Genomic DNA, 115,343 nt, shown 5'->3' with positions numbered 1-115,343 from the left:
CTTTTAAATCGCCTATAGAATGCTTGTTCAGGGGCAAAATGTAAGACATGTAAAGGAGTGGAGAAAAAGTCTGTATCGTTTTTTAAAAATAACCAAAGTAACCTATGACGTTCCAAGGATAGGGTAGAAGGTGATAAAACATTTTCGCGGGGATGTTCATAACCATAAGGTAAAAAGCTACGAAATTTCTTTCCGTCTATAGGGTCTTCATAGGAATTACCACGGTAATAAATTTGAAAGAAAGGTTTTACCAAATAGCTTAATGATATCAGTACAGGTCTGGGAACAAGGTTTAGAAAAAATTTAAAAATTTTCTTCATCTACCTTGTTTAGTTTGCTATTGGAGAAGCCCTAAATTCATCTTCTTCATTGCTTTCAATACCTAATTCGTCGTAAATATATTTAAATGTGGAAAGTAGCTCTGGCTTACCGTTTACGATGGCAACATTATGTTCAAAGTGAGCACTGGGCTTACCGTCAGCTGTTAAAATTGTCCAGCCATCCTTTAATTGTTTAATATGTTTGGTGCCCATATTGGTCATAGGTTCAATTGCGACCGTCATTCCTTCCACAAATTTTTTGCCCCTTCCGCGCCTACCATAATTCGGCATTTCTGGATCTTCGTGCATTTTTCTGCCCAATCCGTGACCAACAAGTTCGCGTACCACACCATAGCCATGTTCTTCCGTGAATTTTTGTATGGCATAACCTACGTCCCCAACTCTATTGCCAACTTTAAATTCACGAATACCTACATACAGGGATTGTTTGGTAACCTCTAATAATCTTTTAATTTCAGGAGAAACCTCACCAACTTCAAAAGTGTAGGCGTGGTCGCCATAAAAATCATTTTTAAGCGCCCCACAGTCAATAGAAATAATATCCCCCTCTACCAATGGTTTGTCATTAGGAATTCCGTGTACCACCTGTGCATTGGGGCTCATGCATAGCGAATTGGGAAAATCATACAAGCCTAGAAAACCGGGTACCGCGCCGTGGTCACGGATAAAGGCTTCCGCTAATGTGTCTAATTGCAAGGTAGTAACGCCAGGTTTAACTTCTGCTGCGAGCATACCCAATGTTTTGGAGACGATCAATGCACTCTCTCGCATCAATTCAATTTCTTCGGCTGTTTTTATTTTAATCATACGTTCTATAAAATGGGAAAACCTAAAATACTAAACCAATGAATGTTGGGTCATATATTTAGATTTTTCTACACCCATTAGTTTTAAAATGGTAGGAGCAATATCCCCCAATACGCCATCATTTATTTTTTTAATATCCTTATCCACCAAAATAAGAGGAACCGGGTTTGTGGTGTGGGCCGTATTTGGACTTCCGTCCGCATTAATCATGGTTTCACAGTTTCCATGATCTGCAATGACCAATACGGTATAGTCGTTTGCCAATGCCGTAGTAATTACATCTTTGGCACATTCATCTACGGTTTCACAAGCTTTTATGGCTGCTTCCATTACACCTGTATGTCCAACCATATCTGGATTGGCAAAGTTTAAGCAGACAAAGTCTACTTCACCTTCCTGTAGCTCAGGAATGATTTTGTCCCTAATTTCATAAGCGCTCATTTCTGGCTTTAAATCATAGGTAGCAACTTTTGGGGAAGGGCATAATATGCGAGATTCTCCATCAAAGGGCACTTCCCTGCCGCCATTAAAGAAAAAGGTAACATGTGGATATTTCTCCGTCTCCGCTATGCGTATTTGTTTTTTACCAGCTTTGGATAAAACTTCTCCAAGGGTTTCAACAATATTATCTTTGTTGTAGACCACTTTTACCCCAATGAACGATTCATCATAATTGGTCAAGGTTACATAATAAAGTTTTAATTTATGCATGTTCAGTTCATGCATATCTTCTTGGCTTAGTACTTGGGTAAGTTCTCTTCCCCTATCTGTTCTGAAATTAAAAAATATGACCACATCGTCTTCCATTACACTTGCTATGGGTGTACCATCTGTAGTGGTCATCACGATTGGTTTTATAAACTCGTCCGTTATTTCATTATCGTAACTGTGTTGAATACTTGCGCCTATATCCGTAGATTTTTCACCTACCGCATTTACTATGACATCATATGCTTCTTTTACACGTTCCCAACGTTTGTCACGATCCATTGCATAATATCTTCCAACGACGGTTGCCAATTGGGTATTTTTATCAGCGGAAAATTGTACCAAATCCTCTAAAAAACCTTTGCCACTTTTTGGATCTACATCCCTACCATCGGTAAATGCATGTATATACATGTTTTTTACCCCGGAAGCGTACCCTGCATTAATAAGGCCTTTAATATGGTTGGTATGACTGTGTACGCCACCATCACTTACCAAACCTAAGAAATGTACATTTTTATTGTTCGTCTTTGCATATTCAAAAGCATCTTTTAAAACTTGCTCGTCCTTAAGGGTATTTTCTTTGACAGCTTTGTTTATTTTGGCCAAATCCTGATAGACAATTCTACCTGCACCCAAGTTCATATGGCCAACCTCGCTATTGCCCATTTGTCCTTCCGGTAAGCCAACGTTCATACCGTCGGTCAACAAATTGGAGTTAGGATAATTGGTATATAGACTATCAATAAATGGAGTGTTTGCTTTATCTACTGCAGATACTGCAGGGTCTGGAGATTTTCCCCAACCGTCCAATATCATTAAGATTACTTTCTTGTTCATCTTTACTTAGGTTTAGATGGCAAAAATACTATGTTCTACTTAGTTAAGCTACTAGAAAACCCGCCTTTTTTAGATCTGGCGCTATTTTCAAACAGGCAAGTTATAATTTTGGTCTTTTGTGATATTTACAGATTTTTAAGGGGGGTTCAATAAATTTGTTATAACCTAATCAATATATGTGGTCATTAAAGGTCAAATGCCCCGTCTTTGTTAAAGTTTAGTTATAAGTCTGTTAAAGCGTGAAACATTTTTTCATTGTAGGCGTCTTTTCTATAGAATCAATTCATCAATTAAAATCAATCATCATGAAAAAATCAATGTTAACTATCGCTATGGTAATTTTTGCCATGGGGGCCAATGCTATGGCCAAAGAATCCAACAGATTAACAACTTCTGAAACAACACATCTAACAAGAGTTGTTGAAGTAAATACCTTTTGCAAAGCCGTTATACAGGGCGATATTGCAATGGTGAAAAAAATGATTGCCATGGGCGAGGATGTAAATCAAAAATCTTTGGGGATGACTCCGCTTATGTTCGCTGCAAGGTATAATAAAGTAGAAGTGTTATCACTCCTAATTCAAAATGGTGCGGATATCAAGGCTGTCAGCAACCAAGGGTTTACTGCCAAAAGGTATGCGGAGCTTTCAAATGCTAAGGAAGCCTTACAAATTATTGAAGTGGCACTAGGGAATTAAAGCTAATAGCTGTATCAATTAACTTGATAAAAAAGCCATTGCATATATTGTAATGGCTTTTTTATAGGCTGTGCTCAATGGTAGGCTTAACATAAATTAGGTAACATTAAAATTAACGTATCACCATATACATTTCAGGAATGTTAAATATTTATTATTTCTTTCTTAAATTAAATTATTGTCATTTAATATAGTGTAATTTTATTTTATCAATAATTTAAATCAATTTAAAAGGAAATAATTATGAAAAAATCAATTTCAATTTTGATGCTGGCGGGACTACTATCGTTCTCAGTATCATACGCAAATACGGTCAAGGAATTTTCTGCAAATAACGAGTTTAGTGCAGTAAACGATGACATAAGTCCGTTATGTAAAGCAGCAATGAAAGGAGATGTGGAGCAGGTACGTAGTCTCATTGCCATAGGTAATGGACCAAATGAAAAATCTTTGGGAATGACACCGGCCATGTTCGCCGCTAGATACAATAGGGCAGAAGTCTTAAAGGTATTATTGTTGAACGGGGCAAATTTAAATATGAAGAGTGAAAAGGGCTATACTGCCAAAGAGTATGCAGAAATGTCCAATGCTAAGGAAGTTTTGTCAATTATTGAGGAAAATTCATAAAGTTATAGCATAGGAATATAAAAGGCTCGTTGAATTTCAACGAGCCTTTATTGTATAATGAATTTCTACTCCAAATAGTGTTCAAGTAAAAGAGTAAAAGCGTTAAAATTCAAAACCGTTTGCGGCTCTATATACAAAGGCATATAATGCCATAAATAACATTAAGGCACAAAATACCGAATAGACTTTTAAAATAGAAACCAAAATACCAGGTTTGCAATTTTCAAACGCCTGAACGTATATATTTTTAAAATGTGTAATTGTTCCCATTATAGTGTTCTTCTATGATTACATCATAGCTATAAAGGCAATTCAATATGGTAAAATAAGCTTGGGACTTACTCAAAGTTACAAAATATTCTCATTGGGAATATATGTAGCACGTTAAAAGACCAATATAATCGATTAACCTTGGTTTTTGTACTTTGCTATGGCCTCTTTGATTTTTTCAATACGATTTTCGGGATCTGGGTGTGTACTTTGGAATTCAGGTACACGATTAGGACCGCCGGCAGCTTTTAAAATCTCCATGACCCTGATCATTTCGTAGGGATCATATCCGGACTGTATCATGAAAAGAACACCTAGTTCATCACTTTCCAATTCGTCCCCACGGCCATTTTTCAATAATGTATTCTGGCCAATGCTACCCACAATACCTCCAATATCCCCGGCACCTACCGTAGCGCCCATTGTGGCTGTCTGCCATGTTTGGCTATCTGCGATACGCTCTGCGGAATGTCTGCCAATAACATGACCTATCTCATGACCCAGAACTCCCGCAAGTTGCGCTTCGTTCAACTGGGAAAAAAGGGCATAGGTAATAAAACACTGTCCCCCGGGCAATGCAAAGGCATTAATAGTTTGGTCATCTGCAAGTAAATGAAAATCATAACGATAGGGAGTTTCCCTTGCAATACTGTTCTGTACTAATTTGTTGCCTACCGAGGCTACGAATGACTGTAATCGCTGATCTGGATATAGGCCCCCATGTTGTTGCGCCATCTCCGGAGCACTTTGTAGGCCAATGGCAATTTCTTGCTCGGAAGTCATGGTAATATGTTGTGAACGTCCTGTATAAGGGTTTTCCTCCGTATTGCTACATTTTTGTATAAAGGCAAAGGCTACAATGGCCAACCCTATGAATATTCTAATTTTCCAACTTCCTCTGTTCATGGTAATGTGTTCTAATACAGGGCCTAAAATACAAAATGCCTACAAAAGGTCTTCATTAATATCCAAAATATTGTTTTGGATATAGGATCGTAAGAAGCCTTTGGTAAAATGTTCGGCGCCGTAAAAATTTTCCTTGGTCAATAGGGCGGCAATATTTTTGCCTCTAAATTGTTCAAGCATAGGTATGGATAGGGGAGCATAACTATAATGCCAAGGCTCATATTTAAAACCCCTTCTTTTTGGGTCATTGGTATAAACCAAATAAAAACCATAGGTTTCAGAATGTTCGTCCATCCATAATTTAAAGTCCTCATAAGGACCTCCGGCTTCAAATTTACTTGGGACAAGAACATCGCCTTCTACTTTACGATAACCATCTACAATATCAATATCTGTGCCCCAGTGGTGTCTGCTTGTACCGGGTATCGTTGAGTATTCAATTATTTTGTCAATAGCGTCCAGAGGTGCCATTCCTTGATCGGTATAGGTAATATATTTGCGTTCAAAAATGGCTTCTTGACGGGAAAAATCACGATAACTTGAGACAACCTTTAAATCAATACCAGCATTATAGGCTGCCATTTTCATTTCTAAAAATGCGTCATGGGCTTCCTTTCTAAGATTTATTCCTTTGCCGAACAATTCAATATCAGCCTTGCCCATAAGTTCCAATATGGAATATTCATAATCATCCTGTTTTATAAATACAGTGGGCAATAATGAAATTGCCAGTGCTGCAGAGCTGCTTTTTTGAATAAAATTTCTTCGCTTCATAAGTTAAAAATAAGATTTTAAGATGTGTCCTAGCCAATTTTAACGCAAAAATGGTCATAGAAAATACCATGAGTATTTTATTTCAACTATCGGGCCAAATACAAAAAGCCTTGGTAGTTCAATTTTTCGTCGATGAGGGCAATGGTATAAAAATAAACACCCGCAGGTAATCCTTTCTCGGCGTTTAGGGGAATGTTGTTCAAATTAGAAAATCCAATAAATTCATTGGTATAGTTCTCGAATTCAAAAACCTTGAGCCCGTAACGGTCATAGATTTGAACTAAATTATTTCCTTTATCCATTATTTCCGGGATAAAAAAAGTGTCGTTTATACCGTCTCCATTAGCGGAAACAATATAGTTATCTAATGTCAAGACCTCTTTTGACAAGGGTTCATACGGAATTTTGGATACCCCAAGGGTTAAAATTTCATAATCATCAGGAACAAATTCCTCTGTACTTACAATACCTTCGTTTACGGTACCGGTGGCGGCACTGCCTGCTAAATTGACCCACCTTCCTGAAAGCTTACTGTAGCCTACAGGGATGATTTTAGTGACATCGTCCGTAAGGTCTTGCAAGCCACTGCGGGCATTGTACGTGAGGGAAACAGTACTGGGTACGTTACCTTCCAAACGCCAAAACTCCTGATCGCTGACCAATTCGATATCCAATGCCGTATTTAGCGTATTATATGTGCCGGGGAATGAGTTTGGATTGTTGGCATCCTCATAAAAATATGCGCATTTTACAAAAAGATTTATACTGGTTGATCTTATGATTAACGGACGTAGAAAAGTCCTGTCACCTATAGGAAAAATAAATTCCTGTTTGTTGGTAATGGCTGCATACCCTTCAACTTTAGATAGGTCGTTTTCTCCCGTATAGAAGGAATCATCCAAAAAGGTATAAAAAATCTCAGGTTGGGTCAACGGTGTACGGACATTGCCTAGAATAAAATTGGTATTATTGCTATTATTGACCCCTAGGGCCAGCAATAGGTCGTTCTCCACTGCAATTTCCACATCATGGAATTGCGGCGTAAATTCACCGGAAACCATTAAAGGTGCTGTGCCGTAAAAACCGGTCAATCCCAAGTTGCCGTCCATAGGTGCGGCATTGATAAGGTTGGTGTGAAAACCCAATGAACCCCCTTCATGAATACGTAAATTGCCATTATTATACAGGGCAGTTTGGGCAGATGCGGTTGAGCCGATCAGGAAAAAAATAAGTAGATGTAGCTTATTCATTATTCCTTTGTTTTTACTAACATCAAATGTTTAATTTCCTCCATTTGCGCTTTAAGGAGTTCTATTTCGTTGGCCATATCCTTATTGGTCGTTTCCAAGGCCTTAATTTTCTTTTCCTGCTCAATGGTATGTAAAAATAACTCTTCTATTTTTTCAAGGTTGGTTAAGGTAGTTTTATTGATGATAATTCCCCCTTGTTTTTCAATATCATGATAAGAGGGTACGTTGGGTAAATGGTGATTTGCCTTTATGAAATTCTCCACTTCTAACAAGCTTGGCATATCATAATCTGGTTTTAAATTGCTGTCACCTAAGAAATATTTTTGGAAAACGTAATCTGGTACTTGTGTGCCGTTCACAAAAACATCTCCATCAAATCTTGAAGTGCCTACGACATGTAACTTGCCATTTGGAGTTGCAGTGCCTATGCCGACATTTTGATCCGTATCAATTCTTATAGCTTCAGTTCCTCCTGTTACTAAACCTAATTGATCGGCGGCAGCTCTATACATACCAGTATTAGAGTCATCATTAAAACTATAGGCAACACTACTGGGAAGTGTGCCAAAAGTATTCCTAATTCCTTCCGCTCTTATAGTTCCTTCTACATGGAGTTTATTTGCATTTACAGTTGTACTATTTCCAATTCTTATATTTCCAGTTCCGCTAAAACTTAGATTGTTTCCCGCCAGTCCCAATGTTCTATCTGCATTTAGGTTTAGGTTTGCATTCGCTATATTTTGACCGCTAGTTACTGAGAGGTCGAAATCGTTATTGGTTCTTGCAATGGTTACCGTGCCGTTGGTAGATGTGATGTTCTGTATTTCGTTAGTGGCACTTCTATCACCGTCCGCTGTTTCAGAAGCTGTTATGGCAGTGGCAACTTCAGAATCAAGTGCGAAAGCGGCAAGCGAAACATCTTGGTTGTTGCCACCTTCGATACCAATAGTGAGGACTTCACCTGTGAGAACGGAACCCACAATGTTCTGGTCATCGGTGCCACCTGTGACGGCAAGGTCAAAATCGTTATTGGTTCTTGCAACGGTTACCGTGCCGTTGGTAGATGTGATGTTCTGTATTTCGTTGGTGGCACTCCTGTCACCGTCCGCTGTTTCAGAAGCTGTTATGGCAGTGGCCACTTCAGAATCAAGTGCGAAAGTGGCAAGGGACACATCTTGGTTGTTGCCACCTTCGATACCTATAGTGAGGACTTCTCCTGTTAGAACTGAACCCTCAATGTTCTGGTCGTCGGTACCACCTGTAACCGAAAGGTCAAAATCGTTATTGGTTCTTGCAACGGTTACCGTGCCGTTGGTAGATGTGATGTTCTGTATTTCGTTGGTGGCACTTCTGTCACCGTCCGCTGTTTCAGAGGCTGTTATGGCAGTGGCCACTTCAGAATCAAGTGCGAAAGTGGCAAGTGAAACATCTTGGTTGTTACCGCCTTCGATACCTATAGTGAGGACTTCTCCTGTTAGAACTGAACCCTCAATGTTCTGGTCGTCGGTACCACCTGTAACCGAAAGGTCAAAATCGTTATTGGTTCTTGCAACGGTTACCGTGCCGTTGGTAGATGTGATGTTCTGTATTTCGTTGGTGGCACTCCTGTCACCGTCCGCTGTTTCAGAGGCTGTTATGGCAGTGGCCACTTCAGAATCAAGAGCGAAAGTGGCAAGCGACACATCTTGGTTGTTGCCACCTTCGATACCTATTGTGAGTACTTCTCCTGTGAGAACTGAACCCTCAATGTTCTGATCATCGGTACCACCTGTAACCGAAAGGTCAAAATCGTTATTGGTTCTTGCAACGGTTACCGTGCCGTTGGTAGATGTGATGTTCTGTATTTCGTTGGTGGCACTTCTGTCACCGTCCGCTGTTTCAGAGGCTGTTATGGCAGTGGCCACTTCAGAATCAAGTGCGAAAGTGGCAAGCGACACATCTTGGTTGTTGCCACCTTCGATACCTATAGTGAGTACTTCTCCTGTTAGAACTGAACCCTCAATGTTTTGGTTATCATCACCGGCAGTTCCTGTATTATCCGCCGCAGGCTCCCATGCTAAAGTTGTTTCATTCCATTTTAACACTTCCCCATCTTCAGCGCCCATATCACTTAAATTATTAAGGCTAATGGCATCATCGGCAATAGTTAATATACCAGAATTGGCAATGGTTGCATCTCCACTTATAGTTACTTCTGTGGGTAGGTTTGTGTTACTACCTATTAACATGGTACCACTCGCCAAGGTGGGTATACCCGTACCATCTGTTAGATCATTGGTCACGGTCCAAGCACCCGCACCTGCATTTAAGGATTGGTCCCATTTAATAATTTGTCCGTTCGTTGCGCCATTTTGATTTAAATTTTCCAAAACAATGGTTTCATCCGCAATATTTGCACCTTCCACTACCTTGTTCAATAGGGTCAACGTTCCATTATTGCTTAAACTGGCATCTCCTTGTACTACAGTCGGTGTTGCTGTATTTAAATCGTTACCTATAAAAATATGACCATTGTCCAATGCGCTGGTTCCGGATCCGGCGGGAACCCAAGTAACCACACCTGCCGTATTGGTAATCAACATTTGGTTTACCGTGGGAGTAGGTGTTAGGGGCTCTATGTTAGCCGGGGTAATTACCCCGTCCTTAATGGTCAATTCCCCAATATTGTTCATAGTGGCATCTCCATCTATGGAAACCTCCGTAGGTTCATTGGTAGCATTGCCCACCAAGATAAATCCGTTGTTCAAGGAAGTAATGCCACCTCCTGCCAAACCACTAAGGTTCACCTGATTGCCCGGTGTGCCTGGCGTGGTCAACGTTAGGATATTGGTAGCGTTGTCAAAGGCCAGGTCCTGTAATTCGTTCCTGACGTCCCCATCTACTTCTGCTGCACCGGCGGGTAAGGTAATGTCATTGCCCCCGGTTATGGAAAGTACATTGCCGTTAATGCTCAAGGTCTGTTCGTCCGTATTGTCCAAATAGGTGGTGAGGTCTATTGGAGCGCCACCAGCTTCAAGGGTTAAAATATTGTTGTTTAATGTCAATTCTTGATCATCTGAACCTATAACTGCCTCTAGATTTACCGATCCCCCGTTGGGCGTAGCAGATTTGCTAATGCTTAGGGTATTGGTCAGTTTATCAAAGGACAGGTCTACAAGTTCATTGGTGTCATCCGTATCTTCATCCGCTACGATATGGTCCGCGATCAAGGTGGTGTTGTTGGAGATATTAAGCTGTATACCTTCCGATAATTCCAGCCTATTTTCCAATGTACCGTCACCGGTAATGGTAAATTCGTCCGCAATGGCACCTTTTAGGGCATCTGCCTCTTGCCAAACCACGATTCCGTTTTCATCGGTAATCAAAATATGTCCCGGAGTATGTTCCGCTATGTTCACCGCTTGTATACTACGTTCCTTTAGCTCTACGGAACCCACGGCATTTTCCCTAATTTCACTTGAGCCTACGGAATTTTCGGCCAATTTATCTTGTGTAATGGAGTTATCGGCAATATCTACGGCCCCAATACCCCCATCTACGATATTGTTTCCTAAAATACTGTTCTTGGCCACTTCCAAGTTATAGCCCGCATTACTTTGGGTAATGGCAATAGTGCTTCTATTATTTATTATGGGGTCGTTTGTGATATTGAAATCGACCGCATCACATAGATTGATCCAAGCAACACCGTCATAATAGTAAATACATTCGGCATCCGTATTGTACACGATTCCACCCCGCTGTGGTAAAATGGCATCCATCTCTGCGGTGGTAACACGTGTAATGACCAATACTTTAGAGGAACTTTCAAGTTCCAGTATAGAGGCAGGGTCAATATTTTGTGGGTTGTCTCCAATTTTTATTTGTCCTGTAACCGTTGGTACGGTGAACAATGCGATCAGGAAAAAGAATATTATGGCTTTCATACTAAGCGTTTTAGGGCAAAAAATAGTGGGTAACAAAAATAGAATTATCTATTAATTATGCTTTATTTATAGGTTGAAATATTATACATATAGGTTCAATTACATGGAAGTTCGGCAAAAGGTATTGTTATTGCCTTGATATCATGAAAAATAGGCGGTTTAGAAGCTCCATAGGTCCAAGAAATTAACAAAAGTTTATTGGCGGCTTTTTTTTTATGATGCTTACATATCTTTTCTTTATATTTTAAATGCCTTAGAAACAGGTGTCAGATTTTTTAAACACAAATAAATGACCAAAAAACTACTTTTTATATTCGCAATTTTCACTGTGGCAACGGTATGTGCACAAGATATGGACAGGCGACCATTGCTAGGGTCCGTTATTTACATGAGCCAAGGCGTACCCAATGAAAATGTAATAAACACTACCTCGGAAAGAGCAACAATTACCAATGATCAAGGACAATTTAAAATTGATGTTAAGGTAGGGGATGAACTGGTATTTACGGCCATTAACTACAATATAAAAGTAGTAACCATTACCGAAGATATATTGGAGAACAATAGGTTGGTCGTAGAGGTAAATGAAAAAGTGACCGAATTGGATGAAGTGGTCATTACGCCAGAACAGCAAGAGCGTTTTTTAAAGCTAAAGAATGAAGAATTCAAGGAATATGAATATGAAATAGATCGTAGTACGGAGGTTGAGAACATTGCCCTTTCCCAATCTGAAAGGGGCCTACAGAACGGATTGAACTTTGTCAATATTTTCCGGGCTATTTTCAAATCACAAAGCGAGAAGGAGGAGACAGGTCCTAAGCTAAAGGTCAGTGAGGTATTACGCCAGGTGTATGATGATACGTTCTTTGTGGTAGACCTGCAGATACCACAAGATAGAATCAATGAATTTTTAATCTACTGTGATACCAGAATGCCAGCGCAATCGCTCTTAAAGAAAGAGAATGAATTTCAGTTGATAGATGCCCTGGTAACGAACAGTAAAACATTTCTCAAGGAAATAGATGAGGAGTAATCTCCTAATTTTTTTATTTTTTTTTACGCTAACGGCCGTCGCCCAAACGGACGGCTCCAAACAGTTGGAAGGTAGGGTGTACAGTGATGATGGCGATGTTGCAGCTACACATGTTTTGAACTTGACCACCCAGCGTGCAACCATAACGGATAACAATGGTTTTTTTTCCATTCCCGTACATATCATGGATACGTTAGAATTTTCGGCCATACAGTATAAAAAGAAAATTGTAGTGGTTACGCCATCGATCATGGCAAGTAAAATGATTACCATAGGACTGGAAGATGCGTTGACAGAATTGGACGAAGTTACCGTAACCCCTTACAACCTTAGTGGTGATTTAAGTAAGGATATAATGACCCTTACCATTGATCCGGTAGTTACCGCCTCTACTTTAGGCCTGCCCAATGCATATGTACGTATTCCTACCAAAGCGGAGCGTGAACTACAAGCTGCTACCGCAAACCCTATAATGAGCTTTGATCCGCTTATCAATGCCATTACCGGTCGAACCAAAATGCTTAAACAACGGGTTGCAAGAAACAAACTATATGAAAGAACCCAAAGGGTCCGTGATTTTTTTACGGATGAGGAATATGTGGAAATCTTACGTATACCTTTGGAAAAAATAGATGATTTTCTCTATTATTGCGAAGTGGATTACCGTTTTCAAGAGGTGGTAGACGCACATGACCGTATTGCGCTTTGGGAGTACTTAAGACAAAAAAGTATCCTTTATAGAAAGAACAATGCATTAGATTAGCATTTTGCAATTTGGCATATACTTTGCAAAGGGTCACATAAATAATTGAACATGAAATTTCTTAAAATTGGTTTGCTCACCCTGTTGTTGCCTTTTTTTGCCTTTACAGGTGTGCATAAATTTTATATCAGTGTTACTAATGTAGATTATTCAGAAAAGGACCGGTCCGTACAGATCATTACGCGCATATTTATAGATGACATGAATAATGTCATCAATGAACGGTACGGCATACCTGCAAAATTGGGTACCGATCGTGAGTCTTCCATGGATCGTGAATATCTTGAAAAATATTTGCGCACCAAATTTGTGGTCGAAATAAATGGGGAAACGGTTACCTATGATTTTATTGGTAAAAAGTACGATACGGATATGGTAATCTGTTACTTGGAAGTACCCAATATACAACGCGATGAATTAAAACAGATCGGAATAACGAACGAGGTACTTACGGACCTCTTTGATGACCAGCAAAATGTTGTTCATATTAAGGTGGATAATAAAAAAAAGAGCCACGTACTCATTAAATCGCATACTAAAGGAATGTTAAACTTGTAACATAATATTAAGAAATCCTTTTAAAAACTTTATTTTTCGAACACTAAAAACAAACTCAAAATGATAAGAATAAAGTACGCATTTGCCTCTATTTTATTCCTTTTTACAGCGGTATCCTTTGCACAGGAACCGGCAAGCAATGAAAAGGAACCTGGACATTACAACCAAAGTAAGTTCAAACAACTTTATGAAGAATTTGCAACCCCAAACACGTATAGGTCCGCATCTGGGGCGCCTGGGCCTGATTATTATCAGCAACAGGCAGATTATAAAATGGATATTAGGTTAGATGACAAGAACGCCAAGATTTATGGAGAGGAAACCATAACCTATACCAACAATTCCCCAGATCAACTTGAATACTTATGGGTGCAATTAGACCAGAACATAAGGACCAAGGACTCCAAGGCTTTATTGAAAAATGGTAGTGGAGTGCCTATTGCAGATGAGGCAAAAACATTTGTAGGTAAATATATGACCGAGCCTTTTGATGGAGGTTTTGTCATTGAACATGTTAAGGACGATTCTGGTAAGGCATTGCCTTATACCATTAATTTTACCATGATGAGGGTTGATTTGCCCACTCCGTTAAAAAGTGGGGAAAAGTTCTCCTTTAATGTTAAATGGAATTATAATATTCCAGATCATACCGTAAATAGGGCAAGGTCTGGTTATGAATATTTTGCCGAAGATGGTAACAGGGCCTATGTCATAGCACAGTTTTTTCCTAGAATGGCGGTTTACAATGATGTAGAAGGATGGCAAAACCATCAATTTTGGGGCAATGGAGAATTTGCATTGCCATTTGGGGATTATGAAGTAAACATTACCGTACCGGCAGACCATATATTGGACGGCACTGGAGTTCTTCAGAATAGAAAGGAAGTATACTCCAAGGAAATGATGAAACGGTATGAGCAGGCCAAGAAATCTTATGATAAACCTGTATTGATCGTTACCCAAGCAGAAGCGGAAGCAGCGGAAAAAGGTTTTTCCGACAAAACAAAGACCTGGAAGCTAAAGGCTGAAAATGTACGTGATTTTGGCTTCGCTACTTCCAGAAAATTCATTTGGGACATGCAGGCCGTTAAAATGGGCGATAGGGATGTAATGGCCGTTTCCATGTATCCAAAGGAAGGCAACCCGTTATGGGAAGAATATTCCACAAAGGCGGTGGCACATACCTTAAGGTCGTATTCATCACATACGTTTGAATATCCTTATCCAAAAGCAATATCCGTTCATGCTAAGAATCAGGGAATGGAATATCCTATGATTTGCTGGAACTATGGTAGACCTAATGCGGACGGTAGTTATTCCGATAGGACAAAATATGGTATGATCAGTGTAATCATCCATGAAGTAGGCCATAATTTCTTCCCTATGATCGTAAATTCAGATGAACGTCAGTGGGGCTGGATGGATGAAGGTCTGGATACCTTTATGCAATATATGGCAGAACAGGAATTTGGAGAATTGTACCCGGAAGCTATTGCGCCAAATGAGAAATACCCATCAAGAAGAGGTGATCCGGCCAAGATCGTTCCATATATGAGCGGCGATCAGAGTACAATTTCCCCGATTATGTCAAATCCTGAAAATGTATTTCAATTAGGCCCAAATGCTTATGGTAAACCGGCTACTGCGTTGAATATCTTAAGAGAGACCGTTATGGGTCGTGAGCTTTTTGACCATGCGTTCAAGACCTATGCGCAGCGATGGAAATTTAAACATCCTACTCCAGAAGATTTCTTCAGGACAATGGAAGATGCCTCTGCGGTAGACTTGGATTGGTATTGGAGAGGTTGGTTCTATACTACGGATTATGTGGATATGGGCGTTAAGAACATCAAAAAATATTATGTGAGCGATAAGCCAAACAAGAAAATGCAGGCTTATTTGTCTGAACGTGGTATGACAGAGGCCGATCTTAGACCACTTGTGTATTTGGAAGAGTTTGACGATGCAAGTATCGTTGCACCGGAATTGAAGAACAACTTGCCTTCAGAGACTTCCCAGACCCTTAAGGAATATATGATGGACAACATGACCGCTGCGGAAAGGGCGGCCGTTAAAGAGCCAAAATATTTTTATGAGATTACCTATAATAGTCCCGGTGGTTTGCCTATGCCGTTGATCGTTGAATATACCTACGCGGATGGTACTACTAAAAATGTCACCTATCCTCCGGAAATTTGGAGAAAGAACTCCAGTGAGGTAATGATCGTTGTTTCATCTACCTCAGAATTGACCGGCGTGGAAATTGATCCTAAAATGGAAACTGCGGATATTGATACGACCAACAATAGTTGGCCAAGGAAAGAGCAGGAGAGCGATTTTGATCAAATGAAAGAAGGTATCAAAGGAGATTAAGACGAAAATATATTTTATAAAAGCCTCGTATAACTACGGGGCTTTTTTAATTTGGATACTAAACTTGTTTATATTTGTAGCATGATTATGATGTACTCATTATTTATTAGCGGCGCGGAAATTTTCTTCATTATGTTCATAGTGGTGATGGTTTTTGGGGCGGACAAAATTCCGGGCATTGCCAAGGGATTGGGGAAAGGTATGCGTCAATTAAAGGATGCCACCGAGGATATTAAGCAAGAGATACAAAAAAGTGCGGATAAACAGGGGATAGATACCAGTTTCGTTAAGGATATTAAAAAAGATATCGATGATATGAAGAAGGATATAGACTCTGGTTTGGCCAAGGACGTTAAAAAACAAATAAGCGACGTAGGCAAGAATATAAGTGATGTTACAGGTAGTATAAAGAGAAAGTAAACCCATATGTTAGATAGCATTCTACAATGGGATCGTGATGCTTTTATCTATCTAAACAACCTTGGTGAGCAACCCTATGATTTTTTCTGGTCTACCGTTACTAAATACCCTCCATGGATTCCCTTGTTTTTAGGGATTTTGATTTTATTTTTTATTAAATATCCCAAAAGGGAAGCCCTTACCTTGATCGTTACCTTATTGGTCATGGTTTTTTTTGTTGAAACACTTACCAATTTGGTTAAGCAGATTGTAGCTAGGCCTAGACCCAATAATGATGAGGATTTAAAAATGATGATCAGGATTGTAAAAAATCCGTCCAGTTATAGTTTTTTTTCAGCCCATGCCGCTATTTCTTTTTCCATCATGACCTTTGTGACTTTTTGTCTACGAAAATATGTGTCATGGGTGGTACTAGGTTTTATTTGGCCAGTATTGTTCATAATGAGTAGAATTTATCTAGGGGTACATTACCCATTAGATCTCTTGGCCGGAGCACTGTTTGGAGCACTATCCGCTTATTTCTTTTTTAGGATATACCACAAGCTTATTTCACCCTACTTAAAGTAAGTCCGTCCCTAATGGGTAATAGTACGGTGTCCAATAAAGGATGCTCGCTCAACTTTTTATTATAGTTTAATAAAACCTTGGTCGCCTTATCCTTTGGGTCCAACGGTTCCACTACTTTACCGGACCAAAGGACATTATCCGAAAGAATGACGGAACCAGATGTTGTTTTTGGTAATACCGCTTCTAGATAATGATCGTATTGTTTTTTTTCCGCATCAATGAAGACGAGGTCAAAGATTTGATCCATTTGTGGAATAATATCCAAGGCATTGCCTATATGCTGTACAATTTGGGGACCATAACCACTTAGGTCAAAATACTTACGCTGAATGCGTTCCAATTCTGCATTGACATCTATGGTATGCAAAATGCCGTCATTGGGTAGACCTTCTGCTAGACAAAGGGCGGAATATCCGGTATAGGTACCTATTTCAAGAATAGTTCGTGGTCTAATTATCTTGGAGAGCAAACTTAATACACGGCCTTGAAAATGACCCGTTAGCATTCTGGGCTGTATGACTTTTAAATGGGTTTCACGCGTGAGCTCCTGTAGTAACTTAGGCTCCTCTTGGGAATTATCCGCTAAGTATGATTCTAAAAGTGGCGACAGAAAATGCATATGTTTCTTTTTGCAAAAATAGCGTATTAAGCCTTAATTTAATGGTTTGGAATATTTGTTGAAATAGCTATGATATTAAAAATTAGAGAAGCTAACCTAGATGATCTGGTAGTTTTAAGGGAATATGAGCAGGAAGTCATTAAGGCAGAACGGCCAATGGACCCCACAATTAAAAATGAAAAGGTTACCTATTATGATTTGGAGGCACTTATGTCCAATCCACGTGCTATTATAATAGTAGCTTGTGACCAAGAGAAAATAGTGGGTACTGGTTATGCACTGGAAAAACCTGCCAGACCCTATTTGGACCATACACATTATGCCTATTTGGGTTTTATGTATACGCATCCATCCTATAGGGGAAAAGGGGTAAACGGTAAGATTATGAACCGTTTAAGTCAGTGGGCTAGTACAAATGGCTTATCTGAATTAAGGTTGACGGTTTATAGTGATAACCAACCTGCATTACGTGCATATGAAAAAGTTGGCTTCAATAATCACATGATAGAAATGAGATTGCGAACCAAAGAATAATGATAGGTTTTGGTCATGTTAAATTTGTTTATGGGCTTATCTTTACTTTTTTATAAAAATTGATATGGAGTTTAAGAATACATTGGAATTTGCAAAATCATTGGATGCCATTGACCAACTTGGGGTTTACCGGGATGAGTTTATCTTCCCTAAGGTAAATGGTAAGGAGGTCATATATTTTACGGGCAATTCATTGGGTCTGCAGCCAAAACGTACACAGGGTTTTATAGATGAGGTCATGAAAGATTGGGCAGAATTGGCCGTAGAAGGTCATTTTTATGCTAAAAAACCATGGTGGGACTATCACGAGCAACTTGCCGAACCTTTAGCTAAAGTGGTAGGTGCGTTGCCAGAGGAAGTTTCCGTTATGAATACCCTTACGGTAAATCTACACTTGTTAATGGTTTCCTTTTATAGGCCAACTACAAAGCGTTTTAAAATTATCTGTGAGGAAAAAGCATTTCCCAGCGATCAATACATGTTTCAAAGTCAAGTGCGTTTTCATGGCTTAGACCCAAAGGAGACCATTATAGAAGTTAAAAAAAGGGAAGGAGAGCATTATTGGCGTACGGAAGATGTTATTCAAAAAATTAATGAGGTGGGCGATGAGCTTGCTTTAGTATTGATTGGCGGAGTAAATTATTATAATGGGCAAGTAATGGATATGAAGGCCATCACCAAAGCTGGAAAAGCAGTAGGCGCTATGGTTGGTTGGGATTTGGCCCATGCAGTAGGAAATGTTAAGCTAAACTTACATGATTGGGAAGTGGATTTTGCCTCTTGGTGCAGTTATAAATATATGAACAGTGGACCGGGCAATGCATCGGGTATATTTGTAAACCGAAAATATTTAGGTAAAACTGATATACCTAGATTTGAGGGTTGGTGGGGAACGAAAAAAGAGACCCGGTTTTTAATGAAACCTGAGTTTGAACCAATGGAAAATGCAGATGCTTGGCAAATAAGTAATGCTCCGGTATTGTCCATTGCACCATATTTGGCTTCTTTAACTTTATTTGAGGAAGTGGGTATGGATGCTTTGATAGAAAAAAGAAACAAGATCGTTTCTTATCTTGAGTTTATATTGCATGAAATAGATAAGGAAGTTGATAGTTCTTTTGAAATAATTACACCAAAAGATCGCGGTTGTCAACTATCGGTATTTTTACATGGTCACGGTAAGTCATTATTTAATTATTTAATGGAGAACGGTGTAATTACAGATTGGCGAGAACCTAATGTAATACGATTGGCACCTGCTCCTTTTTATTGTTCTTATGAAGATATGTATCGTTTTGGTCAAATTTTAAAAGCAGGAGTTCTTGCCAATTAGAAGGTAGAAATAGAACCGGAGTATTTCATTTTACTTAACCAACATCCAATTCTAAATGAAATCATTGAGCTTAATATTACGAAATGCACGCTACTTTGGTCCGTCATGGGTATTTGCAAGTATCAATATTTTATTTGGTACGTGGGCAATATATATTCCTACGGTAAAGGAGAATTTGGGCATTGATAAATCTCAATTGGGCATTGCTATTTTTTTTCTGGCATTGGGTGTATTTTCAATTTTTCCTTTTGCATCTTCAATCATTAATAGGGTAGGTGTTGGTAAAACTACCTTTTATGGAGTGCTGTTTAGCTGTGCGGCAGCTATGTTGCCCTTAATGGCTGCTAATTATTATGTATTAATGGCGGCCCTTTTTCTATTTGGAGCCTCTAATGGTCTTACGGATATATCCATGAACACCTTGGTCACTGAAATAGAGAAAAAGGACAAGGTAAAATTTATGTCAGCTTCTCACGGTTTTTTTAGCTTGGGTGGCGTTTTGGCCGGTATGGGCAGTTTTTTAATAGGTCCGCTATCAAATCCGGTCTTACACATGTTCTTGGCCGTGGGGTTGGTATTGATCATCAATTTTAGATTTAAAAATCAATTTATTCATGAAACTGCTGAGGAGCTTGTACAGGAACCTTTTAAGTTAGGGCTTCTAAAACCCTTACTTCTGTTGGGTTTTATATCATTTGTGGCCATGGGTAGTGAAGGTGCCATTGTAGATTGGAGCGGACTGTATTTAAAAGAAATAACCCTGGCGCCGGAAACTTTTTGGGGATTAGGCTTTTTAGGTTTTCAAATAACTATGACCCTGGGCAGGTTTTTAGGCGATGGTATAAATGAATCCATTGGTTCAAATAAATTGGTGGCTTTAGGTGCACTCTTAGCTATTTTAGGATATCTTTTGGTCTTAAGTACGGACACGATACTTACTATAATTGGGTTTGCCTTGAACGGTTTAGGATTTTCGGTCATTGTGCCTGAAGTTTTCAGAATAGGAGGTAATGTAAAGGGTGTAGATTCTTCCAAGGGTATTGCATTTATAGCCGGTTCCGGTTATGCCGGATTTTTGTGTGCACCACCAATTTTAGGATTTTTGGCAGAAAATTATAGTCTTACCAGAAGCTTTGTAGTATTGTTGGCCTGTGGATTTTTAATATTACTTTTTACCTTTTTATTAAAGAAAAAGAACGTTTAGATCAATTCTTGATATTGCTTTTTACTTTAAATTCATTATTGGGGTCCTGTGCATTTTCAATGAAGTTGGCCATTTCTTCTGTCAATAATAATTGGTTTTGCCCTTTCCAAAAATTTTGGTCATACGAATAATTAATTTTAAACAAATCTTTGGTAGCACTTACATTTTTTTTGACCTCAAAGGACCCTTCATTGTCCGTTGTGGTGAGAATAAATGATACATCATATAACGATGTATATGAATTCTGGTCATCCGTTATCTCTACCTTTACCTCATATTTTGCATTTGCTAAATAATATTTGTTCGTGTTTGATGATTTGGAAAGTGCCATCTCTTTTTTTATGGTAACCGTTCTAAATCTAGTATCACCATCCTTATTATAAGGATTGTTTTTATAGCGTACGGTCATGTAAATTCTTTCAATGGCGTTGTTGGTATTGTTTATAATATAATGGCCTTTTACTTCTTCATTGATAAACTCAGGTTTGGTATGAAAACCAAGCTTGGTCTTACGTTCATTCTCAAAGGTAGATTCGGTTAAATTAAAAGCATCTCCCGTGGCATTAATGGGGGTAAAATTCATGAAAAGCTCATAAAAAGTTTCAAAAATAAAGTATACTTGGTTCTCATCCTTTGCCAAGCCTACTTTACGCATATTGGTCAATTCAACCTTAAAATCTTTAGTGCTGGGCACTATATCTTTGGTATATAAAAGTGTTCTCCTTTCTAGTTTTCCCTGTATATCTTGGATTCTGGTAATTTCTCCATTATATCTTAAGACCCCTCTAAGAAAAAACCGCTCCTTGTAAGGGTAAATAGGATAGTTTGATCGTATGGAATCACCAATTTTTTGCCATAATGTTTTATGGTTGGTTACGGTAACCTCATTTAATTTTAAAACACTTTTGTTGAGGTATACGGTATCACTAACTTTTTGAAAGGTGGTGCGTATTTTATCATAACCTACCAGATAGATGGTAATGGTGTCTAAAGATGAGGAAAATTGAAAACGCCCGTCTTCATTGGTAACGGTATGGTTTTCAGTATTGAAAATACCAACAAATTCTAACGGCGAATTATCAACATTATCAACTACTATGGCCTTTAAGGTATTTTGGGAATAACCAAAAATTGAAAATAGGATGAATGTAAAAAATGATACTTTCATGAATTATTGATTTTCGATGAAAATACATCAAACTTTAATCCCTATGGTTTAACCTCAACCCCTGTAAAGTATAGTGAAAAATCTGTATCCGGTCTTTTGTGCATTGTACTTATGCTCAGGCCGCTTAATTTCTTATACTCCTCCCAAGTGGTCACCATATTGGGTTCTTTTTGGTTTGTTTTTCTAAATGCCCATTCCTTAATGATATAATCATCGCCAAAATAATAATCATAGGCATCTCCAGGGGTATATCCACCTTCATTTGCATAGACCGTGGTAAGTTTATGCATTTTTTGCTTGCTTATAGGTGCCTCTATTTGCTCTGTATGTTCGTATGAAAAATTATTTTGGTCCCATACCAGTTGAAAAGGGGCTAAAAGCCAGAATTTATCGTTTACAAAACCACCATCTGTACTAGCCATAGTGCTATCAACCGCTTTTCTATTATAGGATATGGTGTCCTGGCGGGTGGTCATTATGACCGTATGGGTTTTGGTGTTCCATGACCATGTGCGCTCAAAGTGAGAGGAATCCCTATCCACGTTAAATGTAAATTTTATATTGGCTATATCTTTCCAGTCCTCAAAACCATGCGCATTTGCAACTTTTTCCAAGATCGTTATTTCTTTTGGGGAAGATGCTTCTTTCTCCTGTTTACTACGGTCGGTTTTACAACTAATGGAAAGGACTAGGGAGCAAACGGCAAGGATGAGTATTTTTTTCATTTTTAATACATTTTGTATCAAATATATCAATTACCAAATCTTTAACCTACTTTTATTTTTTGTAAACCTATAGTACCAGTGACGTTTCTTAAAAGACTTTGTTTTATAATTATTGGAAATCAGTTTGGAGACAAATCAACTTCCAATACGGCTTATAGCGATTATTCCGATATTGATTTGGTACGTGAAATTGTTATAAGAAAGGATGCACTTTTGTTTGGGGAACTATATGATCGGTATTCTAAATTAGTATATAATAAATGTCTAGGATTTGCAAGGTCTGATAAAGAGGCGGAGGACCTTACCCAAGATATCTTTCTAATGTTATTTGTTAAATTGGGTTCCTTTAAGGGAACTTCAAAGTTTTCTACCTGGTTGTATTCCTTTACCTATAATTTCTGTGTAAATTATGTCAATAGAAATAAGGAAAGACGTATAAAGGACAACTCGGTCAAATTTGAGACCACACCCGAAGTCCCCATTGAGGTAACCGATGATTTGTTGCTGCAGATGCAGGTAGATAAGCTAAAGAAAGCTTTGGAGAAAATTGCACCCGAAGACAAATCATTGTTACTTTTAAAATACCAGGACGGGGCTTCTATTAAAGAATTGGAAGATGTTTTGGGATTAAAACCAAGTGCTATAAAAATGAGGCTAAAAAGGGCCAAGGCCAAAGTAGTAGAAATGTATAAAACCCTACCTTAATGTTAGAACAAGACAAGAATCCGTTTAAGATTTTAGAGGAGGATATGAAAAATGTCCCCCCAGAATTGCGTAAAAAGGTAATGGACGACATTGCCGCGGCTAAGCTTGTCATGGAGCTTACCAACCTGTTTACAGGTAATTTTGCATCGATTATAGAAGGTATGCTCAAAACAAATAAATAATTATATACACTAGCAGTAAACACATAAAGAATGGATACAGTTGATAAATGGAAAGACCTCACTTTTGAATCGTTAAGCAATATTTTCAGGGATATTGCGGCCGCTTTACCAGGGATATTTGGTGCTTTTATCGTAATGATTTTTGGTTGGTTGATCATTAAGGTCACCACCTTTGTACTAAAACGTATATTCAAGGCAATTAAATTGGACCGGTTTAGTCAAAAAATCAATGATGCCAAATTATTTGGTGATGCAGATTTAAAAGTAGATATCGCTAAACTGCTGGTCACATTTATAAAAGTGCTTTTGTGGTTAGTGTTCATCATTGTGGCATCAGATATTATGGGGCTAACCATCATATCTTCTGAGATAGCCAATTTATTGAGATATCTGCCTATATTATTATCTGCATTGGTCATCTTTATGATTGGGTTATACCTGGCCAAGATTATCAAGGAAACAATTATAAAAGTCTTTGATTCTATTGGAATGGGAGGGGGCAAAATATTGGGCAATGTGCTATTTTATCTCATAATTGTATTTGTTAGTATTACCGCCTTGAACCAGGCCGGGGTAGATACTGAAATCGTTACAAACAACTTTACGATTATCTTGGGTGCTTTCCTCTTGGCAATAGCCCTTGCATTAGGTTTGGGGTCGCGGGAAGTAGTTGGAGACTTGCTCAGGACATTTTATACCCGAAAAATTTATGAAGTAGGGGACAAGGTAAAAATTGGTAAACTACAAGGGACCGTTATAGGCATAGATAACATATCCATGATTATAAAGACCAAGACCGGCAAGGTTGTCATCCCTATTAAAAAAGTAGTGGAAAAAACGGTTACGGTAGATGAAACCAAAATTGAATAGACCATAAACAAATTTTAAGGGTTTTATGGTAAGAATTGAGTTGGTCTTTGGCGTATTTGTTTACCAATTAATTCCTTAATTTTGTTATTGATAAATAAACTTAAAATATGAGTGCTAAAAAAGGAAAAATTCAGGAAGCCATAGATGAGAAATTGTTGGAAGAAAGAAAGGTGTTCCTATGGGGTATGGTTGATGACGATTCTGCAAAACATGTAATTGATCGGTTGTTATATCTAGATATGCAGAATGATAAGGAAATACAGCTTTATATCAATAGCCCTGGAGGATATGTTACTTCTGGTTTTGCCATGTACGATACTATAAAGTCCCTTAAAAGTCCGGTGTCTACCATCTGTACTGGATTGGCGGCATCAATGGGCTCAATATTACTATCCGTAGGTAAAAAGGGGAGAAGGTTTATACAGCCCCATGCACAAGTAATGATCCATCAACCAAGTGGTGGAGCAAGAGGACAGGCTTCCAATATTGAAATCCAAGCTAGGGAAATAATAAAGACAAAAGAACTTAGTGCCCGTATATTGGCAGATAATTGTGGTCAGGACTATGAAAAGGTACTAAAGGATTTTGACAGGGATTACTGGATGAATGCCGAAGAATCTATTGAATACGGAATAGTGGACGGTATTATGAAATAAGTGAATTATTTTTTGAAAAATTAAAAAGTCCTTTACCATTACGGTAAAGGACTTTTTTATGGTTGATCAGTTGTTTGGTTTATTTTGATACGCTTCTACCTTTTTTAATTTGTAGAATAGGGAATTCGGTTCGTCTGTTCAGTTCAAGTTCCTCTGGCGTGCAATCTTGTTTACTGGTACACTTGTTAATTGGCATACGTTTGCCAAAACCTTTATAAGAGACGATTCTATCCTTTGAGACGCCGTTTTCTATAAGATATTCATAAGTAGATTTTGCCCTACTTTCCGATAAGTTGTCGTTATAGGTATGACTACCAACCGGATCTGTATGAGATTCCAGTTTAATAATCATATCCGGATATGTTTGGTTCATTACCTTAATTACCTTATCCAATTCTTTGGCGGCATCTGGGCGTATATCACTTTTGTTGAAATCAAAATATATCTTGTTAAGTCCCGCCAATAATTTTAGGTCAAGAACAGGTTCCAGAACAATGTCTTGCCTTAGTATTTTCTGGGCCTTTGGAGTTTCTGCTGTATTGAAATACACATTTTTATGAGGGTGTGTTTTTCTAACCGCCTCTATCATATATGTAGTTTTTCTATTAACCGGAAATCTGTAATACCCGTTCTCATCTGTCATGGTCTGTGCAACCATGGTATTGGTAATTTGATCATACAGTTTTATCTGCACACTATCCAACATTTGTTCGTTTACACCATCCACAACATAACCTTCTACGTCCAATGAAGGCGTAAACTTAAATTTATAGATGTCATCACTACCCATACCACCCTCTCGGTTAGAGCTGATATAACCTTCAAGTCCATTAGGAAGTCCATAATAGGCAAAATCATCACTGGAACTATTGATAGGGGTACCTAGGTTAATAATATCGATAACCTTACCATCCTCATCGGAAATTGTAGAAAATACATCCAATTGACCGAAACCAACATGGCCATCTGAACTAAAGAACAATTTTCCTTCCTCATTTATGAACGGAAACATTTCATTTCCTTCGGTATTCACGATCGGTCCTGCGTTCACCGGTGTCTGTATACCACCGCGTTCATGAATTTCAGCATAATAAATATCTGTGCCTCCATAACCGCCCGGACGGTCACTGGTAAAATAAATTCGGGTTCTGGCCTTGTTTACGGAAGGGTGTCCTGTAGAGTAATAATCACTGTTAATTCTCAGGTTACTGTTTTCTACCCATTCTCCATCAATAAATTTGGCGGTATATATTTTTAGATTGATTTCGTTAGATGCTCCGTAACCTTCCTTTTTATCATAGAAATTGTTACGGGTAAAATACATAATCGTATCATTTTTGTAATCCGTAGAAAACGCTACGCTACTTTCATGAAATTTGGTATTTACATTACCTTTTAACCTTTTTGGCATGGACATATCATTATCTTCCTGAACTACAAAAAGATCTAACCAAGGTTCATCGTTCCAACCATAGGTATCTCCGGTAACTTCATCTCGTCTAGATGAACCAAAATATAGATTGCCCTTAAATCTAGAGATTCCAAAATCGCTATCTGTAGAATTAAATGAAACGGGCTCTACTTCATAACGTTGTCTACTGTTAAATACTACAGATGCCAAGTTGCCATCCTTTAAAAAGCGTTTTACCCTAGAATCGTTTTTATTGTATTTTTTATATTTTTTAATCCACTTTTCAGACTCATCCAAATCACCATTTGCATAAAGTGCCATGGCATATTTAAAATAATAATCCGTAGGCAAAGTTGCATTATTGATTACCGCCTTAAAATGGGGTATGGATTTTTTATAGTCTCTAATAAGCAAATAACATTCTGCCAATTGTTGGTGTGCATACTCAGAATTTAAATCTGAATCTATCATTCTCTCATATTCCGGTATTGCCTTGGCATAAGAGAATTTACTAAAGTAATAATCCGCTTTTTTTTGGGAGGCAAATTGTGCAAAGGCAAATTGGCCTACTAAGAAAAGTAACGTTAATATGGAGTAGGTTTTATACGTTTTCATTGCGTTTGATTTAGGATTCTAGAAATATCTTGGGGATTTTACAGGACCTAATACTTTCTTTCTGATTTCATAGATTAAAATAATTTCATGGGTTCCTCCGGTGTACGGTCTTACCGCAGAAGTCGGTAGGTCATAGGCGTAACCGATCCTAAAATCCTTTGATACTTGGTAATCCATCATGGCACCAAAATTTGAAGCATCGTTTACACGATAGGAAGTACCAATCCAAAACTTTTCGTTGAACAAAAAGTTGATGGTAAAATCATAAGTGGCCGGAGCACCATTGGTAAATTTGGTAATTATGGTAGGCTTGAATATTGTGGTAGCCGACAAGTCGAACACAAGTCCACCAATGGCGTAATAACTATTTCGTTCCAATGCCTGAAATTCACCCTCGTTCAAATCGGTATTAAGGATTCTTGGGGAAGAAATACCCGCATACCATCTGTTAGAGCCAATATATACACCGGCACCAAAATTAGGGTTAATACTGTTAAAGTTAGAATTGAAAAATTGATCATTGGGGTCTGGGTTAACCAGGTTATAACTAGTTGCGCCGCCCTTTAAACCAAAGCGTAGGTTTATTTCCTCGCTAACGGGTACGGTATATGAAAAATCGGCATAAAAGTAATTGGTACTTTCAAAACCCAAACGGTCATTGATGTATGACACCCCTAAACCTATTCGTTCATTTTTTAATGGGGTATGAACCGAAAAGGTACTCGTTCTTGGATTTCCCTCTAGACCTGCCCATTGGTTTCTGTGCAGTACTGTAGCATTTAATGTTTCCCGGCTACCTGCATAGGCGGGGTTAACTGAAATGGTGTTGTACATGTATTGCGTAAACTGGGGTAGCTGCTGCGCTTTGGCAAAGGCACCCATAAAAAGTAGTACAGCTAAAAGAATATGAGCTTTTCTCATGGTATAGTTCAGGGTTTAGCGATTACCGCTATGTATTTTTTATAAGTAGGTTAATCTTATTGTTATCAAAATTAGGTTGATGCGTCATACTTTTAAAAATTAGACGGTCATTGCCTTGTAATATTCGTTCTTATACCTTTTACTCGATGAACTGATGCTATTATCAGATATAATCATTGCTTGATAAATTTTATGTACAATGCTTAAAATGAATGTTTTAACAAGTATGTTGTTAAGATTTAAATAGTGTAATGTTGACCCGAACATAAAGGGGCAACATTACACTTTACATTATTCTTATTCGGTTCCCAGATATATATATCCGTTAAAAGGTTCAAGTATTTTACCGGTTTCCCTATCGGTTGCCGTAATGATATAGTAGTAAGTACCGGTTGGTAACATACCAGATTGACCAAATGATCCGCTAGGAGCAACACCGCCCCAATCATTTTGGTAGTCCTGAATTTCCGCCACCTTGGTTCCCCATCTATTGAAGATCATAATGTCAAAACTAAACGTACAGTATTCAACACCTTTTATCTCAAAGTAATCATTGACACCATCTCCGTTTGCGGTTACCGCTTTGGACAATACAATTTCCCCTCTACCACATGGTACACATTCCGTATCTATCAAGACCGTAAAATCTACATAGTATTTACATGTTCCTTCTGTAGAACTGTAAGCTATTTTATATTCTCCAGGCTCATGGTTCATTGGGTCAAAGAAACTTTGTTCAAGGACCACATCCCCTTCAAGAATCATGAATGTGCCGTTTTGGTCAAAATCCTGTGGTAAATAATTTAGTAAATCAATTGGCTGGTCTTCAATACAGATATTGATCGTTATCTCTTCTAGCTGAGGTTGAAGAACAAAGATGATTTGTTCAAACGATGCCGTATTGCCGCAAGAATCTGTTAACTCCCAATTTCTGATGATCATGAAGTCATCACTATCAGTGGCATATTGGGTTTCTTCATTGAATACCACTTCATAATTATCACAACCACCGGTATATATCAATTCAGGTACAGCCGGTATTTCATCCCCACATATGATGGAGATTTCCTCTTCATAGGCCTCTGTCATAATTGGTCCCGTGGGCTCAACTGTTATTACCTGTGTATGCTCAACATTATTACCTGCGCAATCTGTTGCGTTCCAAGTTCTTGTAACAGTGTAACCAAGGGCACAGTTGGCATCATTGGTAATGGTTTCTTCAAAAACCACATCAATATTAGGGTCGCAGGTATCTGTAGCCGTAAGTGTTACCGCATCTGGAACCATGTTGCATTCCACAGTCATATTTTGTGGCAATTCTTCGTTGAACGTAGGTGCAACGGTATCTTCAATTGTAATTACCTGAGTGTGGGTGCGCACATTGCCTACACAATCTGTAACCGTCCAAGTTCTCGTAATTGTGTATTCCGTAGCACATTCATCATCCTGTCCTTCAATTAATTCATCATACGCTACAGATATGGCACATGTACTATCCGAGGTGATTTCGTAAACCTCAGGTATGCTATCACAAGCCTCAATAGTAACATCGGTAGGCCAACCTTCATCACCATCATTGTCTACAATGGTCACCGTTGTAATATCATTGGAAAGTATACCTACCAATGGTGATGAAATATTCTCTAGGATAACCCTGAAATTTTCAGGATCTTCAATGATAATATCATCTATAATATTTATGACAATGGTCTGTGTGTTCGCATGAATACCGCCAAATGTCAAGGTTTGTGAATTTCTTGGAACGCCAATATAATCGTCACCTTCAATTGTGGTGGCATCAACGGTATAGTATTCAACAGTGAACTCTTCTTGAACCTGTGCGTTAAGTACAACATCTATATTTACCGTACCGGCATCCTCATTTACGATTATGGATGTAAGATCAAATTCTACACCTTTAGTAGATGGATCGCTGTCATCATCGTTAATGATACCTGTATCCGTATTGGTAGGTTGAAGATCTAGGAACTCTATCCCCATATTAGACTGTATATTTGATAATACCGTGGTAAACTCCTCTATTGGTTCAATGATTTCATCATTTAATATCGGTATGGCAAAAGTTACGCTATAATTATTATCGTTAAAGGTTAACGTTCCAGTTTGTGCGGTTATATCGGAACCGTCAATAGCAGTACCATCATAGGTAGCAAAATCCACGGTAACATCTTCTCCAGGGGTAATCAATCCTGTAAAGTTGACCGTAAATATTGCTTCTGGATCAACACCTTCGGTTACAATGACATCGGCAGGATCAAAAGAGATACCTGTTGTACCCAAAATATTGTCATCATCGTTAATGATACCTGTATCCGTATTGGTAGGTTGAAGATCAAGGAACTCTATCCCCATATTGGACTGAATGTTTGATAGCTCTACCGTAAATGCCTCTTGCGGCTCTATATAACTATCATCAAGAATAGGTATATTAATTGTTGCGGTATAGTTTCCATTGTTGAATGTCAACGACCCAATTTGTGCCGTCATATCAAAACCATCCATTGCAGTACCGTCATAGGTAACATATTCTACGGTCACGTCTTCTCCGGGTGTAATTTCTCCGGTGAAGTTAACTGTAAAGATAGCCTCTGGATCTACACCTTCTGTTACAATAACATCGGTAGGGTCGAACGAGATGCCGGTCGTACCCGGGATGTTGTCGTCGTCCAGTATGGTCGCGGTCTTGGTGTTGGTGGGCTGTTGGTCCACGAACTCGATGCCCATGTCGGACTGTATGTTGGACAGCACCATGGAGAACTGCTCCTGCGGCTCTATGAAATTGTCGTTTACGATATCGATGGCCACCGTCCTTGTGTACTCGTCGTTCCTGAATGTCAGCGTACCGATGTCGGCGATGTAGTCCGTTCCGTCCAGGGCTGTCCCGTCGTTGGTGGCGAAGTCCACGCTCACTTCCTCTCCCGGGGCGATCTCGCCCGTAAAGTTCACGGTGAACACGGCCTGTACGCCCACGCCCTCTGTCACGATGATGTCCGCTGCGTCAAAGGATATACCTGTAGTACCGGGAATGTTGTCGTCGTCCAGTATGGTCGCGGTCTTGGTATTCGTGGGCTGTTGGTCCACGAACTCGATGCCCATGTCGGACTGTATGTTGGACAGCACCATGGAGAACTGCTCCTGCGGCTCTATGAAATTGTCGTTTACGATATCGATGGCCACCGTCCTTGTGTACTCGTCGTTCCTGAATGTCAGCGTACCGATGTCGGCGATGTAGTCCGTTCCGTCCAGGGCTGTCCCGTCGTTGGTGGCGAAGTCCACGCTCACTTCCTCTCCCGGGGCGATCTCGCCCGTAAAGTTCACGGTGAACACGGCCTGTACGCCCACGCCCTCGGTGACGATGATGTCCGCTGCGTCGAACGAGATACCGGTGGTGCCCGGAATGTTGTCGTCGTCCAGTATGGTCGCGGTCTTGGTATTCGTGGGCTGTTGGTCCACGAACTCGATGCCCATGTTGGACTGTATGTTGGACAGTACCATGGAGAACTGCTCCTGCGGCTCTATGAAATTGTCGTTTACGATATCGATGGCCACCGTCCTTGTGTACTCGTCGTTCCTGAAGGTCAGCGTACCGATGTCGGCGATGTAGTCCGTTCCGTCCAGGGCTGTCCCGTCGTTGGTGGCGAAGTCCACGCTCACTTCCTCTCCCGGGGCGATCTCGCCCGTAAAGTTCACGGTGAACACGGCCTGTACGCCCACGCCCTCTGTCACGATAATGTCCGCTGCGTCAAAGGATATACCTGTAGTACCGGGAATGTTGTCGTCGTCCAGTATGGTAGCTGTCTTGGTATTCGTGGGCTGTTGGTCCACGAACTCGATGCCCATGTTGGACTGTATGTTGGACAGCACCATGGAGAACTGCTCCTGCGGCTCTATGAAATTATCGTTTACGATATCGATGGCCACCGTCCTTGTGTACTCGTCGTTCCTGAATGTCAGCGTACCGATGTCGGCGATGTAGTCCGTTCCGTCCAGGGCTGTCCCGTCGTTGGTGGCGAAGTCCACGCTCACTTCCTCTCCCGGGGCGATCTCGCCCGTAAAGTTCACGGTGAACACGGCCTGTACGCCCACGCCCTCTGTCACGATGATGTCCGCTGCGTCAAAGGATATACCTGTAGTACCGGGAATGTTGTCGTCGTCCAGTATGGTCGCGGTCTTGGTATTCGTGGGCTGTTGGTCCACGAACTCGATGCCCATGTCGGACTGTATGTTGGACAGCACCATGGAGAACTGCTCCTGCGGCTCTATGAAATTATCGTTTACGATATCGATGGCCACCGTCCTTGTGTACTCGTCGTTCCTGAATGTCAGCGTACCGATGTCGGCGATGTAGTCCGTTCCGTCCAGGGCTGTCCCGTCGTTGGTGGCGAAGTCCACGCTCACTTCCTCTCCCGGGGCGATCTCGCCCGTAAAGTTCACGGTGAACACGGCCTGTACGCCCACGCCCTCGGTGACGATGATGTCCGCTGCGTCGAACGAGATACCGGTGGTGCCCGGAATGTTGTCGTCGTCCAGTATGGTCGCGGTCTTGGTATTCGTGGGCTGTTGGTCCACGAACTCGATGCCCATGTCGGACTGTATGTTGGACAGTACCATGGAGAACTGCTCCTGCGGCTCTATGAAATTGTCGTTTACGATATCGATGGCCACCGTCCTTGTGTACTCGTCGTTCCTGAATGTCAGCGTACCGATGTCGGCGATGTAGTCCGTTCCGTCCAGGGCTGTCCCGTCGTTGATGGCGAAGTCCACGCTCACTTCCTCTCCCGGGGCGATCTCGCCCGTAAAGTTCACGGTGAACACGGCCTGTACGCCCACGCCCTCTGTCACGATGATGTCCGCTGCGTCAAAGGATATACCTGTAGTACCGGGAATGTTGTCGTCGTCCAGTATGGTCGCGGTCTTGGTATTCGTGGGCTGTTGGTCCACGAACTCGATGCCCATGTCGGACTGTATGTTGGACAGCACCATGGAGAACTGCTCCTGCGGCTCTATGAAATTATCGTTTACGATATCGATGGCCACCGTCCTTGTGTACTCGTCGTTCCTGAATGTCAGCGTACCGATGTCGGCGATGTAGTCCGTTCCGTCCAGGGCTGTCCCGTCGTTGGTGGCGAAGTCCACGCTCACTTCCTCTCCCGGGGCGATCTCGCCCGTAAAGTTCACGGTGAACACGGCCTGTACGCCCACGCCCTCGGTGACGATGATGTCCGCTGCGTCGAACGAGATACCGGTGGTGCCCGGAATGTTGTCGTCGTCCAGTATGGTCGCGGTCTTGGTATTCGTGGGCTGTTGGTCCACGAACTCGATGCCCATGTTGGACTGTATGTTGGACAGTACCATGGAGAACTGCTCCTGCGGCTCTATGAAATTGTCGTTTACGATATCGATGGCCACCGTCCTTGTGTACTCGTCGTTCCTGAATGTCAGCGTACCGATGTCGGCGATGTAGTCCGTTCCGTCCAGGGCTGTCCCGTCGTTGGTGGTGAAGTCCACGCTCACTTCCTCTCCCGGGGCGATCTCGCCCGTAAAGTTCACGGTGAACACGGCCTGTACGCCCACGCCCTCTGTCACGATAATGTCCGCTGCGTCAAAGGATATTCCTGTGGTACCCGGAGTATTATCATCATCAAGGATAGTACCTGTAGCTTGTGGTGTATTTATTGGCACTAAAGGATTTGTAGTACTTAATAGGTTAACAAAGTATCCTTCGGTAGGTTCTATAAAATTATCATTAAGTATGTTTACTGTGATTTGATGAACTTCATTATTGTTACCTGCGAACGATAAAATATCCGATTGAGCAATGAAATCTGTTGCTGTAGCAGTGCCAAAAGCTGTTTCAAAGGCTACATCGAACGGCTCTTGGAAAGTACCTGAAAGAATAACATCGAAAACGGCCGTAACACCAACACCTTCGGTTACCTCAACATTTGTTGCGACAAAGTCAATACCGTTACCTGGCGCTAGATCGTCATCCTCAATGGTGATCGTACCTTGATTGTCGTTTATGGCAATCAACGAAGTGGAAATATTGGATAAGTCGATGAAAAATTGCTCCGTAGGTTCAATGAAACTATCATTGGTAATAGGAACGGTAATCGTAATCCTTTCTCCATCAGTACCGTTAAAGTTTAATGTACCGGACACAGCAGTATAGTCATCTACTGGTAGTGCAGAGTCTTGAGTAGTGGTATAGTCTATGCTAAAGCCCCCTTGTACATTGCCCGTAAGAAGAACGGTGATCGTAGCGGAGATATCCGCTTCGTTCACAGTAATGTTATCGTTTTCAAACGATATTCCTGTTACACCAGGATCATTATCGTTATCGTTGATGATTCCTATAGCCGTATTTGTAGGTTGTTGATCAACAAAGCCAACTCCTATATTAGATTGCACATTGGACAAGGTCAAGATAAAATCTTCAGTAGGTTCAATGATATTATCGTCATTGAACGGCACGTCTATATTGAACGTGGTCGTTGTACTATTGAAGGTTATCGTACCATTGGTATATGTGTAATCGTCAGGTTGTTCAGCTGGTTGGGCAGAAATACCATCAGATGTTTCAAAATCCACAGTTACATTCTCGCCTGGTGCAATGGCCCCGGTAAAGGTTACTACAAACCTTGCAAACGTTTCTGAACCTTCGGTTACAATGACCGTATCATCGGTAAAGGAAATACCTGTTGTTCCCAGAATATTATCATTATCGTTTATGGTTCCGTTTGCGGTATTGGTAGGTTGTTGATCCACAAAGCCAACACCTAGGTTAGATTGTATATTGGATAAGGTCAATACAAAATCCTCTGTTTGTTCAATGATGGAGTCATCAATGATCGGAACATCTATATCAACGGAATTCGTAGTACTATTAAAAGTAATGGTACCCTGCGTCAGCGTATAATCATCAGGTTCGCCTGCGGTGCCATTAGATGTAATGTAGTCTACCAAAACATCTTGACCAGGAGCAATATTTCCTGTAAACGTAGCGGTAAATCTCGCATAGGTATTTGTGCCTTCGGTAACGACTACATTGTTATTGGCAAAAGATACCCCTGTTGTACCTGGAATATTATCATTGTCCGTAATGGTGATAATACCCTCATTATCGTTTATTGGTGGTGTATTGGTACCATTGCTAATCTGTACGAAGAACTGCTCGGTTACCTCAATAAGGTCATCGTTATTGATAGTAATGGTAATGGACCTTTTTTCATTATTGGTACCGGAGAAAGAAATTAAATTAGACTGTGCAATATAATCATTGGATTGTAACGCAGTATCATCAGCAGTAGTGTAGTTTAGTGTAAAACCACCGGATACCGATCCTGTATGCGTAACCACAACCGTTGCCGTGCCTGCATCTTCATTTACCGTTATATCCGAAATACTTAGACCAATAGGGTCTCCATTTTCACTAACATAAATATATTGGGTATGGCTGGTATTATTACCTGCACAATCGTTTACGGACCAATTTCTAATGATGGTATATGATGTACTTGTATTGTCACCGTCATAAGTTTCCGTAAAGACTACCGTAGAATTTGCATCACAATTATCATTGGCGGATAGTATCGGAGCTACCGGAATATTATCATGTGCCGCATACGTATCCCCAGGTAGGGATTCGTTGAAGGTTGGAGCGTCATTATCCTCAATGGTTATGATTTGAGTATATGTTTCGCTTACTCTACCACACGCATCTGTAAATGTCCACGTATTGGTATATGTACCTTCAGTAGGGCAAGAGCCAGATGGTACAAATGCACCTGCAGTCTTGTTCAAGGTGAAATCACAGATTGCCGTTGCAGGTTCCAGAGAGTTTGCATTGTTCAAAGCTGAAATATTGTCACATGAAACGGTTCTGTTCAATGCATTTGGAGCCGTTGCCCATGCAACTTGATCAGGTTGTTGTACATCTATGACCGTTGGGTCATGTGTTCCAATTCCACAAGAATCCGTAGAAGAGGAACTATTTGTGGTATACGTATTACCGTTCGTTGCCCCGGTAAAGGTGGCTGTAGATTGAATTTCAAAACTTGCCGTACAAGCATCTTCCAAGAAATAACATTGTTCCCTAAGTACAATATCAAAATCTATCTCAAAATCTGCTCCCATGTTGGTATTACCGTTAGCAACGGTAAAGGTCAAGGTTCTTGATAATGTGTCATAAGAATGTGAAACGCCGGCAGGCAATGTACCTACTCCGGAGAAGTCAGCTTCTACTGGCAGTACGGTTGTAATTTCTAAATCCTCTATATCATCATTTCCAGTGTTAGTAATATTCAACGTTAACGGAACCACTTCGCCTGCATCAAAAGGACCGGTAGCATTAACATCTAGGCTTAGGGCACCCAAACTTGGTTGGTATACATCAACACTAAGTCCCATGAGGTATAGTCCATAAGATTCCTGATCTGTTGTGATTTTAAATCGGGCAAATGTTTGATTGTTTTGAATATATTGATTACCTCCATTTGTTAACGGAAAAAGGGCAGCATCAAAACCTAACGTATTTGTACTCGCAGGACTACGGTTTACATAGTTTAATCCATCGATAGTAATTCTACTATTAAAGAAATTATTATCAGGTCTCAAAGCTGTGCTGATATTGGACCAGTTGTTTGTAGCATCATAAATCAATAGTTGATCTCCGGAAAGATCTCTATCTCCCTCCAATGCGCCAATCATTACATCACCATTTACGACACCATTTGGAATAGTTTCAAAACCACTAAACGTAAATTCCGTTTCACCTGCACCATTAGAGGCAAACGTATGAACATACCCATCATATAACGTAATATTTTTTGGGTCCAATGATACGTTTTCATAGACAAATACAATTTGCCAACCACCAGATGTACCGGTATTACTATTGATACCATGCGATAATAACCTTCTTTCCGTAGCTTTTACGTTACCTACTTGATAGGTGCCAAAAGGAGAAGCAAGCAAGTTTATGTCATCCGTAATATCCTTTATACACACATAGGGGTCATTTTGAAAATGGTCATTACGACCCCTATAGATTACTTCATCCGCAGATACGGTCGTATAGGTCGTTTGACCTGGAAGCATTAATTTCACCTGGTTATAGTTCCAAGTGGGTTCCGTGGCACCACCACCGGTAGTACCATCATATTCTTTATCTGCCGCTGCCCAGTATAAATATGCTTTCTTGATATTAAGACAGCTTAAACTTGGTTCTGGATTTGCCAAATTGGCATTGGTAGAGTTAAAGGTCGTTGGGTCAGAATCAATATCAACAAAGACATTGTCAGTGAAGTCATGGTTGCCATCTTCCCCATTATAGTTCCCTGTTCTAGTACGGGAAAGTACATTGTTGGCGATCATTGTAAAATCTCCGTTGATACTTCCTTGATATCTAATTTCAAAATCTTTCTTAAGATTGGTATCGTTTACATAAATATTTACGGTGGCCGTATCCGTTGAGCCGTTAGAATCCGTAATTATATATGTAAATGAGTCGTTACCATTAAATGACGGACTTGGTAGGTACTCAAAATAATCGTCCGTTGAATCTCCTGGGGTGCCATTGTCCATAATCGTTACCGTACCATTTATTGGAGCGGCACCAACTTGAAGTGAATTAACGGCCGCAGGACCGTCGAAACCAAAATCATCATTGGCCAAAATGGTTAAATCCGTTGTACCGAAAACCACAAAGGAATCATCAACAGCAGTTGGTTGATGGTTGATATCTACAATGGTACCCGTGGCGGTGACATTGGTAGAAGTAACTAAATTGGGCGAAATTGAAGTGATGGTGATATTCAATGTCTCATTTCCTTCTATAATAGCATCCTGAATAATGTTGACAGGTACCTGTAACACCTGATTATTGGCGCCCGTAAAGTTTAGGGTACCAGTTTGTGATGCTACTGTATAATCCGTTCCGGAAGTCGTAGTTACATCGTTGATTACGTAAGAAGCCGTAAATCCGCCATCTATGGGCTGACCGGTATAGGTGACATTAAAATTAGCGGTGGTATTGTACTCATCCACAGAAAAACCGGTTACGGAAATACTACCTGAGTCATCATTGACAATGGTACCCGTAGCTTGGTTGTTCGCAATGGTAATCTGTGGTATTGATGGACTTGAAATCGTTATCTGTAAGTCCTCATTAGGTTCTATAAAGGAATCACCTATTATATTGATCTGTACGGACCTCACCTCATTATCCACCCCGGTAAACGTTAAAGTACCTGTTGAAGAAGTCTCTACCGTATAATCTACCCCAGAAGTAGTGGAAATGTCCGTAATTTGATAAGCTACCGTAAATCCGCCAACAACCCTGTCGCCACTATAGGACACATCAAAATTAATGGAATTGGTCTGCTCAACAATGCTAAAACCGGCTACGGATAAACTACCCCCATCATCATCGTTAATAATACCTGTTGCACGGTTGTTCAATAATCTGATACCTACATTAGACCGTATAGCTACAAGGTCCACGTAATAATCTTCTACAGCCTCTACCGTATTATCGTTAAGGATAGGAACCGTAATGGTATTTGTTTTGGTCAAGTTGGTAAAGGTCAATGTCTGAACGGTAGCAGGAGGGGAGAAATCGGTAGCATTGGCGGCAGTACCGTTGTTGATCAAATAATCTACCTCAATGGTTTCCCCTGTATCTATATCACCAATAAATTCAACGATAAAATTGGCTTCCACGGTATCGCCTGGGTCGCCTTCGGTAACGGTTACCGTTAGGTTTTGAAAATCAATTCCTTTATCCGACGTATTATCGTTGTCTGTGATAGTACCGTTTGCATTTGCATCAACAATATTGATCAGGTTGGTTGAAAGATTGGATAATTGCAGGCTTAATTGCTCATTGGCCTCTATAAGATTATCATTGATAACGTTAACAGCTATAAATACTTGGTCCCCATTGGAAGTTCCTGCGGGGAAGGAAATTTGATCCGTAAGTGTAGCCGTATAGTCAGCGTTGACCGTTGTGGAAATGTCGGCAATGTTATAATCTACCGTAAAGGCTTCCTGTACTTCCAATCCGTTATAGGTAATGACGAAATTAGCGGTACCACTATCTTCAGCAATGGTAAAGTCTGCAACACTTAAGCCCGTTGTAGCGGTTTTTATATCATTGTCCACAATTGTTCCTAGGGCAGTGCCATCAACAATATTGATCAGTGTCGTAGAAAGATTGCTAAGCGCAAAATTTAAGGTTTCGTTCCCTTCTATGATTACATCCTCTAAGATATCTATGGCAACGGTCAATTGGTCACCATCTTGAGTACCTGCAGGAAATATCAAGGTGTCTGTAAGCGGACTAACATTATAATCCGTAGTTACGGTTGCTGTACCATCTGTAATGGCATAATCCACCGTAAAACTGTTTTGAACTTCCTTACCGTTATAAGTAATGACAAAGTTAGCGGTATTGCCAGCTTCGTTAACGGTGAAATCAGCAACGGTAAGACCGGTCGTGGCCGTTTTGGTATCATTGTCGGTTATTGTACCTAAAGCATCTGGATCTACTAGATTAAGCAAGGATGTAGATAGATTGGACAATTGTATACTTAAATTTTCAGGTCCCTCAATAATCAAGTCATCATTAATGGTAACGGCTACCGACCTTGTGGTTCCGTTGGTGGTACCAGCGGGAAATGAAAGTTGATTGGCAAGGTCTGCCGTAAAGTCCTGACCGGATAAAGCGGTGCCATTATTGATAGCGTAATCTACTGTGAATCCGTCCTTAACGTTTTTCCCTGTATAGGTAACTACGAAATTGACGGTACCTATTGCTTCGTTAACGGTAAAATCTGCAACGGATAATCCTGTGGATGGTGTGGTGTCGTTATCTTCTATGATACCGGTGGCATTTCCATCTACTATAGTCAAAAAGGGATTGGATACATTGGATAATGTAGCCGTTAAACTTTCATCACCTTCAATTATGTTGTCATTTGTTATTGACAACGTAATGACTTGTGTATCTCCATCTGCGGTATCTGCAGGAAAAGTGATTGTTCCAGTAGCACTGGCACTATAATCCGATCCTGCGGTAGTGGTTACATCTGCAAGGGCATAATCTACAGTAAATGCATTTTCAACGGAAGGTCCTGTATATGTAACGACGAAGTCAACAGTATTTGGGCCGGTAATTCCTTCATTAACCGTAAAATCTGCGATTGAAATTCCTTCTCCTGCGGCAGGAGTCTCATCGTTGGTAATGGTTCCAATAGCTGTATTGTCTACGATAATAAGATTAGAAAAGGACTTGTTCGTAATGTCCAAGGTCAAATCTTCCGTAGGTTCAATATAATTGTCATTTATGATATTAATGTTTAAGCTCTGCGTATCTCCATTACTTGTATTGGCCGGGAATGTGATGATTCCTGTAATGGTAGTTCCACCATTGATCAAATAATCTGAAGATAATTGTGCGCTACCGTCATTTATAAGATATTCCAAGGTAAATGATCTTTCTACTTCAGGACCTGTATAGGTAAAAACGAAATTTGCGATTCCTCCGGCAACATCTTCGCTAACGGAAAAATCTGCTACGGAAATACCTTCTCCTGCAGCGGGGTTGTCATTATCATAAATTAAGCCTTGCCCTTCATTATCAATAATAGTGACCGTACCGCCAGAACCGTAAGCTATTTGGGTTTCAAATTCTTCTGTTCCTTCAAAAAGAAGGTCGTCTACCGTAGCAACATTGTAAGTTACCGATGTTGAATTTGCCAAAAGTGTAACCGAATTTGGTCCATTATAATCAACACCATTAGTGGCAATATCACTATTGGTTGTTATATCAGTGTACGCGATATTGAACGTAATATCCTGACTAATACTATGAGATGCGGTTATCGTGAAAACGTTATCGGAACCTTCCGTTGTTGCAGAATCCGATATGCTGATTTCTGGAGTTATATAAAGATTAACTTCATTGGTAATTACTTCTGGGGTACAAGCATTATTAATATCAGAGGCAATAAGCCTAAATACATTAGCGTGATCAGATGTGGAAACCCCGGTTAAGGTCAATTGATCGGTATCTGCCCCAGTATAAATTCCCGAATTGGTAATTGGATTCCAATTGGTGCCCTCGTCCGTACTTATTTCCCATTGGTAGGTAAGGCCAGTTCCGGAAATTACTGCCGTAAATGTGGCATTACCGCCTAAATTTGTTATTTGGTTGGTAGGTTGTGTGGTAATAACCGCAGGAGTGTTGGCGGTTGTTACATTTGCATTTGTACCGGTATAACCACCTTGTCCAGTTACCAGTCCGTTAGCATCAACCGTTACGGGAGATGTACCCAATATGCCATCGTTGTCTGTATCAGTAAAACCAGCTTCTACCGTATCTGCGCAACCATCACCGTCACTATCCGTTTCAAGACTATCAGGAATATTATCATTGTCAGAATCTGGGCAGAAAGAAAAAGAAAATCTACCGGAATTAACACCACTAGGGGAAGGCGCGGAGAAGTTGGCTTCATGATATACGATCAATCCTTCTACCGTACCTGAAATAGTAATGTCAAATTCAGCGAAAGGAGTATTTCCCAGGTTACCGGAGCTACTGTCCCCAGTTAAGGTCATTTCGTTATTTACCGTAGTAATATCCGCAGCTGCACTGGATATAACGATCCATTTAAAATCTGCGGAAGGGTTGATAGGAGTAATGATGAATCTATCCGATTGATTGATATTGGAATTCCCCAATGTATTATCTGCTCCAAATCTGAAATTGGAAGGTTCTGAAAACTGTAATTCCGCAGAATACCCAGTACCGGAGGTTACCCCATTGGCGTCTTGAAATCTTAATATTGACCCAGAATTCTCGGAAAGGACACCTACATCTGTAGCGCCATAACTTGTAATATTAGCAATACTCAAGGTCAATGGTAAGGCATTACCGTTGATATCATTGGAAAAACTGACGGATGCATCGCCCACATTTATGGGGTCAGATTCAATTGCACTAAAATCTACAGGTACAATGGGGCATTCTTCAGTATCTGAAATACCATCATTATCATCATCTTGATCACAAATATCCGTTAGACCATCACCATCCGTATCAGTATATCCTGATGCTACCGGATCACAAATATCAACTGTGGTTAGGGTTGCAGAGTGTTGAATATTGGTACATAAATGGTCATTATGGGTAACGATTACCGTATACGTATTCCCACTTAAACCAGAAACATCGCTTATGGCCAAGGTATTGGTGGTTACACCACTGTATACCCCGTTATCACTAAGATTTACACCATTTTCCTGCCATTGATAGTTTAGTTCGCTAGAAGAATCAGAACTTCCAGGACCGGAATAGACCGGAGCACTAGAAGCAAAATTTGTTGTGTTTATGGCAGATACATCTATGGAAAAAGTAGTTGAGCCTCCTTCGTTGACCGTAGTATTGGAAGGTGGAACATTTACGGTTGTTTCCGTTGCCAAAATTTCATTTCCGCTTACTCCTGTATACCCGCCTTGGCCCGTAACTTGACCCTCAGCATTTACTGTCACTGGTGAATTGCCTAAATAACCATCTGCATCTGGATCTGTATGTCCGGCTTCTACCGCATCTACACAATTATCATTATCACTATCGTTATCTAATTGGTCGGGAATATTGTCCCCATCCGTATCACGTTCCAAACATGATGACAACCTTAGGGTCAAATCATCGAAAACGGAATATGCCACATTACCATCAGATTGTTGGTTATAGGCGTAAATACGAACGGTATACGTTGTGTTTTCTTCTAAATTATATTGTACCCCGGACTGTGTTAAATCAAAAAACTCAGAAACCCCATTAGTAGGATAATGAACCCTAACATCAGAATTCAACAAGGTAGAGGTTACAAAATTATCTTTTGATATGGCTATGGCCGCATCATAGGCATTACCAATAGTAGTACCATCGGAATTTTGATACCAGTTGACACCCATTCGTTCCATAACAGGATATGTCAAATTACTTGCGGTCGTAAAACTTACTTCTATGTAGTCATTATTGACAATTGCTTCCGTATAGTTTGCCGCATTTAAATCTGTAATCTGTAATTCCGTTCCAGGTGAAGCATCTGTAATTCCGCTACCGATAACAATATCGGAAGCCGAGGAAATTAACCAATTTGTTATTGCTGGATTTTGGACATAGTCCACTGTTCTGGTACCGGGAGGAGAATTAAATTCCCAAGCCAGATAATCATCATCAATACACTCAATGGCTTCATTGGTATCCAAAATACCATCATTGTCATCGTCAATGTCCACTGCATCCCTAATACCATCATTGTCCGTATCCAGATCATCATCGTTTATCGTAATCGTTGATGAACTTGGAACAAAGTTTATTTGTTGCGGTACATAATTTGTTAAAGTAACGGTAGTTGGGTTGTAAACCGGATTAATGACAAAGTTCTCTTGAAGTTCTGTTACGGAGTCGTCAGTAATGTCAAAATTTATGGCATACATTTCCGCATTTGTACCTGTGAAGTTTATTGTTCCTGAATCTGTGGTATAATCCGTGGTAGCCAGGGCCGTATTGTCCGCTGTTGCAAAATCAATGTCAAAAGGATTTTGGACATCACCGTTTAAAGTAAAGGTAATTGTAGCATTTCCGGCATTTTCAAGAACGGTAGCATCCGTAATGCTTATGGTTGCAGTATCATTGTCATGTATTCGTAAGGAAGAATTTTCCGTATTTATGGATACTCTTGAAGGTCCTGAGCCATATTTAGTAGCCTCTGCTGGGTTTTGTGATTTTATACCATGAAATTCTTCAGATGGTTCTACCATAGAATCCTCAGTTGTAGGGATATCTATAAAAATTTGGGAACCTGCAACCGATCCCGCAGGAAAAGTCGCCGTTGTGGTAAACGCAATAAAATCCGTGCCATTACTGGCCGGACTAACGGAACCCGTATATTCCAAAACTTGGAAATCTACCGAATAAGCATCTTCTATGCCTACATATTGTTGACCGCCTGAATTTGTTCCTGTGGACAAAGTAAGTCCGTAGCTAATTGTTCCTCCTTCGGTAACATCATAATTGCCACCTGTGACATAGGCCACATCGGTATCGGTTATGGTTCCTATTCCTTGGCGTTTTTCATAATTGACCTCACCGGTACTTCTTGTAAAATAAATTGCGAACTGTTGTTCCGTAGCTTCTACCCAATCATCATTTACCGCAGTAACCTGAAATGTTCTGGAAGTTGATAACGGGTTTATTGTAACTTGTGCAGGTCCGGTATAATCGGCATCTGTTGTGGTAAGGTTTACGTAAGTAAGGTCAAAAGTACGGCTTGTCAATAATTCTGCCGTTGTAGTAGAAAGGGTAAAGGTCATTACCCCACCTTCAGATACGCTGGCATCTGATATACTATAACAATGTTCATCTACATCACCATCACCATCATCATCAATGCCATTACCACAAATTTCTCTCTGATATCCAAAACAAACGTCATCGATATATACGATATCGTTGGTGTTGTTCAATATTTCAATTTCAAAGTACGATGTTCCGCCTGGAGCTGTAGCCGTAAAATCATTTTGTTTATAGTTGCCGTTGGCGTTCGTTGGAATAGTTAAATTCTCGGTTCCTCTTAAAGTTCCGCCACCATTATAAAAATTAACGGATACCTCTACATCTCCCGTTGTTCCGGATACCTTATTAAATAGACTAAAATTAAGGGTTTCTCCCTCGCTAATTAGGTAACCCACTGTGGTTACCACACCGCCAGTAGCGGGTAAGGAGGCAGCAGAACTACCATTGAGCACATGAACAGGATTACTTTCTATAGCAGACCCGGGTCCAAATACATAATTGGTGGTGCCGCTTTCAAAACCACCATTACTATTTTCACATTGGGCCGATAAAATTGTGCTGGTCAAGCAGAATAGAACGCAGGTTAATGCTGCAATAAAATTTTTGGTCATAGGTCGATTATCAGAAACTATCATTTCTTAAACTTAACTTTTGGCAGTACAGACTTTTTAAAGTTATGTACGGCAACTGGTCAAATTGTTTTTATGTCAAACTTTGAACGTTGTTGAAATAGAATATTCCTTAATACTGAACTTTCTAGTTTCGTCGTTCAAAACTGTACGTCCACGGCTAGAAATCTACCAGTAAACGGACAATGACAAATTAACGCTGATAAAAATTTAAAATTAAATTGTTGTTGTGTAGCAAGTAAAAGTTGTGGTTTTTTGTTTGCAGTAATTTTCTTTCAAATAAATTTCAAAATTTTAACATTTATTATTTTTTTAAATATAAAATACTGAAAATCAATTAGTTAATTTTAATTAATGTAAAAACCTCAAAAATTGAATTATTGCTGTTTTTGTTAATTTTTAAACAATGGAATTGTTGTAAGAGTGTGGTGAAAAGTGTTAAAATTACTTTGCCGATAACTTAATGTCGTTAATCGATAGTAATCACACTATTAGGGGGTAACAGCGTTTTTTTTTAATAAAATCTCAAAAACGTTACACTATAAAATTCGTAGGAATTTAAGAAATGGGATGGTTTATCCTTCTAAATAATTCTTGTTTTCGTCAGATTTTTGAAAATTATAGTTTTTTGGGTTTTTAACGGGAATATTCAATTTAAAAAAGGAATGAATTTTAGTGTTTTTTATAGTTGGTATTGAAATTAAAAAGCATCTGGATCTTGAATTATTAGATGCGCTCTTTTTTGCAGTTCCGCTAATTTTTCTCCATCCATTTTGTCCAATAGGGACATCATCATGGCCATACGTTGATTGTCCTTAAAATGACTTTTCTTTTCTGCTAAAAAGTTCCAGTATAAAGCATTGAAAGGGCATGCGCTTTCACCAATTTTTTTAGTATGGCTATACTGGCAATTACCACAATAATTACTCATTTTATGTATATAATTAGCACTGCTTACATATGGTTTTGTAGCCACTATACCGCCATCTGCAAACTGGCTCATGCCTCTGGTATTAGTGATTTCTACCCATTCTATGGCATCTATATATACGCCCAGGTACCATTTGTCCACCTCATCTGGGTGCATTTGTGTTAACAGGGAAAAGTTGCCAATAATCATAAGTCGTTGAATATGGTGGGCATAGGCAGTATCCAAACTTTGGCCAATAGCGTGTTTTAAACAGTTCATTTTGGTATTTCCGGTCCAATAAAAATCTGGCAGTTTATTGGTGTTTTCCAATTTGTTCATGTTTTTGTAATCTGGCATTTCTTTCCAATAAATACCTCTCATGTATTCACGCCATCCCACTATTTGCCGTATAAAGCCTTCTACTTGCGAAATGTGTATATCTTCTTTATGGCTATAATAGTGGTCTAAAACTTTATCTACGACCTCTTTTGGGGATAGTATTTTCGCGTTCATGGCAAACGATATGCGCGAATGAAACAAAAATTTCTGATCTTCATGCATAGCATCTTGGTAATCACCAAAATGTACTAAAAGTTCATTGCAGAAATAGTTTAGTACGGAAAGACAGTCCGCTCTGGTAACGGGCCAACTAAATTGTTCAGGGTCAATTGATCCAAACGTTACTACATTGGCCTCTTCCAATTCTTTTAAAATTTCCGTTACGTTTTTCCTAAAGCCCCTTTCATGGGGTATGGTTGGTTGACCTTTCCATTTTTTACGATTGGCGTGGTCAAAGTTCCATTTACCACCTTCCGGTTGATCATTTACCATCATGATGTTATGTTTTTTACGCATCATTCTGTAAAAACTCTCCATGATCAATTGTTTTTTTCCGTTAAAAAAGTCCTTTAACTGTGAACGAGTGGTATAAAAATGTTCCGTATCAAAAAATGCGCTATCTATTGTCAGGTCTGCACAAATTTCCTTTAATTGCTGATCCAACCTATATTCATCAGGTAATAGGTACTCAAATCTATGTATTTTGTTTTTCTCAATGGCCTGTGCTATCAGTTGCTTAAGTTGTTGTGGGTTTTCTGGGTTGGTAACGGTGTAATAGATAAAGTGATGCCCTTTGGACGAGAGCTGTTCCTTAAAGTCGCGCATGGCCATAAAAAAAGCCACTACTTTTTGGATATGGTGTTTTACATAATCCGTTTCCTGCCTCATTTCCGCCATGATATAAATAACATTTTCATCAACGGTGTTGAACCATGAGTGGTTTTGGTTTAATTGATCGCCAAGAATTAAGCGTAAGGTCTTCATTTTCTGTGTTTTAAATTATCTTATTTGTGGGGGGTATTGCAGTTAAAACAAGGTATTCTGCAACCATAGACGTTGGTACTTGCCATTACCATCATAGCGCTCAGCTTGAATTTTTATATTAAACTTTCTGTCCCTTGGGTCATTGCCCACTCCACTGGCATACATCCAATTTCCATAGTTGCTGTGCACATCATAATCAATTAGCATACTTTCAAAATAGGCAGCTCCTATACGCCAATCCTGTTCTTTTTCCTTTGACCAAAAACTTGCTACATTTTGCCTTCCTCTATTGCTCATCCATCCGGTCATAGCCAATTCTTTCATATTGGCATTTACAAAAGGTTCATTGGTCATACCGTTTATCCAATCGGTTTTTATGCTCTTGGTGTTTTTCCAATCATATTTTTTTTGGAGGATACCCTGTTGCAGAAAAATAGTATTTTGATGTTTTAAGGATATATATTTAAAATAATCACGCCAAAAAAGTTCAAATATGAGCCAATAGGTATCTTGGTTCTTGGTTATTTCTTTCTCAAAATGCTTGACTTCCCAAAAGATCATTTTAGGAGAGATACTGCCATTGGCCAACCACGGGGATAGTTTGGAACTATAATCAGTGCCAACAAGTCCGTTTCTGGTCTTTTTATAATATGCCAGTTTTCTGGTTTTCCAAAAATAGTGGTCAATTCTTTCTTTGGCTTCAGAAGTGCCCCCTTTAAAGGGAAAGGCCGTACGTTTATCCACGGTGAACTCATTAAATCCTAATTCCGTTATGGTAGGTATATGCGTATGGGTTTCAATAAGATTATCCAAAGGTAATGTATGAGTGATCTTGGCTATGGGCCTTACCTTTACGCTAAGCTCACATTTTTTTCTGAAACTCGTAAAAATTTCAGGTATGGAGTCATAGGATGAATAGGGTATATCCTCTGGATGAAATAAAAATTGATCAAAGGTTTCAATGAACGTGGTAGACCTTGCCTTATTCTTAACCATATTTACTATATCCTGTTCGTCTCTTGTCCATTCTTTCTGTAAATACACATTATCTATTTGATGTAAATTGATCAATTGCGTAAGATGGGTAGCTGATTCTCCTTGATATACAAATAAGGGTATATGGAGTTGTTTTAACTGCTCTTTTAAATTTTTTAAGGTCTCTATTAAAAATTTGGCCCTAAATTTCTCCGTTCTTTTAAATCCATATATATCCTCTTTAAAAAAAAGTGATTCAAAACAATAGTAGGCGATAACCTTCTTGCCTTTCATGGCATGAACCAATGAAATATTGTCCTCTATTCTTAAATCATTTCTAAACCAAATGATATTGTTCATGATATAGTTTTTGGTTAAGCTTTATTTCTTCTACATTTTTCGCTACAATATTTTACCTCTTCCCAATTACTTTCCCATTTTTTGCGCCACGTAAATGGTCTTTTGCATACCGCACAGATTTTGGTTGGTAAAAATTGTTTCTTATGGGCCATTATAAGATGGTTTTGATAAGTTCATCTGGTTGTTGATAATTGAACCTGTTTAACAGTTTAGGCAACGCATAACCATCAAGCCCAATAATAGCAGCCGTATCCGCTTTCTCTAAGTGTAACCAGCCATCGTCTTGAATAATATTTTCCGGTAGGTACAAGTGTTCAATAGCTCCAATAATCAATAGGCATCCATTTTCCTTAATCGTATACTCGTTTATATAGCTACAACCTATCTTTATATTACTTTGCGCTACGTACGGGGCAAAAAAATCATCCAAATACATTTCGGTTAAACCGGTTTTTGAAAATTCTGAAATATCATGATTATAACTGGCGGATGTATGGTGGGCCGCTTTGATAATTGAACTAGTTATTTGATTGACCGTAAAAAAACCGGTTTCCTTAAAATTATGGTAAGTATCTCTCCTTACGGTCAATGGTCTAAGAATAAAACCTAGCATTGGAGGGTTACTACCAATATGTACTACGGAATTGAAGACCGCTAAATTAGTGATACCATTTTTATCCTTTGACCCAATTAGATTGGCAGATTTATATCCGGTGCAGGTATTGATGAGGTGGGCCCTGTGCCTGCTGGGAAGTTTTTGCAACGCTTCAATATTGAAATATTTCAAAATAAAAATTGTTTAATTAATTTTAAATAAAGTTAAACATTATTATCGTAAGAATTCCAAATTGATTTGTTTAGTTTGTATAATGAATGCTATAAATAGTTCATTATTTGCTACATTTAACATTCACTTAATGATGGCATAAAGCCTCAAGCATGACCCAAGAAAGAAAAAATATAGCCATTATAGGCTCCGGACTAGTAGGTTCATTACTGGCAATTTATTTAAAAAGATACGGGCACCGCATAACGGTGTTCGACAGAAGGCCCGATATTAGAAATATAGAATTTTCAGGAAGGTCGATCAACTTGGCCATGAGCAATAGGGGGTGGAATGCCTTAAAAGCCGTGGGCCTGGAAGAGGAGATTAAGACCATTGCCATTCCATTGGACAAGCGTGCCATGCATGTTATAGGTAAACCGGAGTATTATCAAAAATATGGAAAGGACGGTGAAGCTATATGGTCCATATCCAGGGGGGTACTGAACCGGAAGATGATAGACCTTGCCGAAAAAAATGGTGTAGATTTTCGTTTTGAGGAAAAGGTATGGGATATAGACTTACCAGAGGCCAAAATATTTACGGGTGAGAGTGAAAAAGGAGAATGGAAAGAATACGAATATGATTTGGTATTTGGCTGTGACGGTGCCTTTTCTAGGGTGCGCCACAAAATGCAGCGCCGCAGTAGGTTTGATTATTCCCAGGATTTTATTGACGTAGGATATAAGGAACTAACCATACCCGCCAATAGTGACGGTACACATAAATTGGACAAAAATTCATTTCATATCTGGCCACGGGGCAAATTTATGTTCATAGCCATGCCCAATTTAGATGGTAGCTTTACGTGTACGTTGTTCATGCCGTTTGAAGGGGATGTATCCTTTGAAAGTATTAAGACCAAGCAAGACGCGGTCTTGTTCTTTACGACCTATTTTCCCAATGTAAAAAATGAAATAGAAAACTTAACGGAAGATTTTTTTAAAAACCCTACCAGTGCCATGGTTACCATGAAATGTTACCCATGGACCTATTGGAACAAAGTAGCGCTAGTGGGAGATTCTGCACATGCAGTTGTTCCTTTTTATGGTCAGGGAATGAATGCCGGTTTTGAGGATATTTATGTGCTGGACCAGATAATACAAGAACTGGGCAATGATTGGGAAAAAATTTTTCAGACCTATCAAGAAAGGAGAAAACCTAATGCGGACGCCATTGCAGAATTAAGTTATCGAAATTTTGTGGAAATGAGCAGTAAGACCGCAGATGCCAATTTTTTGCTACAAAAGAAAATTGAAAAACACTTTGCCTCCAAATATCCGGATAAATGGGTGCCCGCATATAGTAGGGTTACCTTTTCCCTAAGACCTTATGCAGAAGCATTGGCAGAAGGAGATGCGCAAGAGGCCATTATGAAAGAGGTGATGAAAATGCCTGATTTGGATAAAAAATGGGATAGTAGGGAAGTAGAGGAAAAAATATTGGAACTATTGGGCTAATCAGTATTTTATTTTTATTTCAGACTTTCTCATGGGCATACTATCAATGAGGTCAAATAATTTTTTAAGGTCCAAAGGATATGGTTCCTGTGCTTTAATGCCACCATCCTTACCAATTAAGATATAGCCATCATTTAAAGTATTGAGAGAGGCAACCGGTTTAAGGTCTACCAATTTATTTTCTAAAGTATAAAATTTGTCTTTGTTGAGAATAAGGACCATGAGGTCCCTTTCCTGAACGTTCTGCTGTGCCCCATTGATTTTTTGTATGGCTTGGTCTACTGAACTGGTATTGGTTGAGTTACTATTTAAAATTAGTATTCTATTCTTCCATTGAAAATCCTTGATTGTTTGTGCGTTTATCATATGGATATGAAAGAGTGCAGATAATATTAGTAAATGGTGAAATAGGCTCATTAAAAGTAATATACTAAAAAAAGGCCATCTTCTAAAAGATGGCCTTTTTATTCTCATGATGACATGTTCTTATAACTTTGCGAACATTTTTTGCATTTTTTCGCTTTCCTCTTCGGCTAACGTTGGGTCAACCAAAATACGACCACTATGCTCATCTGTAATTATTTTTTTCCTTGAGGCAATTTCTACCTGTACTTGGGGTGGAATAGTAAAGAAAGAACCACCTGAAGCACCTCTTTCAATAGGTACAACGGCTAAACCGTTCTTAACGTTTTTGCGAATACGCGCATAAGCTTTTACCAAACGCTCTTCAATCTTATCCTGAAACTTGATGGACTCTTCCAATAAAGCTTTTTCCTCTTTTTCCGTTTCGGCCAATATGGCGTTCAACTCGCCCTTCTTATGCTTTAAATGTGCCTCGCGTTCCGCTAAACGTTCTTTAGTATCAGAAATTACAGCTTTCTTTTGCTCTATTTGAGCCTTGAACTCCTTAATGTTCTTTTCTGCCAATTGTATTTCCAATTCTTGAAATTCCAATTCTTTGCTGATAGAATTAAATTCTCTACTGTTACGAACATTTTTTTGTTGTTCGCCGTATTTTTTAATTAGGGCCTTAGCTTCTTCAATTAGATTTTTCTTGGCACCGATTTCGAAGTTGATGTTCTCTAAATCAGTTTTAAGTTTATCCATTCTCGTTTTTAGGCCTAGGACTTCATCTTCCAAATCTTCTACTTCTAAAGGTAGTTCTCCACGAACATTCCTTATTTCATCGACTCTAGAATCAATTAATTGCAAATCATATAATGCTCTTAACTTCGCTTCTACAGAGGAATCTTCTTTTTTTGCCATATTAAAAATAATTGATGGGATTTGTTATACTTTCCGATAAATGGACTGCAAAATTAGGAATTTTTTTTGTAAGATAATCAACTAAAAGGTTTTTTGTAAACTGCTCAGTTTCAAAGTGTCCTATATCTGCTAAAACAATTTGGTTTTCAGCCTCGTAAAATTGATGATATTTAAGGTCTGCGGTTATGAAAACATCGGCACCTGCTGCCTTTGCCGCACTAATTGCAAACGATCCGCTTCCACCAAGAACCGCAACTTTTTTAATTGGTCTATTTAAAAATTTTGAATGTCTAACGATCGGTGTTTTCATTTTAAGCTTCAAATCACTTAAAAATTGATGTTCTGGCAGCGCATTTGCCAATTCTCCGATCATTCCCATACCTATGTAGGGGTTGGTGTTGTCCAATGTTTGAATGTCATAAGCTACTTCCTCGTACGGATGGCTGTCCAATAACGCATTGACCACTGCCGTGGTTTTATTTTTGGTCATGATACAAGTAAGCATGATTTCTTGTTCCGTATGGGTTTCCCCAATGGTTCCTTTTGTGGGATTGGCATTACTATTGGCCTTGTAACTTCCTTTGCCCTCTACGGAAAAACTACAGTTAGAATAATTGCCAATTTCTCCGGCACCTGCTGTAAAGAGGGCTTGTTTAACATCATCACTATTTTCTACCGGAACATAGGTCGTCAATTTTTTAAACGTAGATTTTTGGGGCAATAATATTTTAGTGTTGCTTAGGCCCAACACTTCACAAATTTTAGCATTTACCCCATGTCTTGCATTATCTAAAGCCGTATGGTTGGCATATATGGCAATGTCATTTTTTATGGCTTTGATTACTACGCGTTCTACATAATTTTTGCCGGTTATCTTTTTTAGTCCCCCAAAAATTATGGGGTGAAAGCTAACGATTAGGTTACATTTTTTAGCAATGGCTTCATCCACTACATTTTCCAAGGTATCCAATGTTACCAGGACTCCGGTGACCTCTGTGGTTGCATTGCCTATTAAAAGGCCTACATTGTCAAAATCCTCTGCAAAGTTTAGCGGTGCAAACTCCTCTAGGATATTCGTAATATCGTTTATGGTCATTTTGTTGAAAAATAAGATATTCAAAGATAAATTATTATAATTTCGTACTAATGCAGGTAATACGAAAACTTCTTTTGCCCATATCATTCATTTATGGACTTATTGTCTTTATACGAAATAAGTGTTTTGACTTTGGTATATTTTCTTCAAAGACTTTTGCTGTAAAAACCATTTGTGTGGGCAATTTAAGCGTTGGTGGCACTGGTAAGACCCCAATGATAGAATTGCTGGTAAGAACATTACAGGATAATTATGCCATTGCTATATTAAGTAGGGGCTACAAAAGAAAAACAACTGGCTTTTTGTTGTCCACAGGGAATACTCGAGTAGAGGATATGGGCGATGAACCCTATCAGTTAAAAAGCAAGTTTCCAAAAGTAGCTGTTGCTGTAGATGCCGATAGAAGAAACGGTATAGCCCAGTTGAAAAAAAATGTACATCCTGATGTAATTTTACTGGACGACGCTTTTCAACATAGAAAAGTAAATCCTGGATTTTCAATTCTCTTAACGGCCTATGATAATCTATATGTTGAAGATTGGTATTTACCAACGGGAAGTTTACGAGATAATAAGGGCGAGGCAAAACGCGCCCATATGATTGTGGTAACCAAGTGTCCGGCCAATTTATCTGAACATGAGAAGGATGCCATCAGGTCCAAGATTGGTCCAAAAATAAACCAGCAAGTATTGTTTGGTCATTTAAGCTATAATAAGCAATTAAAGGGTAAACGTATTTATTTACACGAGCTTAGGGGTAAGCATGTTACCTTGGTTACGGGTATTGCAAATCCAGACCCATTATTGCAATTTTTAAAAAAGGAAGGGCTCGTTTTTGAACATCTTAAATTTAACGATCATCATTTCTTTACCGATAAGGAGCTAAACTTGCTGAGAAAAAAGGATTGCATCTTAACTACGGAGAAAGATTATGTAAGGTTGAAATCACATTTAGATAACTTACATTTTATAGAAGTATCCCATACGTTTAACGCTCAGGATAACGAATTGTTCCAAAAGGAACTGTACAATTTTATGAAATTGAATTAGGTTTTTTGTCAAAAATATTCTCACCTATTTTTTGGTAAAATACCTCTGGTTTAAATGGCTTTGTAACCACATCGTTACATCCGGCGGCGTAAAAACTCTCCAAACTGTCATCTAACGAAATTGCTGTCAAAGCAATAATAGGGGTGTCTTGATTAAATTTTCTTATTTCAATGGTTGCTTCCTCACCGCTTATGCCGGGCATATGAATATCCATTAATATGGCATCATACAAATTTTCTTGCGCTAGGGTAATTGCCTCATGACCATTATTGGCAATGTCACTGGTCATTTCTTTTTTAGACAGCATTTTTTTGGTAATGACTTGGTTGATTTTATTGTCCTCAACGATAAGCAGATGAAGATTTTTAAAATCATAGTCCTTTTGTGCCGTTTCAAAAGTAAAGTCCTCCGGAAGGTCTTCCATACTGGTCATTGCAATCTCAAAAGAAAATGAACTTCCTTCGCCCAAGGTACTTTCCAATTCTATTTTACTGTTGAACAAACCTAATAGGCTTTTTACAATGGTAAGGCCTAGACCAGTACCGCCATATTCCCTGTTGATCTGTATAGATCCTTGCTCAAATCCGTCAAAAATACTTTTTTGTTTTTCTTTTGAAATACCAATACCATTGTCGGTTACTTCAAAAAATATCTTAACCTGATCATTATTTTTTTCCAATAATTTGGTGGTAATGCGTACTTCCCCTCCTTTGGTGAACTTAATTGCATTTCCTATCAAGTTCATGAATATTTGTGAAAGTTTAAGAGGGTCGCTCAACAAATGTCCGGGTATGCTTTCATCATACTCCAATATCAATTTGGTTTTGTTTGCCTTGGCACTTTGAGACAATGAATTGATAACCTCGTTAATGACCTTTTTAAGGTTGAACTCCATGTTTAGGGGTTCCAGTTTATTGGCATCAATTTTATTGATATGTAAAATATCGTTGATGAAATTAAGCAGGTAGTCTCCAGAAAATTTTAGGGCCTTTAGATGTTCTTTTTGATGTTCCTCTGGATTTTCCTCTAGCAGTAAATGGGTGAGCCCTGTAACCGCATAAAGAGGTGTTCTGAGCTCATGGCTTACCGTTGAAAGAAAATTTGTTTTGGCTTCCATGGCCTGTACCGCACCATCACGGGCAATTTGCAGTTCCTTGTTCTTAGTCTGTAAAAGGTCGTTGGTCTTTAATTTTATTTGATTGTTCCGGTAAAGGGTTACGGCCAATAATGAAATAATAATTAAAAACGAACTGATCAATATCGTAGTAAATTCTGATCTGTTCTGGGATTCTGTAAGCTCCTCAATTTTCTTTTCTTGACGGGCAATTTCCTCTGTTTTGTAATCGTCCCTTATTTTATCTGCAGTTTTGGCCTCAATTTTAATTTTATCGACATTAAAGATAGAATCTTTAAGCTTGACCAAGTTTTGGCTATTTACCAATGATTTTTGGTATAATCCCAATTTTTCATAAACATTGGTCAACAATGTGTTGGCATCCTTTATATCTACTAAAAATCCGTTTTGCGTAGCCAGGGCAAGAGCATTCTCCCCATTTTTTGCGGACTCCGTTAAATTATTGGTTCTTAGGTTTAATTTTGCAAGGGTCAAATAAGCTTGTGTGGCCAAATATTCTTTTTCATAAACATCTGTATTGACGATCAATGAATTTAGATTTTTTGTGGCGCTCTCATACTTTTCAAGATTAATATAGATTTTGGCTTCTGTCAAAATTAAATTATTGAAAAAATTACGATCATTGTTAAGTTGTTTGGCCTCATTGATCATAAATAAAGCTTGAAAGTTGCGCTTGCTTCTATATAGAAGAATTGCTTCAATATATTTATGCATGGCGTCACCATAAGGATATTCAATATCCTTTAATAATACACTGGCGCGGTCCCAATAGAATTCAGTATCACCTTCTTTATCTATTTTAAGATAGAGTAGTGCCAGTTCATGTAAACTGTCAATTAATGATTTTACATCTTCATTCTTCTCCGCTTCCGAAGCAGCGGTATTCAGGGTTTCTAGGGCTAGGTCAATTTTATTTTGATTTCTAAAAGTTCTGGCCTGGTCAAAATAGGGCTGAATTTCTTTTGGCTGTACAAAATCCTGACAAAATAGAGTTGTGGATGCCATTATATAAAATAATGGAACCAATATAAAGAGTAACGCTTTATGTAATTTGATGGTTTTCAAATATACTTTTTACCGTTCATAAAATTAATTAAATCTATAATTCTACTACTATATCCGGTTTCATTATCATACCAGCCAATAATCTTGACCATTTTACCGATAACCGAAGTCATTAAAGAATCAAACGTACAAGAGTAACAACTATTGTTTATGTCTATAGAAACTATAGGGTCTTTTGTAAAGCAGAGAATGTTTTTAAACTCCGTTTGTGCCGCTTTCTCAAATGTATTGTTTATTTCTTCAATAGAAGTGTTCCTTTTTACATTTAGGGTAATATCAGTAAGAGAACCATTGGGAACGGGTACCCTAATACCGCAACCACCTACAACATCTGCCAATTGGGGAAAGATTCTGGTCAATGCTTTTGCCGCCCCGGTGGTGGTAGGTACAATAGATTGTGCGGCGGCACGTGCCCTTCTTAAATCCCTATGGGGCTGGTCATGCAGACTTTGGTCCGTAGTGTAAGAATGTATAGTGGTAATATACGCCTGTTCTATTCCGCAAAGGTCATTGACAACCTTGATCATTGGAGCCGCATTGTTTGTCGTACATGAGGCATTAGAGACAATGTCATCAGAGGCGGACAATGTATTCTCATTTATTCCAAAAACGATCATTTTTATGTCATCCTCTATTGGTGGTACGGATAGAATTACTTTTTTGGCCCCATTTTTAATATGATGTGCCAAAATTTCCTTTTCCTTAAACTTGCCTGTACATTCTACCACCAAATCAACATGATTAGTAGACCAATCTATTTTGGAAGGATGGTCATGGTTGGTCAAAGCTATGGCCTGTTTATCTACAATAATGTGCTGGTCCGTGTAATCAATTTCTTGATGCAATGGTCCATGTATACTATCGTATTTAAGTAAATGTGCTAAAGTCCTGGCATCTGCCAAATCATTGATAGCTACAACATTTAAGTGTTCATGTTGCAATAAAAGCCTAAATAGGGTTCTGCCGATTCTACCAAAACCATTAATGCCAATATTTATTTTTTGCATTGGTTAAATGAGGGTAAATTATGCCTATGATCGTTATTCCATGAACTTGCTTGTTCATGAAGTGTTATCAATGGAACTTGTAAAATTATAGTATATGCTTATGGGCTTTGTAAGAAGACCTTACCAAAGCACCGCTTTCTACATGTCTAAAACCCATTTCAAGACCAATTTCCTCGTATTTTTTAAATTGCTCCGGAGTTATAAATTCCTTTACAGGAAGATGTTTTTTTGATGGTTGTAGATATTGCCCTATGGTAACTACATCAACATTTGCCTTACGCAAGTCTGCCAACGTAGTGATTACTTCATCCTCATGTTCTCCTAGGCCCAACATAATCCCGGACTTGGTTCTATTGATACCTTCTTTTTTTAAGTAATTTAGGACTTCTAGACTACGCTCATACTTAGCTTGTATACGCACTTCACGCGTTAGTCTTTTAACGGTTTCCATATTATGCGAAACAACTTCTGGAGAAACGGCTACAATTCTATCCAAGTGCTTTTCAATTCCTTGAAAATCAGGTATTAAAGTTTCTAACGTAGTTTGTGGATTCATTCTTCTAATGGCCTGCACGGTTTCGGCCCAAATAATGGATCCCATATCCTTAAGGTCATCTCTGTCCACTGAAGTAATCACCGCATGTTTAATTCCCATTATCTTAATGGAACGTGCAACTTTCTCAGGTTCTGCCCAATCTACTTGCTCTGGTCTTCCAGTTTTTACACCGCAAAATCCACAAGACCTGGTGCAAACATTGCCCAATATCATAAATGTAGCGGTTCCTTCTCCCCAACACTCGCCCATATTTGGGCAGCTACCACTTGTGCAAATGGTGTGCAGGTCATATTTGTCTACCAAGCCACGTAATTGCGTGTATTTTTTACCGGTAGGTAATTTAACCCTTAACCATTTTGGTTTGCCTTTAGGTGGGGCAACGTTTTCTTTTAAGACTGTGGACATGCTATAATTTTAATACAAATATACGAACTAAAAAAGTCTCGTTAAAGAAGACAATGGGCGATAATTTTTTAGGAAAAATCGTTATATCAATGTGCCTTTATAACCGGTTATTTGCGATTTTTGATTATTTCCAAAAGTAATTTTTTTGCCCGCAACAATTTTACCTTTACATTGTTCATGGGTTCGTTCAGGGCAGTTGCAATATCTGCATAGCTAAGCTCTTGAAAATATCTTAAATTAATGACTTCTTGATAATGTGGCTTTAATTTTTTGATATCGTGCAACAAATCGGCCAGATTCTGTTCTTGGATCAATTGGTCTTCCATGGTAGGTGCAACATCCAATACGGTGGTAATAGCTTCAGAATTACTTCTTGAATCCAACAAACTTTTTTTGCGTTTACGGACCAGGTCTATATGAATGTTTTTGGATATGGCAATAAGCCATGTTTTAAAAACATATTTATCATTATAGGTATGTATTTTGTCAAATGCCTTGGAAAAGGTCTGTATGGTAATATCCTCAGAATCGTTTTCGTTCTCGGTACGTTTTAATTGAAAACCATAGACATCGTTCCAAAACATATCCAACAAACGGCTAAAAGCAATCTGGTTGCCTTCTTTGGCCTTAAGTATCGTTGTTTCTAAATCGTCTGCGTTATTCAAATAAAAGTATTGTGGGAACTCAATTTACAAATTAAATTACCTTATTCCGAAATTGTTTCTTTTCTACAATCCTGCTCGCTAGGTAACTTACCGCACATGCCACAGGCTTGTCCGTCTTGATTTAAATAAGGGCTTTGGCTTGCGCAAGTACCTGCAAATTCACCATTTTTTTTCGCCCAAATTTTTATGGCGATACCGGCAAACGCCAGTGCTAACAATCCAATGGTCAAAAATATTAGTTTCATATGCCTATTTTATGCAAAGATAAAAAATAAAGCCCCAAAATTGGGGCTTTAAGAATACTTTATATGTAAAAGTCTAGTACGCTATATTGGCTACTATATTATCCACATTAGGGGTATGGTTACCACCTTTTTGTTCAATGGTTATATAACCTACTGCGTTGTCCGCATAAGGTAAGGCCATTAATTTTTGTTGATCGCCCGCTTCTTCTATTACCCCTAGATTGATCATTTTACCATTTACCTCTGCCCACATTTGAAAACATTGGCTCTCTGGTATGTTAGGTAACTTACTTACGTTAATGTAAGATAACTTTTTAACAGGGTTGATATAGGCAACCGCTTTCAGCTCTTTTGCTTTTTGGTTTCCTTTTACATTATATTTTTTGGTCTGCGGGTTGTTCAACACTATAAATTGATTACGAACATCCTCTAACTGTTCCTTCATGTTTTCTTCCAGCAACTTTATCTTATTGCTTACCACACTATTTTCTTCCTGTAATCCTTGGTTCTGGCTCCAGAAAAAAGTTGATATCCCGGCAAACATTATAGCGGCTATGCTAGCAGCTATGGCATAATTGAAGAATTTTTTCCTGCCAACGCGCTCAGATTTGATTCTGGAATGGATTTTATCCTTAAGTCCCTGTGGAGCTTCTATGGCATATTGCTTGGCAAAGAGTTCCAGGTTTTCCTGTAGCTCGTTGTACGTATCACGTACCTCCGGGTACATGGCGATATAACGCTCTACCTGTAAGGATTCCAGTTCTGTAGTGGTACCCAATAGGTACTGCTCTAAAAGATCAGAGTCTAGAAATTTTTTTATTTTGTCTTTCATAATACGAAGTTTAATAACAATGTGACTAGTGAAGGACCATAGATTTTACTTAATTCACGTAAACCTATTTTCAACCTTGATTTAATGGTTCCTAAAGGAATGTCCAATTCTTCGCTTGCTTCTTGTTGGGTCATACCTTGGAAAAAAAGAGCTTCTAGAACAATTTGATACTTATCTTCAATTTTTCCTAGATGTTCTTTTACATCCATTAATTCTGGCCTTGTACTTTCTATGCCTAACGTATATACGTCAGAAACGTCTATTTGGATTTCCTTATCTGTTTTTGTATTGACACTTCTTAATTTGTCTATTGCGGTATTGCGGGTAATTCTAAAAAGCCAAGTAAATAGTTTGGCTTTTTTAGGGTCGTAGGAATCTGCTTTTTTCCAGATTTTAACGAAAGATTCTTGAACCACGTCCTGTGCCAGTTCAGGGTCTCTGACCACTTTGTTGGCTACACCCAGCAAGGTGTCTGCATAGTTATCGTACAAGAGGGAAATGGCTTTTTCATTTCGCTCCTGTAACAGCTCTACAATATGATTTTCTAATAACGTGCTCATAATTTATAAAGATGCACAAGTTTTTTTTAAAATGAACATCCAAACTGCCCGGTTAGACCGTATATGCATAAACGCTAAATTATAAAATTGATTGTTAACGAAGCGTTATATGAAAATATATATCTAATAAGTGGTTAGCTGGTAACTACCACTTTGTTTTTGGTTAGTTTGGTTTGGTAATAACCCCTGTAAACTTTTACGGGGGTTATTTTATGATATTTACCTCAGGACCGATTTTTATGCCAAAGCGACGCATAACCTCGTTAATGATTTGGTCCGCTAGGCCTAAAATATCCTCTCCGGTAGCATTTCCATAATTTACAAGAACCAGTGCCTGTTTTGTGTGTACGCCGGCATCGCCAATGCGTTTGCCTTTATACCCGCATTGCTCTATTAGCCATCCGGCAGGAATTTTAAAATAATCTTCGGAAACTTTATAATATGGCGCATTTGGTTGAGCTTCAATAAAAATATTGAACGCTTTTTTGGAAATTATTGGATTTTTAAAAAAACTGCCACTGTTCCCTAGTTCCTTTGGGTCAGGTAATTTACTTTGACGTATTGCTATGACCGCATTAGAAACATCTCTAATGGTTGGATTGACAATCGAATTTTTGGATAATTCTTCCTCAATGGCCCCATAACCGGTCTTGATGATATGATGCTTTTTTGTAAATGAAAAAGTAACCGATGTAATAACGAATTTATCTTTCCCTTTATTTTTGAATAAAGAATCACGGTATCCAAAAGCACAGTCTTCCTTGGAAAACGTAATCAGTTTTTGGTCAGAAATGCGGACAGCTTCACATTCTAGAAAAGTATCCTTAAGTTCAACACCATAAGCACCAATATTCTGTATGGGGGCAGTTCCTGTATTTCCAGGTATAAGGGACATATTTTCAATACCGCCAAAATCATTATCCAGTGTCCATAATACCAACTCATGCCAATTTTCCCCGGCCATTACTTTGACGCTTACTTGTTCTTGGTTTTCACTAATGATTTCCTTGCCTTTGATATTTATGTAGATAAACAAGGCATCAATATCCCCTGTAAGCAACATATTACTGCCGCCACCAATACATATTTTTCTTGGATAGCAGTCATTGCTTAATATTTCTTGCAATGCGCTTACGGAATTTATTTCAACAAAGTATTTGGCACGGGCCGCTATACCAAATGTGTTGTAGTCCTTAAGTGAAAAATTTTCGAGTACGGTCATTAACCTTTATAAATTTTTAGGGCTTCGGCAAGAATATGTACCGCTCTTTTTAAACTTTCCTTATCCAAAACATATGCAATCCTTATTTGGTTGGTTCCCAGCCCTTCCGTTGCATAGAATCCTGCGGCCGGGGCCACCATAACGGTTTCATTATCTACCCTAAAGTCTTCTAAAAGCCATTGGGCAAAATGATCGGCATCTTTTATGGGCAGTTCGGCAATACAATAGAATGCGCCTTGCGGTTTGGCAATTTTTATACCCTCAATTTTTTGCAACTCGGCAATAAGTAAATTTCGTCTGGCCACATACTCGGTCTTTACTTCTTCAAAATACGTATCGGGTGTGTCCATAGCGGCCTCACTGGCTATTTGTGCATAGGTGGGCGGTGAGAGCCTAGCTTGGGCAAATTTTAATGCCGTTGCTATGAATTCTTTGTTCTTGGACACCAAAAAACCAATTCTGGCCCCGCACATACTATAGCGTTTGGAAACGGAATCAATGATAATGGCATGGTCGTCTATTCCCTCTTCTTTTAAGATAGAAGTGTGCGTTCTATTGTCATAGGTGAACTCCCTATATACTTCATCGGCAACAAGAAAAATATTATGCTTTTTAACCAATTTCGCCAGTTTTTGAATTTCTTCCTTACTGTATAAATAACCTGTTGGGTTGCCCGGGTTGCATATTAAAATGGCCCTGGTTCTGGAAGTAATCAATTTTTCAAATTCTTCAATAGGGGGTAGGGCAAAATTATCCTCCAGTTTAGATACCACTGGTACAACTTTTACCCCACAGGCAGTAGCAAATCCGTTATAATTGGCATAAAAGGGTTCCGGTATAATAATTTCGTCATCTGTATCCGCTATGGAGTTCATGGTGAATGACAAAGCTTCTGATCCGCCGGTAGTTACTATTATGTCAGATGGGTCAACAGGAATGTTGTTCTTACTATAGTAATGGGCTATTTTGGTCCTAAAGGTCTCCGAGCCTTCCGTACGGCTGTATTCCAAAACGGCTATGTCATTATTTTTTACCGCATCCAACGCCTGTTGAGGTGTTTTAATATCTGGCTGTCCTATATTAAGGTGTATAACCTTAACTCCGTTCTTTTTTGCATTTTCGGCAAAAGGAACAAGTTTACGTATAGGGGATTGTGGCATTTGTAGCCCTTTATTGGAAACTGATGGCATGTTCAAATTTATTTTACACAAAAGTGATAAATGATTATGGTTCTTACAATTTAATTGGGTTTTATTTGACGTACGATTCTGGTGTTAAAATAAAGTATTGCTCCTAAAAAATATGTATCTTGAAGAGGTTAACCAATTCAAAACGATTATGTTACACGTAAAAAAGTTTTTGGTTTCCTTGTTGGTGCTATCTTTTTCCTTGGCATGTTTTTCCCAAAAATATCAATTGACCAACGGCAAAAAATTTCATAAAGTCAAGTTTGAACTTATCAATAACTTAATGGTGATACCGGTAGAAGTAAATGGGACAGAACTATCATTTGTCTTGGATTCTGGGGTGGGTACACCAATACTCTTCAATTTATCCGATCAAGATTCCATTCAACTGAATAATGTTACGGAAATAACTATTAACGGGCTTGGTGAGGGTGATCCCATTAACGCTTTAAAATCTACTGGAAACAAGGTTAAATTGGGTAATGTGCAAAACTTAATGCAGAATATTTTTGTTGTCATGGATGCCGGAATTAATTTCTCTCCCAATTTGGGGGTGCCTATTCATGGTATCATTGGCTATGATTTGTTTAGGGATTTTGTGGTCGATATAAACTACATGAACAAATCGATTAAGTTTTACGATCCGGACAGCTACACCCATAGAACGGCAAAAAATTCTAGGGTTTTAGACCTATCGGTAATACGTAAAAAGGCTTATTTGAACGCTAGCGTCTTGGTAAAGGATGATAAGGATGTACCTGTGAAGCTTTTGTTGGATACGGGCAGCAGTGATGCCGTTTGGTTGTTTGAGGATGACCAATTGAAAATTCCCCATAAGTATTATGAGGATTTTTTAGGAAAGGGGCTTGCGGGAAATATTTATGGAAAACGTACAAAAATTCACCGTTTAAAGATTTCGGATTTTGTTTTAAAGGATGCCAAAGCGGCTTTTCCAGATATGGAAACCTTTAATAGTATTATGGATTTTGGAGGTAGAAATGGCAGTTTGGGGGGTGAGGTCCTAAAACGGTTCAATATGGTATTTGATTATGGTAACCGTAAGTTGGTCCTTAGAAAGAATGCCAATTTTAATAAAATGTTTACTTATAATATTAGTGGAATAAATTTGGAACACGCCGGGGTACGTTATGTGGCGGAACGTATTGCCGATCGTAATGGGGTAGTTCATAATAATGAAAGAACGTATGGCGATGTTCAAATAATTTTACAGGGTGCTACTAGGCTTAGCTTAGTCCCTGAGATAATCGTGTCAGGAATACGGCAAGGGAGTCCAGCACATTCCGCAGGGCTGCAGGAAGGAGATGTCATTTTGGCGGTTAACGGTAAACGAATTTACCGCTATAAACTTCAAGAAATAATGACCATGTTAAATGAAAAAAAACATAAAAAAGTAAAGGTATTGGTGGAACGTTACAATAATGATTTACTTTTTAGCTTTGTACTTAAACCTTTGTTCGACTAATTTATGGATAAAAAAAGGCCCAACACTTGTGTTGGGCCTAACTTCTAAATTTGTACAATCTATTTATTTTGTTCCGTCTGCAGCTTTTACTTCTCCTTTGATTTTCAAAACCTTTGTTGGAGTATCGGCATTGGAAATAACAGTAATGGCCTTTCTGATAGGGCCAACTCTGTTCGTATCATATTTTACCTGAATTTCACCAGTCTTGCCCGGTAAAATTGGATCTTCAGGTTTTTTAGGAATAGTACATCCACAGCTAGAACTTACTTTACTGATGATTAACGGTGCATTACCGGTATTTGTAAATTCAAAAACTCTTATTCCATCAGATCCCTTAGTGATTTCACCATAATCTACGGTCTCTGTTTTAAACTCTATTTTGGCTGCGGTATCCTGTGCCGTTACACTTAAACCTAGCAGGCCAACAAATAATACAAGTACTATTTTTTTCATCATAATTAATTTTGGGTGGACTTCAAAATTAAATCTTTTCAGATCAACCTCAAAATCCTTTTGTTATACTCTAACGTTACTTATTTTTGTTTCGTATTTATATTTAGGTAAAATTCAGCTGAAATGACCGTTAGAATGTCAATTCGGCTTTATTTTTAAATAACCCATTTAATTATTATTCAAAAACTGTTCCAATTATGGAAATTCCATCAAAATATAACCCAAAGTCCACAGAAAGCCATTGGTATGCGTATTGGATGAAAAACGGTTATTTTCATTCCGTTCCTGATGATAGGGAGCCCTACAGTATTGTTATTCCTCCGCCAAATGTTACAGGTATACTGCATATGGGGCATATGCTTAACAATACCTTACAAGATGTATTGATACGTAGAGCCCGTTTATTGGGCAAAAATGCCTGTTGGGTACCTGGAACCGATCATGCATCAATAGCAACGGAGGCTAAGGTTGTAGCCAAATTAAAGGAACAGGGAATCAATAAAAATGAACTTACCAGAGATGAGTTTTTAAAACATGCATGGGATTGGACACATCAATATGGTGGTATAATTCTGGAACAGTTAAAAAAGCTAGGATGCTCCTGTGACTGGGACCGTACTGCTTTTACCATGGATCAAGAACGTTATGATAGTGTGATCAAGGTTTTTATCGACCTTTATAATAAAGGATTAATATACCGTGGATATAGAATGGTCAATTGGGATCCAGAGGCCAAGACAACTTTGTCAGATGAAGAGGTAATCTATGAAGAAAAGCAGGGTCTTTTGTACTATTTGGCATATGATATTGAGGGGTCAGATGAGAAAGTGACCATAGCTACCACAAGGCCGGAAACAATCTTAGGGGATACCGCCATTTGTATAAACCCTAACGATAATCGTTTTACACATTTAAAGGGTAAAAAGGTCATAGTACCTATATGTAATAGGGTAATTCCAATTATAGAGGATGAGTATGTTGATATGGAATTTGGTACAGGCTGTTTAAAAGTGACTCCTGCACATGACATAAATGACAAAGCCTTAGGTGAGAAGCATAGTTTGGAGACTATTGATATTTTTAACGATGATGCCAGCCTAAATAGTTTTGGACTGCATTATGAGGGTAAAGATCGTTTTGTCGTAAGAAAGGAAATTTCAAAGGAATTAAAGGAAAGGGGATATTTGGTAAAGACCGAAACCCACATTAACAAAGTAGGTACTTCTGAGAGAACCAAAGCCGTAATAGAGCCTAAATTGTCAGATCAATGGTTCTTGAAAATGGAAGACTTGGCAAAACCGGCCCTAGATGCGGTCATGGAAAGTGGAGACGTTAAATTGTATCCTAAGAAGTTTGAGAACACATACCGTCATTGGATGGAAAATGTTAGGGACTGGAATATTTCCAGGCAGTTATGGTGGGGACAACAAATTCCGGCTTATTATTTTGGTGATGGTCAAGAAGATTTTGTTGTTGCGGCAAATTTGGAAGACGCTTTAAAACTAGCCAGGGAAAAATCTGGAAATTCAAGTCTGGAGAAGACTGATCTAAGGCAAGATTCCGATGTGCTAGATACATGGTTCTCGTCTTGGTTATGGCCTATGAGTGTATTTGGGGGCATTATGGATCCGGATAATGAGGAAGTCAATTATTATTATCCAACGAACGACTTGGTTACAGGTCCGGATATTCTATTCTTTTGGGTAGCAAGAATGATCGTTGCAGGATATGAGTTTAGAGGAAAAAGACCTTTTGAGAATGTTTATTTTACGGGATTGGTTCGCGATAAGCAACGTCGCAAAATGTCCAAATCCCTTGGTAACTCGCCCGATGCCCTAAAACTTATAGATGATTACGGTGCAGATGGGGTTAGGGTAGGATTATTGTTAAGTTCCGCTGCAGGAAACGATTTAATGTTCGATGAGGACTTATGCCAACAAGGAAAGAATTTTGCCAATAAAATATGGAATGGCTTTCGCTTGTTAAAAGGTTGGGAAATTGCGGATATTCCACAACCCGAAGCGTCCAAAATTGGATTGGATTGGTATGAATCCAAATTGAACAAGACTTTGTTGGAGATTGAGGACCACTTTAGTAAGTTCCGTATTTCAGATGCGTTGATGTCCGTGTACAAATTGGTATGGGACGATTATAGCTCATCTTTGCTTGAAATTATAAAACCGGCTTATCAACAGCCCATAGACCGTACTAGTTTTGATAGGGTAATCCATCTATTTGAGCAGAACTTAAAACTCTTGCACCCTTTTATGCCATTTTTGACAGAGGAAGTTTGGCAGCATATAAAGGAGAGAAATGCAGATGAGGCGTTGGTAATTGCCAAATGGCCAACGGCAGGTACTATTGATGAACAATTGATAGAGGAGTTTGATTTTACTGCGGAAGTTATTGCGGGTATTCGTACCATTAGGAAGAACAAAAATATCCCTATGAAAGAATCGTTGGAACTTTCCGTATTAAATACAGAAGGGGCCGGTAAACGTTGGGATGTTGTAATTGCAAAACTTACCAATGTGTCGTCAATAGATTATCTAGACGAGCAATTGGAAGGCGCACTAACGTTCCGTGTTAAGAGTAATGAATATTTTGTACCTATGGAGGGGGCAATTGATATTGAGGCGGAAATCAAAAAAATAAATGAAGAGCTCACTTATACAAAAGGTTTTTTGCAATCCGTTCAAAAGAAACTTTCCAATGAACGATTTGTAAACAATGCGCCAGAAAAAGTAATTGCAATAGAGCGGCAAAAGCTGGCAGATGCAGAAGCCAAGATAGAAACGCTTGAAAAAAGTTTGGCTAGTTTAAGCTAGTGGCAATTTTTAAAAGTTGTAGGCCTCATTGTCAAGTAATTGGTAATGAGGCTTTTTCTATTGTTAAAATATATCATGTTCCCAACCTCTTTTTGTATTTTTAAGAGACACTTAAAATACGGGAACATGAAACCATTACGAAAAGAGGATATAAAACAAGAGGTATTTGATTTGTACGATGCTTATGCCCATAACAAATTGGAACGGCGAGATTTTGTTCAAAGATTGTCCGTCTATGCCGTTGGCGGGTTAACCGTACCTTCTTTAATGAGTTTCTTAATGCCCAATTATGAAGATACTTTTTTGGTAGATAAGGATAATCCAGACTTGGATTCAAGTTTTATCACCTACAATTCACCAAAGGGCGGAGGTGAAATTAAGGCATTGTTGTCCAAACCAAAATCGGCCACCGGTAAATTACCTGGTATTGTCGTGGTCCATGAAAACAGGGGATTAAATCCGTATGTGGAGGATACGGCCAGACGTGCTGCATTGGCAGGCTTTATAACCATTGCTCCAGATGCCTTGAGTCCATTGGGTGGTTATCCGGGCAATGATGATAAGGGTAGGGAAATGCAACGAACCAGGGACAGGGATAAAATGCTAGAGGATTTTATTGCAGCATTTGACTATCTAAAAGCAAACGAGCATTGCACGGGAAAAATAGGTGTTGTAGGCTTTTGTTTTGGAGGGTGGATTTCCAATATGATGGCGGTAAGGGTACCACAATTGGCTGCTGCCGTACCATTTTATGGTGGCCAGCCAACAGATGGGATAGCAAAAATCAATGCCCCTTTAATGTTGCAATATGCAGGATTGGATGAACGCGTTAATGCCGGATGGCCTGCCTATGAGGAAGCTCTTAAGGAACATGATAAAAAATATAAAGTCTTCTTCTATCCTGATGTAAACCATGGTTTTCATAACACCTCAACACCTAGGTATGATAAAGAAGCCGCAGAATTGGCGTGGGGTAGGACAATAGATTTTTTCAAGGAAAACCTTTTGTAAGATATTGGCTGTGAATACGTTTGCTCATTAAATTACAGTAAAATTTAAAATTTTGAGTCAGTAATGCTTTTATTTGAGTTAAGGTGTTTTTAACATTAAATCTATTTTTGACCTATAACAATCTAAAAACACACATTATGAGAAGTTTATTATGGTTAGTAGCAGTGATATGTATAATTATATGGTTATTGGGAATGTTAGGAATTGTTCCTGGATTGGCCACAGGTAGTTTAGTACATATTTTATTGGTAATTGCGGTTATTGTAATCCTATACAATATCATTTCAGGTAAAAAAGTATTGTAAATATTTACTTTCTAATATAAATGAACCCTTGATTTTTTCAAGGGTTTTTTTATGTCTCATTGGGATAGTTTCTTAAAACATATTTAATTTAAATTTAGGTCTAGGTTATCACTTCTAGAAACAGATAATCTTTTATTATCTTTAATAGTATGATACGACCATATGTGCTTGCCGAGACAAATTGGGACCATTTAAAGGATGAACAATTTGAGCTTGCTGTTTTACCTTGGGGTGCCACGGAAGCCCATAATTACCATTTACCCTATGGTACGGATAATTATCAAGCTGAGCATATGGTAGAATATGCCGCTGGCCAATCTTGGAATAAGGGAAAAAAAGTAATTGTACTTCCTACGATTCCCTATGGTGTAAATACCGGTCAAACAGATATTTATCTGGATATGAATCTTAATCCTTCTACGCAATTGGCCATTTTAAAGGATTTGGTAACAGTTTTGAACAGGCAGGGTATTTACAAACTATTATTGTTCAATGGTCACGGTGGTAATAATTTTAAGCCAATAGTAAGAGAACTTGGATTATTGTTCCCCAAAATGTTCATTAGTTTTTGCTTCTTTCCGCCCATGTTGGATAAGACCGCATATTTTAAGGAAAAAGGAGATCATGCAGATGAAATGGAAACCAGTTTAATGCTTTATTTAAGGCCGGATTTAGTGCTTTCCAAAGAAAAATGGGGAAAAGGTGCTTCTAAGCAATTCAGGATCATGGCTTTTAATGAGGGCTGGGCTTGGGCAGAAAGACAATGGTCCAAGGTTAGTAATGATACGGGTATAGGTAATCCGGAATTTGCCACTAAAGAAAAAGGAGAACGTTTTTTTAAGGATGTATGTACGAAATTGGATGAACTGTTTTGTTCAATTTGTGATGCGGATATTACGGACTTATATGAATGATATGATTAAAACGTCATATTTAATAGGTCTTAATAATTGGTCGGTTATAACCCTTTTTCTTATCCACTTTAAATTCTTTTGTCAAAGATAAAAGTGCTCCTAAAATAATTATGTTCTTAAATATGTATTGGCTTAATAAAGTGATAGTGAATTCATTTTTACCAAAAAGAAGTTCAGGTAAAATAAATACCGGTGTAAATGTCATTACTATATGTGCTATGGCTGAATAGATGATATATTTATTTCTAAGATTTGCTAGGAATGCTATTCCTATGAAAGTTTCAAAACTCGCCAGGAGTAATAAGCCCATTTGATCAGGAACTAAGTTGTATGTTAGATTTGTTATCGTTTCCTCTACAAGGTCTTCTGCTGGGCTGGTATTGGGAAAAAATTTAAGAAGACCGAAAAAAAGATAGACTATACCAATGGTCGATGGTAAAATTCTGTTATTATACTGTACGTTTAATTTATAGGTCATAACGTTACTCTAACATGTTATTTCTTGAATTCATCAAGTAATTCTTGGTCAATTTTAACTTTAGTATTGTACACTCTATATGTAACTCCAAAATTTATCACGTAATCGGCAAAAGCGGCATCTCCGTGTCTTGGAGAACCGGTAGCTTGTTCTGTTTGTAGATCGGTAATGCTTTGTGGGCGGTCTCTTCGTACGGCAAAAGGAACATTTAGGTTAAAGGAAAAATTACCTTGGTTCAATGCTAGTCCGGGGTCAATTGATAATACATTGCCGGGTCGCCTAAAACCATCATTGCCACCAATTAAATCTTTTACAGGTACGCAGTCATAACGCGCGCCCAAAGAACTTGAAAGCGTAGGGGATAGGGTAAAACTTAATCCCGTCCTTATGGAATATTGATCAGGTACCGCCATTATAGCCTCATTTTCAAGAATAGGATTTAAAGTTTCCCTAAAGGTTCTTATACCATTGGTTTCCCTAGGATTAATAAGATAGAAACCGCTGGCATAACCAAAAATACCATTGGATAATTTTTGGTATAATTGCGCATCCAAGGTAAAACCTAGACCGCCATCACCAGGCTGTATGGATTGGTCAACCGGTCTGGTCTGCGGCTCACCACTTGGACCTACATTGTAAAAGATATCAGAAGCATTATAATTTCCGGTAGGTAGTTTTAAGCCTAGACCAACTGCAATATTTCCTTCAGGATGTTTTTCAAAGTCCAAAAGCCAAAGGCCCACACCTAAACGAATGTCACCAAGTCCCCTTGAAAATGTCGTATTTCTTTCATTGCGTCCATGCTCATATAAAGATGATCTTGAATTAAAGACGGTAGGTATGGTAATACTGGTATATAGTTTTTTGTTTATGCCATAAGTTAAAAAGAAATCCGTGCTATGGGAGTAATTGACCACCTCTGTATTATTCGTTACGCGATCCGGTTCTTCCTCCGTACCCCTAAAATGTCTAAAGGATTTAAAGTATCTGTAATTTAAACCCAATTGAAAGTCCCCTTTTCCTATAATGTTGTTTTCAAGGCTGTTTCCTACACATGAGGAAAAGTGGCGAATGGCAACACAGCCTTGTGCCTTAACATTTAATACGGTTATTAAAAAAATAACCAATAAAGGTAATTGTTTGCGGTTCATAATTTTGTTGGTTTGGTCGGTTGATAGAAAATGGTCAACTCCTAAAATTAAGAAGATGACCATAATATGATTTGAAATAACTTAAGTGACTTAAGTTTAATTAATTAACTCACGGCCAAATTAATACTATCACCTAATTTTGGGGTTAACCAATGTGCAAAAAAGATTAATGAAAAGTTAATGCACTTAATGAAAGTTTAAGTTTGTTTAATATTAAGAACTAATTGAGTTTCTTTAAGGATTATGTGGAAGAAGAGAAACCTGTATGTAGCCCTTTTATTTATTTCCTTGTTTGGATTGGCCATTATACAATACCAATATTTAAAGATTGGTCTTAATCTGGCAAAACTCCAGTTTAACACTAATCTAGGTAAAGTAAGTAGTGATGTTTCCTTAGGATTACAATCCAAAAACCAGCTCACCTTTTTATTGGGCAGTGCCCTTAAAAAGGATACTGCATATTTTACCATGAGCGTAGATAGTATACAGGATGCCTCAAGTTTTTTCTTAAATGATTATATCACGGAAAAATTGGTTAATAATGGGATTGATTCAGACTTTAGTTATACCCTTCACACCAAGGATTCTACATTTTATCTTCAATCGCCCAAACAATTTAAAGTTAAGGACAATGTGGAGTCTTATCCTATTGAGCTTACCGGATATTTATCTCAACTTCTTGGAAAAAGACTAGTGCTAGAATTACATTTTAGGAACTTGAACGGGTATTTTTTATCCAAGTTAAATGGTTTTACCTTACCGAGTATCCTATTCATTTTAGGTATTTGTATTGCAGTAGTCTGGGTGTTGCGAACATTTTATTGGCAACGGCGTGTAATTACCACGACCAATGAATTTATTAATAATTTAACCCATGAATTAAAAACACCTGTATTCTCAATTGGTTTGGCCACTAAAATTTTGGATGAAACCGCCCTGTCAAATCAAAAACCGATTTTAGAAATGATCAGGCAGCAGGTAAAAAGACTATCTGTACATATTGACAAAGTTTTGGAGCTAGGTAGTTTAGAGTCCGAAAAGAAGGTTTTAAAATTTGAGAAAGTTGATTTTAGACCTTATTTGCTCAATTTGTGCAAAGAATTTGCCACATTGGTGACCATTGAAAAGGCAACCTTTAGCTATCAGATACATGAAGGGGAATTTATATTGAGAACTGAAGTTTTTCATTTAGAAAATGCGATTAACAATATCTTGGACAATGCAAAGAAATATGCGGAAAGCCCGGTCATTCAACTCAACGCTTTTAAAAAGGATAATTGGTTGGTCATTGAGATAGCGGATAACGGTCAAGGAATATCCTTAAGTGATCAGAAAAAGATATTTTTAAAGTATTATAGGGTTATGGGCAATGAGCGCACTATGGTAAAAGGTTACGGACTTGGATTAAGTTACGTTAGGAATATTGTGGAAAAACATAAAGGAAAAGTTGAAGTGAAAAGTGAGGTTGGCAAGGGAACCCAAATATCTCTTTTAATACCCCTGTGCAATGAATAAACATAATATAATCTTAGTAGAGGACAGTACAGATCTGGGGTATTTATTATCGGAATACCTTAGGATGAAAAATTTTGAAATAAGTTGGTTTACTAATGGGGAAAGTGCACTTAAAAATTTGGAAACCGTAAAATATGATTTGGCAATATTGGATATTACAATGCCAGGTATGGATGGCTTTACCCTTGCCGAACAAATTAAAGAGCGTTTTCCAGAGCTACCTTTTTTGTTTTTGACCGCACGTTCTCTTAAAGTAGACGTATTAAAAGGTTTTTATATAGGCGCGGTAGATTATTTGAAAAAACCTATTGATGAAGAAGAACTGGTCATTAGAATAGAAAATTTATTGTCCAGGATGTCCATAGAAACCACAGCTGGAGAAAAAGCCATCATTTTTAAGATTGGCAGGTATACATTTAATGTAATCAATCAAGAATTGATGTTTAAAAATGAAGCATTTCACCTGACCACCAAAGAAAGTGAACTATTACATTATTTGGTGCTGAGAAAGAATAAATTGTGCAGTCATAAGGATATTTTGATAAAATTATGGGGTGCAAACGACTACTTTAACAAGAAAAGCTTGAACGTATTTATTACACGATTACGTAAATATTTGGAGATGGATGATAGTTTGAGTATAGATAATATTCATGGCCAAGGGTTTATATTGCGGGAATAAGCCATGATATTAGGCTTATTTCAACTCTTTCTCCACTAAGGCTATATAGGATTTCATGGCTTCCTTTTTACTTAAATTTTTAGCCTGAAAAAGTGCATTTGCCTTAAATGCATTGATTAAAGGGGTTTTGCTGCCAGGGTTGTCAAAATTGGAATTTGCAATTTTGTAGTAGGCGTATAGCTTTAGAAGAACATCGGCAGGAATAGGCTCTGTAAAACTATTGACATAGGCTACGGCCTTTTCAAACTCAATAAGTGATTTCTTCTTTTTCATTTGGGTCAACAAAAGTGGCAATGCAAGTTTGCGCTCCTTTTACTTTTTGATTCAATTTTACATTAATTTGACTATCTAAAGGTAAGAACAAGTCTACCCTAGAACCAAATTTTATAAAACCGGAATCGTCTCCCTGTTGTACACTTTCTCCTTTTTCAGCATAATTTACAATGCGCCTTGCCATGGCACCTGCTATTTGGCGGTAAAGGATTTCACCAAACTTAGGGGTTTTAATTACTACTGTCGTACGTTCATTTTCCTCGCTGGCCTTTGGGTGCCAGGCTACTAGATATTTCCCTGGGTGGTACTTGGAGAAAGATATGGTGCCACTTGCGGGGTAACGGGTTACATGTACATTGGTGGGGGACATAAAAATAGATACCTGCCTTCTTTTTTCCTTAAAATATTCCTTTTCAAAAACTTCTTCAATGACTACAACCTTACCATCTACAGGAGAAAGGATTTCATCAAAGTTTTTAATGGCAAGTCTTTTTGGGTTTCTAAAAAACTGCAAAATAGCAACCATGGCTACCAATCCAAGTAACTGAACGGTAAGTTTTAACCATGAGATGTCTATGAAATAGTGTGCTAAAATGACACTTATACCAACCAGGCAAAAAGAAAACAATATAATTTTTTGTCCCTCTCTATGAAACATAACTAAAAATATTTAACGTTAAATAGGCAAAAGGTGCGGCAAATACAAGACTATCCAAACGGTCTAACATTCCACCATGACCGGGTAAAATTGCACCACTGTCCTTAACTCCTGCCGCTCTTTTAAATTTAGATTCTATTAAATCCCCTATACTACCCGCTACAACAATTACCGTAGCCATAATCATCCATTGTATAGGACTTATCAACTGTTCCTGTGTAGCGATCAAATACGCTGCGGCAAGTGCAAAAATTAGTCCGCCCAGCGTACCTTCAACCGTTTTCTTAGGCGAAACCGAGGGAAACAATTTAGTTCTGCCAATGCTTTTCCCTACTAGATAGGCAAAGGAATCGTTTACCCAAATTAATATAAAAATTCCCATAATCAATAATTTTGCAAAAGCATCATTCTTGTAAGGAATCATAGTTAAAAAAATACAACCTCCTCCTATATAGAACAGGCCAATTATGAATTTTAAAAACTTGGTATACTTTATTTCCTTTTTGGAAAATAAATTATAGAGCAGGTATAAATCAACAGCAATGGTAATTACCATTAATATATTGATTACTTGATGGTCTTTCACCAAATAAATAAACGCCCACCAAAGAGCCAAATAAGCAGCAAAAATATGATAGCCTTTTAATCCTACCAGCTTTTTATATTCGTAAAGACATGCTAGGCCAAAGGTCATGAACAAAAAATCAAAAGCATCTGAACTCAGAAAAACTGCAGATAGCAATAGGATGATATAAACCGCCCCTGTTAATGACCTTCGTAAAATTTCCTTCATACTATAAATCTTCCAGAAGTAAAAGATAAAGATTTTTAGTGCTACTACCATAGGTTAGGAAATCATCTGAATTTTCTGCGGTAGCCTTAAAGTGTTTTAACGTTGTAATATTGGCCGGTATTTTTTGTCCGTATTTTTTCTTGATCGTTTTTAGACCTTCGCCTATAGATTCTACCAATTGACTTGTGGTTGCAAAAACCACAACGTTACTTGGAAGTTCATTTACCTTTTTTTCCAATAACTGGTTGGAGCATACCAAAATGCTGCCATTTTGGGCGATTAGATGTTCGCATGTAGTGAAAAACACCTCGCTATCCCTAGGATTATCTGTGTAGGTAATAGATTCCTTTGAGAATTTTTCGGCAAGTCTTTTATTTAAAATATAAAAAGGCTCGTTTTCCCAATTGTTCTCGATTACAATATTCTGTATGGCATTGGAAATTTCGGCATCATTGATACAGTAAATGAATTTACCACCATTTTTTTTAAAATGGATGGTAAATTTCTCATCTACGGGAATGTTTAGGTCTGGCATATGGTCACCACGGGTTTCAGCAGTTTCTTTAGAAACTTTCTTTTTACCCCCACCAAATAACATATCTAAAATCCCCATTTATTCTGTTATAACAATTGCCGGTTAAATTAATGCAATATTAGTTATTCTCTGTAATTTCCTGATCTTCTATTTCCGTAGAATCTTTCTCTTCGTTCAGTTTTTTTTCGTTTTCTAAAGCTAAGATATCTTTTTCGAAATTTCGTTTGCCAAAGATTTTTTCCAAATCTTCCTTAAAGATAACTTCTTTCTCCAATAATCTTTCTGCCAAAGTGGTAAGTTTATCCTTATTTTCCGTTAGGACTTTTATGGCTCTTTGATATTGTTCTTCTATTATCTTAGAGATTTCAGCATCTATTTTTCTAGCAGTGTCCTCACTATATGGTTTGGAGAATCCGTAAGAGTCTTGACCTGAAGAATCGTAATAGGTTATATTTCCTATTTCATCATTAAGTCCGTAAATGGTAACCATGGCCCTAGCTTGTTTGGTTACCTTTTCCAAATCACTTAACGCACCGGTAGATATTTTGTTAAAGATGACTTTTTCTGCAGCTCTACCGCCCATAGTAGCACACATTTCATCTAACATTTGCTCAGGTCTTACGATTAAACGCTCTTCGGGCAAGTACCATGCGGCACCTAAAGATTGGCCTCTTGGTACAATGGTTACCTTGACCAATGGAGCGGCATGTTCCAGCATCCAACTCGTAGTGGCATGACCGGCTTCATGGTAAGCTATGGTTTCTTTTTCTCCTGGAGTTATAATCTTATTTTTCTTTTCAAGCCCACCAACGATTCTATCTACCGCATCAAGGAAATCTTGCTTGTCAACTGCTTTTTTCTCGTTTCTTGCTGCAATTAATGCTGCTTCATTACAAACATTGGCAATATCCGCTCCAGAAAATCCTGGGGTTTGTCTAGCCAAAAAGTCCAAATCTAACGTTTCCAGGGTTTTAATGGGTCTTAGGTGAACTTCAAAAATTTCCTTACGCTCACGAATATCCGGTAGGTCAACATATATTTGACGGTCAAATCTACCGGCACGCATCAATGCTTTATCCAATACATCGGCACGGTTGGTGGCGGCTAATACAATTACGTTAGTATTGGTGCCAAAACCATCCATTTCCGTTAATAACTGATTAAGGGTATTCTCACGCTCATCGTTAGACCCCGTGAAGTTATTTTTACCCCTTGCTCTACCTATGGCATCAATTTCATCAATGAATATGATAGCAGGCGATTTGTCTTTTGCTTGTTTGAAAAGGTCACGTACCCTAGATGCACCTACACCAACGAACATTTCTACGAAATCTGAACCAGATAACGAGAAGAAAGGAACTTTGGCTTCTCCGGCAACCGCTTTTGCCAATAATGTCTTACCGGTACCTGGAGGGCCTACCAATAATGCACCTTTAGGTATTTTACCACCTAAGGAGGTATACTTGTCCGGATTTCTTAGGAACTCAACAATCTCCTCAACTTCTTCCTTTGCGCCTTCTAAACCGGCAACATCCTTGAACGATGTTCTTGTATCTGTCTTTTCATCGAACAGTTTAGCCTTTGATTTTCCAATGTTGAAAATTTGACCTCCTGCGCCTCCACCGCCACCGCCGGACATTCTACGCATCAAATAAATCCATATACCAATGATAAGTACAAAAGGCAACAAGGACAGTAAGAAATCTATAATGGCCGTTGATTCCTTTCCAAATTCTATGATGGTATCTAAATTGTTCTCCTTTTTAATATCGGTAATTTCATTCTGGAATATTTGAAGATCACCATAATCTAACGTGTATTGGGGTACATTGTCAGATGTGGGCAAAAACGACTTTTCGTTAACGTCCTTATGGACATCTTTTGCAATTGCCTCATCGGTCAAAAACACCTTTGCCTGGTTGGTGTTTGTGATGATCAGAATTTTCTTGACATCCCCGTTCCGTAAATATTCTTGAAGTTCTGAGGTAGTTGTCTTATTGGTACTTGCCAAATCATCACTACTAAATAGTTGAAAGCCTATAAGTAATACTGCTACCAATCCATAAATCCACCAAGAGCTAAATTTTGGTTTTTTTGGATTTGTTTTGTTTTCTTTTGCCATTTTAATTTTTTATTGATTAACGCTGCTATCTATGACCGTGAACTTTGCGTCACCCCATAGGCCTTCTATATCGTAATATTCACGAACTTGCTTTTGGAATACATGAACTACGACGTTTACATAGTCCATTAGTACCCACTCGGCATTATCCTCGCCTTCTACATGCCAAGGTTTATCTTGAATTGCTTTGCTTACTGTTTTTTGGATTGATCCTACAATCGCATTTACATGCGTATTGGATGTACCGTTACAAATTATGAAGTAATCACAAACGGTATTTTCAATTTCTCTTAAATCCAATAGATTTATATTGTGTCCTTTTACTTCGTCAACTCCTTGTATAATTAATGCAATTAACTCATCTACGCTAGCTTTTCTTTCCTGCATTCAAAAATTTTAATTTTTACAAAGTTATTATTTTTTTGTTCTTTTAGGTCTAGTTTTTAACAATACATTAAAGAATAACAATATGTACCGCAAATGCAAATAATCAAACTTGATGCCACGGCCTCTACAAATACTTATTTGAAAGAATTATCGACCCAGACCAATTTAAATGATTTTACGGTTGTAATGACGAAAAATCAAACGGCAGGTAGGGGACAATTAAATAGTAAATGGGAGTTTGAAGAAGGTAAAAATCTAGCAATCAGTATTTTAAAAAAAGATTTAGCTATTCCCGTGGATAAAATGTTTGTACTTAGTATTTCGGTTTCACTAGCAATTTTAGAGGCTTTGCAGACATTGGGAGTGCCAAACTTAAGTGTAAAATGGCCTAACGACATTCTGTCAGGTAATTCAAAAATTGGTGGTATTTTAATAGAGAATATGCTGGCTGGCAGTAAAATAAAAAGGAGTATCATTGGTTTTGGACTAAATGTAAACCAAGTGGCCTTTAATTATGCCCCAAATGCTTCTTCTTTGATCAATATTTTTGGTAGCGAACAGAACTTGGAGAACATTTTCGGCATTCTGGTTGATCATTTACACCGGCATTTAAAAAAACCTATGGTTGACATGGAGGAAAGGCTCTATAAATCCTATGAATCCAATTTATTTAAAAATGGGGAGCATAGCTATTTTATGGACCAAGATAAGAATATGCTATCCGGAAGTATTACAGGGGTAAGTAAAAGTGGTATGCTCAAAGTTGAGCTAGATGATGGTACTTTACGGGAATTTGGGTTAAAGGAAGTTCAGCTGCAGTACTAAACTTTGGCCAAATTTGTTGAAAGTGTTTTAATGAAATTGGTGATAGGGGTCTTGATCATCATGGCCATCATGGCATTAAATTCACCATTAAAACTTAAGGTAACCTCACTTTTTTCAGTGGATAGTTCTATAATATCCGCAGTTAACGTAAAGGGAAGTTTATCACTTGCCGCCCCAAGCACCAATTTATTATATGGGGTTTCCTCTTTTTTTTCAAGGACAATTTCCGGCATTCCTTTTAATGCAAAAAGAAACCGGTTTTCCGATAGGACTTCAAATTTATCAATGTTATCTGGCATTAATTGTCTAAAATTTGACAGGTCATTTAAGAAATTATAAGTCTCCTCTTGCGTTTTAGCAACTTCTGCCTTTGGCGATTCTATAAACATATTTATTTATTTGTCCATTTAGAAGGGTCTTTTCTCCACTCCATTAATGTTTTTAACTGATCATCTTTTACATAGCCTGTTTCAGATGCTTGTTCTATTAGATACTCATAACTACTTAAAGTATGCAGCTCCGTATTTTTATCCTTAAAATTATCCAATGCGGTTTGAAAACCATAAGTAAAAATTGCCAACATTCCTTTTACGTTTGCCTTTTGGTCACGCAAAGCATCAACGGCATTAAGGCTACTTTTGCCAGTGCTGATAAGGTCTTCTATGACCACTACGGACTGGTTGGCCTCCAAATGCCCTTCAATCTGGTTTTGTCTGCCGTGTGACTTTGGTTGGGGCCTTACATAAACAAAGGGTAGGTTAAGCTTGTCTGCTACCAATGCCCCAATTCCTATGGCCCCTGTAGCAACACCCACAATGCAATCTGGCTTGCCGTAGAGTTGCTCTACCTGCTTAGCCATTTCATCCCTAATATAATTTCTTATAATAGGGTAGGACAATAAAATTCTATTGTCGCAATAGATAGGAGAATTCCAACCAGAAGCCCATGTAAAAGGATTTTCGGGTTTCAATTTTATTGCATTAATTTGCAGCAGAAGCTCTGCTGTTTTTTTAGCCGTGTTTTTGTCTAAAACCATGATGCAAATGTATAAAGTTTTTGTCAATGAATTGCCTTTGATTTTAACAAATAAACTATCAGAAACGGCAAATGGGGAGTATTTTCTACTCAACCAAGATTCAATTCAAGAAGCAATTAAATCTTTAAAAAAGAAAAAATTAACGGAGGCTTATATCTATCATCCAAACCATGAGGAAATTTTAAAAAAATTCACCAAGGAAATTCCTTTGGTGGTAGCGGCCGGAGGGGTGGTAACCAATGAGGAAGGAAAGGTATTGTTTATATATAGGAACGATAAGTGGGACTTGCCCAAGGGTAAATTGGATAAAGGCGAATCAATAGAGGATTGTGCCATACGCGAGGTCATGGAAGAAACCGGGGTCAAAGGATTAAAGATTGAAAACTTTTTACGCACCACATACCATATTTTTAAGAACGGTGGCATCTATACCCTAAAACAAGTGCATTGGTATGCAATGAAGACCGATTATAACGGTAAGTTGAAACCGGAGAAAAAAGAGGGAATCGTCAAGGTACGATGGAAAGGACCTATAAAGATCCAAAAGGCGCTACAGAATTCCTATGCCAATATCAAGATTTTATTTGAAGGGGATTAATCTATACGTGCAATCCTATATATAGGATATTGCATATGTGCCTTTTCATATAGATCACTTTGTTTAAACAGCCAATCTAATTGTGAATACCAATTTTCCTTAAATTTTGGATCAGTATTCCTTTTATTCTCAAAGGCAGTTTGTAAATCGGGATTATTTTTAAGTATCTGTATTGCGGTGTCTTCAAAAACATACGGTGAAAATCCTTCTTTTTGCTGTAAAATGGTGTCAAAAAAGTTCCAGTTGAAAAACGAGTCCTTAGCTGATGGTTCCAAGGTCTCAATGATATATCTAATACCAGGTTGATCAACCGGTACAATAATATCGCCGGCATAAAAATTTTGAGCTCTATCTTCTTTTGAAAGTTGGGTGTTATAATGAAGGTAATGACCTTCATAAGGAGCACTCATTGTTTGGTAATCCGTAATGCTGTAAGATTCAATTTGGATGAGGGTGTCCGTTTTAATGGTTTCATATTGTATACGGTTCATGTTCAATCTATCTATGATACAAGACCATTGTTTGCCAATTACATAGGCTTTGGGTATTTCAATAGAATCCAATGCCATAAAAAAGTCCTTGTATTCAATTTCATTCTCTATTGGGGCCTGTCTATTGAATTTTAATCTAGGAAAACCTGTAACCTCACTAGTAATGGTATCTGCTGTAAACCCCTTAAATTTAATTGTACTGGATTTTGTTGTGTCTACTTGCCATGCAATAGGGTAATATTGAGCATCTGCCAACTCTTTGGCCCTCAATGTGCGCAATTCCTTAATTTTAGGACCTTCAATATCACTTAAGGCAATCATATTCTTCATGAGTTCATAGGTGCCCGCTACGCGTTCTTTATAAGGTTTCAACATATGGGTTTCAACCATCATGCCCAAAGTGTTCCAAAGGGTGGTGTATCCGGTGGAATATCTTGGGTGGTCCATAAATTGTTGAAATCCGGTTTCCGGTGGTTTATTGAAAACATTGACATAGGGGGTAATTTCCCAATTGTCCTGTAAAAGGGAATCCTTTAAAAGGGGCATAAATTGTTGATGGACATAATTACCTAAAGCACCACCCAATTTATTATGTTGGGTAAAAAGGTGCGTAAGGGTATATTGATAGTCTGCACCATTGCTTACATGATTATCAATAAAAACATCAGGATTGATAAGGTGATAGATCTCGGCAAAAGTTGCCGCATTTTTGGTGTCGTTCTTTATAAAATCCCTATTAAGGTCATAATTTCTGGCATTACCTCTAAAACCGTATGCCTTTGGGCCATTTTGGTTTGCCCTGGTGGTACTGTTTCTGTTTAATGCCCCTCCAATATTATAGATTGGGATAGTTGCAATGATGGTTTGTTTGGGACTTTCTATTTTTTGACTGGCCAAATCCCTGAATAAAAGCATTGTAGCGTCAATACCATCACTTTCACCTGGGTGAATACCATTGTTTATTAGCATTAATGTATGGTCAACGCTAAGCTTTTTAAAGTTAAAGTTGCCTTTTGGGCTAAAGGTGACGACATGTAATGGATGGCCACTATCTGTAGTGCCAATAGTTTGCATATTTATACTGGAGAACTCTTTGGCAAGTTTTTTATAGAAATCCAAAACCTCCTCATATGTGGCCGTTTCTTCTTTATTGGATTGTTCAAAAGGGGTAGGGAATTCCTGTATGTAGTTTTCCTCAACCTTTTTACATGAAAATAATAGGGAAAAGATAACAAATAGAAGTAATGATCTCATTGCCGGAATAAGGATTAAGCGTGTGCATGCGGTTAAACAAGCACAAATTTAATCATTAGTTTACGCTTTCGGCAATTTTTGTTATATCCTCTATTTTGGATTTATCAATTGGTTTTTGATTGAACGTGATCAAATGGTGGCTTTTGGTCCTGTAATGTTCCCATTGTTTTTTGTCATAGGGATCTATTGAAGATGTAACGATATTAATTCGTACCCTATCCTTAATGGGTAATTGTATAAACGCTTCTAAAAATTCCCATCCGTCCATTATAGGCATATTGATGTCTAAAAATAATATTTTAGGGATAGGTTTATTTTTATGTAGTTTTTCTTTCATGGCATCTATGGCCAACAACCCGTTTGCATAAGATTCAATAATATCGCATTCAACGGCAAGGCTAATTAACTTTCTTAAACCAAAAACCGTAATAGCATCATCATCGATTATAGTGATTTCACTAATTTTTGTCATTAAAGAATATTTTGAATTCCGTTCCTTTTCCTACTTCACTGCTCACTTCAATTTTACCGTTCATGGCATCTATTTGATTTTTTGTAATGTAAAGACCAATACCTCTAGCATCTTTATGCTCATGGAACGTTTTGTACATGCCAAATAATTTTTTGCCATGTTTTTCAAGATCAATTCCCAAGCCATTGTCTGCAATGGTCAATACGGAATAACCATCTTCCTTGTATGCACTTAGTACAATTTTAGAGTTTCTTTTGGGGTCCTTATATTTTACGGCATTAGTAATGAAATTATTTAATATACTGTCCAAATAAGAAGGTACTGATTTTACCTTAAACGTTTTTGGTATAGTATTCTTTATCTCCGCCTTGTTGTTAAGAAGATATCCTGTTAAATATTGATGTACATCCAATACCTTATTATATAGGTTGATTGATTTTTTATCAATATTGGTATTGGTATTTATTGAAATAACATCGTTTAAATTGTCCAAAGTTTCCAATAAATTATTGGAGGAATCAGATAGCATCTTAATAATCCGTTTTTTCTCATCCTCATCTTCCTCATCGTTTAAAAAGTCGAGCAGCATGCTGAAATTTGCAGAATGCGATCTTAGGTTATGCGATACGATATGCGCAAAATTCAACAGTTTTTTATTTTGAATAGATGCAATGTTGATGATATTTCTAAGCTCTGTTTCCTTTTCTTTTAGTGCGGTAATATCCAAACTGATGCCCACAATACCATAGGCAACCCCTTTGTTGTTCAGCAATGGAATTTTGGAACTTAAAAAAGAGGTTTCCTTACCATCTAATTTTATGTTGAGCGTCTCTTTACCGATAATAGGTTTTAAGGTATTCATTACCCTTAAGTCCTCTTCTCTTGATCTTGCGGCAGATTCAGCAGGATACAAGTCAAAATCACTCTTACCTAAAATTTCTTCAGGACTATCAACCCCCAAAAAATCGCATTCTGCTTTATTGACCAGTATTTTTCTGGACTCTGTATCTTTTATATAAACGTTTACCGGTAGATTATCGATCAAGGTTCTCAGCAATTTTTCATTGTTCAGGGTTTTGTTATCTGCATCTACCTGTTCCTGTATATCTTGAAAAGTGCCTATTAACCCAACCAATTCACCGTTGTGGTAAATAGGTTTACCGCCAGACATCACCCATTTTTCATCTCCATTTGCCGTTACAATTTGTAATTTTAAGTTGCTCCATGCCTTACCTTTTTCCTGGGCTTCAAAAAGTGCCATGGATATAGCATTACGGCTATGCCCTTCCTTATAATAATATATGGCGTTTTCAATATTAGGGGTAAAATGTGGAGGTACTTCATGAATGGCCTTGGTAATGTCGCACCAGGTTAAAATATTATTGTTGACATCATACTCCCATCTACCAATTTTGGTGATTTCGGCTTGCTGTTTTAGCAATTGGTCCTTTTTATTGAGTTCCAACTCGCTGTTTATAGAATCGGTAATATCTGTAATCTGAATAATTGCCCCAATAATTTCTTCATCAGTATTGTACCAAGGAGAATTGGACCACTCATACCATACTTCATTATTGTTATCGTCCAGTGCTTGGTGAATTCCTAAGGGTTGGGGCTTACCTTTAAAACAGTTTTCCAATACATTTTTCCATTTTGGGCTTAGATTGGGAAACAATTTAAAAAGACTGGTCTTTTTGTTTGCTTTATTTTGTTTACTGAACAACTGCATCCATTTATCGGATGTATGTACAATATTAAAATTGGTATCAACAAATGCCGTTGGTGTTGGCAATTGTTTAATTAAGAATGAAGTAGTCGTAGTTTGGGGAACTTTAATCATACCGATGTAATTTCTTACTAAATTAGTTGGTGTTTGTAGGTTTAAGGTATATTTGTTGTGAATGCTTCAAATTACGTTGTGTAATAGGATATAGGGCCAATTTTAGATAATCTTCATCAATTTTTATTGAAATAAATTTTAAAGGTTGTTCCTTGTCCTACAGTGCTCATTGCGCTTATTTTACCGTTCATTGCCTCTATTTGATTTTTGGTTATATACAGGCCAATTCCTCTAGAATCCATATTTCTATGAAAGGTATTGTATAGCCCAAAGAGTTTGTCGCCATGTTTTTCAAGATCAATACCAATTCCGTTGTCCTCAATGCTCAATACCGTATAATTTTTTTCTTCCTTGGCACTAATTATGATTATGGGACTTTTTCCTTCTTTTCTGTATTTGATAGCGTTTGTAATGCAATTGGTCAAAATACTATTGAGATATGCGGGCAATGCTTTAATTGTTACGGTATCTGCTATTTCATTGACAATTTTACCTTTGGTCTCCTTTAATAGACCGGCTACATTTTGCTCCACTAGGAAAACATGTTCGTTGAGGGAAAGTGATTTTTTTTCTAGATTAATATTGGAACGTATCTCAACTATTTCCCTTAATCCTTTTATTGTTTCCGTTAAGTTGTCAGATGCACTAAACAACATATTCATTAATTTCTTACGTTCGTGCACGCCATTTTCTGCATTTAAAAAGTTAAGCAGTAACGAAAAGTTGGTGGCATGCGTCTTAAGATTGTGAGACACCATATGGGCAAAGTTCAATAGCTTTTCATTTTTTTCCTTGGATAGCCTAATGGTCTTCTTAAAATTTCTTTCCAAGTTGGTTTGTGATGAGATATTTTCAATAGTGCAAAGTATATTGTCATCTATATCACCCTGAAGAACTGTCCCATAAATCTGTATAGTAATATTCTTATTGTTCTTGGTGGTAAATGTAGTTTTAAATGCACTGAACTCACCGCTATCCGATAATTGCTTACTAAGCATGCCAAAGTCCGTTTGCTGGGTTTTTTTGATAAATTCAGTGAAACGTCGTTGAAGGAAATGCGTTTTCTCAAATTCCGTGAGTTGTAGAAGTCTATTGTTTACATCTTTAATTTGCCCAGATGACCGATCAATAATAGCTAAACCAAAAGGGACCTTTTCAAATAAGGGATACTTGGCTGGTTCTACGGTGGGCGTTGTTGAATTTGCTAGAATGGTATCGGTAATATTTTGTATGGTACCAATTATTCTTGTGCACTTGCCATCCTTAAATTTTGGGCGCCCTATGGAATTTACCCAGATAACCGTACCGTCCTTTTGTTTTAATTTCAATTTTTCATTCCAAGGTAAGCCGGATTGTATGGCATTTTTCAAGGAATCCTTTATGGTTTTTCTAGAGGTTTCAGGTAAATAAAAATGAATGGCCTTTTCTATAGTAGGTATGAATTCATTGGTAACGCCATAAATCTTATATACTGCAGGTGTCCACTGTAAATTGTTTTCCTTGATATCGTATTCCCAGCTGCCTATTTGTGCAATGGAACTCTTTTCATTTAGAAGGCGTTTTGTCTTATTTAATTCCCATTGCAGTTCTTGAGCTTTTGATATGGTTTCTACTTTAATAATAACGCCAATTATATTTCCGTAACCATCTTTCCAAGGGTTTAAATGCCAAAATGAATTTTGCTGTGTATCCGTTTGGAGGATAGGGCTATACTTAAATTTTATATCCCTGAGACCATCTAGACTATAAGATAGCCTTGTTTGGAACTCTGGTCCTAATTGTGGAAATAGGTCAAGAATTTGTTGGTCCTTGATTTTTTCTAAACAAAAATTAAATATTGAAAGCCATTTTGGAGAAGCGCTTTTTAATTTTAGATCGGTATCTATGATTGCAATGGAGGAGGGAATTTGTGCAATCCAATCTAAGGACGATATGATACTCTTATTTGATTTTAGCATAGTCGGAAAGAATTTTCCTACTAAAATAATGGAATATTTTAATTTTTAAAGCCGATTTGTTGTCATTTTATCAATAAGTGTTGTTGAAAACTGTTTTTGTGTGGTGTAAAGGGTCTTTTTCTCTATTTTCTTACAAAAGGAGGTACCAGCCCGGTGTAATCACCATTATTACGTATTACATCCCTTACAATAGAGGAACTGATATAGGATTTGCCCGATGAGGTCAATAAAAACACGGTTTCTATCTCAGATAGTTTTCTGTTCGTATGGGCAATAGCCTTCTCAAATTCAAAATCCCCTGGATTTCTTAGTCCCCTTAAAATAAAATTGGCGTTTACTTTCTTACAAAAATCTACCGTAAGCCCTTGATAGGATTTTACCGAAATGGAAGGTTGGTCCTTAAAAGTTTCAGTAATGAATTTTATGCGCTGCTCTAATGTGAACATATATTTTTTATCGGCATTCTTACCTATGGCAATAATTATTTCATCAAAAAGGGTAATACCCCGCATAATGATATCATGGTGCCCCAAGGTCAAGGGGTCAAAAGAACCGGGAAAAATTGCGCGTCTCATAAATTAATTTTACGTTCTAAATATAGACAAATTAGGACAATGCTTCTATAATGGCATTTTCAAATAGCTGGGGCAAGGTTATACCTGCTTCTTTGGCCTGTTGGGGTAAAATACTTTCTGTGGTCAATCCTGGTGTGGTATTCATCTCCAACAAATACGGTTCATTGCCAATAAAAATAAATTCGCTTCTGGAAAAACCGGTCATTTTCAGTATATCATATATTTTTTTGGATACGGTGGTTACATTGGCAAGTTGCTCGTCATTGATTCTTGCCGGGGTTATTTCTTGGGATTTACCTTCATATTTAGCTTCGTAATCAAAAAAATCGTTTTCACTTACAATCTCCGTAATAGGTAATACCGTGGTAATTCCATTGATTTTTAATACACCAACAGAAACTTCCGTACCTTCCAAAAAACCTTCAATAATAATTTCATCATCCTCTTTATAGGCTGTGGTAATGGCGTTTTTTAATTCTTCCTTTTTATAGACTTTGGTTATACCATAGCTACTACCAGATTTATTAGCCTTAACAAAACATGGTAATTGCACTTTATTTATAATATCTGTTTCATTGATTTTGTCCCCTAAATTCAAATAATAGGCAGGGGCGGATTTTATGCCATATGGTTTTAAAACACTAAGCAAATCTCTTTTGTTAAAGGTAAGTGCGGCTTGGTAAAATCCACAAGAAGTATGCGGTATGTTCAGCAGTTTAAAATAGGCCTGCATGAGTCCGTCTTCTCCTGGCGTTCCATGTATGGCATTAAAAACACAATCAAAGGTTATGGTGGTGCCATTTAAAGATATGGAAAAGTTGTTACGGTCAATTGGTACTTCTGTACCGGCATCATCTACATAAACCCATTTATCCTTAAAAATATGTATACGGTATAAATTAAACTTTTCTTTATCCAAATAAGTATAGACTACATTGCCACTTTTAAGCGAAATTTTATATTCGCTGGAATAGCCGCCCATTATAATTGCTATATTTTTTTTCATGAATTATACAAAAAGAGAATGTTATGGCAAAGATGACGTATTGGAGCAAAATAAAAAAGGGACATCCACCATTAATTTTCGTTAAGGGTTGATAAAGTTGAAGGGAACTTACGAAAAGAAGCCGCCAATTGGTAAGGGGGCATTTACTATATTTGTTGGGTCAAACTGTACGTATGAGAAATTTTTTAAATTTTTTAAGGAGTAAGACCTTTTTAATTCAGTTAGGTCTCGCCCTTTTATTTTCCATAATCATAATTTTTTTAGTCTTGAATTGGCTTAAAAGCACCACTAATCATGGTGAATTTGTGGAGGTTCCGGACTTTTCTAAACAATCGGTCATGGAAATGCGAAAATCCATTGAAGATGCAGGTCTTAGATATGAGGTTTTAGATTCGGCGAATTACAATCCAGATTATCCTAGGTTTTCTATTATAGAACAAACCCCTTCTGCCGGGGCCAAGGTAAAGACCAATAGGAAAATATATTTCACCGTAAACCCTTCTGGCTATAAGAAAGTGACCGTGCCAAAAATAATACAAGTAACCAAGAGAAATGCTTCTTCTATGCTAAAGGCTGTTGGTCTGGATGTTGAGCGCGTTACTTATGTAGATGAATTGGGTAAGGATATGGTGTACCAATTAAAATTTAAGGGAAAATATATTAAGCCAGGTGATAAATTACCTAAGACATCAAAAATAGAATTGATTTGTGGTAATGGTTCAATACCGGAACGTGCTATAATAAAGGCAGATTCAGAACAGGAATGAGCAATATTGAACAACCCGAAAATGAAGATGGCGAACTTTTTGAACACCATCGTGTTATAGCTTCAAAAGGTCAAGTGCCGTTAAGGGTAGATAAGTTTTTAATGAACTTTATAGAGAACGCTACACGGAACAAAATTCAACAAGCAGCAAAAGATGGTCATGTTTGGGTAAATGACGAAATAGTAAAATCTAATTACAAGGTAAAGGCGGGAGATGAGGTAAAAGTCATGTTTGAGCATCCACCACATGAATTCTTATTGATTCCAGAAGATATTCCATTGGATATTGTCTATGAGGATGAAGTGCTTTTGGTGGTTAATAAACCTGCAGGTATGGTAGTACATCCCGGTCATGGCAATTATTCGGGAACCTTGATCAATGCACTTATACACCATACGGATAACTTACCGGTAAACAGTAACGAACGACCAGGATTAGTTCATAGGATAGATAAGGATACTTCCGGATTGTTGGTCGTTGCAAAGACCGAAGCCGCAATGACCCATTTGGCAAAGCAATTTTTTGATAAAACTTCTGAGCGTGAATATATTGCCTTGGTTTGGGGTAATGTGGAGGAAGATGAAGGTACTATTGAAGGAAATGTAGGGAGAAATCCTAAAAACAGGCTACAGATGCATGTTTTTCCAGATGGTGAAGAAGGTAAAGAAGCTGTAACGCATTTTAAGGTACTGGAACGTTTGGGGTATGTTACATTGGTATCGTGTAGATTGGAAACCGGTAGAACGCACCAAATACGTGTGCATATGAAATATATAGGACATACCTTGTTCAATGACGAGCGTTATGGGGGAGAACGTATATTAAAAGGTACTACCTTCACCAAGTACAAGCAATTTGTAGAAAACACCTTTAAGTTACTGCCCAGACAAGCCTTACATGCTAAAACTTTAGGATTTACTCATCCGGTCACGGGCAAGCATATGAGTTTTGATTCTGAATTACCGGAAGATATGGTCAATGCTATAGAAAAGTGGCGTCAATATACTAAAAACAGTATAGAATAGGATTTTTCAATAGTATCATTAAAAGTCTTATATAAGATTCTATTGGTCTTCCCTTATTTCCTCTTTATTTTTGTGGTCAAATAAAATTGCATTATGAAAATTATTATTTCGCCGGCCAAATCATTGGATTATGAGAGTACACTTGCTGTAAAGGAATATACACAACCCAACTTTATAGATGATGCCATTAAGCTCAATAAGATATTGTCCAAGAAAAAACCTAAGGCCCTGTCAGAGCTTATGTCCATATCAGATAAATTGGCAGAATTGAATTGGCAGCGAAATCAAGATTTTACCACTCCTTTTACACCAAAAAATGCCAGGCAGGCAATATTTGCGTTTAGTGGAGATGTGTACCAAGGGTTGGATGCCTATTCCATGTCAGAGGATAAAATAATGGAACTTCAACATAAGCTACGAATTTTATCGGGCCAATACGGTATTTTAAAACCTCTGGACCTTATGCAACCTTACAGATTGGAAATGGGTACCTCGTTAAAAATTGGAAGAAAAAAAAACCTATACGAATATTGGGGAGATAGGCTCACTAAATTTGTAAATAATGAGATGAAAGAAGGAGAATTGTTGGTCAATCTTGCCAGTAATGAATATTATAATGTATTACAGCCCAAAAATATTAAGGCAACTATCATTACTCCCGTTTTTAAAGATTGGAAAAATGATAAACTAAAAATCATCAGTTTTTTTGCTAAGAAGGCTAGGGGGTCTATGGTACGGTATATCATTGATCACAATGCAAATACCTTGGAAGAAATAAAAGGATTTAATTTGGATGATTACCAATTTAGCCCAGAACATACCGTAAAACAGAACCAGCCCGTATTCATAAGGTAAAATATTATCTACGCTTTTACGTTATTGACTATAGTTAAATAACATATATGAAAAGGGTATTTTTACTTGCTGTTCTTGGTTTGGTTCTTTTGTTTTCTTGTACCGATAGGGATGATAATATTGATATGGTAAACATAAGGATACAAAATAGTACCCCATTCTTTTTTAACGAGGTACGGGTAACCCAACGCGACACCGTTTATGAAAATATTGCACCTGACGAATTTTCATCATATTTGGAATATGATACGGCATACCAAACTACTGCATTGACCATTTTAACAGATTCAACAAGTTATAATTATTTTCCTGAGGAAGTGCCTTCAGATACATTGCCTGTTGGTTTTTATACGTATCAAATAACCATTGATGAAGAGGAAAATATAGCGCTGACATTTAGAATAGATGAATAGTTTTATTTTTTCTTGCTCACCTTTATTTTTTCTTCAACTGTAGGTCTTTTTTTAATTTTCCTAGGTCTTCTGGCTCCATAGGAATTATTTGAAATTTTTCCTTTTTTAGATTTTTTGTCTCCTTTGCCCATAATTTAAGTTTATACATTCATTTAAAGTTAGTAATTTAGAAAGGAATGGTTATTTTCTTGGACTCATGTAATTAAACCCTTGACCCGTTTATGTTTTTACATATCCATCCTTACAAACCATTTATACAAAAAGATACAGTAAAGTTAATTGTAGGTACCTTGCCGCCACCAAGGTTTACCACCGGAGAATTAAAGGAGGGTGATGTAGACTTCTGTTATGGCAGTCGTGATGGTCAATTATGGCCCATATTGGACCGTATCTTCAATTTAAACTTAAGGTTTGAGACCACACAAGAAGCGGTAGACCAACGAAAGCGCTTTCTTAAACAACATAAAATTGGTATATGTGATATAGTCGCTGCGGCCAAAAGAAATAAAATAGATGCTTCCGATATTGGCATGCAACATATTGTTCTGCGTAATGTTTTATCCTATCTTGAGGAATATCCTAAAGTAGAAACATTATTGTTTACGGGGGGTAACAGTAAAAATGGTCCGGAATTTTTTTTTCGTAAGCACTTAAAGGATTATGGTATCTCCTTAAAAAAAATTAGCGATGAGGTTCCTAGGATACATAGGTTTATACATCCAAAAACAGGAGTGGAGATTAAGACCGTATCGCTAACGGCACCATCCGGGGCTGCAAATAGGGCAGTTGGGAGTTTGGAACGTTACAAAAAATTAAAATTGAACAACCCGGAGTTTACTACATTGGATTTTCGTGTAATGCAGTATAAGGATTTTTTTTAAAAGTGGTATAAACTAAAAAGAGTCTTGCTTTGTAGACAAGACTCTTTTACGAGAACACTATATGAAAATGAAAATTTATTTACTTAATTACAAAGTAAAGGTATAGGGGCAATGCGGTTTTTTGGAATATTTGTTGTGAATACGTACAATTTTGTGGTATCCTGCCAGTATTCTGATATTTCGCTAAAATCATGCCCTAGATTCTTTAGGATTAGCGATATTTATACACGAAATTTATCATGTTTGCCAAATAGTTAGTGGCATAAAGTTTTTGAAATATGCAGCAAAAAGAAAGGTTGGCAGAATTTAAGAAGTCTGTCCAGAATAAGTTTAATGTTTACAATAGTCTATTTCTTAATCTTCCGTACGAGAATATTGAGAATGTAGGTATGCTAATTCCTTTATTACTGAATCAGTCGGAAAAAGGGTTGAGCAACGGGTTAAATCCCAAGGAAATCCTAGAAAACTTTTTTGAGAATTTTGTGGATACAAAATCTGAAAAGGAGCAAATAGATTTTATGTTTCGCATTATACAATATGTAGAGCGCCAAGTGGTGCTTTATGATAGTGTGGAAGATGCAGCGTTTCCAAAATTACACAAGCACTCTAGTTCATTATCGTTAAAGGACTATTTTCAGTTGGTTGAGAAGAACAATGCGTGGGATACCATTTGGGACAAGTTGAGCACGTTTAGTGCAAGAATTGTTTTAACGGCCCATCCTACACAATTCTATACCCCGGCGGTTCTTGATATTATTACCAATTTAAGGACGCTTATCCTTGAAGATAAAATAGATGAAATAGATGTGGGGTTACAGCAATTAGGCCTTACCTCTTTGATCAATGCTAAAAAACCCACTCCTTTAGATGAGGCCAAGAATATTATCTATACCCTAAGACATGTGTACTATGATGCTATTGGTGATATGTATGCCTATATAAAGGGAAGTGTTGGTGCTAAAAAGTTTGAGAACCATGATATTGTTAAGTTAGGTTTTTGGCCTGGTGGAGATCGTGACGGTAACCCGTTCGTAACGGCAGATATTACCAAGGATGTAATGAACGAACTACGATTGACCTTAATGAAGTGCTATTACAATGATCTTAAAGGATTGTTGCATAAACTTACGTTCAAGGCGGTGCAGGAACCTTTGCATAAACTTCGGTCCAATTTGTATATTGCTATGTTTGATAGTACAAAGGATATCGGTTATGATGATCTAATAGTACCCTTGGAAGAAATTCGTGCAATTTTAATTGATAAATACCAGAGTCTTTACTTAAGCGATTTAAATCGTTTTATAGATAAGGTGAAAATTTTTAAGGTACATTTTGCTACAATAGATATTCGTCAGGACCATAGTATGCATACTAAGGTAATGACCGAGGTTTTAAAAAAACATGGCCTAATAAAAACTGAACTAAGCGAATTATCCCAAGACCGTCTCATAGATATTTTATTACATGAAGACCTTCAGTTGACAGCTAATGATTATGACGAGGAAATCGTAAAGGATACTATTAAAAATATTTGGCAATTACAGACTATTCAGGAAAAAAATGGGGAGGAAGGCTGTAACCGTTATATCATAAGTAATTCTGAAGATGTATTCTCTATACTTTTTGTTTACGCTTTGTTTAGATGGTGTGGTTGGTCAGGCAAGAATATTACTTTTGACATTGTGCCTTTGTTCGAAACCATGAACGGTATGGACAATGCCGAGGCAACTATGCAGTTCTTGTTCAATTTACCGGAATATAAGACGCATTTGAAGAATAGGAATAAAAAGCAGACTATAATGCTAGGCTTTTCTGATGGTACCAAAGATGGTGGTTATCTCAAAGCCAATTGGTCCATTTTAAAGACCAAGGAATCACTTTCCGCCGTATGTGAGGAAAATGATATAGCGGCAATATTTTTTGATGGTAGGGGAGGTCCACCGGCAAGGGGTGGCGGAAAAACACATCGTTTTTATGCAGCGCAGACCAATAAGGTGGCCAATAACGAAATTCAATTGACCATTCAGGGACAGACCATTACCAGTACGTATGGAACAAAGGAACAGTTTATTTATAACAGTGAGCAGCTATTGACCGCAGGGCTTTCCAATACCATTTTAGGAAAGGAAATAACTATTTCCGATGCTGATAGGACATTGATCGAAGAACTTTCTGAATTGAGCTTTAAAAAGTATGACGCTCTAAAACACCATGACAAATTTATGCCGTACTTGGAAAATATGAGTACGCTTAAATATTACACCAAGGCAAATATTGGTAGTAGGCCGGGTAAACGTGGTAATAAGGCCAAACTGGAACTTAGTGATTTGCGTGCAATCTCCTTTGTGGGATCTTGGAGCCAATTAAAGCAAAACGTTCCCGGATATTATGGAATAGGATCCGCACTCAAGACCTTGGAGGATGATGGCAGGTTTGAAGAGGCAAAAAGGTTATATGACCAAGTACCTTTTTTCCAAGCTTTGATGATGAACAGTATGATGAGTTTGTCCAAATGCTATTTTGAGCTTACAAGCTATATGAAGGAAAATGAGGAATATGGTGCTTTTTGGGATATTTTACATGCTGAGTATGAACTTTCCAAAGCAATGTTGCTCAAATTGTCCGGTATGGAAATTTTAATGGAAAAAGAAGCCATATCCAGGGAATCAATCAATATAAGGGAAAATATAGTATTGCCGTTATTGGTAATTCAACAATATGCCCTGCAACGCATTGGAGAAGGAACCGAGTATAAGGAACTGTATGAGAAGATTGTTACCCGATCTTTATATGGCAACATTAATGCAAGTAGAAACTCGGCCTAAAAAGCTATAGTGATATTAAATAAAAAGCCCGATCTATAGATCGGGCTTTTGTATTAAGGTCAATATCGTTACATCTTATTTTGTTGATCTTTTATTGTACCCTTGTCAATATCAAATTTATTGGTATCTACATCTGTATTTCCAGTAGGATTGGTAGGGTTACTTTGTTCAACTTTTCTTTTAAACTTTTTATTATCTTTTATAATTCCCATTTTCTTCGTTTTTTAAGTTCACCTTTAAACTAACAAAAATCAATTATAAATTCCGTTAAGGCACTTGTAAACCTTTGTTAGTAACTGTTAAAACGATTTATTCGGGAACGGCGGTACTATGAAGTATAGCATGGAATAATTGTATTCCATACGCAATCTGTCCTATTTTTAAATTCTCGTTAGGGCTATGCTGATTATTGTCCGGGTTGACCATAGGCACGATAAAAGCCGGTATTTTTAATTCATTGATAAATGGGGAAATAGGCACGGTACCACCCATAATTCTAATCTGTACGGGCTTTTCGCCAAATTTGGATTCCATGGTCTTCACTAAGGCATTGCCAAAAGGGTTGGTCAAATCTGTTCTAAAGGCATCCGTTATGTTTCCTTCCATAATGGTAACTATTTTATCGAATTTCATACGTTCTTCCCTAGTAGGGACCGTGGACATTACATGATAACCAAGATTTTTAATATGTTCTTTCACTAAGGATTTCAACCTATTGCCATCGGATTCTGGCACCAATCTTATATCCAGTTCAGCGGTTGCTTCTGCAGGTACGATTGTTCTTGCATTCTTACCGATCCAACCGGAACCCAGCCCCCTAATGTTCAAGGAAGGATATTGTAAAGATTCCTGATAAAAAGAGCCTACCTTTTCCGGATTGGCAATTGCTAAATTTGTATTTATTTCATTGGCATTGTCAGGTACACTTTTTAAAACTGCCATAGTAGCTTCATCTAGTTCTATACCATCATAGAATCCGTTGACGAGGACCCTGCCATCGGTATCCTTTAGAGATGACAATAAATGGGCTAGTTGCATTCCAGGGTTTGGTGCATAATTACCATAGTGTCCACTATGCTGTGGTCTTAAAGGTCCATATGTAGTAATGGACAATGTGGTGATACCCCTACAACCGTATACAATGGTGGGCTTGCCAGAGGAATGAACCGGACCGTCATTGATGATTAAATAGTCCGCTTTTAATAAATCCCTATAGACACGTACCGCTTTTGGCAATGAAGCACTACTTTTCTCCTCTTCGCTATCCAAAATTACTTTGATATTAAAGGGTAGGGTTTTTTGTTCCTTTTGTAAGATGTCAATTGCGTTTAAAAACATGATAATAGGTCCTTTATCATCTGATGTAGAACGTCCAAAAAGTCTCCATTCGTAGTTGATATCGTCATTCAATGCATCAAAAGATTCGGTTTTCCAACCATCCCCTTCTTTAGATTTTAATACCACTTCGTACGGATTTTTTTGGTCCCATTTTGAAATGTCCACAGATTGGCCGTCAAAGTGCATATAGAATAAAATGGTTGGTTTGTTGTCGTCTATGGGCAAAGCGGCAAAAAATAGGGGTAAACCTTCCGTTTCCAGAATGGATGAGTTAAAGCCTCTTTCCGTAAATTTTTTACTTAGCCAATACAGGTTGGTATCAATATCATCTGCATTATTGGCATCATTTGGTAATAAAACAAAATCCCTAAGTTCTGTAATGGCATTGGCCACTTTGGACTTTATTAAAGTAGAATCTTGGGCATAGCTTTGGGCGGTGCATATGGTAATTAAAAGAAATAGAAATTTTTTCATATCAATGTTCATCATATATTCTTTAAATGTAACAAAAAGCGTGGTAAATGCGTGCTGATTGACCAGTATCCTTTTACGAATTTTGATGTGCTTATAATTGATGCTAAAATTTTATTTGTCAATGTATTTTTGGGTAGATTATTATTACATTCATAAAAAAAAGGCCATCTGATCTAGATGGCCTTTTTAAATATTCATAATGACGATTATTCAATTACAATTTGTTTTTGATAATTCCCCAATGACGTAACACCCTCAACAAAATAATAACCTGAGGGCAATTCCTCTACCAATAACCTATAATTATTACCTTCAACCAAAGTGGCATCAGGGTCATTAAAGGTCTTGACCAATCTTCCCATAGCATCATAAATATTTATAGTCGATATTTCCATGGGGTTGGGGGAATAAAAATATACGTAGATCACAAACGTTGCCGGGTTAGGGGCAATTAGCATTATTATGGGCTCTACGGTAATGGTAGATGTTGCTTCATAATCTCCATCTGCCGTTATCGCCGTAATGGTTATTTCTCCTTGTGATAACGCTGTTACCGTTCCAAATTCATTTACCGTAGCAATTGTCTCATCACTTGAGCTCCAGATAACGGTCTTGTCCGTTGCATCTGATGGAACAATCGTTGCCGGTATGGTCAATTGTTCCCCAACGATCATATTGGCCGTGGTTATTCCTAAGGTCAAACCTGTTACCGGTACATTATTACGGGCTATGGTAAGTTGCTTGCTGTACGTTCCTGTAGTGCTCACACCTTCTACAGTATAAACACCCACTGGCAGATCATTGATAAGAAGCCTATAGTTATCGCCTTCTACCAATACCAATGCAGGGTCATCAAAAATTTTGACCAAGATGTTATTGTCATCATAAATACGCAAGGCGGTTATTTCCAAAGGTTCCAACGCATCAAAAAATACATATACCACATAATCCGCTGGTATAGGGGCCATTAATATAGTTACATTGTTAACGGGGTTGGCACTTACGTTCACCGTGCTTGTAGCCGTAAAATTTCCGTCTACCGTTGTTGCCGTTATAGTAACAATACCTTCGGATACGCCTGTAATATTACCAGAGCTATCCACGGTTACAATATTGGAATTGTCAGAATTCCATAGTACCGTTTTATCGGTTGCATTTGATGGAGTTATTGTAGGTATCAACGTTAATTCATTGCCCACCTGTACATTTGCGTTCGGTAAGCTAAGCGTAATTCCCGTTACGGAAATACTTTCCCTGGAAATGCTTAAGGTTTTTTGATAATTACCTATGGTACTTACACCTTCTATCGTATAGTTTCCAATGGGTAAATCTGCTAAGGGCAATCTATAGTTTTCACCATCCAAGATAGATGCCGGATCGGTAAATGTTTTTACAAGATTGTTGTTCTGGTCATAAATATGTAAGGTTGTGATGTTCAAAGGCTCAGAATACCCAAAGTATACATAAACCACATAATCTGCAGGGTTTGGGGCAATTAACATTTCAACATTGGGTGCAGAGTTTACCCTAATAAAGGTAGATGCCGTAAAGCCTCCGTCCACGGTCGTTACAGTAACGCTGGCTTCTCCCAAACCTGTTGCCGTTACCTTGCCATTATTGTCCACTGTAGCAACCTGTGGGTGGTTCGTAGTCCATACGACCTCTTTTTCATCTGCATCTTGTGGGGTCACCGTAGCGATTAGGGTGGCGGCTTGGCCTTGGATAAGTGTCAATGTTTCTAGTGAAAGGGAAATACCGGTTACTGGAATTTGGGCACGTTCAACGGAAATTACAGTGGTGTCCATAAATTGACCGTCATTGGTCGTTACCGTAACGGTGGCAGTCCCTTCCTGAATGGCATTTACTACACCGTTAGAATCCACAGTTGCAATGTCATTGTTGTCGGAGGACCAAGTTACCGAGATATCATCGGCATCTGCAGGTCTTACAAGGGCATTCAATTGTTGCGTTGTTCCTTCAATTAAATTTAATGTTTCAGGAGTCAATTCAACCGCCGTGACCCTTATGGGGTCCGGGCAAATTGATGTAATGGTAAAGTCATCAATACCTGCTTCCACTATATCGCCATCATTAGGTCCGTCAGCTGCGGATACCCTAACGACCAAGTTGGAATTTGAAGGAATAATAGCGGTAGCATTGGTCCAACTTGCCACTACGGTCTCATCACCATAAGATGCCAAAGTTGTATAGGTAGCCCCACCGTCAATTGAGTATTCCAAAAGAAAATAATCACCGTTATCATCACCGGCATCCCGTTGTCCAAAGAAATACCAGATAGACAGTTCCGATTCGTCTACAACGGTATAGGTAGGGGAAGTTGCAATGGCTACTCCTCCGTCCACATCATTAACGCCAACGGATGTGTTGGTCGCGGTGAAGAACGCATTGTTATCCGTAGCGCTATGATCGTCCTCTGGTTGTGTTAGAATACCGGAGGAAGTCTGTGCCGTGGGGTCGGCTATTACAAAAGTACCCGTAGATGCCGTTCCGGATGTAGTCCATTCATTAGCGGAGGTGTTGCTAAAATCTTCAGTTACATTACGTATTCCGCAAGGTTCGGGGTCCATTTGATCGATCCAATCCCTTATGAGTTGCACCGCCTTGGCATCAACCTGGTTTTTGGAAATTGGGGGCATCATAATACTAGGGTCGACCGAATTTGTTCTGTGGAATATAATAGATTCATCGGCATTACCTGGTACAAAAATACGTTCTCCAGGTATACCTATGGGTGTATTGGTACCCGCATCAAAAAGACCGGTCTGGGCTAGAGTGTTGAACAGTCTAAGGTCAAACTGGGCCCTGTCTCCCGTACCACCGGGCCTATGGCAATACGCACAATTTAAGTCCATATATGACCTTGCTTTTTCATCTAAGGAAGCCAATGGGTCGTCTAATGCCCTATATGTTTGAAAATCAACTGTAGCTGCATCCGTAATGGTTTCGTTAAGCACACCTAAATGACTGAGTGTTACCAATTGGTTTGCCGTACGTCCTGTTTTTTGGTAGGTATAATCACTGTTCAAATATCTAGTATTGGTACCTAGGGCACCACCGGTTGCAGGGTTATGACATGAAATACAATCCTGTGTAGACGGGTAGCTCCATTTTTGTGTGGCGGTACTGCCATCTGTTTTGGTAATGGTAATGTTTTCATCTAGGCCGTTGGGTAGTAATACGGCATCGGTCTGTTGGTCGTTCCATTTATAGGTTAAAAAATAAAATGACCCTGTACTGGCCTTTATGGAAAACCTGGTTTCCAATCGCTTGGTCAATGACGGATTGTTTTCATCTATGGGCAGCTCAAAATGTTTTATTAGAACACTGCCTACCGGAAATTGCCAATCACCATTTTCGGAAAAAGAAATTTGCTCTGATGGTGTGTTGTGCGTTCCGTTATTTGGAACGGCCATCCAACGTTTTTTCTCGGCACCATCGGACCAAAAGGATTCAATTAGTTCATAGGGTAATATTCCTGAATTTGTTTCCAATGTCTGTAAATTGGTAAAAGCTCCAGTTTCTGATAATAGTTCAGGTACACTGCCCTCTAATTCGCCTTGTTGTCTAAGCTTATACAATTTTACATTATTACCTTGGCTGAGCAGGTATAGCTCCCCATTATGGTCTTCGCCAAATGAAATGATATTTGTGGGCGAGAATTGGGTAATTGTCTCGTACGCTCCCGTTACAATGTCCACTGCCCATATTTCTTCACCTACGCCATAATCTGCACAGATATATTTTCCATAATAATCCGGCATTGCCGCCCCTCTGTAAACATAGCCACCTATAAGTGCATTGGCGTCCGATCGTGGAAATGCCACCAGCGGTCCTTCATGTGGCATGCCATCCAATAAATTGGTACAGGAAGTACCACGGTTGTAGTATCCTTCATAGACAGGCCAGCCGTAATTTTTACCTGGTTTAATAATATTGATTTCTTCATGTGTACCTTCACCAATTTCCCCTATATAGAAGGTTCCCGTAAGTTTATCCTTGGTCATTCTATGCGGATTTCTATGGCCTACGGTATAATATTCTTCAAATCTGCTGCCGTCTGGACTTAAAAAAGGATTGTCATTTGGAATACCATAACCAACACCTGAAATTTCATCTGGAAAACGGCCTCCTTGTGGCATTTTTCTTATTGGGGCATGACTCTTATTTGGGTCCTGGTCCACATCTATTCTTAGTACGCCACCATCTAAATTGGTAGTACTGTTCTGTGGTTTGCTATAAGCGGATTGGTCACCTGTTGGGATATACAGAAAACCATCATCACCAAACGCCATTCCACCACCACGGTGAGTGGAACTGAACATACGCATTTTTATCATTTCAAGGTCACTGTTATCAATAACATTCATTGAAACGGGATCTACCTCTATTCTTTTTAAAATTAAAAAGCCGCCCCAGTAATCTTCCCTGCTGCAACCAAAACCACTTAAGAAGGAATCTGGATAATCTCGTCCTTGTCCATCTTTGGTCGTATAGAAAAGATAAAAATAGTTTTTACCATTAGTACCAAAATCAGGGTGAATGGACAAACCTAAAAAGCCTCCGTCCCAAACTACACCAACCTCATTGGAGTAATCTTTTAAAAGATTTTTGCCCGCAACATCGTTCCTATTTTCAAACCAATAGATTTTTCCGTCCCGTTGGCCCACAACCAATTTGTTGGTATTGGGAACCGGCGTAAAGGTCAATGGAGAATCAAAGGTCAAGTTTGGAAAAACACTGATGTAGGGATCGCTGGCATTGGATTTATCTGGGAATGCTCCGTTTAAAAAAGCGCCCATATGTTCTGGACTATCCAAGCCCGATCCCGAAAAATAGGGAATGGCACTTAATAGACATAAGGAAAAGATGCCCAATGCAATTTTATTGGTACGGACTAATGGTAGTTTTATTTTCATTATGGTTTGGTTTAACCACATAAAAATAGAGGTATGGGCATTGGAGAGGTCAATTACTCGATTAACACCCAATTTTTTTGGTAATGTACCTTTGGTTTAAATAGATGTATATAAAATCTTACATCTAACTATTTGTAATTGTGTGTTTTAGAACATTACTAATTGTACGATAGCACCACAATGATAATTTCATGGCTAAGTAAAGCTTGGTTAGGTATTAAAAACGGATATCTATTCTATTTGAAAAGAAAACTTGTTTAGCGAATTTTTTTTACAAATTGTGAGATTGATTTAGGCCCACTTGAGTTTAAAAATTTTATAAATGCTGATCCAATAATTGCGCCTTTGGCAGTTTTTGTAGCTTGCGTAAACGTTTCTTTGTCCTTGATTCCAAAACCAACTATTTGCGGATTTTTAAGGTTCATAGCGGCAATACGCTCAAAATAATTTTCCTGCTCTTTGCCAAATCCTGATTTGGATCCAGTGACACTGGCAGTACTTACCATATAAATAAACCCGTTAGAGGCCTTGTCAATTTCGGCAATACGCTCGTTACTGGTCTGTGGAGTAATCAAGAAAACATTGATCAGTCCATATTTTTTGAACAAAGCCTCATATTCCTCTTGGTAGACATCTAAGGGGAGGTCAGGTAAAATGAGTCCGTCTATGCCAATTTCCTGACATTTTTGGCAAAAGGCCTCAACACCATATTGTAATACCGGGTTAAAATAACCCATAATGATCAAGGGTATGGAAACTGATTTGCGTATATCCTTGATCTGTTGAAATAAGGTTTCTGTGGTCATGCCATTGTGCAATGCCGCCGTTGAGCTTTCCTGTATGGTAGGTCCGTCAGCTAACGGGTCGCTAAAGGGCAGTCCAATTTCGATCATATCTACCCCGTTCTTTTCTAGGTCCTCTATGATTTGCACCGTATCGTTCAGTGAAGGATATCCAGCTGTAAAATATATGGATAATAGTTTTTTGTCCTCTTTTAATTTGGTGTTGATTCTGTTGCTCATAAGGTGTTATGTTATGCTAACTTAAAATAATCAATATATGTGTTCAAATCCTTATCTCCTCTACCTGATAGACTTATTACGACCACATCATCTTTCTTGAATTTTTTATGATTGAAAATGGCGAATGCATGGCCGGTTTCAATGGCAGGTATGATGCCTTCCAGTTGTGACAGTTCCAATCCTGCTGCCATGGCCTCATCATCGGTTGCGGAATAGAACTCTGCCCTTTTAGACGTGTATAGGTGTGAATGCATTGGTCCTACCCCAGGATAGTCCAGTCCTGCAGATATGGAATATGGTTCTGTAATCTGCCCATCAGCGGTTTGCATCAACATGGTTTTACAGCCATGTATAATACCTATTTTTCCAAGAGCAGACGTAGCAGCACTTTCGCCGGAGTGAACCCCCTTACCAGCAGCTTCAACAGCAATTATACCTACTTCCGGTTCATGGAGAAAATGGTGATAGGTGCCCGCGGCATTGCTTCCACCACCAATACAGGCTACCACGTAATCTGGATTTTCACGACCTTCTTTCTCTTTCAACTGCCATTTTATCTCTTCGGATATTACGGATTGAAATCTTGTTACCATATCTGGGTATGGATGTGGTCCTATAGCGGAGCCAATGATATAATGTGTATCTACAGGATTGTTGATCCAATCCCTTATTGCTTCATTTGTGGCATCCTTAAGGGTTCTGCTTCCGGATTTGGCAGGTCTTACTTCTGCACCCAACATTTTCATACGGGCAACATTGGGTGCTTGGCGTGCAATGTCTATTTCCCCCATATACACAATACATTCCATACCCATTAGTGCACAGACCGTAGCGGTAGCTACCCCATGTTGTCCTGCACCGGTTTCGGCAATAATTCTTGTTTTACCGAGTTTTTGGGCCATTAAGATTTGACCAATGGTATTGTTTACCTTATGGGCGCCGGTATGGTTGAGGTCTTCCCTTTTAAGATAGACTTTACAGCCATGTTTTTCTGAAAGCCGTTTTGCATAATATAGGGGAGAAGGCCTGCCCACATAATCCTTTAAGAGTTGATGGAATTCTTTTTGGAAAGATTCTTCATACATCAGCTTTAAATAATTTTGTCGTAATTCCTCTATGTTTGGGTACAACATTTCAGGGATAAAGGCACCACCAAATTCACCGTAGTATCCTTTTTCATCTGCATTATAGTTCATAGCGCTTTTTTAAACTTTTGTAATTCTTCAATATTTTTTAATCCGGGTTGTAATTCAAATTTACTATTGATATCAATGGCATAACAGTTTTTGGATTCAGGCAATTCTAAAAATTGCTTGATTTTATCCAGGTTGTTCGGTCCAATGCCTCCACTTAAAAAATAAGGTTTGTTAGACGGATAATTTTTTAGAACAGACCAGTTAAAGGTGTAGCCATTGCCTCCCGGTAATTTTCCTTTTGTATCAAACAGAAAAAAATCACAACAATTTTCATACTGCTGTAATACTCCAAAATCAAACTCATCCTTAATGGAAAACACTTTGATAATGCTCACTTTTTGATTTTCCTTTATAAGGTCCAATGAAATGTTTTTACAATATATTGGGCTTTCCTGTCCGTGAAGCTGAATTCCCTGAAGTTGATGCTTCTTCACCATTTCAATGATATATTTGGGTTTGGCATCTACAAAAACTCCTACTTTGTTAATATGGTGGGGTAGCTGTGGAATTTCAGTGTCAAAAAATCTTGAGGAATGTTCCCAAAAGATAAAGCCAAGGTAATCTGGTCGCAATTGTGCAACCTCGGCCGTATTATGTTTCATTCCACAAATTTTAAGTTTCATTGCGTTTTTAAATTTTTAATGAATGTTTGGGCACTTTTGCCCGGGTCATTGGTCTTCATAAATTTTTCACCAATTAAAAACCCTTCATATCCGAAAGGTCTAAGTTCTTTGATTGCGTCAATGGAACTGATACCACTTTCGGAAACTTTTACAAAGTCATCCGGAATTAGTTGGGAAAGGGTTTTACTCGTATTTAGACTTACTTCAAAATTCTTGAGGTTTCTATTGTTTACTCCTAACATGTCTAAACTGGGCATTATGGATTTGTGCAACTCTTCCTCATTATGCACCTCTAGTAACACCTCTAGGCCTAAACTTTTTGCAAGCTCGGAGAACTTTTTTATTTCTTGTTTGGTCAAGATAGCGGCTATTAATAAAATAACATCGGCACCAAATGCCTTGGCTTCTATAATTTGATATTCACTAATAATAAATTCTTTACGGAGTAATGGCAGTTGTACAGATGCCCTGGCCAAGATCAAATCCTCTAAAGATCCACCAAAATATTTAATGTCCGTCAATACGCTCATACCGCAAGCACCAGCTTTCTCGTACCCTTTTGCCACTTGGCCAACGTTGGCGTTTTGGTTAATGCTTTCCTTTGATGGAGACCTGCGTTTAAACTCAGATATAATACCTGTATCGCTTGTTTTTAGCGCCTTAGCCAAAGAAATTGTACTTCTTTTGAAGAGGGCTGAAGCTTCATGGTATGATATGGATAGTATGGATTTTTTTAAATCTACTTCTTTCCGTTTGTCGGCTACTATTTTATCAAGAATATTCATTAGTTACTGCTATGCATTTGTGTGTTTGACAGATTATTTTTTATTTCTCAATTTCTACTCAGCTCCTGTATTTTTTTCAATGCCGCAAGTCCCTTTCCGCTAATTAACGATTCCTTTGCGCGTTCAAAACCTTGAATGGGTGTAAGGTCTTTAACTGTAGCAATGGCAATACCCGCATTGGCACATACCACATTGTTCTGTGCTTCCGTGCCTTTGCCCTGTAATACGTTCAGGAAGATTTGAGCAGAAGTGTCAATGGAATCTCCCCCAACTATATCAGATTGCATAATTTGGCTTACACCAAAATCAGAAGGCTTCAACATACTTTCCGTATGGTTGGAAATAGTCTTTGTGTTACCGGTCAATGAAATTTCATCATAACCGTCCAAAGCATGTAGGACGGTAAAATTTTTATCGGTCTTTTGATAGAGGTAACCGTACATACGAGCAAGTTCCAAATTAAAGACACCTACCATTTGGTTTTTTGGAAAAGCCGGGTTTACCATAGGACCCAACATATTAAAGAATGTTTTTACGGCCAGATCTTTGCGAATGGGTGCTACATTTTTCATGGCAGGATGAAAAAGCGGAGCGTGTAAAACGCATATGCCGGCCTGATCGATACATTTTTCCAAAAAACCGGGGTCATTACTAAATTTAATACCTAAAAACTCCATAACATTACTGCTACCACATTTAGAAGAAACACCATAATTACCGTGTTTGGTTACTTTAACTCCTGCACCGGCGGTAACAAATGATGCCAATGTAGAAATATTGAAGGTGTCCTTACCATCACCGCCGGTACCACAAAGGTCAATAGGGTTATAGGCAGATAAATCAACTGCCAGGCAAAGATCTAACAGGGCATCTCTAAATCCTTCCAGTTCCTCAAGGGAAATACTGCGCATCATATATACGGTTAGGAATGCTGCTATCTGACTGGTGTTGTAATCACCTTTTGCAATATTCACTAGAATATGCTTAGCATCCTCCTTGGACAATGTTTCGTGATTAATAAGTTTATTTAGTGTTTCCTTCATTTTTATACTATTAAGTAATAGGCAATTACTACGCTGTTTTCTTGCTTAAGTTTTCTAGTTACTTGGTATTACAGGTTTAACCAATTCTCCAACATCTTTTTGCCTTGTGGTGTCAGTACTGATTCTGGATGAAATTGAACTGCGCGAACATCATATTTTTTATGCCTCAAGGACATTACCTGTCCGTTTTCATCAACTGAAGTAGCTTCTAGTTCATTTGGTAGATTGGCATTTACAACCCAGGAATGATAGCGTCCAACTTCAATTTCCTTTGGCATGTCCGTAAAGATCAGGTCCTCTTTAGTAATGTTTATTTTAGTAGCAATACCGTGGTATACCTCGTCCAAATTAATTAATGAGCCGCCAAAAACCTCTGCTATTGCCTGTTGGCCAAGGCATACGCCAAAAATACTTTTGGTAGGGGCATAGGTAGCGATAATCTGTTTTAATAGGCCTGCCTCATCAGGTATGCCGGGACCAGGTGATAAGACTATTTTCTGAAAAGCGTCAACTTCATCCAATGTAAGTTGATCGTTACGTTTTACGATTACCTCGCAACCTAGTTCCTCCAGATAATGTACAAGGTTATAGGTAAAACTATCGTAATTGTCTATGACTAATATTTTCTTCATGTTAAATTTCTTCAGCTAATTCCAAAGCTTTGGTCAGTGCTCCCAATTTATTATATGTTTCCTGTAACTCGCTTTCTGGGTTGGATGCCGCAACAAGTCCCGCACCCGCTTGATAATGTAATTTGTGATTTTTGCTTAAAAAGGTCCTGATCATTATGGCGTGGTTAAAATTGCCTTTAAAGTCCATAAACCCAATAGCGCCACCGTAGTAACCCCTACTGGTTTTTTCATACTTTTCTATAAGCTGCATGGCCATATGTTTTGGAGCTCCGCTCAAGGTACCTGCCGGGAAGGTGTCCGCTACTACTTTCATGGTAGGGATATCTTTCTTTTTCATACCGGTGACTTTGGAAACCAAGTGGATTACATGAGAGAAAAACTGTACTTCCCTATAATTTTCCACTTGTACAACATTACCGTTCCTGCTTAAATCATTTCTGGCCAAATCCACAAGCATGACATGTTCACTGTTTTCCTTATCATCTGCCTTAAGTTCCTTGGCAAGCTGTGCATCTTGCTCATCATTGCCCGTTCTTTTAAAAGTACCGGCTATTGGGTGTATCTCTGCCTTGCCGTCACTGACAATAAGTTGAGCTTCAGGAGAGCTGCCAAAAATTTTAAAATCGCCATAATCAAAATAAAAAAGATAGGGAGAAGGGTTTACGGATCGTAGAGCTCTATATACGTTAAACTCATCTCCTTTAAATCCTTGGGAAAAACGCCTGCTTAATACCAGCTGAAAAACATCGCCCCGTTGGCAGTGTTTTTTAGCAAGGGCAACATGTTCCTTAAATTCCTCATCTTTTAAGTTAGATTCCTTATCTCCCTCTATTTTAAAATTATAGGTGGCAAAGTTTCTGATATGAAGAAGTTGTTCCAACTCAGGAATATTATTTTCAGCGTCATAACAATGCGCAAAAAGGTATGCCTCGTTCTTAAAATGATTTATAGCAATAATATTCTGATATACAGCATAATAGATGTCCGGAATTTTAATGGAGTCCGGTTTGGGAGATAATGTTACATCTTCAAAATAACGAACGGCATCATAAGCCATATAACCGAATAAACCGTTATTTATGAATTTAAAATCATTACTATCTGCTTTAAAGGTTTTGCTAAAATTATCTATGATATTTACTACATCCGTTTCTGGTGTAATTTCCATTGTTTCTGTCTTTCCATCAGGAAATTGTGTATAGATATGTTCGTTTTCAACTTTTATAGATGCAATAGGATTGCAGCAGATATAAGAAAAACTATTGTCGTTAGCATGGTAGTCACTACTTTCTAAAAGAATACTGTTTGGAAAACGGTCTCTTATTTTTAAGTAAACACTTACAGGGGTTACGGTGTCCGCCAGTATTTTTTTGTGATATGTTTTAAATTGATAGGTCATAAGGTAATTTGATAAAATAAAGAAGGCTTGTCGTGATGACAAGCCTTTATATAGTTTTACTACAATGATGCTTTGCTCACGATGTTTTTCGTAAGTTGCTCCACCACCAAGTATTTACATTTAAATTTTTCATTGAGCATCAAATATAAAAAGGAAAATTAAACTTTCAAACTTTACGGTATCAAAAAGCAAAATCCCTTTGAAATATATCAAAGGGATTTAAAATTGTTTAAAATTTAATTCTAAAATTAAATAGTAATTTAAAGAGCAAGGTCAACTACCAGGTCAAATTCATCATAGATAGCTTTATCCCCTAAATTATCAAAGAAGCTACCAGAGCCATATTTAATATCAAATTTTGTTCTGTCAACTTTAATCGTAGCAGTTGCTTTGTTCTCAAACATTGAAACAACCAAAGTTACGGGACTGGTAATACCTTTAATGGTCAAGTCTCCGGTAACGGTATAAGACGTATCGTTCATTGGTTTAACTGAAGTAAAAACCAATTTGGAGGTTGGGTGGTTTTCCACTCCAAAAAAGTCGCCAGATTTTAAATGACCTTCCAGTTTTTCTTTTCCTTGTCCAGGTTCTAAATCACTACAAGAGATAGTGGTCATATCTACAACAAACTCACCACCGGTTAATTTTTTACCGTTCATTTCCAAAAAACCTGATTTAAGTTTAATGGTACCATTATGTTCCCCAGTAACTTTATATCCTTTCCATGTTACTGTACTGGCGCTAACGTTTACTTGTTTTTTCTCATCTTCCTTAGGGGTAGAGGCCGTTGCCGTTAATCCAAATATGGCAACCAATGCTAAACTTAATAATGATTTTTTCATTTTTTTTAATTTTTAATGTTTGTGTTAATTTATATATGTGTAATAATTTCTTCTTTGGAATACCTAACCTTTGGGTAATGTTGGGTCTTATCCTCGTTTGAACGATATCCTACGGCCAATACTACCGCCGCGTTCAAGTTATTCTCTGCTAATCCCAATATTTCATTGTATTGAGCTTTGTCAAAACCTTCCATAGGACACGTATCTATTTCCATCTCTGCGGCAATGGTCAATAGGTTACCTAGGGCAATATAGGTCTGGTTTGATGTCCAAGAGTTTTTATGTGCATCTGGCAATCCCATTAGTGCTCCTTTCATCATATTGGAATATCCTTCAACATCACCTTTGGAAACCCCGCGAGTCTTTATAATATTATCAATATAATTATCTACCAAGCTTTCGTCAAAGGTAGGTCTATTTGCTAATACCAAAAGGTGCGATGCATCTGTTATTTGTGCCTGATCATATGAGGCTTTTCTTAATTTGGCCCTAACATCCTTATCCTCTATAACATAAAAATGATAGGGTTGCAACCCATATGATGAGGCAGTAAGTCTTGCCGCATCCAATAGTATGTTTAAATCTTCTTCAGATACTTTTTTGGAAGCATCGAACATTTTGGTGGCATATCGCCAGTTAAGCTTATCTAGAACGTTTTTCATGTATAGTAATTAAAATTTATCAAGTAAAATATTAAACTCATTTAAATCATTTTCGTTGAAATTTTCTAGAATACGTTTTTCAGTTTCAAAAAGTATACCATCAATTTCCGTAAGGATGTTTAATCCTGTTTCCGTAATTAAAATTTCAACCTTTCTTCTATTCTCCTTGCACACACGGCGCTTTACAAAACCTTTCATAATCAATTTATCTACAAGCCTAGTGGTATTGCTCATTTTTGTTACCATGCGTTCGTTAATGGTAGATAAATTTGCAGGATTTCCTTTCTGACCTCTTAGAATACTCAGTACATTATATTGTTGAATAGAAATTTCATAAGGTTTAAGTGTGGTAGCAATTATTTCATCAATCTTGTTCACAACCAATGATAAATGAATAATTGTGCGCTTGGGTAATGGTATGTTTGTTTTGGTCTTAATAATTTCCTCTACATTCATGTCAATACAATATTTGTATATACAAATGTAATTAGTTTTTTATATAGTTTGTTTTTATTAGGATTAATTTTTTGTTAAATTTTCAGGAGGGTATGATTTTCATAAAAATCGATTATTTTTACCCTATAATTAATTACTATGGCAGATTTATCACAACAAGATTGGGAAGAGCAATTGGAAAACGATCCCAATGCAGTTATACTTGATGTTAGAACAGAAGAGGAATTGGAAGACGGTGTAATTCCCAATTCAATTAATCTTGATATATATAAAGGACAGGAGTTCGTTGAGGAATTACAGAAATTGGACAAGTCCAAAAATTATTATGTGTATTGTAGGTCCGGTAACAGAAGCGGACAAGCGTGTTCGATCATGAATAGTTTAGGAATTGAGAATGCGTATAACCTTCAAGGAGGTTTTATGAATTGGGAAGGTGAGACAGAATAATAATTTCTTATAATAATTTAACCCGCTTTACGGCGGGTTTTTTATTTTTAGGAAATGAAAGAGGATTTACTGCATTATTTATGGAAATACAAAAAATATCCTTTAAACGGTCTGCAGTCCACATGTGGTAAATCTATTCAGGTAAAGAGTTCTGGATTACACAACCAACTAAGCGGTCCGGATTTTTTTAATGCCCAAATAGAACTGGACGGTCAACTATGGGCCGGCAACGTAGAAATCCATATAAAATCTTCAGATTGGTTTGCACATAACCACCAATTAGATGCAGGTTACGACAATGTCATTCTTCATGTGGTTTGGAAAGACGATGTTTCAGTATATAGAAAAGATGGTACTCAAATACCCACCTTATCCTTGCAGGAATATATTTCTGTAGCATTGCTTGAAACGTACAAGCAACTATTCAATACTAAGAATTATAAATTTATAAATTGCGAGAATGAGTTTAAGCAAGTTGATACGTTCATAAAGGAAAATTGGCTTGACCGTCTGTTCATAGAACGTTTACAGGGCAAGTCCGGGGTAATTAATGAATTGTTGAAATTTACAGACAATGATTGGGAATATGTTCTGTTCTTGATGCTTTTAAAAAATTTTGGTTCCAAAATAAATGCAGATGCATTTTTGGCCATTGGTAAATCTATACGCTATTCTATAGTCAGAAAGTTATTTGGGCAACCTTTGGTAATGGAAAGTTTGCTCATGGGGCAGGCAGGGTTGTTAGAACAGGAACCGGGGATAGATAGTTACTATAATCGGTTATGTAGGGAATATCAATATTTAAAGTCCAAATACCGTTTAGTTCAGCCTTTGACCAAACCAAAATTTTTTAAATTAAGGCCACTTAACTTTCCTACCATAAGACTCGCACAGTTTTCCAAAATTTATGCTACCAATAATAATTTGTTTCAAAATTTAATAGATAGGAAAGATGTAGATGTATCTGATCTTGTGAATTTGGGTACAAGTGAATATTGGAATACCCATTACACGTTCGAAAAAGAATCTAATAGGAAAATTAAGCATATTACAGATTCTTTTGTTCAGCTTATTATGATAAATACGGTAATTCCTTTAAAATTTAGCTATCAACAATATATTGGTCAAACAAATAATGATGCATTATTTCAATTGATGGGTACTTTTAGAAGTGAACAAAACAGTATTATTGAAAGATATAGGGACATTGGGGGGAAGATTACAAATGCAAAATCTTCCCAAGCTTATCTTCAACTCTACAATGCATATTGTAAAACCGGCAAATGTTTGGATTGTGCCATAGGTGCCCAATTAATGAATATAAAAGTCTAATTTTATACACCATGAAATTATTTTATAATTTATTGCATTATCTACAAAAAAGAGGTTTTGAAGTGTGCGGTAGAATTGCCGAAAGATTAGGTATAAGAGCTAGGGTGGTAAGGACATCCTTTATATACCTAACATTTGTCACAGTTGGCTTTGGCTTTGCCCTCTATCTTTTTCTGGCATTTTGGCTTAGGATAAAAGATCTCATCTATACCAAAAGAAATTCCGTTTTTGATTTGTAAAATATGATACACCTGTTCAAGTCTAGGATATATTTGGCGTTGGCGTTAATGCTTTTGGTATTGGCGTTTGGGGTAATTGGCTATAGATTTATATCTGATTATTCTTGGGTAGATGCATTTTACATGACCATTATTACCGTAACAACGGTTGGTTTTTCCGAGGTTAGGCCAATGGGTGCGGACGGTAAAATTTTTACTGTTATTTTAATTGTGACCAGCGTTTTCATATTTGGTTATGCCATATCCGTGATTACGGAGTATATGTTGGGAAGAAATTCCTTGCAATTATTAAAAAAGAAGAAGATGAAGAATATTATTGAAAATTTAAATCAACATGTAGTAGTGTGTGGTTTTGGGAGAAACGGTATGCAAGCGGCGGAAAGGTTAAAGGCGTATAAAAGATCCTTTGTCGTTATAGAAAAGGACAAGGAAGTTATTGAACGTTATGAGGATGAGGTTCTTTTTATTGAGGGTGATGCCAATGATGATGAAGTACTAATGACCGCAGGTATTCAAAGGGCACAATACCTTATAGCTACACTACCGGATGATGCGGCCAATCTTTTTGTTGTATTGTCTGCAAGGCAGTTAAAGAAAAATCTTTTTATCATTAGTAGGGCATCATTGGTGACATCGCAAAAAAAGTTGTTTTTGGCGGGTGCGGATAAAGTAATAATGCCAGATAAAATAGGAGGTGACCATATGGCCTCCTTAGTTGTTATGCCAGATTTAATAACGTTTATGGATAAATTATCTATGGAGGGTGAGAACACCACTAATTTGGAAGAAGTGGCCATTGAGGATTTTGCGGATCAAATAGATTGTAATTCGCTTAGGGATTTAGATCTTAGAAAAAAGACAGGGTGCACAATTATTGGGTATATTTCACCTGATGGGGATTATACCATAAATCCTGAGGCAGATTTAAAATTACAGCCAAAGAGCAAGATTATAGTGTTGGGCAGACCGGAGCAAATTAAAAAATTGAACAAAATGTTTCATATAGAATAAAAATCTTTATGTCGTATAAATTTGATTGCATCCATAATTTTTAAGATATTGCTAGATTAACTAACTAAATTCAATAACTAATTTGAAAACTATGAAGTATAGACTTCTGATCATTTTATCATTTTTAATACCAACATTGACCTTTGCACAGGAAAAAGGTCTTGATGAAAAAGTGAACGACGCTTTTATGCCATTTGCAATATGGTGGGAGGCTACGGTGTTAACATCCGTTCCCATTGCAGGTTTTGATATTCCCATAGTTTTAATTCTATTGATTGCAGGAGCAACTTTTTTTACGATTTATTTCAAATTTCCAGGTATAAGTAAATTTCCTTTGGCAATCAATGTAGTACGTGGAAAATATGAGGAGATAGAAAAATACGGTCTTGAAAAAGTTCAAATGCACATGACCGAAGACGGTGATATCCCAGATACCATACGTGATGAAAGTGAAGAAGGTGAAGTTAGTCATTTTCAAGCCTTGGCCACTGCGGTTTCAGGTACCGTAGGTTTAGGGAATATTGCAGGTGTGGCGGTCGCCATTGCCTTAGGAGGACCTGGTGCAACATTCTGGATGATCGTATGTGGTCTAATAGGAATGTCAACAAAATTCGTAGAATGTACCCTTGGTGTCAAGTATAGGGACGTTGGTCCAGATGGTACAGTGTATGGTGGGCCAATGTATTATTTGTCCAGGGGATTAAGTGAAAGTAACTTAAAAGTATTAGGTAAAATTCTTGCTGGCGTATTCGCAGTACTTTGCGTTGGTGCTTCATTTGGTGGGGGTAACGCTTTTCAATCTAACCAGGCAGCTGTACAATTAACCTCAATGCTCAATTTGGAAGGTGGTGCCACAGGTGTAATTATTGGTTTAATACTTGCTATTTTGGTAGGCGTAGTAATTATTGGAGGTATTAAAAAGATAGCCAGTGTTACAGAAAAAATCGTGCCTTTTATGGCAGGTATCTATGTATTGGCGTCTTTGGTGATCATATTTGCCAACATAAAATATATAGGTGATGCTTTTGGAATGATTTTTTCCGGAGCTTTTTCTCCTGATGCTGCTATTGGGGGTATCATAGGTGTTATAATTGTTGGTTTCCAACGTGCAGCCTTTTCCAATGAAGCGGGTGCAGGTTCTGCGGCGATAGCGCATTCTGCCGTTAAAACCAGGTATCCTGCAAGTGAGGGTATTGTAGCACTACTTGAACCATTTATTGATACGGTGGTCATTTGTACCATGACAGCATTGGTGATAATTTTCTTTAATATGGATGCCGGTGCCTTTGAGTACGGTAACGGTATTGGTAGTACGGTAATGTTGAGTGAAACAGGTGATTATGTAGGTGGGGTGGATTTAACCTCTATGGCGTATGATTCCGTAATTCCTGGCTTTAGATATGTCCTAACAATAGCCATAATCCTATTTGCCTTTTCTACAATGATTTCTTGGTCTTATTATGGTCTTCAATCATGGAAATATTTATTTGGTCGTGGAAAGACCGCAGATATTATTTACAAAGTATTGTTTT

General features: G+C 38.0%; 98 protein-coding genes (2 of these 98 only partly in view). 37 read left to right on the top strand and 61 right to left on the bottom strand.

Annotated elements, in window-relative coordinates; genetic code table 11:
- The 3 genes in view from JM81_RS07115 to gpmI are tightly spaced (at most 30 nt apart) and all read right to left on the bottom strand, a layout consistent with a single transcriptional unit that may run on beyond the window.
- On the bottom strand, nt 1-320 hold the 5' end (the start) of the coding sequence (locus JM81_RS07115; protein WP_144801763.1) for a class I SAM-dependent methyltransferase. Its footprint begins 445 nt before the window's first position; the window shows 320 of its 765 coding nt (coding positions 1-320); it begins with the start codon at nt 318-320; the stop codon falls past the left edge of the window.
- 9 nt (nt 321-329) lie between these two features.
- A complete protein-coding gene (gene map, locus JM81_RS07110) occupies nt 330-1,148 on the bottom strand; it encodes a type I methionyl aminopeptidase (protein ID WP_089262239.1) in 819 nt (272 codons plus the stop codon).
- Between the two features lie 30 nt (nt 1,149-1,178).
- Nucleotides 1,179-2,696 (bottom strand): 2,3-bisphosphoglycerate-independent phosphoglycerate mutase, encoded by a 1,518-nt coding sequence (gene gpmI, locus JM81_RS07105; RefSeq protein WP_089262237.1) that lies wholly within the window; start codon nt 2,694-2,696, stop codon nt 1,179-1,181.
- A 305-nt stretch (nt 2,697-3,001) separates the two neighbouring features.
- Here gpmI and JM81_RS07100 point away from each other — a divergent pair, with 305 nt between their 5' ends.
- Nucleotides 3,002-3,394 (top strand): ankyrin repeat domain-containing protein, encoded by a 393-nt coding sequence (locus tag JM81_RS07100; protein WP_089262477.1) that lies wholly within the window; start codon nt 3,002-3,004, stop codon nt 3,392-3,394.
- Nucleotides 3,395-3,637: 243 nt separating this feature from the next.
- Nucleotides 3,638-4,021 (top strand): ankyrin repeat domain-containing protein, encoded by a 384-nt coding sequence (locus JM81_RS07095; RefSeq protein ID WP_144801760.1) that lies wholly within the window; start codon nt 3,638-3,640, stop codon nt 4,019-4,021.
- A 102-nt stretch (nt 4,022-4,123) separates the two neighbouring features.
- On the opposite strand, the gene JM81_RS18665 is transcribed toward JM81_RS07095, so the two are convergent.
- From JM81_RS18665 to JM81_RS07075, 5 genes are all read right to left on the bottom strand, one after another.
- The gene (locus tag JM81_RS18665) at nt 4,124-4,291 is read right to left on the bottom strand and encodes a DUF6747 family protein (RefSeq protein WP_304435128.1); all 168 of its coding nucleotides are present in this window, start codon (nt 4,289-4,291) and stop codon (nt 4,124-4,126) included.
- A 135-nt stretch (nt 4,292-4,426) separates the two neighbouring features.
- The gene (locus tag JM81_RS07090; protein ID WP_089262233.1) at nt 4,427-5,197 is read right to left on the bottom strand and encodes a M48 family metalloprotease; all 771 of its coding nucleotides are present in this window, start codon (nt 5,195-5,197) and stop codon (nt 4,427-4,429) included.
- A 39-nt stretch (nt 5,198-5,236) separates the two neighbouring features.
- On the bottom strand, nt 5,237-5,971 hold the full coding sequence (locus tag JM81_RS07085) for a M15 family metallopeptidase (RefSeq protein ID WP_144801758.1): 735 nt from the start codon (nt 5,969-5,971) through the stop codon (nt 5,237-5,239).
- 86 nt (nt 5,972-6,057) lie between these two features.
- On the bottom strand, nt 6,058-7,221 hold the full coding sequence (locus JM81_RS07080; RefSeq protein WP_144801755.1) for a gliding motility-associated C-terminal domain-containing protein: 1,164 nt from the start codon (nt 7,219-7,221) through the stop codon (nt 6,058-6,060).
- Entirely contained in the window at nt 7,221-11,147 is a 3,927-nt protein-coding gene (locus JM81_RS07075; RefSeq protein ID WP_144801752.1) for a hypothetical protein, read from the bottom strand. The genes JM81_RS07080 and JM81_RS07075 overlap by 1 nt, the downstream gene beginning before the upstream one ends.
- A gap of 289 nt (nt 11,148-11,436) precedes the next feature.
- Here JM81_RS07075 and JM81_RS07070 point away from each other — a divergent pair, with 289 nt between their 5' ends.
- The 6 genes from JM81_RS07070 to JM81_RS07045 all read left to right on the top strand — a co-directional run bounded on the left by JM81_RS07070 (nt 11,437) and on the right by JM81_RS07045 (nt 16,861).
- Entirely contained in the window at nt 11,437-12,180 is a 744-nt protein-coding gene (locus JM81_RS07070; protein ID WP_144801749.1) for a hypothetical protein, read from the top strand.
- Nucleotides 12,170-12,943 carry a hypothetical protein gene (locus JM81_RS07065; protein WP_144801746.1) on the top strand — a complete coding sequence of 258 codons (774 nt, stop codon included), beginning with the start codon at nt 12,170-12,172 and terminating at the stop codon, nt 12,941-12,943. The genes JM81_RS07070 and JM81_RS07065 overlap by 11 nt, the downstream gene beginning before the upstream one ends.
- A 51-nt stretch (nt 12,944-12,994) precedes the next feature.
- The gene (locus JM81_RS07060; protein ID WP_144801743.1) at nt 12,995-13,501 is read left to right on the top strand and encodes a DUF6702 family protein; all 507 of its coding nucleotides are present in this window, start codon (nt 12,995-12,997) and stop codon (nt 13,499-13,501) included.
- 60 nt (nt 13,502-13,561) lie between these two features.
- Nucleotides 13,562-15,874, top strand: a complete 2,313-nt coding sequence (locus JM81_RS07055) for a M1 family metallopeptidase (RefSeq protein ID WP_144801738.1) — start codon at nt 13,562-13,564, stop codon at nt 15,872-15,874.
- Between the two features lie 81 nt (nt 15,875-15,955).
- Nucleotides 15,956-16,294: a twin-arginine translocase TatA/TatE family subunit gene (locus tag JM81_RS07050; RefSeq protein WP_379920950.1), complete on the top strand. Its 339-nt coding sequence runs from the start codon at nt 15,956-15,958 to the stop codon at nt 16,292-16,294.
- A 6-nt stretch (nt 16,295-16,300) separates the two neighbouring features.
- Nucleotides 16,301-16,861, top strand: a complete 561-nt coding sequence (locus JM81_RS07045; protein WP_144801736.1) for a phosphatase PAP2 family protein — start codon at nt 16,301-16,303, stop codon at nt 16,859-16,861.
- Here the strand turns inward: JM81_RS07045 and JM81_RS07040 are convergent.
- Complete coding sequence (locus JM81_RS07040) at nt 16,839-17,480, bottom strand: O-methyltransferase (RefSeq protein WP_144801733.1); 642 nt, start codon at nt 17,478-17,480, stop codon at nt 16,839-16,841. The genes JM81_RS07045 and JM81_RS07040 overlap by 23 nt on opposite strands.
- Nucleotides 17,481-17,549: 69 nt before the next feature.
- Here JM81_RS07040 and JM81_RS07035 point away from each other — a divergent pair, with 69 nt between their 5' ends.
- The 3 genes from JM81_RS07035 (at nt 17,550) to JM81_RS07025 (ending at nt 20,551) form a co-directional block, all read left to right on the top strand.
- Complete coding sequence (locus JM81_RS07035; protein WP_089263356.1) at nt 17,550-18,014, top strand: GNAT family N-acetyltransferase; 465 nt, start codon at nt 17,550-17,552, stop codon at nt 18,012-18,014.
- Between the two features lie 64 nt (nt 18,015-18,078).
- Nucleotides 18,079-19,347, top strand: a complete 1,269-nt coding sequence (gene kynU / locus JM81_RS07030) for a kynureninase (protein WP_144801730.1) — start codon at nt 18,079-18,081, stop codon at nt 19,345-19,347.
- A 55-nt stretch (nt 19,348-19,402) separates the two neighbouring features.
- Nucleotides 19,403-20,551 carry an MFS transporter gene (locus JM81_RS07025; protein ID WP_144801728.1) on the top strand — a complete coding sequence of 383 codons (1,149 nt, stop codon included), beginning with the start codon at nt 19,403-19,405 and terminating at the stop codon, nt 20,549-20,551.
- A 1-nt stretch (nt 20,552) separates the two neighbouring features.
- Here the strand turns inward: JM81_RS07025 and JM81_RS07020 are convergent, their stop codons facing one another.
- A complete protein-coding gene (locus tag JM81_RS07020; protein ID WP_144801725.1) occupies nt 20,553-21,719 on the bottom strand; it encodes a carboxypeptidase-like regulatory domain-containing protein in 1,167 nt (388 codons plus the stop codon).
- A gap of 41 nt (nt 21,720-21,760) precedes the next feature.
- A complete protein-coding gene (locus tag JM81_RS07015; RefSeq protein WP_144801701.1) occupies nt 21,761-22,444 on the bottom strand; it encodes a hypothetical protein in 684 nt (227 codons plus the stop codon).
- Between the two features lie 78 nt (nt 22,445-22,522).
- On the opposite strand from JM81_RS07015, the gene JM81_RS07010 reads away from it, so the two are divergent.
- The 4 genes from JM81_RS07010 (at nt 22,523) to JM81_RS06995 (ending at nt 24,857) form a co-directional block, all read left to right on the top strand.
- The gene (locus JM81_RS07010) at nt 22,523-23,149 is read left to right on the top strand and encodes an RNA polymerase sigma factor (RefSeq protein ID WP_144801699.1); all 627 of its coding nucleotides are present in this window, start codon (nt 22,523-22,525) and stop codon (nt 23,147-23,149) included.
- Nucleotides 23,149-23,331: a hypothetical protein gene (locus JM81_RS07005; RefSeq protein ID WP_089263344.1), complete on the top strand. Its 183-nt coding sequence runs from the start codon at nt 23,149-23,151 to the stop codon at nt 23,329-23,331. Before JM81_RS07010 ends, JM81_RS07005 begins: the two co-directional genes overlap by 1 nt.
- Nucleotides 23,332-23,361: 30 nt before the next feature.
- Entirely contained in the window at nt 23,362-24,201 is an 840-nt protein-coding gene (locus tag JM81_RS07000) for a mechanosensitive ion channel family protein (RefSeq protein WP_144801697.1), read from the top strand.
- 107 nt (nt 24,202-24,308) lie between these two features.
- Nucleotides 24,309-24,857 carry a ClpP family protease gene (locus tag JM81_RS06995; RefSeq protein ID WP_089263340.1) on the top strand — a complete coding sequence of 183 codons (549 nt, stop codon included), beginning with the start codon at nt 24,309-24,311 and terminating at the stop codon, nt 24,855-24,857.
- Between the two features lie 79 nt (nt 24,858-24,936).
- On the opposite strand, the gene JM81_RS06990 is transcribed toward JM81_RS06995, so the two are convergent.
- The 7 genes from JM81_RS06990 to JM81_RS06960 all read right to left on the bottom strand — a co-directional run bounded on the left by JM81_RS06990 (nt 24,937) and on the right by JM81_RS06960 (nt 49,178).
- Nucleotides 24,937-26,883, bottom strand: a complete 1,947-nt coding sequence (locus JM81_RS06990) for an OmpA family protein (protein WP_144801694.1) — start codon at nt 26,881-26,883, stop codon at nt 24,937-24,939.
- Nucleotides 26,884-26,901: 18 nt separating this feature from the next.
- The gene (locus tag JM81_RS06985; protein WP_089263336.1) at nt 26,902-27,804 is read right to left on the bottom strand and encodes a type IX secretion system membrane protein PorP/SprF; all 903 of its coding nucleotides are present in this window, start codon (nt 27,802-27,804) and stop codon (nt 26,902-26,904) included.
- Between the two features lie 297 nt (nt 27,805-28,101).
- On the bottom strand, nt 28,102-44,805 hold the full coding sequence (locus tag JM81_RS06980; RefSeq protein WP_186435544.1) for a Calx-beta domain-containing protein: 16,704 nt from the start codon (nt 44,803-44,805) through the stop codon (nt 28,102-28,104).
- A gap of 718 nt (nt 44,806-45,523) precedes the next feature.
- Nucleotides 45,524-47,056, bottom strand: coding sequence for a cryptochrome/photolyase family protein (locus JM81_RS06975; protein WP_144801688.1), 1,533 nt, complete (start codon nt 47,054-47,056; stop codon nt 45,524-45,526).
- A gap of 42 nt (nt 47,057-47,098) precedes the next feature.
- Nucleotides 47,099-48,391 carry a DASH family cryptochrome gene (locus JM81_RS06970; protein ID WP_144801685.1) on the bottom strand — a complete coding sequence of 431 codons (1,293 nt, stop codon included), beginning with the start codon at nt 48,389-48,391 and terminating at the stop codon, nt 47,099-47,101.
- Between the two features lie 14 nt (nt 48,392-48,405).
- A complete protein-coding gene (locus JM81_RS06965; RefSeq protein WP_089263091.1) occupies nt 48,406-48,543 on the bottom strand; it encodes a DUF2256 domain-containing protein in 138 nt (45 codons plus the stop codon).
- Nucleotides 48,543-49,178 carry a flavin reductase family protein gene (locus JM81_RS06960; RefSeq protein ID WP_144801682.1) on the bottom strand — a complete coding sequence of 212 codons (636 nt, stop codon included), beginning with the start codon at nt 49,176-49,178 and terminating at the stop codon, nt 48,543-48,545. Before JM81_RS06960 ends, JM81_RS06965 begins: the two co-directional genes overlap by 1 nt.
- Nucleotides 49,179-49,330: 152 nt before the next feature.
- Between JM81_RS06960 and JM81_RS06955 the strand changes: the two genes are divergently transcribed.
- Nucleotides 49,331-50,674 (top strand): FAD-dependent oxidoreductase, encoded by a 1,344-nt coding sequence (locus tag JM81_RS06955; RefSeq protein ID WP_089263087.1) that lies wholly within the window; start codon nt 49,331-49,333, stop codon nt 50,672-50,674.
- Here the strand turns inward: JM81_RS06955 and JM81_RS06950 are convergent, their stop codons facing one another.
- From JM81_RS06950 to JM81_RS06940, 3 genes are all read right to left on the bottom strand, one after another.
- Nucleotides 50,675-51,091: a DUF4174 domain-containing protein gene (locus tag JM81_RS06950; RefSeq protein WP_222430297.1), complete on the bottom strand. Its 417-nt coding sequence runs from the start codon at nt 51,089-51,091 to the stop codon at nt 50,675-50,677. It abuts the gene before it with no gap.
- Nucleotides 51,092-51,160: 69 nt separating this feature from the next.
- A complete protein-coding gene (locus JM81_RS06945; protein WP_089263083.1) occupies nt 51,161-51,940 on the bottom strand; it encodes a zinc ribbon domain-containing protein in 780 nt (259 codons plus the stop codon).
- A 1-nt stretch (nt 51,941) separates the two neighbouring features.
- On the bottom strand, nt 51,942-53,036 hold the full coding sequence (locus tag JM81_RS06940) for a Nif3-like dinuclear metal center hexameric protein (protein WP_144805600.1): 1,095 nt from the start codon (nt 53,034-53,036) through the stop codon (nt 51,942-51,944).
- Nucleotides 53,037-53,086: 50 nt separating this feature from the next.
- On the opposite strand from JM81_RS06940, the gene lpxK reads away from it, so the two are divergent.
- Nucleotides 53,087-54,085: a tetraacyldisaccharide 4'-kinase gene (gene lpxK, locus JM81_RS06935; RefSeq protein ID WP_144801677.1), complete on the top strand. Its 999-nt coding sequence runs from the start codon at nt 53,087-53,089 to the stop codon at nt 54,083-54,085.
- Here lpxK and JM81_RS06930 read toward each other — a convergent pair.
- The 9 genes from JM81_RS06930 to JM81_RS06890 all read right to left on the bottom strand — a co-directional run bounded on the left by JM81_RS06930 (nt 54,069) and on the right by JM81_RS06890 (nt 62,967).
- Nucleotides 54,069-56,225: an ATP-binding protein gene (locus tag JM81_RS06930; protein ID WP_144801674.1), complete on the bottom strand. Its 2,157-nt coding sequence runs from the start codon at nt 56,223-56,225 to the stop codon at nt 54,069-54,071. The two genes, lpxK and JM81_RS06930, sit on opposite strands and share 17 nt — an antisense overlap.
- Before the next feature lie 56 nt (nt 56,226-56,281).
- A complete protein-coding gene (gene gap, locus JM81_RS06925; RefSeq protein WP_144801671.1) occupies nt 56,282-57,292 on the bottom strand; it encodes a type I glyceraldehyde-3-phosphate dehydrogenase in 1,011 nt (336 codons plus the stop codon).
- A gap of 85 nt (nt 57,293-57,377) precedes the next feature.
- Complete coding sequence (lipA, locus tag JM81_RS06920) at nt 57,378-58,253, bottom strand: lipoyl synthase (protein WP_089263077.1); 876 nt, start codon at nt 58,251-58,253, stop codon at nt 57,378-57,380.
- Between the two features lie 107 nt (nt 58,254-58,360).
- Nucleotides 58,361-58,918 carry an RNA polymerase sigma factor gene (locus JM81_RS06915; RefSeq protein WP_144801668.1) on the bottom strand — a complete coding sequence of 186 codons (558 nt, stop codon included), beginning with the start codon at nt 58,916-58,918 and terminating at the stop codon, nt 58,361-58,363.
- Between the two features lie 41 nt (nt 58,919-58,959).
- A complete protein-coding gene (locus JM81_RS06910) occupies nt 58,960-59,163 on the bottom strand; it encodes a membrane or secreted protein (RefSeq protein WP_089263073.1) in 204 nt (67 codons plus the stop codon).
- A 73-nt stretch (nt 59,164-59,236) separates the two neighbouring features.
- Nucleotides 59,237-59,995, bottom strand: a complete 759-nt coding sequence (locus tag JM81_RS06905) for an anti-sigma factor domain-containing protein (protein ID WP_089263070.1) — start codon at nt 59,993-59,995, stop codon at nt 59,237-59,239.
- The gene (locus JM81_RS06900; RefSeq protein WP_089263068.1) at nt 59,992-60,555 is read right to left on the bottom strand and encodes an RNA polymerase sigma factor; all 564 of its coding nucleotides are present in this window, start codon (nt 60,553-60,555) and stop codon (nt 59,992-59,994) included. Before JM81_RS06900 ends, JM81_RS06905 begins: the two co-directional genes overlap by 4 nt.
- Before the next feature lie 205 nt (nt 60,556-60,760).
- Entirely contained in the window at nt 60,761-61,777 is a 1,017-nt protein-coding gene (gene murB / locus JM81_RS06895) for a UDP-N-acetylmuramate dehydrogenase (RefSeq protein WP_144801665.1), read from the bottom strand.
- The gene (locus JM81_RS06890) at nt 61,777-62,967 is read right to left on the bottom strand and encodes a pyridoxal phosphate-dependent aminotransferase (protein ID WP_144801662.1); all 1,191 of its coding nucleotides are present in this window, start codon (nt 62,965-62,967) and stop codon (nt 61,777-61,779) included. Before JM81_RS06890 ends, murB begins: the two co-directional genes overlap by 1 nt.
- A 148-nt stretch (nt 62,968-63,115) precedes the next feature.
- On the opposite strand from JM81_RS06890, the gene JM81_RS06885 reads away from it, so the two are divergent.
- The gene (locus JM81_RS06885; protein ID WP_144801659.1) at nt 63,116-64,447 is read left to right on the top strand and encodes an aspartyl protease family protein; all 1,332 of its coding nucleotides are present in this window, start codon (nt 63,116-63,118) and stop codon (nt 64,445-64,447) included.
- A 63-nt stretch (nt 64,448-64,510) separates the two neighbouring features.
- On the opposite strand, the gene JM81_RS06880 is transcribed toward JM81_RS06885, so the two are convergent.
- On the bottom strand, nt 64,511-64,903 hold the full coding sequence (locus JM81_RS06880; RefSeq protein ID WP_089263062.1) for a DUF1573 domain-containing protein: 393 nt from the start codon (nt 64,901-64,903) through the stop codon (nt 64,511-64,513).
- 194 nt (nt 64,904-65,097) lie between these two features.
- On the opposite strand from JM81_RS06880, the gene JM81_RS06875 reads away from it, so the two are divergent.
- From JM81_RS06875 to JM81_RS06860, 4 genes are all read left to right on the top strand, one after another.
- The gene (locus JM81_RS06875) at nt 65,098-67,728 is read left to right on the top strand and encodes a valine--tRNA ligase (RefSeq protein WP_144801656.1); all 2,631 of its coding nucleotides are present in this window, start codon (nt 65,098-65,100) and stop codon (nt 67,726-67,728) included.
- A 126-nt stretch (nt 67,729-67,854) separates the two neighbouring features.
- Nucleotides 67,855-68,739, top strand: coding sequence for a dienelactone hydrolase family protein (locus JM81_RS06870; RefSeq protein WP_089263058.1), 885 nt, complete (start codon nt 67,855-67,857; stop codon nt 68,737-68,739).
- 137 nt (nt 68,740-68,876) lie between these two features.
- Nucleotides 68,877-69,044 carry a lmo0937 family membrane protein gene (locus tag JM81_RS06865; protein ID WP_027067903.1) on the top strand — a complete coding sequence of 56 codons (168 nt, stop codon included), beginning with the start codon at nt 68,877-68,879 and terminating at the stop codon, nt 69,042-69,044.
- A 149-nt stretch (nt 69,045-69,193) separates the two neighbouring features.
- Nucleotides 69,194-69,958 (top strand): creatininase family protein, encoded by a 765-nt coding sequence (locus JM81_RS06860; RefSeq protein ID WP_144801653.1) that lies wholly within the window; start codon nt 69,194-69,196, stop codon nt 69,956-69,958.
- Nucleotides 69,959-69,977: 19 nt separating this feature from the next.
- Here JM81_RS06860 and JM81_RS06855 read toward each other — a convergent pair whose 3' ends face one another.
- Nucleotides 69,978-70,436: a doxx family protein gene (locus JM81_RS06855; protein ID WP_144801650.1), complete on the bottom strand. Its 459-nt coding sequence runs from the start codon at nt 70,434-70,436 to the stop codon at nt 69,978-69,980.
- Nucleotides 70,437-70,453: 17 nt separating this feature from the next.
- Nucleotides 70,454-71,587, bottom strand: coding sequence for a transporter (locus JM81_RS06850; protein ID WP_144801647.1), 1,134 nt, complete (start codon nt 71,585-71,587; stop codon nt 70,454-70,456).
- 243 nt (nt 71,588-71,830) lie between these two features.
- Between JM81_RS06850 and JM81_RS06845 the strand changes: the two genes are divergently transcribed.
- Nucleotides 71,831-73,102 carry a sensor histidine kinase gene (locus JM81_RS06845; protein ID WP_144801644.1) on the top strand — a complete coding sequence of 424 codons (1,272 nt, stop codon included), beginning with the start codon at nt 71,831-71,833 and terminating at the stop codon, nt 73,100-73,102.
- Nucleotides 73,095-73,784, top strand: coding sequence for a response regulator transcription factor (locus JM81_RS06840; protein WP_144801642.1), 690 nt, complete (start codon nt 73,095-73,097; stop codon nt 73,782-73,784). Before JM81_RS06845 ends, JM81_RS06840 begins: the two co-directional genes overlap by 8 nt.
- Before the next feature lie 15 nt (nt 73,785-73,799).
- On the opposite strand, the gene JM81_RS06835 is transcribed toward JM81_RS06840, so the two are convergent.
- From JM81_RS06835 to rsfS, 6 genes are read right to left on the bottom strand one after another with little or no spacing between them, the layout of a single operon-like run.
- Nucleotides 73,800-74,057, bottom strand: a complete 258-nt coding sequence (locus JM81_RS06835) for an acyl-CoA-binding protein (protein ID WP_089263048.1) — start codon at nt 74,055-74,057, stop codon at nt 73,800-73,802.
- Complete coding sequence (locus JM81_RS06830) at nt 74,032-74,715, bottom strand: phosphatidylserine decarboxylase family protein (protein WP_144801639.1); 684 nt, start codon at nt 74,713-74,715, stop codon at nt 74,032-74,034. Before JM81_RS06830 ends, JM81_RS06835 begins: the two co-directional genes overlap by 26 nt.
- Complete coding sequence (locus JM81_RS06825) at nt 74,705-75,508, bottom strand: phosphatidate cytidylyltransferase (RefSeq protein WP_089263044.1); 804 nt, start codon at nt 75,506-75,508, stop codon at nt 74,705-74,707. Before JM81_RS06825 ends, JM81_RS06830 begins: the two co-directional genes overlap by 11 nt.
- A gap of 1 nt (nt 75,509) precedes the next feature.
- Entirely contained in the window at nt 75,510-76,121 is a 612-nt protein-coding gene (locus tag JM81_RS06820; protein WP_144801636.1) for an LUD domain-containing protein, read from the bottom strand.
- Nucleotides 76,122-76,161: 40 nt separating this feature from the next.
- The gene (gene ftsH, locus JM81_RS06815; RefSeq protein WP_089263040.1) at nt 76,162-78,165 is read right to left on the bottom strand and encodes an ATP-dependent zinc metalloprotease FtsH; all 2,004 of its coding nucleotides are present in this window, start codon (nt 78,163-78,165) and stop codon (nt 76,162-76,164) included.
- 9 nt (nt 78,166-78,174) lie between these two features.
- On the bottom strand, nt 78,175-78,552 hold the full coding sequence (gene rsfS, locus JM81_RS06810; RefSeq protein WP_089263038.1) for a ribosome silencing factor: 378 nt from the start codon (nt 78,550-78,552) through the stop codon (nt 78,175-78,177).
- Nucleotides 78,553-78,645: 93 nt separating this feature from the next.
- Between rsfS and JM81_RS06805 the strand changes: the two genes are divergently transcribed.
- Nucleotides 78,646-79,377, top strand: a complete 732-nt coding sequence (locus tag JM81_RS06805; protein WP_144801633.1) for a biotin--[acetyl-CoA-carboxylase] ligase — start codon at nt 78,646-78,648, stop codon at nt 79,375-79,377.
- Here JM81_RS06805 and JM81_RS06800 read toward each other — a convergent pair.
- Together JM81_RS06800 and pyrE are read right to left on the bottom strand one after the other, a co-directional pair.
- Nucleotides 79,374-79,766: an SRPBCC family protein gene (locus JM81_RS06800; RefSeq protein WP_144801630.1), complete on the bottom strand. Its 393-nt coding sequence runs from the start codon at nt 79,764-79,766 to the stop codon at nt 79,374-79,376. The genes JM81_RS06805 and JM81_RS06800 overlap by 4 nt on opposite strands.
- 2 nt (nt 79,767-79,768) lie before the next feature.
- Complete coding sequence (pyrE, locus tag JM81_RS06795) at nt 79,769-80,413, bottom strand: orotate phosphoribosyltransferase (RefSeq protein WP_144801628.1); 645 nt, start codon at nt 80,411-80,413, stop codon at nt 79,769-79,771.
- A 7-nt stretch (nt 80,414-80,420) separates the two neighbouring features.
- Between pyrE and JM81_RS06790 the strand changes: the two genes are divergently transcribed.
- Nucleotides 80,421-81,011: an NUDIX hydrolase gene (locus JM81_RS06790; RefSeq protein WP_089263101.1), complete on the top strand. Its 591-nt coding sequence runs from the start codon at nt 80,421-80,423 to the stop codon at nt 81,009-81,011.
- Here the strand turns inward: JM81_RS06790 and JM81_RS06785 are convergent.
- The 6 genes from JM81_RS06785 to JM81_RS06760 form a co-directional block, all read right to left on the bottom strand.
- On the bottom strand, nt 81,008-82,756 hold the full coding sequence (locus JM81_RS06785) for a M14 family metallopeptidase (protein WP_144801625.1): 1,749 nt from the start codon (nt 82,754-82,756) through the stop codon (nt 81,008-81,010). The two genes, JM81_RS06790 and JM81_RS06785, sit on opposite strands and share 4 nt — an antisense overlap.
- A 55-nt stretch (nt 82,757-82,811) precedes the next feature.
- Nucleotides 82,812-83,228, bottom strand: coding sequence for a response regulator transcription factor (locus JM81_RS06780; protein WP_089263029.1), 417 nt, complete (start codon nt 83,226-83,228; stop codon nt 82,812-82,814).
- Nucleotides 83,215-85,068 (bottom strand): PAS domain-containing protein, encoded by a 1,854-nt coding sequence (locus tag JM81_RS06775; protein WP_144801622.1) that lies wholly within the window; start codon nt 85,066-85,068, stop codon nt 83,215-83,217. Before JM81_RS06775 ends, JM81_RS06780 begins: the two co-directional genes overlap by 14 nt.
- Before the next feature lie 116 nt (nt 85,069-85,184).
- A complete protein-coding gene (locus JM81_RS06770; protein WP_144801619.1) occupies nt 85,185-87,026 on the bottom strand; it encodes an ATP-binding protein in 1,842 nt (613 codons plus the stop codon).
- A 122-nt stretch (nt 87,027-87,148) separates the two neighbouring features.
- Nucleotides 87,149-87,601 (bottom strand): pantetheine-phosphate adenylyltransferase, encoded by a 453-nt coding sequence (gene coaD / locus JM81_RS06765; RefSeq protein WP_144801616.1) that lies wholly within the window; start codon nt 87,599-87,601, stop codon nt 87,149-87,151.
- A 31-nt stretch (nt 87,602-87,632) separates the two neighbouring features.
- On the bottom strand, nt 87,633-88,607 hold the full coding sequence (locus tag JM81_RS06760) for a D-alanine--D-alanine ligase (protein WP_144801613.1): 975 nt from the start codon (nt 88,605-88,607) through the stop codon (nt 87,633-87,635).
- Nucleotides 88,608-88,780: 173 nt separating this feature from the next.
- On the opposite strand from JM81_RS06760, the gene JM81_RS06755 reads away from it, so the two are divergent.
- From JM81_RS06755 to JM81_RS06740, 4 genes are all read left to right on the top strand, one after another.
- A complete protein-coding gene (locus JM81_RS06755) occupies nt 88,781-89,374 on the top strand; it encodes a PASTA domain-containing protein (RefSeq protein ID WP_089263019.1) in 594 nt (197 codons plus the stop codon).
- Entirely contained in the window at nt 89,371-90,399 is a 1,029-nt protein-coding gene (locus tag JM81_RS06750) for an RluA family pseudouridine synthase (protein WP_144801610.1), read from the top strand. Before JM81_RS06755 ends, JM81_RS06750 begins: the two co-directional genes overlap by 4 nt.
- Before the next feature lie 93 nt (nt 90,400-90,492).
- Entirely contained in the window at nt 90,493-91,254 is a 762-nt protein-coding gene (gene yaaA / locus JM81_RS06745; protein ID WP_144801608.1) for a peroxide stress protein YaaA, read from the top strand.
- Nucleotides 91,255-91,301: 47 nt separating this feature from the next.
- Entirely contained in the window at nt 91,302-91,667 is a 366-nt protein-coding gene (locus JM81_RS06740; RefSeq protein ID WP_144801605.1) for a hypothetical protein, read from the top strand.
- A 2-nt stretch (nt 91,668-91,669) separates the two neighbouring features.
- Here JM81_RS06740 and JM81_RS06735 read toward each other — a convergent pair whose 3' ends face one another.
- Entirely contained in the window at nt 91,670-91,798 is a 129-nt protein-coding gene (locus JM81_RS06735; protein ID WP_089263011.1) for a 30S ribosomal protein THX, read from the bottom strand.
- A gap of 90 nt (nt 91,799-91,888) precedes the next feature.
- Here JM81_RS06735 and JM81_RS06730 point away from each other — a divergent pair, with 90 nt between their 5' ends.
- Both JM81_RS06730 and JM81_RS06725 read left to right on the top strand, forming a co-directional pair.
- A complete protein-coding gene (locus JM81_RS06730; RefSeq protein WP_144801603.1) occupies nt 91,889-92,548 on the top strand; it encodes a uracil-DNA glycosylase family protein in 660 nt (219 codons plus the stop codon).
- 278 nt (nt 92,549-92,826) lie between these two features.
- The gene (locus JM81_RS06725) at nt 92,827-95,373 is read left to right on the top strand and encodes a phosphoenolpyruvate carboxylase (RefSeq protein WP_144801600.1); all 2,547 of its coding nucleotides are present in this window, start codon (nt 92,827-92,829) and stop codon (nt 95,371-95,373) included.
- Between the two features lie 68 nt (nt 95,374-95,441).
- On the opposite strand, the gene JM81_RS18395 is transcribed toward JM81_RS06725, so the two are convergent.
- From JM81_RS18395 to JM81_RS06665, 13 genes are all read right to left on the bottom strand, one after another.
- Complete coding sequence (locus JM81_RS18395) at nt 95,442-95,585, bottom strand: hypothetical protein (RefSeq protein WP_179213228.1); 144 nt, start codon at nt 95,583-95,585, stop codon at nt 95,442-95,444.
- A 97-nt stretch (nt 95,586-95,682) separates the two neighbouring features.
- Nucleotides 95,683-97,185, bottom strand: coding sequence for a M20/M25/M40 family metallo-hydrolase (locus JM81_RS06720; protein WP_144801597.1), 1,503 nt, complete (start codon nt 97,183-97,185; stop codon nt 95,683-95,685).
- A gap of 206 nt (nt 97,186-97,391) precedes the next feature.
- On the bottom strand, nt 97,392-102,122 hold the full coding sequence (locus tag JM81_RS06715) for an Ig-like domain-containing protein (RefSeq protein WP_186435543.1): 4,731 nt from the start codon (nt 102,120-102,122) through the stop codon (nt 97,392-97,394).
- Between the two features lie 257 nt (nt 102,123-102,379).
- The gene (trpA, locus tag JM81_RS06710; RefSeq protein WP_144801592.1) at nt 102,380-103,144 is read right to left on the bottom strand and encodes a tryptophan synthase subunit alpha; all 765 of its coding nucleotides are present in this window, start codon (nt 103,142-103,144) and stop codon (nt 102,380-102,382) included.
- 11 nt (nt 103,145-103,155) lie between these two features.
- On the bottom strand, nt 103,156-104,340 hold the full coding sequence (trpB, locus tag JM81_RS06705) for a tryptophan synthase subunit beta (protein WP_144801588.1): 1,185 nt from the start codon (nt 104,338-104,340) through the stop codon (nt 103,156-103,158).
- The gene (locus JM81_RS06700) at nt 104,337-104,963 is read right to left on the bottom strand and encodes a phosphoribosylanthranilate isomerase (RefSeq protein WP_144801585.1); all 627 of its coding nucleotides are present in this window, start codon (nt 104,961-104,963) and stop codon (nt 104,337-104,339) included. Before JM81_RS06700 ends, trpB begins: the two co-directional genes overlap by 4 nt.
- Nucleotides 104,960-105,748, bottom strand: coding sequence for an indole-3-glycerol phosphate synthase TrpC (gene trpC, locus JM81_RS06695; protein WP_144801582.1), 789 nt, complete (start codon nt 105,746-105,748; stop codon nt 104,960-104,962). Before trpC ends, JM81_RS06700 begins: the two co-directional genes overlap by 4 nt.
- A gap of 47 nt (nt 105,749-105,795) precedes the next feature.
- Complete coding sequence (gene trpD, locus JM81_RS06690; RefSeq protein WP_144801579.1) at nt 105,796-106,791, bottom strand: anthranilate phosphoribosyltransferase; 996 nt, start codon at nt 106,789-106,791, stop codon at nt 105,796-105,798.
- 68 nt (nt 106,792-106,859) lie between these two features.
- Nucleotides 106,860-107,423: an anthranilate synthase component II gene (locus JM81_RS06685; RefSeq protein ID WP_089262994.1), complete on the bottom strand. Its 564-nt coding sequence runs from the start codon at nt 107,421-107,423 to the stop codon at nt 106,860-106,862.
- A gap of 1 nt (nt 107,424) precedes the next feature.
- Nucleotides 107,425-108,822: an anthranilate synthase component I family protein gene (locus JM81_RS06680; RefSeq protein WP_144801577.1), complete on the bottom strand. Its 1,398-nt coding sequence runs from the start codon at nt 108,820-108,822 to the stop codon at nt 107,425-107,427.
- A gap of 260 nt (nt 108,823-109,082) precedes the next feature.
- Entirely contained in the window at nt 109,083-109,664 is a 582-nt protein-coding gene (locus JM81_RS06675) for a YceI family protein (RefSeq protein ID WP_089262990.1), read from the bottom strand.
- A 29-nt stretch (nt 109,665-109,693) separates the two neighbouring features.
- Entirely contained in the window at nt 109,694-110,326 is a 633-nt protein-coding gene (locus JM81_RS06670; protein ID WP_144801574.1) for an NAD(P)H-dependent oxidoreductase, read from the bottom strand.
- A gap of 9 nt (nt 110,327-110,335) precedes the next feature.
- Nucleotides 110,336-110,782 (bottom strand): MarR family winged helix-turn-helix transcriptional regulator, encoded by a 447-nt coding sequence (locus JM81_RS06665; protein WP_144801572.1) that lies wholly within the window; start codon nt 110,780-110,782, stop codon nt 110,336-110,338.
- Between the two features lie 138 nt (nt 110,783-110,920).
- Between JM81_RS06665 and JM81_RS06660 the strand changes: the two genes are divergently transcribed.
- The 5 genes from JM81_RS06660 to JM81_RS06640 all read left to right on the top strand — a co-directional run.
- Complete coding sequence (locus JM81_RS06660) at nt 110,921-111,229, top strand: rhodanese-like domain-containing protein (RefSeq protein ID WP_089262984.1); 309 nt, start codon at nt 110,921-110,923, stop codon at nt 111,227-111,229.
- Nucleotides 111,230-111,283: 54 nt separating this feature from the next.
- On the top strand, nt 111,284-112,561 hold the full coding sequence (locus JM81_RS06655; RefSeq protein WP_144801569.1) for a DUF2851 family protein: 1,278 nt from the start codon (nt 111,284-111,286) through the stop codon (nt 112,559-112,561).
- Between the two features lie 11 nt (nt 112,562-112,572).
- A complete protein-coding gene (locus JM81_RS06650) occupies nt 112,573-112,800 on the top strand; it encodes a PspC domain-containing protein (protein WP_089262980.1) in 228 nt (75 codons plus the stop codon).
- A 3-nt stretch (nt 112,801-112,803) separates the two neighbouring features.
- On the top strand, nt 112,804-113,811 hold the full coding sequence (locus JM81_RS06645; protein ID WP_144801566.1) for a potassium channel family protein: 1,008 nt from the start codon (nt 112,804-112,806) through the stop codon (nt 113,809-113,811).
- A gap of 91 nt (nt 113,812-113,902) precedes the next feature.
- Nucleotides 113,903-115,343 carry the 5' portion of an alanine/glycine:cation symporter family protein gene (locus tag JM81_RS06640; protein WP_089262976.1) on the top strand. It continues 170 nt past the right edge of the window, so the window shows 1,441 of its 1,611 coding nt (coding positions 1-1,441); it begins with the start codon at nt 113,903-113,905; the stop codon falls past the right edge of the window.

This window comes from Maribacter sp. MAR_2009_72 (genome assembly GCF_007827235.1).
GTDB lineage: Bacteria > Bacteroidota > Bacteroidia > Flavobacteriales > Flavobacteriaceae > Maribacter > Maribacter sedimenticola.
The sequence above is the reverse complement of the archived record's forward strand: the minus strand, read 5'-3'. Positions and strand labels throughout refer to the sequence as shown.

Bases quoted from the DNA above. Each gene is read 5' to 3' on its own strand.
- map (WP_089262239.1), bottom strand. From the start codon at position 1,148: ATGATTAAAATAAAAACAGCCGAAGAAATTGAATTGATGCGAGAGAGT.
- gpmI (WP_089262237.1), bottom strand. From the start codon at position 2,696: ATGAACAAGAAAGTAATCTTAATGATATTGGACGGTTGGGGAAAATCT.
- JM81_RS07100 (WP_089262477.1), top strand. From the start codon at position 3,002: ATGAAAAAATCAATGTTAACTATCGCTATGGTAATTTTTGCCATGGGG.
- JM81_RS07095 (WP_144801760.1), top strand. From the start codon at position 3,638: ATGAAAAAATCAATTTCAATTTTGATGCTGGCGGGACTACTATCGTTC.
- JM81_RS18665 (WP_304435128.1), bottom strand. From the start codon at position 4,291: ATGGGAACAATTACACATTTTAAAAATATATACGTTCAGGCGTTTGAA.
- JM81_RS07090 (WP_089262233.1), bottom strand. From the start codon at position 5,197: ATGAACAGAGGAAGTTGGAAAATTAGAATATTCATAGGGTTGGCCATT.
- JM81_RS07085 (WP_144801758.1), bottom strand. From the start codon at position 5,971: ATGAAGCGAAGAAATTTTATTCAAAAAAGCAGCTCTGCAGCACTGGCA.
- JM81_RS07080 (WP_144801755.1), bottom strand. From the start codon at position 7,221: ATGAATAAGCTACATCTACTTATTTTTTTCCTGATCGGCTCAACCGCA.
- JM81_RS07075 (WP_144801752.1), bottom strand. From the start codon at position 11,147: ATGAAAGCCATAATATTCTTTTTCCTGATCGCATTGTTCACCGTACCA.
- JM81_RS07070 (WP_144801749.1), top strand. From the start codon at position 11,437: ATGACCAAAAAACTACTTTTTATATTCGCAATTTTCACTGTGGCAACG.
- JM81_RS07065 (WP_144801746.1), top strand. From the start codon at position 12,170: ATGAGGAGTAATCTCCTAATTTTTTTATTTTTTTTTACGCTAACGGCC.
- JM81_RS07060 (WP_144801743.1), top strand. From the start codon at position 12,995: ATGAAATTTCTTAAAATTGGTTTGCTCACCCTGTTGTTGCCTTTTTTT.
- JM81_RS07055 (WP_144801738.1), top strand. From the start codon at position 13,562: ATGATAAGAATAAAGTACGCATTTGCCTCTATTTTATTCCTTTTTACA.
- JM81_RS07050 (WP_379920950.1), top strand. From the start codon at position 15,956: ATGATTATGATGTACTCATTATTTATTAGCGGCGCGGAAATTTTCTTC.
- JM81_RS07045 (WP_144801736.1), top strand. From the start codon at position 16,301: ATGTTAGATAGCATTCTACAATGGGATCGTGATGCTTTTATCTATCTA.
- JM81_RS07040 (WP_144801733.1), bottom strand. From the start codon at position 17,480: ATGCATTTTCTGTCGCCACTTTTAGAATCATACTTAGCGGATAATTCC.
- JM81_RS07035 (WP_089263356.1), top strand. From the start codon at position 17,550: ATGATATTAAAAATTAGAGAAGCTAACCTAGATGATCTGGTAGTTTTA.
- kynU (WP_144801730.1), top strand. From the start codon at position 18,079: ATGGAGTTTAAGAATACATTGGAATTTGCAAAATCATTGGATGCCATT.
- JM81_RS07025 (WP_144801728.1), top strand. From the start codon at position 19,403: ATGAAATCATTGAGCTTAATATTACGAAATGCACGCTACTTTGGTCCG.
- JM81_RS07020 (WP_144801725.1), bottom strand. From the start codon at position 21,719: ATGAAAGTATCATTTTTTACATTCATCCTATTTTCAATTTTTGGTTAT.
- JM81_RS07015 (WP_144801701.1), bottom strand. From the start codon at position 22,444: ATGAAAAAAATACTCATCCTTGCCGTTTGCTCCCTAGTCCTTTCCATT.
- JM81_RS07005 (WP_089263344.1), top strand. From the start codon at position 23,149: ATGTTAGAACAAGACAAGAATCCGTTTAAGATTTTAGAGGAGGATATG.
- JM81_RS07000 (WP_144801697.1), top strand. From the start codon at position 23,362: ATGGATACAGTTGATAAATGGAAAGACCTCACTTTTGAATCGTTAAGC.
- JM81_RS06995 (WP_089263340.1), top strand. From the start codon at position 24,309: ATGAGTGCTAAAAAAGGAAAAATTCAGGAAGCCATAGATGAGAAATTG.
- JM81_RS06990 (WP_144801694.1), bottom strand. From the start codon at position 26,883: ATGAAAACGTATAAAACCTACTCCATATTAACGTTACTTTTCTTAGTA.
- JM81_RS06985 (WP_089263336.1), bottom strand. From the start codon at position 27,804: ATGAGAAAAGCTCATATTCTTTTAGCTGTACTACTTTTTATGGGTGCC.
- JM81_RS06980 (WP_186435544.1), bottom strand. From the start codon at position 44,805: ATGACCAAAAATTTTATTGCAGCATTAACCTGCGTTCTATTCTGCTTG.
- JM81_RS06975 (WP_144801688.1), bottom strand. From the start codon at position 47,056: ATGAAGACCTTACGCTTAATTCTTGGCGATCAATTAAACCAAAACCAC.
- JM81_RS06970 (WP_144801685.1), bottom strand. From the start codon at position 48,391: ATGAACAATATCATTTGGTTTAGAAATGATTTAAGAATAGAGGACAAT.
- JM81_RS06965 (WP_089263091.1), bottom strand. From the start codon at position 48,543: ATGGCCCATAAGAAACAATTTTTACCAACCAAAATCTGTGCGGTATGC.
- JM81_RS06955 (WP_089263087.1), top strand. From the start codon at position 49,331: ATGACCCAAGAAAGAAAAAATATAGCCATTATAGGCTCCGGACTAGTA.
- JM81_RS06950 (WP_222430297.1), bottom strand. From the start codon at position 51,091: ATGAGCCTATTTCACCATTTACTAATATTATCTGCACTCTTTCATATC.
- JM81_RS06945 (WP_089263083.1), bottom strand. From the start codon at position 51,940: ATGGCAAAAAAAGAAGATTCCTCTGTAGAAGCGAAGTTAAGAGCATTA.
- JM81_RS06940 (WP_144805600.1), bottom strand. From the start codon at position 53,036: ATGACCATAAACGATATTACGAATATCCTAGAGGAGTTTGCACCGCTA.
- lpxK (WP_144801677.1), top strand. From the start codon at position 53,087: ATGCAGGTAATACGAAAACTTCTTTTGCCCATATCATTCATTTATGGA.
- JM81_RS06930 (WP_144801674.1), bottom strand. From the start codon at position 56,225: ATGGCATCCACAACTCTATTTTGTCAGGATTTTGTACAGCCAAAAGAA.
- gap (WP_144801671.1), bottom strand. From the start codon at position 57,292: ATGCAAAAAATAAATATTGGCATTAATGGTTTTGGTAGAATCGGCAGA.
- lipA (WP_089263077.1), bottom strand. From the start codon at position 58,253: ATGTCCACAGTCTTAAAAGAAAACGTTGCCCCACCTAAAGGCAAACCA.
- JM81_RS06910 (WP_089263073.1), bottom strand. From the start codon at position 59,163: ATGAAACTAATATTTTTGACCATTGGATTGTTAGCACTGGCGTTTGCC.
- JM81_RS06905 (WP_089263070.1), bottom strand. From the start codon at position 59,995: ATGAAAGACAAAATAAAAAAATTTCTAGACTCTGATCTTTTAGAGCAG.
- JM81_RS06900 (WP_089263068.1), bottom strand. From the start codon at position 60,555: ATGAGCACGTTATTAGAAAATCATATTGTAGAGCTGTTACAGGAGCGA.
- murB (WP_144801665.1), bottom strand. From the start codon at position 61,777: ATGACCGTACTCGAAAATTTTTCACTTAAGGACTACAACACATTTGGT.
- JM81_RS06890 (WP_144801662.1), bottom strand. From the start codon at position 62,967: ATGCCATCAGTTTCCAATAAAGGGCTACAAATGCCACAATCCCCTATA.
- JM81_RS06885 (WP_144801659.1), top strand. From the start codon at position 63,116: ATGTTACACGTAAAAAAGTTTTTGGTTTCCTTGTTGGTGCTATCTTTT.
- JM81_RS06880 (WP_089263062.1), bottom strand. From the start codon at position 64,903: ATGATGAAAAAAATAGTACTTGTATTATTTGTTGGCCTGCTAGGTTTA.
- JM81_RS06875 (WP_144801656.1), top strand. From the start codon at position 65,098: ATGGAAATTCCATCAAAATATAACCCAAAGTCCACAGAAAGCCATTGG.
- JM81_RS06870 (WP_089263058.1), top strand. From the start codon at position 67,855: ATGAAACCATTACGAAAAGAGGATATAAAACAAGAGGTATTTGATTTG.
- JM81_RS06865 (WP_027067903.1), top strand. From the start codon at position 68,877: ATGAGAAGTTTATTATGGTTAGTAGCAGTGATATGTATAATTATATGG.
- JM81_RS06860 (WP_144801653.1), top strand. From the start codon at position 69,194: ATGATACGACCATATGTGCTTGCCGAGACAAATTGGGACCATTTAAAG.
- JM81_RS06855 (WP_144801650.1), bottom strand. From the start codon at position 70,436: ATGACCTATAAATTAAACGTACAGTATAATAACAGAATTTTACCATCG.
- JM81_RS06850 (WP_144801647.1), bottom strand. From the start codon at position 71,587: ATGAACCGCAAACAATTACCTTTATTGGTTATTTTTTTAATAACCGTA.
- JM81_RS06845 (WP_144801644.1), top strand. From the start codon at position 71,831: ATGTGGAAGAAGAGAAACCTGTATGTAGCCCTTTTATTTATTTCCTTG.
- JM81_RS06840 (WP_144801642.1), top strand. From the start codon at position 73,095: ATGAATAAACATAATATAATCTTAGTAGAGGACAGTACAGATCTGGGG.
- JM81_RS06835 (WP_089263048.1), bottom strand. From the start codon at position 74,057: ATGAAAAAGAAGAAATCACTTATTGAGTTTGAAAAGGCCGTAGCCTAT.
- JM81_RS06830 (WP_144801639.1), bottom strand. From the start codon at position 74,715: ATGTTTCATAGAGAGGGACAAAAAATTATATTGTTTTCTTTTTGCCTG.
- JM81_RS06825 (WP_089263044.1), bottom strand. From the start codon at position 75,508: ATGAAGGAAATTTTACGAAGGTCATTAACAGGGGCGGTTTATATCATC.
- JM81_RS06820 (WP_144801636.1), bottom strand. From the start codon at position 76,121: ATGGGGATTTTAGATATGTTATTTGGTGGGGGTAAAAAGAAAGTTTCT.
- ftsH (WP_089263040.1), bottom strand. From the start codon at position 78,165: ATGGCAAAAGAAAACAAAACAAATCCAAAAAAACCAAAATTTAGCTCT.
- rsfS (WP_089263038.1), bottom strand. From the start codon at position 78,552: ATGCAGGAAAGAAAAGCTAGCGTAGATGAGTTAATTGCATTAATTATA.
- JM81_RS06805 (WP_144801633.1), top strand. From the start codon at position 78,646: ATGCAAATAATCAAACTTGATGCCACGGCCTCTACAAATACTTATTTG.
- JM81_RS06800 (WP_144801630.1), bottom strand. From the start codon at position 79,766: ATGTTTATAGAATCGCCAAAGGCAGAAGTTGCTAAAACGCAAGAGGAG.
- pyrE (WP_144801628.1), bottom strand. From the start codon at position 80,413: ATGGTTTTAGACAAAAACACGGCTAAAAAAACAGCAGAGCTTCTGCTG.
- JM81_RS06790 (WP_089263101.1), top strand. From the start codon at position 80,421: ATGTATAAAGTTTTTGTCAATGAATTGCCTTTGATTTTAACAAATAAA.
- JM81_RS06785 (WP_144801625.1), bottom strand. From the start codon at position 82,756: ATGAGATCATTACTTCTATTTGTTATCTTTTCCCTATTATTTTCATGT.
- JM81_RS06780 (WP_089263029.1), bottom strand. From the start codon at position 83,228: ATGACAAAAATTAGTGAAATCACTATAATCGATGATGATGCTATTACG.
- JM81_RS06775 (WP_144801622.1), bottom strand. From the start codon at position 85,068: ATGATTAAAGTTCCCCAAACTACGACTACTTCATTCTTAATTAAACAA.
- JM81_RS06770 (WP_144801619.1), bottom strand. From the start codon at position 87,026: ATGCTAAAATCAAATAAGAGTATCATATCGTCCTTAGATTGGATTGCA.
- coaD (WP_144801616.1), bottom strand. From the start codon at position 87,601: ATGAGACGCGCAATTTTTCCCGGTTCTTTTGACCCCTTGACCTTGGGG.
- JM81_RS06760 (WP_144801613.1), bottom strand. From the start codon at position 88,607: ATGAAAAAAAATATAGCAATTATAATGGGCGGCTATTCCAGCGAATAT.
- JM81_RS06755 (WP_089263019.1), top strand. From the start codon at position 88,781: ATGAGAAATTTTTTAAATTTTTTAAGGAGTAAGACCTTTTTAATTCAG.
- JM81_RS06750 (WP_144801610.1), top strand. From the start codon at position 89,371: ATGAGCAATATTGAACAACCCGAAAATGAAGATGGCGAACTTTTTGAA.
- yaaA (WP_144801608.1), top strand. From the start codon at position 90,493: ATGAAAATTATTATTTCGCCGGCCAAATCATTGGATTATGAGAGTACA.
- JM81_RS06740 (WP_144801605.1), top strand. From the start codon at position 91,302: ATGAAAAGGGTATTTTTACTTGCTGTTCTTGGTTTGGTTCTTTTGTTT.
- JM81_RS06735 (WP_089263011.1), bottom strand. From the start codon at position 91,798: ATGGGCAAAGGAGACAAAAAATCTAAAAAAGGAAAAATTTCAAATAAT.
- JM81_RS06730 (WP_144801603.1), top strand. From the start codon at position 91,889: ATGTTTTTACATATCCATCCTTACAAACCATTTATACAAAAAGATACA.
- JM81_RS06725 (WP_144801600.1), top strand. From the start codon at position 92,827: ATGCAGCAAAAAGAAAGGTTGGCAGAATTTAAGAAGTCTGTCCAGAAT.
- JM81_RS18395 (WP_179213228.1), bottom strand. From the start codon at position 95,585: ATGGGAATTATAAAAGATAATAAAAAGTTTAAAAGAAAAGTTGAACAA.
- JM81_RS06720 (WP_144801597.1), bottom strand. From the start codon at position 97,185: ATGAAAAAATTTCTATTTCTTTTAATTACCATATGCACCGCCCAAAGC.
- JM81_RS06715 (WP_186435543.1), bottom strand. From the start codon at position 102,122: ATGAAAATAAAACTACCATTAGTCCGTACCAATAAAATTGCATTGGGC.
- trpA (WP_144801592.1), bottom strand. From the start codon at position 103,144: ATGAGCAACAGAATCAACACCAAATTAAAAGAGGACAAAAAACTATTA.
- trpB (WP_144801588.1), bottom strand. From the start codon at position 104,340: ATGAACTATAATGCAGATGAAAAAGGATACTACGGTGAATTTGGTGGT.
- JM81_RS06700 (WP_144801585.1), bottom strand. From the start codon at position 104,963: ATGAAACTTAAAATTTGTGGAATGAAACATAATACGGCCGAGGTTGCA.
- trpC (WP_144801582.1), bottom strand. From the start codon at position 105,748: ATGAATATTCTTGATAAAATAGTAGCCGACAAACGGAAAGAAGTAGAT.
- trpD (WP_144801579.1), bottom strand. From the start codon at position 106,791: ATGAAGGAAACACTAAATAAACTTATTAATCACGAAACATTGTCCAAG.
- JM81_RS06685 (WP_089262994.1), bottom strand. From the start codon at position 107,423: ATGAAGAAAATATTAGTCATAGACAATTACGATAGTTTTACCTATAAC.
- JM81_RS06680 (WP_144801577.1), bottom strand. From the start codon at position 108,822: ATGACCTATCAATTTAAAACATATCACAAAAAAATACTGGCGGACACC.
- JM81_RS06675 (WP_089262990.1), bottom strand. From the start codon at position 109,664: ATGAAAAAATCATTATTAAGTTTAGCATTGGTTGCCATATTTGGATTA.
- JM81_RS06670 (WP_144801574.1), bottom strand. From the start codon at position 110,326: ATGAAAAACGTTCTAGATAAGCTTAACTGGCGATATGCCACCAAAATG.
- JM81_RS06665 (WP_144801572.1), bottom strand. From the start codon at position 110,782: ATGAATGTAGAGGAAATTATTAAGACCAAAACAAACATACCATTACCC.
- JM81_RS06660 (WP_089262984.1), top strand. From the start codon at position 110,921: ATGGCAGATTTATCACAACAAGATTGGGAAGAGCAATTGGAAAACGAT.
- JM81_RS06655 (WP_144801569.1), top strand. From the start codon at position 111,284: ATGAAAGAGGATTTACTGCATTATTTATGGAAATACAAAAAATATCCT.
- JM81_RS06650 (WP_089262980.1), top strand. From the start codon at position 112,573: ATGAAATTATTTTATAATTTATTGCATTATCTACAAAAAAGAGGTTTT.
- JM81_RS06645 (WP_144801566.1), top strand. From the start codon at position 112,804: ATGATACACCTGTTCAAGTCTAGGATATATTTGGCGTTGGCGTTAATG.